Here is a 115,343-nt window from a genome sequence, read left to right on the forward strand (position 1 = left end):
GTCCACCCGTACCCCTGCCGCAATCCCGAAGCCAACATCGCTGATCTCAAGGCCCAGGTTGCAGCCAACGCCCGCGGCATTGCAGAGCTCCGTCGCATGGTCGAAGATTTCGGCATTGAAGTAGTGCAGGCTTACATGGGTCATGTTCAGGACAATGCTGCAGAAGAAGTTGCCCGGCTCATCACCAGGCTTTCCGATGCTGAATATGAATACCCCACGGACACCGGGCAGATCATCCGCGTGAAAATTTCAATTGATCGAGAGGCCCGCACAGCCACCGTTGACTTCACGGGGACATCCCCAATGGGGGACAACAATTTCAACGCACCCGAACCCGTCACTCGCGCGGCGGTCCTTTACTGTTTTCGGGTCATGGTGGAGCAGGATATCCCTATGAATGCGGGCTGTCTGCGCCCGATTAGTATTGTCGTACCGGAAGGCTCGATGCTGCGACCGCATTACCCCGCAGCTGTGGTCGCAGGCAATGTGGAAACATCGCAGCATGTTACCAACGCTGTTTTCGGCGCACTCGGCGCTCTGGCGAACGCACAGGGCACGATGAACAATCTCACGTTCGGCAATGAGACGTACCAATATTACGAAACGATATGCTCGGGCAGTCCGGCAGGCCGGATGAATGATGGCCGTGGATTTGCAGGAACTGCAGGGGTGCACACTCATATGACCAACTCGCGTTTGACTGACCCCGAGATCCTGGAGCTCCGTTTTCCGGTTCTCCTCGAGGAATTTGTCATTCGTTACGGGTCGGGAGGCAAGGGGGAATTTGACGGTGGGGACGGAACGTCCCGACGCCTGCGGTTCCTCGAGCGCATGGATCTTTCAATCCTTTCGTCACACCGGAACCGTCCGCCTGAGGGATTAGGGCGCGGAGGTGCCGGGGAAACCGGAAGGACCGAGGTCCGGCGCCTCGACGGAACGATCGAAGTCTTGCCTGCGTGCGCACAAACTGCTCTTGATCCAGGTGAAGCTGTGATTGTCACGACGCCTACAGCCGGCGGATACACGATGCAGTAAGCTAGGCAAGCAAACGAGGTAACTCTAAGGTTCACAAATGCTTATGGCCTGTTTCTGAGTTCACCTCCTTCTATTCCGCTTCCAATTCGGGCGCGGGACAAACTTTCAGGTGGAAATAGCCGCAGACGCCGTAGAATCTGGCAACTGAATCTGGATGGCATAGGATGACTTATCTTCCATATCCTGCTTCCACTAAGGACGGCTCGGAGAATAACCGCTACGTCTTTCTTGGGCCAATAGTGTTCCTGGATACGAAAACCTCCAGGGCGAGGTTCCAAGCGCTGCGCGCGTGCCAAAGGGGTGTCGTTTCCATCCGCGTTGCCCACTGGCCCTTCGAGCGCTGTAAGGCTGAGGAGCCTCCGGCCATCGAAGTAGGACCGCAGCACATGTCCGCGTGCTGGCTGGCGAAGTGAGTGTGAAAACAGGTTTGTCGACACCCATCCTGTGAAAAGCGGCCGAGAACTCATGGGATAATTGCCACGCCCGTTATGGTTACGTCCGACAGCAAAACAATAACTACGCGCCGGAGCGCGATGCTGCCAAAACTGAAGTAAAAGATGCTGGCAATTATGCGCCATGACTCGTTAAACGGTTTGCACTCTATCGCCTAGGAGGAACATTGATGCACAAACTATATTGTTCGCGGCCTGCTCGCGCCAATTCCTTTCTCTTGTTTTTTACGTGAGGGCCATGTGATGGGAGACAAGCGCCTGCAGCCACCGCTTCCCCGTGCCGAGCCACGGATCAGGGTGCTTCATGACGACATCACGATAGACCGGTATCGTTGGCTTCGCGACCGGGAGAATCCCGATGTCCGCGCTTATCTTGAAGCCGAGAACAGCTACGCAGAGCAGGCGACAGCTCACCTAACAGGGCTCAAGGCGGAACTCATCGCCGAGATCGATGGACGTCAGCCTTGCGAGGGCGCCCCACCAGCGTTCCAGGTTGGACCTTTCGAGTATTTCCAAAGACCCGAGCCGGGCCTTCTACATCCGAGGTGGTGGCGGCGGCCGGTAGCCGGAGATCCGGCCGAGATTGTTATCGATCCGAACGCGCTTGAAGGGGCCGAGGTCTTCTATCGGCTTGGTGTCTTCGAGCCGAGTGACGACGGGCGTTACGTGGCCTTCAGCTTCGATGTCATCGGTGACGAGAACTACGAGCTTAGGGTGCGGGACATGGAGACCGGCCGTGACTTCTGGCAGGGCTCGAGGCGGGCTACGATGGTAGCTTGGGCTGCGGATGGACGTACCCTGTTTTTCACGCGGGAGCGGCCTGACCTGCGGCGACAACCTCATGAGCTTATCCGCTTGGACGTCGCAGCTGGGAAGTCTGAGGTAGTATTCGAGGAGGCGGACGAGCGACTGAACCTGGGGATAAGGCGCTCTGATAGCGGTGCCTGGCTGTTCCTGGATGTAAAGGGCGTTCATCGAGGGGCGGTGGAGGTGTGGTGCCTTCCCGCCGACCAGCCGGGCTTTGGATGGCGCCGTTTAGTGACGCGTGAATTTGGTCACCAGGTCGTTGCCGAGCACTGGCAAGACAAGTTCCTGTTCCACGTCGATGACGCGGGACCGTATTGGCGGCTCGTGTGCACGCCGATTGACGACCCGTCACCCTCGGGTTGGAAAGAGGTCATACCGCATCGGGATGGTGTGACGCTCGAGGAGGTCCACGTACTCGAACACCACCTGGTACTCCTTGAGCGAGACGGCCTCCGTCCTCGCCTGGTCTCACGCGGCGAAAGCGGGCGGCTTGGAGTGGCTATCGTTCCTGACGAGCCGAGCTGTACTTTAACGGTCGGGCTGTCAGCGGGGGGGGCACTATTCGGTCGCAAGGCATGCGTTCCGAGGCTCGAGGCTGACGTACAGGGTCAGCTCATTCGTGAGGCCGGACACCGTCGTCGAGCATGATCTCGCCGACGACCGATCGGCAGTCCGCTACCAAGCCCGCATTCCGGGGTATGATCCGGCTCAATATGTAGCGACGGTTGTTATGGCGGAGGCGGAAGACGGGGTGCAGGTCCCTATCTCGTTGGTTGCGCGGCGCGATCGAACGAGCCCTGGGCCGGTATTATTGAATGTGTACGGCTGTTACGGATTACCGAGATGGCCCTCGTTCTTCGCTTACCCCTCAATCATGACCGTGCGTTTGAGCCTGCTCGATCGTGGAGTTGCTTTCGGCATCCCCCACGTACGAGGGGGCGGCGAACTCGGACGCCCCTGGCACGAGGCGGCTATCCGCGGTCGAAAGCGCATTACCTACACAGACCTGATCGCCACTGCCGAGGGGCTCGTTCAGCGGGGGATCGCCACCCGCGACGGCATCGTCATTGAGGGTAGGAGCGGTGGCGGGGGTACCGTGCTCGCCACGGCCGTATTGCGGCCCGACTTGTTCCGCGCCGTGCTCTCCGAGGTTCCAGTCGCTGACATCCTCGATACGGAGATGGACTTCACGATGCCATTCGCGCTGCAGGAAACGGCGGGGCACCGTAAACTTAACGCTGTGAAAACAAGATCTGGGAGTGAGGCTTTGGTTCATTCGGCGTGAAGGCGCGCGATTTGGCGCCATGCTTGCATGGCAGTTGCTCGCAGTTCTCGATGGTGGGTGGATGGAATATCGTGGCGGGGAACGTTAAAGAGGTTGGCGATCGGGTCGTGGACGGAAACGAAACGCTGAAGATGTCGCGCTGACTTGAAGCGCTTCATGATCCTCTCCCGCCGTCGGACGGGTTGATGAGAGTTCTCCGCCCGATTGTTCAGGCCCTTGTGCGAGCGATGCTCGACGCCTGGCATGATCTCCCGCTTCGCCGCACCGTAGGATCGAAGCTTGTCGGTGATCATCACACGCGGCGAACGGCCTTGCCCTTTCAGAAGCTTTCGCATCAAGCGCTTTGCCGCCTTGGCATTGCGACGGCTTTGCACCAACACGTCGAGAACAAACCCGTCCTGATCAACGGCGCGCCAAAGCCAGTGTTTCTTTCCACCGATGGTGATGACAAGTCGAGTGGCCCGGGGGAATTTCACCCCCAGGCTCTCACAGATCCGGACGTGAGCGTCTCCACTCATCCGGCTCCTACCGTCCAGCCGTTGCCCGATACAGCAATCGCCAATGTGCAAACAGCGCTGGCTCCCGACGCCTTACGTCCTGGACCCAGTACCGCGCACGCCGACGATGGCGTCTCAGGCGTCGATATTTCGACATGGCCCAGCGTGCCAGGCGCAGATCGAGGTGCATCAATGCTCGGGAAAGTGCCGATTTGTGGTAACGACCATAGTAGTTCATCCAACCACGAAGGATCGGATTGAACATCTTGGCCAGATCATTGATGCGCTTGTCGATACGGCGGTCAAGCTGCCAGTCCCGCATTGTCTGACGGATGGCTTTCGCGGCTCGGTTGCTGATACCCGGACTGAAATTGACGAAGGTCTTGCCCCATCGGTTCATTGCCAGTCTCGGTCGAAAGGTGTAGCCGAGAAAGTCGAACTTCTGATTGGGGCAATGCCCCCGCCGAACGTTATCCTTGCAATACACGATCTGTGTCTTGTTTGGATGTAACTTCAGTCCGCATTCAGCAAACCGTTGCTCAAGATCCGTTTGCAACTTTTGGGCCTGACGCTCGCTGCTGCAATGACAAACGGCATCATCGGCAAAGCGTTCAAACGGAATCTCAGGACGGTGTTTGGCCATCCACCGATCGAACGCATAGTGCAAAAAGAGGTTCGCCAGCAAGGGTGAGATAACTGACCCCTGCGGAGTTCCCCTCTCCCGAGGTTCCAAAGTGCCGTTCTCCAGTTGCACGGGAGCCGTCAGCCACCGTTCAATGTACAACAACACCCACGTGCAGTCGGTGTGCTTTCGCACCGCCCGTAGCAACAGGTCGTGTGGAATGGTGTCGAAGAAGGCCTGAATGTCGAGATCGAGAACCCAGTCATGGCGCCAGCATCTCTGCCTTGCCATACCCACTGCCTCGAGTGCCGACTTGCCGGGCCTATACCCATAGGAATCGGGATGGAAATGTCTTTCCAGTTCCGGTTCCAGGTATGCCTTCACCACCCCTTGCGCAATCCGGTCTGAGACCGTGGGAATGCCCAACGGCCTTGTACCACCTTGCCGCTTTTTGATCGCGACCCGTTTGACTGGCGGCGGAAAGTAGCTGCCAGATGACAATCGGTTCCAGAGCTTGAACAGGTTGTTCTTCACATCCCGCTCAAAATCCTCGATCGACTGATCATCGACCCCGGCTGCACCCCGGTTCGCCTTTACCCGTTGATAAGCCTCCCAAACAGCCCGTTTAGGAATATCGAACGGCTTTGCTTTACCCAAAGGCTCCTCCCGCATGACGGTTGACCTTTCGATAAAGCTGGACAGTGTTGCGCCTTCGCTCCAACGCCATTACAGCACCTTCTTCACTACTACACGCAACTCCGTCCCTGTGCCCCGCATCGGTACTCGGATCCTCATGGTGCTTCCACTTGGATGTCTCCCTTCGCATCGGGGCGACAGGTTCCCACGTTCCACACAAGAGCCTGAAGCAAGGTCACGCCGCCTTCATGCCGGACGCCATCTGGGCAGTAGACAGGTATCTCCCAGACTTCTCCCGGGTTAACGAAGCCCACCCGGTTTTGACGCCATCTATGCACTTTTCGACACGTCGTCAGCGGTTCGCTCACGCTCGTCTCCTTGCATCTTACCTGACCGGATCAAGTCCGGCCTTTTCCTCAACGCTCACCACCATCGCTCTTTACGACAGCAGCTTGAGGTGGTTTGAAACCCGCTCCTGCAAGCCGGCTTCGAGGGGCCAGCCCTCATCTCCTGTGCAGCATGGCTGCTTGGGAAGTGCCTAAATCATAGCTCCTCCTTCGCGCCTTCGTGGCGCACCCTCATCGAGATGCCATTTGTCGCCGAGCTTGCCGGCCGATCGCTTCCGGATATCATTGGCAAAGTGTCTGCCAAATTTCTCAGCCCAAAGTCGCACGGTCTGGTGAGAGACGATGACGCCACGAGCTGCCAGCATATCCTCGACCATCCGCAGGCTGAGCGGAAACCGGAAATAGAGCCAAACGGCATGGGCAATCACCTGCGCCGGAAATCGGTGGCGACGATAAAGAGGATCACGGGAAAATCTGGTCATGCCGCCAGATCCCACATTTTGATCGATGCCCGGTTAACGTTACGGTGCCTGCGCTATTGTTTGGATGCGTGCCGACATACATTTCCAGCACCATCAACGGCATTCCGCCTGTTAAGCCGTGTAGGCGGAGGCGACGATTTAGCCCTCAGACACGGATGAACCGGTTCGTGTTCCTCAACCTTCCAATACTTCAGCCTCGGGAACCATCTCGGCGTAACGACTTCGCCTCAATCCCCTTTACCTGCGGGCTACGTCACCCTGCCAGTTGACAGCAGGTCACCGCCGCTTGGGCTCATGCCCCCTCACAGCAGGGGACAAGGCACTTCTTCAAATCCTCCTTTCTCTCTTGCATTCCAGTCATACGCTTCCCCCTGTTCGGAGCGAGGCGCACTGTAGGTTTCGTCGACATGCCATTTGCCGGTGACGGCACGCTTGCGGCGGTTGAAGCGCTCCAGCAACCGCGGCGCGAAATGAATGACCCAGCGATGGATCGTCGAATGATCGATGCCGATGCCGCGTTCGGCCATCATTTCTTTCAAGTCGCGCAGGCTCAGATTGTAGGCCAGATACCAGCGCACGCATAACAAGATGACGGACTGGTCGAACTGACGGCCTTTGAACATCTCGAACCTCGCGAAAATTGACGCTAGGTTCCTCCCACGCGACCAGTTACCAAAACTTTGCAACACAACCACTTCGATTCCCTTGGCGAAATGTGGGTAACGGCGGCAGGGGAGGGCGCCGCGCATTTCCCACACCAAAATGGCCGCCGACATTGCCGCCGTTGTGGTGGGATCGCCGTCAGACGCGGAAATTCAGTGCCCGCGCATACGACATTTGCCGAACTCAGACGGTGTTCCTTTCGCGCGATCCTGCCCGCCACCCGGCGGACAGTTCCGGCCGCGCCGACCGCCGGCAGTCGCCACCCGCGCTTGCTCAGTAAGCGCTCACAGCGGCAACGGGCCGGCGCATCGCGCAATCCGGTTGGCGCTCAGGCAAGCCCCTTAGCTAGTTCCAGCGCCTGCCGTTCGAAGAGGCGGCGGTAAATACCGCCATCGAGACCGATCAGCGCGGCATGATCGCCGTCCTCGATGATGCGGCCACGATCGAAGACGAGCAGCCGATCGAGCGCGCGAACCGTCGACAGCCGGTGTGCGATCACAAGGGTGGTTCGACCTACCATCAACCGATCCATCGCTTTTTGAATGAGCACCTCGGATTCCGAATCGAGGCTCGATGTGGCCTCGTCCAGGATAAGGATTGGCGCGTTCGCGAGAAAGGCGCGCGCGATCGCCACCCGCTGGCGCTCGCCGCCGGAGAGCTTCACGCCTCGTTCGCCGACCAATGTCCCATAGCCTTTCGGCAGGGGCGCGATGAATTCGTGCGCACTGGCCAGCCGTGCCGCTTGCTCGATCTCTGCCTGGCTCGCGCCAGGCCGGCCATAGGCAATGTTCTCGGCAAGCGACCTGTGAAACAGGATCGGCTCCTGCTGCACAATCGCGATCTGCGAACGAAGCGACTCTTGGGTCACCTCGGAGACGTCCTGGCCGTCTATCAGGATCCGGCCGCCGCTCAGGTCGTAGAGTCTCTGGATGAGCTTCACGAATGTTGTCTTGCCGGAACCGGAAGGCCCAACCAACCCGACCCTTTCGCCAGCCTCAATCGACAGCGAACATTCGCTATAGAGCGGCAGGGGATGGTTGCCGTAGCGGAAATGGACGTTCTCGAAATCGATGCGGCCTTTCGTGATCCGGATCGGCTTGGCCTCTGGACGATCGGCAACATCCAGCTGCTGATTGTGGACGGCCACCAGTTCTTCCATATCATTGACCGAGCGTTGCACGTTGCGGACATGCATGCCGGCATCACGCAGATAGCCTTGGAGGACGATGAAGGACGTGAGAACATAGGCTATCTCGCCAGGCGTTGCCCGTTTATGCGACCACAGAAGCAGGGCATATCCGATCACTGCCACCCTGAGAGCAACCAAAGTGACGCCTTGGGTTGAGCCAATGATCGTTCCGCGCATCCAACTCCGGCGCGTGCGGTGCCGCCATTTATTCATGATATTTGCAAGGCGCTCGTCTTCGCGGACCTCGGCGCCGAAGCCTTTGACCACAGCGTTGCAACTGACCGCGTCCGCAAGCGCGCCGCCGAGCCTTGTGTCCCATCTGTTGGCAAGGCTCGCCGCCGGCGCGACATAGCCGAGCGACAGCGAAATCGAAAACGCAAGGTAGATGAGAGAGCCGCAAGCAAAGATCAGACCCATGACAAGCCAGTGCCAGCCGAGCAGCGCCGTCGAACCTACCAAGATGATAAAGGACGGGAACAGCGCGATCAATATGGTGCTGTTTAGGAGCTCAAGCGCCCACATGCCGCGCGTTATCTTGCGCACTGTCGAGCCGGCGAAGCTGTTCGCATGCCAGTCTGTCGAAAAGCGCTGGACGCGATGGAACGCTTCGTTCGCGACATCGGACATCATCTTCAGCTCCAGGTCGTTCAGGCCAATTAAGGCGACGTGGCGCATGGCAATGGCACCGAGTGCTAGTGCAATCAGTACAGAGAAGGCTGCAAGGGCTGAATCCCAAGCTGGTGCTGCCACGATAGCGTCACGGGAAACAGCGTCGAGGAGACGGCCCGAATAGAGCGGCATCAGCACGTCAGCCAGCGCGGAGGCGAGCATCGCGGCCTTGATGATCGCGAGCCGCCCTGGCTGCCTGCTCCAGTGGCGGAAAGCAAAATTGAAAACGTCGCGACAAGTGGTGCCGCGCCCATGGGTGGGGGAACGTTTCATAGTTTCCAAGCGGGCGCATCAACACGCTCGGTCCCAAGGAAGTTGAATGACAAAACTGGAATTTTCGACATCATCCACCACAACAAGATCGGTGGGCAGCCCCTGCTGCCCCTCAACGGTCAGCATCAAAAGTTGTGCCAACTACAAAAAAAGGCTCAGAATTGCTGCATGTTGCTCAACGCGTCGATCCCGCGGAGGGAGAGCTATGGCGGAAACTGGGTGATGACGGTTTGAGGAGAGCGGCGTATCGAGGCGGGTGATGAAGCCTGCCAGAACCTCTCAAGGAGAGCGATACGCCATGAATGAGGCGTTGGTGCATGGGTCCGGACTTGAGCGGATGTCGATCTTTGAAGCGGCAGACTATGCCGTGGCCGCCTTGCGGCGGGCGGATTTCGGGCGTGCGCAGGCAAGCATGCGGTTGAGGACGGCGCAGCCGATGGCGACTTCGGTCTTCTGAACGGGAAGCGACCGTGCCCGCAAACGCCGCCCGATGGTGGACTTGTATCGCCCTATGGCGGCCTCGACCAGCGAGCGTTTGCCATAACCGTTGGAGACCTGCCATTTCATCCGGCCGTCTCTGCCGATTGCGGCGATATGCTGGTCCCTTGGGCCGGCAGGTCTATCGTCGAATGGTTCGACCGCGTTGACGCGAGGCGGAATGACGATTGCGGCGGCAGCGCTATGATCGATGACTGCGTCGTAAGTCGGTTTTCCGTCATAGGCGCCGTCAGCAGTAAACTGTCCGATCGGACCGCCAATCTGGTCGAGTAGTGGCTCAACTTGAGAGACATCGCCAGTGTCCTGATCAGTCAGGGTATGGGCAATGATCTCGCCGCTGTCGGCATCCAGTGCCAGATGCAGCTTGCGCCAACTGCGACGGGGGTGCTGTCACATTGATTTTGGCTTAACGGTTTGACGATAAGTCAGGTTGGCATGGTCGAAGCATGCGCCACCTACAAGAACCATCGCTTCCCGATGGCGTTGGTGCGCGGATATGAAATCGAACGCATTTCGATCTTTAATGTAGTTGGTTATGCCTGCGTGACTTGACGCCGGATAGACTCCGGGCGTGCCCATGCCAGCATGCGGTTGAGAACGATGCAACCGATGGCAACCTCGGTCTGTTGAGCCGGAAGAGAGCGTGCTCGCAGGCGCCGTCCGATCAGCCCCTTGTATCGTCCGATGGCTGTTTCGCTCAGCGCCCGCTTGCCGTAGCCGGTGGCTGCCTGCCATTTCAGCCGACCGTCGCTTGCGATTGCGGCAATGTGCTTGTCCCTTTGACCAGGCGGTCCGGTATCACCGCTTTCCACCGCCGTGGAACGCGGTGGAATGACGATGTTCGCGGTTGCGCTGTGCTGCAGGATAGACCGATAGGTTGGCTTGCCGTCATAGGCTCCGTCGGCTGTGAACTGGTCGATCTCGCCGTCGATCTGATCGAGCAGCGGTGCCACCTGGGAAGGATCATCCGTGTCCTGATCTGTCAGCCTTTGGGCAATGATCGCGCCACTTTTGGCATCCACTGCCAGATGCAGCTTGCGCCAGTTGCGACGTGATCTGGCGCCATGTTTCTGCTCCAGCCATTGCCCGGCGCCGTAGACTTTCAATCCCGTGCTATCGACAAGCACATGCAGCGGGCCGTCCGGCTGCGGCGGGTTTCGTCGGGCTGATGGCTCCCACTTCTGTGCCCGACGGCTCAGCGTCGTATGATCTGGAACTGGGACTTTCAGCCCCATGAGATCCAGCAGCGAGTGGAGCAATCCCTCGGTCTGGCGCAGCCGCATTGCGAAGACGCAACCCAGCGTCAGCGCTGTCTCAATGGCGAGATCGGAATACCGGGCTTGGCCGCCGCGGGTCTTGCGTCGCGGAGCGCGCCATCCCGCCAGTGCCTCCGGCGTTACCCATAAGGTCAGGCTACCACGCCGGCGCAGACCTGCTTCGTAGTCACGCCAATTCGTCACCCTGAATTTCATCTTTCCGACGTGATGACGACGATCTGCGTTGTGTTTGTACGGCATGGCTCTCGCATCAAGCTGATTTCGATCCTGCCTGCCTATCGCCAAACCGTTGACAAAGGATCCATGCACCAACGCTCCGAGGACGTCACCGACACGCTGAACCTGGCGCTTGTCGCATCAGGCTGCGATCGGGCGACCGTGCGACAACGGCCGCGACTACTTTCCGACAATGGGCCGTGCTACATCGCCGGCGAGCTCGCCGGCTGGTTGCAGGATCGGGACATCGATCACACCCGCGGCGCGCCTTGCCATCCTCAGACCCAGGGCAAGATCGAGCGCTGGCACCAGACCCTGAAGAACCGCATCCTCTTGGAGAATTACTTCCTGCCGGGCGATCTCGAAGCCCAGATCGAAACCTTCGTCGAGCACTATAACCATCGGCGCTATCATGAGAGCCTCGACAATCTTACGCCGGCCGACGTCTACTTCGGCCGCGGCCAGACCATCCTGTTGCAACGAGAAAGGATCAAGCGAAGGACCATCGAACTGCGGCGCTTGCAGCATCGCAAAGCCGCAGCCTAAAAAGAGGTGGCTCGGTTTGTTTGGACAGGAATTCCCGATTTATAAGTGGAACACTGCCTCTGGTTAGGCCGCCTCGGGAAGCGGTAGCGGGGTGAAGTAGGCCTCATCTGGCGCTCTGCCGTCAAGGCTGGAATGCGGACGTCGCCGATTGTAGAAATCGAGATATTTTCCGATCGACGCCCGCCCTTCGCGAACGCTGTTATAGGCCTTGAGATAGACCTCCTCATATTTCACCGACCGCCAGAGACGCTCGACGAAGACGTTGTCGCGCCAGGCGCCCTTGCCATCCATGCTGATCCTGATCTCCCGGTCGAGCAGGACCTTGGTGAAGTCATGGCTGGTGAACTGGCTGCCCTGATCGGAGTTGAAGATCTCGGGCTTGCCGTATGTCGCCAGCGCCTCCTCGAGGGCTTCAATGCAAAACGCCGCATCCATGGTGATCGACAGCCGCCAGCTCAGTACCTTGCGCGTGAACCAGTCGACGACAGCAACCAGGTAGCAGAAGCCGCGGGCCATCGGGATATAGGTCAGGTCCGTCGCCCAGACCTGGTTGGGCCGCGTCACCGCCAGCTTGCCCAGCAAATACGGATAGATCTTGTGCCCGTCGCCCGGCTTCGAAGTGCGCGGCTTGCGGTAGAGCGCCTCGATACCCATGCGCTTCATCAAGGTGCGCACATGCAGGCGACCCGTCTCATAGCCTTCGCGCTTCAAAAGCTTCTGCAACATGCGGCTGCCCGCGAACGGGTAATCCAGGTGCAATTCGTCGATGCGCCGCATCAGCTTCAGGTCTGCCGCCGATGTCGGCTTGGGTAGGGAGTAGACGCTGCCGCGGCTGATCCCCAGTTCGGCCGCCTGCTTGGCAATCGGCAGTTCATGTTCCCGGTCGATCATCGTCTTGCGCTCCCCGACCAGCCGGCCTTGCCGAGCGCCGAGCCTAAAAAATCATTGGCCAGCGTCAGCTCTCCGATCTTGGCATGGAGGGCCTTTATGTCCACCGTCGGCTCCGATTTCTCCGCCGCGCCAAACACGTTCGAGGCCCCGTCCAGAAGCTGCTTTCTCCAATCCGTGATCTGGTTCGCATGCACATCATATTGCTGCGCCAGCTCGGCCAGCGTCTTTTCTCCCTTGATCGCCGCAAGCGCAACTTTCGCCTTGAAAGCCGGGCTGTGGTTCCGGCGTGGTCGTCTGCTCATTCGTGATTCTCCTGTTCCGGCACTCATGCCGATCTCAGGCAGAAATTCCACTTATCACCCTGTCCAATTTTGCCGAGCCACCTCTAAAATGCCAACCCAGATGAGCCAGAGCCTCCCCTAAATCAGGCCGCCGTCTGTCTCAAAAACCCTGACGACGGACACGTCGTATCGCGTATTCCTGGTGATCACGGAAGGTCCTTCCCATCCACTTTTGCCAAGGTCATCGCCGTCTATGCCCGGACTCCGTTAGCTGGCTACATGGGTTCGGAAGAACAAACGAAGCTCTCCCCGGCTCGCGGATATCTGACCAATGTTTCTAAAAAGCAGATACTGAATTGCCGCTAAGGCCTGCCCCTCCGGATCCTGATCGATGGCCATTTCCAGCCAGCCATCCTGCAGATAGCTCCGGTGATCCGCCGAAAATTCATGTGTGATCCAAATGATCTCGCCCGGTTTCGAAACCTCCTGCATTGCACGCAGCACGCCCTGTGAGCCTGCGCCGGTATTGTAAACGCCACACAGTGGCTCCGTCCGCCTCAAGGCCGAGGAAACCGCACGGAAGCATCGCTCCGGATCGTCATGGGAGTCGATGGAGCCGGTCTCGAGCACGAGATTGTCAAAGCGTGAGATCGTGGCAGCAAATCCTTCCTGCCTTTCCTGATGGCCGTGGTAGTCGCTGCGGGCTCCAATCACCAGCACGCGGCCTTGACCGCGCGACATTCGCCCCATGATGTGGGCCGCCGTGGCACCGGCCTCGAACTGATCGATGCCGCAATAGTGGACGCCCTGGATTCCGGGGAGATCGGTCGCAACGGTAGCCACCGGCTCGCCCCGAGCGATCGCCTCTTCGACGGCCCCGCGCAACCGCGGGTGATTCGGTACGGCGAGCACGAGGCCTTTGCGTTTGTAGCCCGGCGACTGAATGGCCGCGACGATCTTATCGATACGGCTCTCGAGAACGCGCCTGCGATGGAGCACGAAGCGCCTATCAAGCATGTCGCCAAGGCCCTTGAAGACGTTATTCAGCCGTTGAAAAAACGGGGTGCTGTTCGCCGGCAGCAGAATGTCGAAATGAACAAGCGCGTGTTCCGTATTCGGCAGGATCCGGGGCACGCGAAGGTTGGTAGCCGCCCTGATGACGGCGAGACGCTTTTTTTCCGAGACGCTCTCGCGCTCGTTTAGGACACGATCGACCGTGGCGACGCTAACACCAGCCGCTTTCGCGATTTCAAGGAAACGCGGCGATCGTTTCCGTCTTTGACGCGGGGCGCGCGACGTCATCCTCTGTTCCTTTGCGGAGCACTTTTCTGTTCGGCTAAGATAGCGGCCTGACGATAAATCGTCAACTTCTCCCTACTATGCCGCATCGACCTTGGTACATACAACCTGTGCGGAACAAGCAGGAGCCACAATGGAGATCCCCGCAATTGACACAACCAACGAAGGAACCCGCCATGCCGAAGAACGCGCCGATTGCGGACGCGAGCGATGGGTCGGCCGTGGATCGGCTGGTCTCCATCGACCTTGCTCGCGGCCTGGCTGTCTTCGGCATGTGTGTCGTCCATGTCGGTGGTCCCATCCCCGACGTAGGACTGGTCGGGAATCTGATGGAACTAACCCAGGGGCGGGCGTCCGCCCTGTTTGCCGTATTGGCCGGTTATTCGATCATCCTGATTACCGGCCGCGAGACGCCGAAGTCGGGGGTAGCCGGCAGACAGGCAGTTGCCAGCGTCGCAATTCGTGCCCTTGTTTTGCTCGCGCTTGGCTCAATCCTGACCTGCCTCGGTACGGGGATTCCGGTCATCCTGGAATACTACGGAATCTGCTTCTTGTTGGTCCTGCCGCTCCATCGGCTCAGCGCACAGCAACTCGGCTTGCTCGCTGCTGGGACCGCATTGGTTCTCCCGCAAATGCGCTCCCTCCTTCTGTTGTTTGAGGAGTCTTTGGACCCGGTGTTCGAGCTCATGGTCAACGGCGATTATCCCGCGATAAGCTGGGTTCCTTTCGTGATAGCAGGCATGGCCATTGCGCGCCTTAGCCTTGATACGCAAGCAATGCATTGGCGCCTTGGTCTAGCCGGGGTCGCGCTGGCCGTGTTGGGCTATGGGGGATCCTGGCTCGCGCTGCGTTTGCTGCCCGGTGTACCTGCGGCGTTTCAGGAATCGCTGTTTACCGAACCTTATAGCAAGACGACATTCTCGATCCTGGGCAGAACCGGTTGCGCAATGATTGTCATTGCGGCTTGCTGGCTCGCTATGAATGCGCTCCCGCATCTGCGAAAGCTGGTCGGGCCCATAATCGCGGTCGGCTCGATGCCTTTGACGGCCTATGTGCTGCACTTGGTGGCAATAGCCTATTTCAAGCACATTATGAAAATAGATTTGTATGAAGGAGAAGAGGGGAGCCTGTCCATACTCTTTGGCTTCGTCGTGGTTATAAGCACTTTCGCGGTGCTTTGGCTGCGCGTCTTCCAGCGAGGACCGATGGAAGTGCTGATGGGTAGGATCACAGATCTCGCGCGTCACATCCGCTAAGCAGCACGGCGCTCCGGCCTCCCGATCACATTACAGATAGCAAAGCTGGATTTTGTTCAAAGCTTGTTCGCGGCAGGGGAGGGGAGGGGACTTCCTACAACCCTGATCGCCCTTGTGTGCGCATTTCGCAAAAGCCGGACAGGGGTTCCGCTAATTCCCGGACAGTGGTGGATTGCACCCCCAGACTGAGACAAGGAAAATCGCGGACAGTTTCCCCGCAAGGAGAGGAAACTGGAGCATGGCCGGACGGCAAAGAGTTATTGATGATGACCAAAAGCTGGAGCTTCTCCGGCGCATGGAGGCGGGCGAAACCGTCAGCAAGTTGGCAGATGAGGTTGGTATCAGTCGCCAACGACTTTACGAGTGGCGTGATCATCTCAGGCTTCATGGTAATCTGAAGTCACGTCGGCGCGGCCGGCCGGCCAGGACGGCAGGAGTTGACGGGGCCGCACAGCTGCAGAGTGCAGTGGCGTTGGTGCACGGATCTTTTATTGGTGTGGGTTTAGGCAAGCGGTCACCGCAATAGCCTTTGTAGCGTAGCCATGCCTTTCAAACACAATACCAGCCGCCGCCATCGTATTGAGAAGATGAAGTTCAGGGTGACGAACTGGCCAGAATATGAGGCAGGACTTCGTCATCGCGGCAGTTTGACCCTGTGGGGGACGCCGGAAGCCCTGTCCGGGTGGCAAGCGCCAAGACGCAAGACACGTGGCGGCCAGCACCGCTATTCTGATCTGGCGATCGAGACCACCTTGACGCTGGGCCTTGTGTTTGGCCTGCGGCTGCGCCAGGCAGAAGGCTTGCTGGGATCGGTGCTGCAACTGATGGGGCTGGCGCTCGCTGTCCCCGATCATACTACCCTGAGCCGTCGGGCGCGGACATGGCAATCGCCCAACAAACGGCATGATCGCCAGGTTCCGCCGGAGGGACCAGTGCATGTCTTGTCGACAGCACCGGCCTGCAGGTCTACGGCGCGGGTCAGTGGCTGGAGGAGAAGCACGGCGCCAGATCCCGTCGCAGTTGGCGCAAGCTGCATCTGGCACTGGATGCCGACAGCGGCGAGATCATTGCCCATACCCTGACTGATCAGGACGCTGGCGATGTCTCTCAAGTTGAGCCACTACTCGACCAGATTGGCGGTCCGATCGGACAGTTTACTGCTGACGGCGCCTATGACGGAAAACCGACTTACGACGCAGTCATCGATCATAGCGCTGCCGCCGCAATCGTCATTCCGCCTCGTGCCAACGCGGTCGAACCATTCGACGATAGACCTGCCGGCCAAAGGGACCAGCATATCGCCGCAATCGGCAGAGACGGCCGGATGAAATGGCAGGTCTCCAACGGTTATGGCAAACGCTCGCTGGTCGAGACCGCCATAGGGCGATACAAGTCCACCATCGGGCGGCGTTTGCGGGCACGGTCGCTTCCCGTTCAGAAGACCGAAGTCGCCATCGGCTGCTCCGTCCTCAACCGCATGCTTGCCTGCGCACGCCCGAAATCCGCCCGCCGCAAGGCGGCCACGGCATAGTCTGCCGCTTCAAAGATCGACATCCGCTCAAGTCCGGACCCATGCAACAACGCCGCACCCGCCCGCCTCGATTTTCGACTTCGTGCAGGGCATTACGCGGGTGGCACGCGACAAGCCGCATCAGGATGTTCGCCTGGAGATGGAGGGCAAGGCCAAGAAGCTGCTCGATCTGGCAGCATGATACCGCATGCTGCGCGCCGAGGAGTATGAATGTCACTGGGCTGCTGAGGCTGCCAGTGTCCGAACATGTGCATCGCTGCGGCGCGCAGCACACGGCCTGCGCTGCCGGTCTGGCAAACACATCTCTCAGGTCCAGGTGTGCGCCGCACAAAATCGCAATGCTGCTATGCACAATTAATGCTTCTCGAGAGCGTGGAAGGGAGTAGCTTGTCGGTATCGAGTTTCGTCCAGGTCACCTCCTCCCGACCTTGGCGATCAGGGACGGCATTTATTCCTCCCGAATGCTGTCGTCCAAATCAAGCCCGCCGCACCTCCTCCCGCGGCGGGCTTTTTCGTTGTGCGAAGGGCGGCTTCTCGCAGCCCGATTGCAGGAAACGAACGCGGAGGTCCGTCAGGCGGGGAGGTTGAACCGATCGATATTGACGGTACGCGCGACATCCACCGTAATCTCCAGCACTTCGTTCCATGCCTCCTCGCCACCGAGCTCCGAAAGGGCGAGATGAAAGAGCCTGTGCTGGAGATCGAGGCTCATCAGGCCAGGGGCGGTGTTGAAGGCGACCAGCCCGACATGCAACTCCTCGCGGCGATAGAGGCCGCGAAAGTCGGTCGTGTTGTGCGTGACGAGCACATAGCCGTCATCGACCGCGCGCCGGGTCACCATATGGTCCTTGGCGCCGGCGAGGCCCAGCCAGCGCACATGGCTCGACTCGGGAAAACCCCGTTCGCGCGCCAGTTTCGCAAGCTCTGGGCTCAGGCATTCGTCGATCAGGAATTTCACGAAACGGCCGGCAGATCGTCGAGACGGATTGTGCGTGTCGACTTCGCCGCCGTGCTGCGCCACGCCGGCTTGACCGGCGGACGGCCACGCCGCGGATAGGCGAGCGCATAGTCGGCCGCGAGCCCGATCTGGTCGAGAGTCAGTTGCGGATAGGCGGCACGGATCGTCTCTGGCGTATCGCCATTGGCGAGCATGTCGGCAACGTCATGAACAAGCACGCGTGTTCCCACAAAGGCCGGCTGACCGCTAAGTACCGCTGGATCGCGCGCCACCATGGCCTTGGCTTTCCTCAGCCGGGTGAGGCCGGTCCTTACCCCGGCGGTGATCGGCTTCAGGTCGACCTTAAGCGGATCGTCCGCGACCACGGGCGCAGCATCATCGGCAATGGCGTGCTCGACGATCCGCCGCCGCGCGGCAGGCGTCAGCGTCTCCGCCGTCAGCCAGGCGAGGCGTAGGCCGACGAGACCCGCTCCGATGATGACGCGGCTGCCGCGGCGTGTCTCGACACGGCCGCGTAGCAATCCGGCATCGATAATGCGATGCACCTGCTTGAGCGGCACCTGCGTTACCGCCGCCGCCTCATTGGCGGTGAGCACTTCGCTGCTAAACCCCGGCATGACAATAATCCTTCCACGTTCATGGAAGATATATAGTCACTCTGCCGTCCGCAGTCCAGCGAAAGCTTTGCGGCAGGCGGCCGGCGCCGGTGTGAGGCCTGGAGGCAGAGGGGGGAGGGGAAGTTTCCTGACGGGTTTGGAGGTTCGGGGAGAGGCCCCGGGCCGCCCGTCATGGAGAATCTGACCATGGCAAAGGCCATTCAGAAGATCGCGATGAACGCCGCCGAGAACATTCCCTATGACAAGCTAAGGCTGTCGCAGAAGAATGTCCGGCGCATCAAGGACGGCGTGTCGATCGAACAGCTGGCCGAAGACATCGGACGGCGAAAGCTCATCCAGAGCCTGAACGTCCGTCCCGTGCTCGACGGCGAGGGCGAGGAGACCGGCACGTTCGAGGTGCCCGCCGGTGGCCGGCGTTATCTGGCGCTCGGCATCCTCATCTAGCAAAAGCGCCTGGCAAAGAACGAGCCAATCCCCTGCATCGTCAACCGGGGGCAGGAGACCTCGGCCGAGGAGGATTCGCTTGCCGAAAACCTGCGGCGCACCGACCTGCACCCGCTCGACCAGTTTCGGGCCTTCAGAGCGTTGGTGCATGGATCCTTTGTCAACGGTTTGGCGATAGGCAGGCAGGATCGAAATCAGCTTGATGCGAGAGCCATGCCGTACAAACACAACGCAGATCGTCGTCATCACGTCGGAAAGATGAAATTCAGGGTGACGAATTGGCGTGACTACGAAGCAGGTCTGCGCCGGCGTGGTAGCCTGACCTTATGGGTAACGCCGGAGGCACTGGCGGGATGGCGCGCTCCGCGACGCAAGACCCGCGGCGGCCAAGCCCGGTATTCCGATCTCGCCATTGAGACAGCGCTGACGCTGGGTTGCGTCTTCGCAATGCGGCTGCGCCAGACCGAGGGATTGCTCCACTCGCTGCTGGATCTCATGGGGCTGAAAGTCCCAGTTCCAGATCATACGACGCTGAGCCGTCGGGCACAGAAGTGGGAGCCATCAGCCCGACGAAACCCGCCGCAGCCGGACGGCCCGCTGCATGTGCTTGTCGATAGCACGGGATTGAAAGTCTACGGCGCCGGGCAATGGCTGGAGCAGAAACATGGCGCCAGATCACGTCGCAACTGGCGCAAGCTGCATCTGGCAGTGGATGCCAAAAGTGGCGCGATCATTGCCCAAAGGCTGACAGATCAGGACACGGATGATCCTTCCCAGGTGGCACCGCTGCTCGATCAGATCGACGGCGAGATCGACCAGTTCACAGCCGACGGAGCCTATGACGGCAAGCCAACCTATCGGTCTATCCTGCAGCACAGCGCAACCGCGAACATCGTCATTCCACCGCGTTCCACGGCGGTGGAAAGCGGTGATACCGGACCGCCTGGTCAAAGGGACAAGCACATTGCCGCAATCGCAAGCGACGGTCGGCTGAAATGGCAGGCAGCCACCGGCTACGGCAAGCGGGCGCTGAGCGAAACAGCCATCGGACGATACAAGGGGCTGATCGGACGGCGCCTGCGAGCACGCTCTCTTCCGGCTCAACAGACCGAGGTTGCCATCGGTTGCATCGTTCTCAACCGCATGCTGGCATGGGCACGCCCGGAGTCTATCCGGCGTCAAGTCACGCAGGCATAACCAACTACATTAAAGATCGAAATGCGTTCGATTTCATATCCGCGCACCAACGCCCTGAAGATGTGGATCTCTATACACCGATCGCTACGCCGGTGGAGGTCCCTGCGGCAGCTGAAGTTGAGATCGAGGTCTGATGACCGCCCTTGTCGGCGGGAAGATGACGTGAAAAATACGCGGCGTCCGACCGCCTTGCTGATTGCGGTTTCCGAGATTCTGGAAAGCAACGATTCATTGTAGATACTTGGCGCGACTAAGAGGGCCAAAACGATGGATCAGCTCAGGGCTGTGGAATTGAAATTGGTGGACGACCTGTTCGGAATGAGTTCCGGTTGGGTGCTCGATTTCACCAACGCGACGTTCGATGATTTTTTCCGCCGTGAGGTCGGTGTTGACATCTACGACGATGTCTATGCGTCGGGTAGTGGGAGTAAGGGGAAGCGCCTCCGGGCTTTTCTGACAGTTGGGCAGCCACGCGCGATCGCTCGGGCTCTGACATCCCTGTGGGAGTATCGCGAAACCGGGCGTGTCAGCCGGGGTGATGTAGAAACAGTGGTCAACGCCCGCGCGCGTCTCAGCGTCATTGTCGAAAGACTGGGAGGCGTTGCTCTACCGTGTTTCGATGTTGTCGAGCCACCCTTGCAGTCCGCTCGCCCTGCCGCGAAGACCGCTCCAGATCATGCTGCGCTCGACCGCCTTGAAAGAGATTTTCTGGCGCTCTACGCCATGACGGATGAGCCTCACGCGAGGGGATACCACTTCGAGCGGCTGCTTACCGCGTTGTTCAATGCCTGGAATATGGACGCAAGGGGAGGGTTTCGGCTGGCGGGTGAGCAAATCGATGGCTCGTTCCAGCATGGTGCAGTCACATATCTGCTCGAGGCGAAATGGCATCGCGCGAGGATTGACGCTGAAAAGCTGCATGCATTCCAGGGGAAGCTGAGCGAACGGCTGGAAGGGACGAGGGGGTTGTTCGTCAGCTTCGAAGGTTTCACTGACGGTGCCCTCGAGGCCTTCACCGCGAGGCGCATCATTCTTGCGGACGGCATGGATGTCTTTGAGGCGTTGACGCGGCGGATATCGTTTCCCGATATCATCGCTGCCAAAGCGCGCCACGCTTCAGAATATCGCAATCCGTTCGCGCGTGTCCGGACACTTTTCCCTGTGTGAGGATGTTGGTCGTGCCGCGACGTTGGGACGAGATCCAGAACCGGTCAGCTGACCGACTTCAGCGAAAATGAGCCCTCGATCTCTGATATTTCGCGGCGAACAGCTGAAACAAAACTCCGTTTGATGCCGTAGAAGGTATTCTTCGGTTCAGCATCTGCAGCTGCATGCGAAGCCAAGGCGCTTCCGCAGATATCTCGTGCAGCATCAACGACGGCGTCTGAACCGATCAACTCTATTTCAGATAGTCGAGCGGTGAGAGCATGGAAAGCGGAGGCCTGCGCCGCTTTGGCTTCAAGACCTTGGAGGACAAGGCGATCGGCTTCCGCGAGGAATTCAGTATAGAGGCGATGTCGGAGTGAAATCTTCTCTCTTACGATGTCGAGGCGCCATTCGTGGTTTTTCATCCCTCGCCCAACCCCATAGCTGATCGCGGCAGCCAGGATCGCGACGATGATGGTCCCCCCTGTTGAGATCAGCGACGCAAGAATTTCATTCGGCATGTCCAGCAAGCCCCCAACGCTGCATCATGACAGATTCGGTTGCCTTGCTGTAAGCGCCGAGCTATTTTCGACTCGGGTTAGCACCTGTGACCTGTCGCCGGGTCAAACGTCGCGATTGAGATCTCCGTATTTTTGCTTCGGACCGCATCCCAACCAGGGCTGCTGCGTAATCGGCGAACAGCATTGCCCTCCAGGAGATGCTCCGATGTTCGACCTGAAAATCCCATTCAACCAATCCGCCCTTGATTCTATCAAGGCTGACCTCACGCGAAGCTTGCCCCACGTCAAATCCTCTCATCGGTGCGAGGCAATCGGGCGGGCTCTTGGATTCAGTACTTATGCCGCGGCTTTGGCGGCCGCGGAGACGGAGACCTATGTTACCGTGACGGTTAACGGCGCCTCCTTCATCGGCTATCTTGGGCGGCATGATTTTGGAACCACGCCAAAGCCGCTTTATCGAGCTGCCGCGAAGACGGTTCTGTCCGACCTCGCAGTGAAACATCCAAAACTGACGATGTGGGGCATCGGTGTCGGCCGACCGCAGCAAAAACCAGACGGCAAGTTTGAGAACGAACGGGAACAGTTCAGGCGCTTCTTGGAGGCCAGGCAGGAACTGGTGAGCGCGGCGCGGCTGAAGCGTTCTTGTTGTCGCTCGCCTTCCTGACGAGGATCACTCCAACGAAGGCGGTACGCAAGGGAACCGGAAGCTATTGGGTGAAACACATCGCAGAGAACTTCGCGTGCAGCTATCCGGAAGGCGAGAAGCTGGGGCCGCGGTATGTTTCAAACGGAGCCCTAATCGCAGCCGCGATTCATGCCGGATTCCGGACAAGGGGCTACATTGATGACTATGGATATGATGACCTGAACGTCAGCTTCAACATGTCGAAACCGCTTCTTGAGGATCTGGACTGCGAGGTTCGCCCGAATGGACCTCACGCTCAAGATCGCCGGCGCCAACGTCGGGGGTAGGCACGGAGCCAATCACAGGCGCTTGCAAAGTTGTCGAAGTTGACAAAGTTGCTCTCCTGCACCATGTTTCGATGTAGGAGATCGATATGGCACACAACCCGCAACCCAAACCTTCCTTAGCGAAGAGGTCACGTAGCAAGACGCATGAACGGACCGTCGCAATGATGACCGTAGAAGGCGATCCTGTAGCATTCTTGCAGGGTTTCGAACTTCCCGCCGGAACGAAGATTGCGATCGTGTCGAAAAACAGTGAGTTGGTCCGAAAGATCCAACGCGCTAGCACAACGCGATTTGGCACTGTTCGCGAGGTCGCCGCCCGTCATGTCCACAAAGTCAGAACGCCAGTTGTCAACAGCGACGCATTCAAGCCGGATGCGCGATCTCAGGCCCTTCTCGACGGGGTTCGGATCGCTCAGGAAGATTTGCACCAGGCGGGTGGCGCCTATGATCTAGAGCAGGTCAGGACGCTAATGCAGGGCGTTTCCCGCCAGGCGATAGACAAACGGGTGCAGGAAGGCAGTCTGCTAGCTGTCCCCGGTCCCAGCAATCGCCGAAGCTACCCCACGCTCCAGTTCACCCGGAATGGCGCTGTTGTGGCGGGTCTGAAGACAGTGCGCGACGCTTTGCCGACGAGCAATCCCTGGACGGTGCTGAACTTCCTCGCCCAACCGGATCACAGGCTGGACGGGCGCAGACCCATCGACGTCCTTAAGGAAGGCAACATTGACCTGGTAGTCGACGCCGCGCGCAGAATGGGCACGCAGGGAGCGTGAGCGGGCCGCTACCGCCTTCCGATTTGGCCAAGCGAACTCCAGAGCTGGTAACGTTATCGGCAGGGGCGAACGTCTATCGCTTCTATACCGCCAGATACGAGCCGATATATTTTGACAGGTCTCGCGACGGGAGATTGAACGCGCCGGATGCGACATACGGAGTTTTGTATGTCGCTAAGAGGTCTGAGGGCGCATTTGCCGAAACCTTCCTTAGAAGCCCAGGACGCACGCTAATTGATGCCGACCTTCTTGCAAGGAAGGCCTACGTGCGACTGCAACTTAGGTCTGACCTGTTGTTGATCAGGCTTGCTGGTCCGGGACTCGCCGTGCTCGGCGCTACCGCGGAAATCGTCCATTCGGGTTTGCCATACGACACGTCTCAGATTTGGTCGCAGGCGTTGTCACGGCACCCCCTCAATGCTGATGGCATTGCCTACAATGCGCGTCATGATGACGAAGAACTTTGCTATGCATTATTCGATCGATGCAAAGACGCTCTGTTCGAGGCAGAAAAGGTCTCTGAGTTGGACCAGGAGTGGTTCTGGCGTTTGGCCGGCCGATACAAGGTCGGACTCGCCCCACACTAGCGGAACTGCGGCCGTTCAATTGCTAGCGTCCGTGTCGGCACCGAGGTGGAGCGTTGGGTCGCTTGGTGCCGACTAACCGTCGCCTTTCTGCGGACGTCCACGCCCGTGCCGCCATCTGGAATGCAAGTCGGTACACGCGACCATATAGTCGAACAACCGACGGGCAGGGGGATGCTACAAGGCGCGGGCACCGTGTAGCGCGGAATTGGTGCGAAATCGACCTGGGTTGTGAAGGCATTGTGATGGCTAGCGAGAAGAAAATGGAGCTCATCCCAATCAGCGATAATCCTAGCCGATTTATCGTGCGCATCGCTGATCTCGATACGTCTATTCGACGGATATTTCCGTTGCAGCGGCTGCTCGACGTGGTCAGGTCGAGAGAAATGGCGTTGGTCGCGCCGCAGCTGTGGGATGATCCACGAGAAGATCCGGCCGCGCTTTGCATGCTGGACGGAACTCAACACATCCCGGGCAAGTGCCAGCGATCTCTGGCGACCTATCTGGCTCCCGCCTGGGCACAATGCTGGTCGCTGAACCCCGGTTCCGATACCTTACTGAGGGCGTACTCCCGCGTGAAGTTGGACCCGCAAACCCGACGCAACACGGATCGGGCGAATGAGGGCGTGACCGTGACAACCACGATCCGGCGTCTGCTGGCTGCTGCTGAAGGATGGCACGCAGTCGGCGCGGACGGCCATGTCGTGGCGGGCAGGGTCGAGTATCTGAATGACCAGCAAATCTGGCAGCGTATCGTGAACGTGTGCAACGGCGAGCACGGCCCCAAGTTCTTCTGTACCGTGCAGGGGCGCGCGGAGGCACTCCTGTGGAAGCGGGACTACTTCGGTCATGAGCAGGAAATGCGTCTACTTCTGATCGGCCGGTCTTGGCGCCAAGATGAACCATCGCCGAAAGTTCGGCCCATGAAGATCGATCCCAATGCCTTATTCACTTCAATTAGTTTCGATCCGAGACTTCAACCTTTCGAAATGAATGAACGGGACGCAGAGTTGCGGGAGGCCGGTTATTCAGGCGAAATCATCCGCGATCACAGCTATCAGAAGATCCTCTCCTTGCTTGTCATGTTGCGCGATTGGTCCGCTCCATAGCGGGAGCAACAGCACAACGTGCCGCATGGCTATGCGGCGCGGGCTATCGCGGACATTGAAGTCGCCACTGCCATTGCCCATCACAAGGCGACGTCCTTCCCGGGAAGGACAGCGGCAGCGCGACACGCATGTCACGAGTCACAGCTCCCTCACCAAGCCCCAATCACAGATTTCGATCATTGTCCGAACAAAGGCTACTCCAAACCAACAGATGTCGCTGTCTCAATGATCGTTTTGCGCCCAATGCAGGTCGTTCGACCGTTTCTGCTAAAATCCTGCAAGCGAACGTTCGTCTGGGCATCTCTGGTCCAACCAGGTAGTCAGGGACGGGGCTTTGCCGACCTAGAATTCAAACCCGAGTGATCGGGTGGTGTCTCCGACCAATCTTTAGGCCGTTGCCGGAATGCCGTAGCCCTCCAGCGATCGACGCGGCGACCTCCGAAGTGCGGACGACGCGCGGGCTCGAATCTCGGTCGGCATGGCGTCGAGATCGATCAGGGCAGCGAGCCGGAAACCTAGATCGTAGTGCCGAGTGTATGAGCTTTCTTCGAGCACGCCTACCGCAAGGACCGGGCGAATAACGCCGAGATCGTCAAGAAATCCACCGCCGCGCAATTCCTGATTTCGCTCACGCCAGTTCGGAGCGGCATCGACACCGAGCGCGATATCGCCCCCCGTAAAGTCGGCACTGGTCCATTCCCACACATTGCCGAACAGGTCCCTTGCCCCATAACGGTTTGGCTGCCTCGACGGATCATCGACGGCCGATGGCGCTTTTGCCTTATGGTGGATATCTTCCCGGAGCCAAAGGCGCTTGTCGAACGACGGATAGGGATGGCCAAATGCGGCCATGTCCCAAATGTCGGGGGGCGCGACTGTTATGTGTAGGCGGGGTCCGTTCTTCCGGCTCAACCATGACGCATATTCCATCGCATCCTGCAGACTGACACAAACGACAGGTTTCTCGGGTGCGGAGAAATCCGGATGACGCCAGGGTTTGAAGCCTTCGATCCAATAATCGGGACCGTCATTGTTAAATGACCTCCCGCGAGGCTGATGATGGCGGGTGCCTTTGACGAACTCGCGATATTGGCCGTTGGTCACGGGAGTCGTTCCGATCAGCCAGATTTGATGGCCGCCTTCCTCTAGGAGGCGAACCGGGACGAATTTATGCCCATTCGCACCCGTAACTTCAACTCTCGGCCAGTCCGTCGGATCGCGCGTAATGTACAAACGACCACGCTCGCGGCCATAGATGAAGGGGACCGGTACAGCGTCCTCGACGTCGCGATTGCGCTCGCGCGCCTGAAAAGTCAGCCACTCCTGCAGGTCCCGGAGGTCGATCGCGCCGTCGCCGTCGACGTCACCGGCCATCGTATCGCTCTCAAGGGCGTCGCATATTGTGGCGCTCAAAAAGCTGCCACCGAGCTCGTCGAACTCGCGAGCCTTTTCTAGCCGGTCGCTCGCCAGTAAGGCCACGAAGGACGCTGCTTCGGCATCTTCTCGGCTTACCATCGCCTTCATGTCAACCTCGACCTGGTCCTTGAACCGGCTGTCGGCGAATACCATGCCGGCATGGCAGCAATCTAGGATCAGAAGCTTGTGGCGCGCCTTGCAGAACCGCATCGACCGGACGATCGAGTCAACATGCATGGCCGAGGTCAGGGGCTTTTCCGCTGATGTCTCGTCGAGCATGAGCAACAATGCTGCGCGATCGATGAACCCATGTCCGGAAAAATAGACGACAAAGGTGTCAGCGTCGGTGCAATTTTGTGCGACCTCGTCGATCGCATCCTCAATGCCGTTGCGCGTACAGCCCTTGCCGAGCCGCCTCACCGAAAAGTTGCAGCGCTCACTCTCCAGAGCTGCCGAAAACCTTTCGGCATCGCTTTCCGCGTAGCGCAAGGAGCCGGCGGTTGCAGGACCGTTTGACGCGAAAGTGACCGCGTAACGCGCCATTAGTTGGACTCGAAAGAAATCTCGATGCCGAAGCCCTTCACGACGACCTTGTCGGCGCCGACATTGCTCCGCTCGGTCTCGCGCCATTCCATGATCGGGTTACCGTTAGCGTCGAAGGCTGACTTGTCCTCAGCATCCTTTACTTGAACTAGCTGCCGCTCGCGAATGACGGGCGTCTTGCCCGAGATATTGCGGATGAGTTCGCGCAAAAGCGGTGTCGCAATGGCTATGGCGGCAGCTGATGCCAGGATAATGGTAGCCGGCTCCTTATGACCTAAGCCCACAGTTGCGGGATCCTCCCCGAGGGTGATCCGTGCATCAACTTTCGCCTTGGCGAGAAGTTCAGCGATGTCAATGTCGTTGTCGGTGAGAAAAGCCGCGACCTGCGGCGAAAGTGACAGATAGACGCGATCCTGCCCTTCCATGAGCGCTCCCCTCGAACGAAATACGGCCCACAGTCATACGCGAAATGATGCATGAGGCCGTCCAGCACAAACTGCTTCACGAACTCTATCACAATGATCGCGCTTTGTCGCATTCCGAGGAACCTGGAGAACCGGCAAATTCATCACGAGATCTGACCGATCGCGCGCCAGCCTTGTCGCACAGCAACGTGCCGTTCGGATTGTCAGCTTCCTCCCTTTGCGCAGATAAACCTGCCGGTCGCTAACGGACATAGGCGGCCGTGCAGCAACGCGCCCCATCTAAGCCATTCACGGCTGCGCTCGTTGATCCCAAAAGTCGCTCTTCGTTAATCCGCGCTGCCAAGTTCGTCAGACTGGTTCCGAACACTGGCGATAGTCCGCTTGCGAGAGATCGTGAGGCAAGATCCGACTTGCGGCCGAAACGAGACTGACGCACGATTAAAGACGTTGCAGAACCCTATCGCGTCCCGGTCTGCTGTGACGCTGGACGAATCGAGCGACGCGGTCAATCCAGGTGCCGAAGTTGTCAAATTCCATCGTTACGTTAACGAACCAGTATCAATGACCGTGCCGACAATATGACCGTGCTTATTGATTTTGGAGACGAGCCATGCCGACCGATCAGCAATATGGGGCCAGCATCCGGAACGAGACGACCTTGTTCGCGAACTGGCCGCCCAATGCCCCGCGCGAGATCGGCGACTTCGGGCGGGTCAACGGCGCGCTGTTCGAGTTCTTCGGACATCTCAATCCCGAAGAAATCGAGATGCTGGGATCGCGGGAGAGCCCGTCGCCGGTGGGCTATGACATCATGATCAAGTCGACGCGATCGCTTAACGCGCACCTGTCTGCGGAGGCGAAAGCGAAGGTCGCTGACGGCAAGGCTTTGCTCGAGATCAAGTTCACGTCCGAGAAAGGCGTCGTCTTCGCCGCGCCGTCGGTCACGATCACCGAGATTGCCAGCCTGCAGGCGCTTGGCCACATGCTCAACAAACGGCGTCTTGAGGGCAATTGGGACACAGACCACGCCGTCGTCGTCCAGGTGAGCAAAGCGGACAGCGCGACGATCCTGCTGTCGAATCAGGAAGGCGCCGGGATCGACTTCGAGGTAGCTGCGAACGCCCCGGTCAACGCTCAGCTCGTCGCGAAGCTCGATGCCGGCGCGTCGGTGGTCGACTCGCGCGGCGTCGGTATCAAGATCATCGGCGAGGGCCCGCTGACCCCGCTGTTCAAGCTGGCCTATCTCAAGCGGCGGATCTTTGGTGACCCCAAAATCGTCTATCGCGAGGCGTTGGCACCAAATTCGCCCAACGATCCCGAAATCCACGAGGTCGACGACGAGTATGTGCTGGCCGTGCTCTAGGTCGCGCGGCCGACGATAAGACGTGCGCGTAGCTGCCGCACTACGGCATCGTCGATCTCAAACAGCTTGAGCTTACCCGGTGCGGGCACTGGCTCGGCCAGCCGCTCCGGTGACGACAGGATCCAGGCGAGCATGCCTGGCTCGTAACGTCCGGAACCGAGATGCTTGCTCCGCCAAAGCTCCCAGCGTGCGGCATCGATCGGAGAGATGCTTTCCAGCATGACGCGACCGACAAAGAAGCCGCGCGGGGGATTCGACACGCCCATGCGGCGATCGAGGTCCGGGTCGGCGGACTTCCCGGTATGGAGCCAAAAGCGACCCCGGTAGTCCGTGTCCCATGTGCGCACCTCGATTGTCTTGCGACCCTGAAGGATGAGCTCGGCCCAGGGCTGCCGGATACTCAGCGCGAGATTGGGATCGCTCATTTCGTGCGAGCCTTTCGCTGCTTGTTGCCGTTATTACTGCCGTGCGAGATGCCGAAGGTGTTGCAAAACTCGCCGGCGAAGCGACGCAGCACGCCTGCCACGAGCGCTTCATCCGGACCGTCCACCTCGTCGATCAGTGCCCGCGCCTCGGGCGCGAGATCGTCGATGAGCGCGGTATCATTTGGTGCGCTCAGCGCGATATCGATCAACTCCAGATAACCGCGAAATGTGATACCGACGACCGGATGCTCGCCATATCGCGGGTCTGTCAGGTCGAACGCATAGCCCGGCCAATCGGGCCAGGCTCCGGCCGCTGCTTCCATTGGCCGAGCCGTGCGGCGGACGATGCACGGTGTGCAGACGCCGCACGGCTGACCATTCGCCTTAACAAGACCGCCGACTTTCGGCTGGAACAGGTACCAGCAGGTCTCCGTCCGGCGGAACAACTTCTCGGCCCGCGCCGCGCCGAGGGCGGCGACCAGAGTCTCGCCAACCTCGCGTTTGGTGAGCGGCAGGAACGGGTTGAGGATGGTGAAGCTGCCGCCGAACACGGCGTCAAAGAGCTTGACGATCCGCCGGTGGGTTTCGGGATGGGCATGGCGTGTTGTGATGAAATTTCCCGATTGCGGCACCGCGGTACCTAGCACGCCATTTTCATATTGGACGATCCGTCGCGCGCCGTAGCTCTCGGCGACCGCGGCGCCGAGAGACAGGAACATGAAGGAGCGAATGAGATTCATTCCTTCCCTGCCGCGCCGCCCAGTTAAACGCCATTGCGTAGGCAGGTGATATCCAAGTTCGGCAGCCAATTCGCTCTGGAGCCTGGCCTGACCGTGATAGAAGGACACGAGCTGGATGGGGTCGCGTGCGCCTGCGTGCGAGCCGGCGCCGCTCAAACTGTCCATACCACCCGAGAACAGCGTTATCTGATCGACCTTCCGTTCGTCGGGCTCGGGGTGGATGAATTCGACGGCATCAGATCGCGCATAGAACGTCGGAATCCAGCGCGCGCGGTTCAAGAAGCCGAGGCAGGAAGCGAGCAGAGGTCCACCGGTCGAGGTCCAGAAGTCGGGATCGCGGACCGGGATATCCAGTTCCCATCGCACCGCAGGGTCTGTCGGGCGTCTGCGGATTTGGGATTCAATCCTGTAGATGGCACCAGCGAGGTCGATGAGATCGCGGCCCCGCGCGGACAGTTCGCGCGGACCGAATGGTCCGTGTAATGTCCATACGGGATCGGCGCCGAAGTCGAAGATGGCCTTGCGCAGCGGCAGTCCCTTGCGGACGCCATGGACCGTGCAGGTGAACTGGCTCATGGCGCTACCTTTGCGCGGAGCCGGGTTGACGTCCAATCGGGTTCGCCGGCCATGACCTTGACCATGTGCGGATAGCTTGCCTGAGGAATGTCTTGCCACGGCTTGTGGCGAAACTTGTTGGCGTAAGCCGCTACGATCGCGTCGGCCTGCGCCATAGCGAAATCGTTGAGATGGACGCGCGCGGCCTTGTTCAGGTTTTTACCCTCCAGACGCAGATTCTCGTAGAGAAACGATCCCAAAAACAGGTTCGAGGTGCGGGCAAATACGTCCACGCGTGTGGCGGCGAGGACTTGCGCCGCGTCCCCGCGATTGCGGATCGCTGGATCATCGCCGACGACGCGAAGCAAGAAATCGAGGATCGCCGCCTTGAGCGGTGCCTGCAATGCCGGGCTTACGGCATTGTCGCCGCTGTCGTTCGCGAGGACGCTGGCCAGGCGCGCAAGGCAGCCCGGGCCTCCGTCGACGCCGAAATCGCGTTCCACGGCATTCCAGCTCTTGTCCTGTACGAGCATGACGCTCAGCCGGAACATGGCCTCATAGGCTTTGGCGACGCCAGGATCGCTGACGAGGAATGAAAGGTAGTCGCGCTGCAGCTTTCCGTAGACCTTTGTGATCGCCTCGAAGGCAGCAACTCGGCCGGGATCTATTGAACTGAGCGCGCCGCCGCGCAGAGTGACCGAACCCATTCCGCCGCCAGCACCGCCAACTCCGCCTCCGCCCCCGCCAACTCCGCCTCCGCCATAGCCGCCGCTGCCACCGCCGCTGCCGCCTCCCGCACCTGAACCCGAGCTACCCATCAGCGCTTCGCCTCCCATGCCTTGTCGGGCGCGAAGGCATTCCGATTGGTCATCCACGACGTGACCCATTCAAAGCGCGCTGGCAGTTCCTCCCATAGGGTCTGGTCCTTGCCGGTCACGGCCAGTCCCGCCGATACCGCCATGATCCGATCCCGATCCGATCCGGCATCGAATGCCGGGTTGGCATCGAGGAGCGCGTGAGCGGCAAGAAGTGCAGCGATCGCGGGCCGTTTCAAGCCGCCATCGAGCAGCCGGTGCGCCGAGCGCAGGTGCCCGTCGATCAAGACCCGCGCAGTCCAAGCATGGCGTTGAAAGCGTGCTAGCGCCGCTGCGCGTTCGGCCCATCGCCCGGAATCATATTCCGCAACGGGTTGTTGGTCGATGTCTCGCCAAAACAAACGGGCTTCGGCGATGGCGACGAGCATCAGATGGTTCGTTGCTAGTCCGACCGATTTCGCTTGGCGAAAGAAGCCGGTGGCGGCTTCCTCGTCATGGCGCCGTACTGCGAGGCGTCCGGCGACATATTCGAGCTCGGCGGCAACCGGGTGCGCGGTGTTGGGCGGTAGGCTGTCGCGAGCGACGGATAGATTGTCGGCCGCCGCATCGAACAATGCGGCAGTGTCGGCAGCGCCATGATCGGCGAGCATCATGCGCGCTTCAGCGAGATTGCGCAGCGTGATGGCCTGATCGAGCCGGCTATGGGGTAAGGTCTGCCAGCTCGCGTAGACCATCTCATATTGCGGAATTGCGGCAGCGGCGTTGCCGTCGAGGAAATGGGTGAGCCGAGCAAGGTCGTGCTGGACGCGGAGGCGCGTGGGCTTGACCATGTCTTCAGGTTCGTGCTGGAGCACGGCGAGCGCATCTTCGAGTTGCGCCCGCGCCCGCTCCTTCGATCCCATGGCTCCGGAAGATTTTTCGACTTCAGCGATCAGCTCGCGTTTGTTGGCCTGCGCGACGGCATCGAGTTGGTCATCATCCGCAATATCGAGCCAGTCCTTCGCTTCGGCCGGCGAACCGATCATGAGATGCGCCCAGCCGGCCGAAATTTTCCAGCCTTCGTCGATTTCGCGATAATCGGCTTGGTCGAATACATCGAGAAGCGCGCCAGCCCGACGCTCACGGCGATAGCGCTCCATGAGTTGCTGCGCGGCGGTCGACAATGCTGTGGGGTCTCCGCCCGATTTCGCGTGATGCAGCCGGGCCTTGAGGAGGGCTTCGTTGGCCCCGTCATCGATCTTTGCACGGGCAACCCCGCCATCCAGCATCGTGAAGGCGCAGCGATGCGCCGCAATCAATTGTTCTGGGTCGAGCCGGTCAACGAACGATGCGGCGCGGGACAGCGGCATCACGCAGCCAGCTCGAGTTTGGATGAGAAACCCAGCCTGCTTGAGGGCTTCGACTTGCGCAGCATCGATCGCGGCGAGATCAGGCTCGGCAGCTGGGAATGCGAGCACCGCCAGAGCCGGCGCAAGCGGATGTAGAAGCGGATCGAAGTCGGCTTGGCGGGTGGCGACGGTCAACTCCTCCACTCTCCATTCGTCGTCGGCGGCATCCGCCGGAAAGCTTCCCGCGAGAACGATCGCGGCGGCCGCGCCGTGACGCAGATCGTCCCAAAACCATGCGTCCTTTTCGGGTGGCTCGAGCAGCGCGAGGGTCACTGTCTCATGACTGCACAGGGCGTGCCAACCGGAATCCGGATCTTGGCCGATGATTGCTGCGAGTTCTCGCAAGTGACGATCAGGATCGTCGAAGCCGTCTGTTTGACGCAACAGGCGGTTTGCCCAATCGCGCAGGACGTTGCGCGCTGAGCCGCCGCGAAAGTCGAGTGCCAGCACCATTTGATGGCCGATCGCCTGCTGGCCGAAGACTCGGCCTAGCCATTCCGATCGGACTTGGAAGGCGCTGGCTGAGCGATTGACCACCCAGATACGGCGGTATTGTGCCCAGATGTCAGTCTGTGCCAAGCCCTTTTCGTCGAGATCGGACGGCAGAAGATCTTGAGGAAGGAGGCGCCGAGCAAGACTTTGCCGTTGTATCGGTGCTGCAGCGTCGGACCACGTAGTGTCCTCGGCTGGTGCATCGACGCACCACACGACGGGGCAGGCCCAATCATCTCGCTCGGCTGCCGGCAGCTGTTTCGTCATCAGCTCTGCGCGCGCGCGCGCGACCGCATGGTCGAGCGGCCGGCCTGCCGCGATCGTCCCGAAAACGGTTGCCGCGAAATCAGGCGCAATGTCGTCGGCAAGTGGACCGAGATTGGCGAGAACCGCCGACACGCCAGTGGTCGCAAGCGCCGCAACGAACGGCGGGGCAGCGCGAGGCGCTGCGAAGCGCTCATTCATGCCAGTTTTGCAGGCCCAGAGTACGACATACAAAGGAACGTTGCCACTAGTCTGGGCGGCTTCGCCGACCGCAGCCGCAAGGGCACAGGGGTTTAGCCAATTTCCGTCTGCGAGCAGGAAGCCGGCGGGGTCTTCTGTCGCATGGCCGCTTAGCCATAAGATGGTGGGTTTAACTTCCACCAAGGTCGCGACGAGGTCGGTCAAACCGATTGCTCGTGCGTCAATCGGGCATACGAGCCTTTGGGCTGCCGCATCGAGATTGGACCGGGCAAGCGTCAGTGCAGCGAGTTCGGCTGCGAGGTCGAGTCCCTGGAGGCCTGCCGCAACTTCTTGTCCCTGGATAACGAGCACGCGCAGCGGGGCTCCGATTTCCTGCGGCGCAACGGCCGCTGATTGGCCAGAGACGAGCCTGACCATCGCCACATCAGGCCAACGTGCCTGGTCCAGAGCCCAAACCATCGATTCCCAAGGTCGCTCCCAATGTTCGGCGGGAGTTTGGATTAAAAATCGGCGGACTCCTGGCGCATCGCCGCCACATGCATCAGCCCACCAGCCCAAATAGTCCGGCGATCTCGCCAATTGGCGGTAGAGGTCCGTGGCGCCGGGCCGGAGGATTGGAGGAGCAGCGGCAAATGCTTCTGCGTCGAAGGGGACATGGCGTGATTCTTCGCCTCGCGTTACGTCCCAGCCAGCGTCAGCACGCCATGTAAGCTTCGTTGGCATCCTCATGGGAGATGGTTGTAACGTGTCTGCCAGCTAAGTCATCTCGGTAATGCTTCCGCGTTGCAAACACCCTCGATGGTCCATCGCGGGAGCCGATAGCTCAAACCCCAAAGATAGTAGTTCTCAAATCGTCGCGCAGCAAAATGACTCTTCGATACTTCGGTCTTGAGCAGTCGAGGCCGCGATAGGTGGAAAACGACAGCTATCAAGGTTAGCCAGAACCTGCCAGTCCGCTCCTGATGCTGTGGACGGCTCTCCTCCGCCTCGCGCTACAAATCGCGAGGCTAGAGCTGGAGGAGTGCTGAGATGGAAAACGTTACGACGATTGGTCTGGATATTGCGAAGTCAGTGTTTCAAGTCCACGGCGTGGGTGCGGCGGGCGAGGTTCTCGTTCGCAGGAAGCTGACTCGTGGGCGCGTGCTGGCATTCTTCGAGAGCTTGCCGCGATGCCTTGTCGGGATCGAGGCCTGCAGTTCCTCGCATTATTGGGCGAGAGAACTTACTGTACGTGGCCATGATGTGCGGCTCCTGCCGGCACAGTATGTGAAGCCATATCTGAAGCGGCAGAAGAACGATGCGGCCGATGCTGAGGCCATCTGCGAGGCCGTGACCCGGCCGACCATGCGCTTCGTGCCGGTGAAGACGCCGGAGCAGCAGAGTGTGATGATGTTGCACCGGGTTCGGTTGATGCTCAACCGCCAGCGTACCCAGCTATCGAACGCGTTGCGGGCGCATCTCTCGGAGTTCGGTATCGTGGCGCCGATCGGGCGGGGCGGGATCGAGCAGCTGCTTGCTGTCATCAACGACGAGAACGACCCGAGGGTGCCAGCTGACGCACGGCTCTGCCTGCAGATGCTCGAGGCGCAGCTCATGGTCGTGAAGGCGCAGATACTCGAGAATGATCGAAGGGTCCGGGCGAGTGCGAGAGAGACCGAGCTTGGCCGCAGGTTGATGGAGATACCAGGCGTGGGCCCGTTGCTGGCGAGTGCGTTCGTGGCGACCATCGCCGATGCGCACGCTTTCAAGTCGGGGCGCTGCCTCTCGGCCTGGATCGGGCTCGTGCCGAAGCAAAATTCAAGCGGAGGCAAGGAGAAGCTCGGCAGCATCTCCAAAGCCGGCAATCGTTACTTGCGCCAGATGCTCGTGGTCGGCGCGATGGCGGTCATCCGTTATGCCGAGCGGAACGGGACTAGGCGGCCATGGCTCGTGCAGCTGATGACCCGGCGAACGGCCAAGGTTGCAGCGGTTGCGCTCGCAAACAAGACCGCCCGGATGGTCTGGGCGTTGATGACAAGCGGCGAGCGCTACAGGGAGCCGGTCATCGCATAGAACGAGACAGGCGAGCGAACGTCGACGAGGTTGGAAAGGGCGGACAGGAGCTAATGCACGAAGCCGGTTGATACCGCCGGATCAGGAGAACCCACTTGGGCCGTGCACTTCGAGTGCGAGCTTCCGATCGGGACCTGAGCCGCGCGAATGGCATTATGGCCAGCGGCACATAAAAGGCCGCACCTACAGATCCCATGATTTGCGGCGCAGGCAGATTAGACTGCGCCATTTCAAACTCTGGAGGCCTGATCATGTCGCAATCATTCAACGGCGCAGAAGTTGTCCAATACGATCGTACGCTCGTGCTGGCTATCGAACTAAGCAACAAAAACTGGGTTTTGGCCGCCCAGGTGCCCGGCCTGCCGCAGACCAAGGCGAAGCGTGCCATTGAGCCAGATAAGCTTGCTCTTCAGTCCGCAATCGATGGCTATCGTGCTCGTGCTGCTGCTGCCGGCCACCCGGTAGATCGGGTGGTTGCGACCTACGAAGCTGGATGGTCCGGGTTCTGGCTTGCCAGATGGCTGATTGCCAAAGGCGTGGAGGTCCATGTCATCCAGCCTTCCAGCGTGCCCGTCGATCGTCGCATGCGTCGCGCAAAGTCGGACGGGATCGACGCCGAGTTACTGCTGCGTACGCTGCTGGCGTGGCTTCGCGGCGAACCGCGCGTCTGCTCCATGGTACCGATCCCTGACGAAGCCGATGAGGATGCACGGCGCTCTGTCCGCGAACGAACAGAGCTCGTGTCCGAACGTGTCAGCCTTGCCAACCGGATCGGTGCTGTCCTCGCGACGCTCGGCGTCGAGGATTACAACCCGCTCCTGAAAAACCGCCGGCGGCGTCTGGCCGACCTTCGTACCGGTCTGGGTGACCCAATGCCACCTCACGCCCTCGCCAAGATCGAACGGTTACTGAGCCGGCTGGAGCTCGTTCTCGATCAGATCGCCACGCTGGAACACGACCGCGATGCGGTAGCGGAGGTGCCCGCTTCGGATGATGCCAGTCGGATGATCCAGCAGCTGTGCAGTCTCCGCGGTATAGGGGTGCAGAGTGCCACAATATTGGTCCGCGAGGCCTTCGTCCGTCGCTTCGCTAATGCCAAAGCGCTCGGATCTTATGCAGGTCTTACTGCGACGCCTTACAACAGTGGTGGGGTGGAACGCGAGCAAGGGATCGGAAAGGCCGGGAACCGGCGGCTTCGAACGGTGATGGTGGAGCTGGCCTGGCTCTGGCAACGCTACCAGCCTGGTGCTGCCCAGGTCGCCTGGTTCCGGGAACGCACCGGCTCTACTGGCCGCCGCGTCCGCAAGGTCATAGTGGTCGCCCTCGCTCGCAAGTTGCTGATCGCTCTGTGGCGCTTTGCCGTCGATGGTGTCGTACCCGAGGGAGCGACCATGAAGCCCGCCGTATAATAATTATCGAGATCGGGCAGCTCTGCGACGGCAAAGCAGCCCGGTGACCGAGGGAACGTCGCCGTTGTCCGGCGTGGTGCTTCAGTGCCGTCTTCACAGAGTGGTGCCGTTCCTTTGGAGCTCTCCCGTCCCGAATGCGGGACAGTGGTTGGGATATCATCCCGCCGGATGTGAGGTTAGCAGGCAGGCCCTGCAGGAAGAGAGCTCACCTCGGATTACACCCATGGAAAAACATTGACTGGAGAATCATCATGTGAGGTCGGATACATGGCCGCACCAACCAGCAACGGCAAAAGCTCAAAGAACCCCTTGCCAACGGAGAGCCGTCCATACACGGCCCTAGACGGTCGAGCAGCAATGCGCCTCCTTCTGGACGTTCGGACGGGCTTGATCGATGCCCGGCAATTCGCTCCGAGTTCTAAACCGACCAATCCATGAGCCAGCAAATAGGGAGAGCTTGTAAGCGGCCCGAGCGATCGGTTCAAATTCCACTCTCAGTGCTATTGAGCGCTCTCGGCACGGATCTTGACCGCTTGCGGGAAGAGGCGCAATCCCCGGCAAAAATTGTCTGGACTAATCTGCCAGAGCCTTGTTGAGGATCGAAGCCAGCCGTACACCGCCGCGGGCCAATTGCTCGTCCGCAATGATCAACTCTTCCTTCAGCTGCGACTTCGAGAGCGTCAGGTCACCTGGGATCAGGCGGTAGGCTTTGACGGCTGCTGCGTGGCATTCGTTCGCCCATCCTTCAACATCGCCCGCAGCGATCGCGGTCTCGTCCTTGCCCTTCAACCACTCCTCCTCGAGGTAGTTGGTGTATTCGCCCCAGTTCCAGTGGCCGTCGGTCAGTATCAGGCTGTCCCACACCTTGTGAAAGTTGGTCCGAATCTCGCCTGGTGGCTGGTGAGGTCCTGAATAGAAAACGTGCCAGCCGTTGCCACCGGCGTCGCCGTCACGGTGCGCGCAGTGCAGAGGCTGGCTGAGATCGCCGACTAGATGCACCACGAATTTGAGGGCCTGCAGCCTCTCTGCCGTGGTCGCTTCGTCGGTTGCCGGCTTCGAAAGCTTATCGATCTGCTGCTTCAAAGCTTCGACAAGGCAGGTGCCGAACGGGTCAGTGGCTTCGGGACAATCCCGCTTGGGGTCGTAGCGCACGTCCTCAGGCTTTATGCCCGGCACGTTGATGGGGATGTCGACAAAGTGCCAGTTGGTCGTATTTTTGTTCCCATCTCGATAGTCGTCGGCAAAGCTCGCTATGCTTGCCAAGGAAAAGGTTCCCTTGAGCGCTTTTTCGTATTCCGAGTGCAACAGATCCTGGACGCGTTTGGCCACACTTTCCGAAAGTCGGTGTTGTGCGATCTCGGCAACGATCGAATGACCATCCTCACCCCAAGCAAATGCCTGGGTACTGGAGAAGAGCAAAAAAAGGGCAGCAACGCTCGGGCGGGGTTTCATCGACGACCTCTGAAAAATTTGACGCGACTTCACTATTGGACCGAGACCACCTCAATCCGTGTATGGATGGCTCCTGCGGGTCAAGGGTATCGGGTCGGGTTTGGTGAACAGGTCGGTTGCGGCCATGTATACGGCGTCTGAATGTGCAACGGGATCGCTGCGCGCCCTGATGAATATCCGCTTGGAGAACAGGTCCCACTCAATCGAGCGCGCTCGAGGCGCTTCGGATTGATCGGGGTGTCCTGATTCTTCGTCTCCGTTTGTTCGCCATCACCTCACTTTGCCCTGACCATTCCGAGAGCCTGTCAGGCTGCCTGCGGCTCGTAACGCGATCCGTCCCTGAGGACGGCAAAGATTGTTCGTGCCATGCGATGTGCCAAAGCGATGGCGACGACCTTCGTCTTCTTTCGCATCAGCATGCTCGATAGCCAGTCCGAGCCCGGTTCGCGCTTGAGTCTGCATCTGAGCATGATCTGCGCCATGGCGCCCAGATACAGCAAGCGTCGGATATAACGATTGCCCATCTTCGAGATCCGGCCCACCCTTTGCTTGCCGCCGGTGGAGTGCGGCTTGGGAGTGAGGCCGAGCCAGGCGGCATAGTCCCTCGCGCTGCCGAAATTGTCGACATCCGGCGTCGTCGCCGCGATGATCGTCGCCGACAGCATCCCGACACCTGGGATTGTGGCCAGACGCTGGCTTGTCTCGCTTTGCGCGTAGGTCTCTTCGATCTCGTCGGTCAGCCGCTCGATCCGCTTGTCCGTCTCGGCCAACTGATCGAAGAGCAAACTCACAGGCATCCGAGCTACTTCCGGCAGTTGATCCAGTTGCTCCTTCAGTCGATTGACGTTCTGCGCGCCCTTCGCCGTGATGACGCCGAACTCCGTCATGTGGGCTCGGATCGCGTTGCCGATCTGCGTGCGCTGGCGAACCAGAAAGTCTCGCGTGCGGTGAAGAACCAGAACCGACGAGCAGGCTTCGCTCTTGATGGCGACAAACCGCATGGAGGGCCGCGTCACAGCCTCGCAGATGGCGGCCGCATCGGCCGCATCCGTCTTCCCACGCTTCACGTAAGGCTTCACATAGGAGGGCGGCATCAGCCGGACGTCGTGCCCCATCTCCTGAAGCCTGCGCCCCCAGTCGTGAGAACCTGCGCAAGCCTCCATGCCGATCAGGCATCGTGGACGCTTCTGGAAAAACGCCAGCAACTGGCTGCGGCGAAGCTGACGGCGTACGAGAACCCGACCGGTCCCGTCGACACCATGGATCTGGAAGACACTCTTTGCGAGGTCGATACCAACTGTGGCAAGTTCTGACATGGATGGCTCCTTTGCTCGGGACGACAACATCCCAACTATGGCGCAATGCGACGCCGGGAGCAGGAGCCATCCACACCATCAGTCGATGTCCATTGCATCGATCGAAGGGATGTAGTCGCGGTATTGGCCCATCTTGAATTTGGTTCGCGAAACCTTGCCGGGCATGGGCTTGTAGCCAATCTTCCCGGCCACTCTCACGATGAAACGCCCGTCTGCAAAAACCTCCAGCGTCGCAGGTTTATCCCGGCTCATCTGAACCTGATATTGCATCTCGACCCAGTTGCCTTTCGGCGACGGCAGGACGGGGTCGTTTCCGTACTCCAGTTGCAGGTCGGCGGAGCATTGCGCGCCTGCGTCGCTGAGGCGCGTGGATTTGCAATCTGTCGCGGGGCCGGGTTCCGACGGCCATTTCGAGCCGTCCGGCAGCAGGGCCGAAGCGATCCGGCAGCGACAGTTCTCGTCCTGGACGGTTATGTGCAAAACCCCATCGTCGAAGCGTTGCGCGACGACCGGACTTGGGTCCCATTTTTCCTCACCCGGCTGCGTTTTGTAGTCCGGGCTGATCGGTTCCTGCTTCCACTGCGCCGTCACCCACCGGATCGAATTCTTTTCATCAAAGATGGTCGCAGGCATGCGGAAGCGAAACTTGTAAATGTATGGCTTGTCGGAAGGTCGCGCGTAGGGCGATTGGAACTTAATTTCCTGGCGCTGGTAGCATTCGTTTTCTTCACCGGCGGCGAGCGCCTGCTGCCAGATATCATCGGTGCAATAAGGGCTGCCATGAGATTCCGTCAGCGCCATAAATGGCACGAGTTTTTGCTCACCGAGAAAGCTCGGACCCAAGAACTCCGGGGTGTCAGGCTCTTCCGTGAACGCCGACTGCCCTGGAATTAAACTGAACATCGTGATCGGCTTCCCGCACTCATAATCCGGGTCGTCCGTACGGCAAACATTCCCTCCCAGAGAATTCAGGTCCACCGCGATCCGCGCGATACGATCGCCAGATTGATCGGGATCATCAAGGAATTCAATCGGCGCCTCACTCAGGTTGATCTGGCAAGGGCACCACAAAGTGGTATCCAGCTCCGCACTCCCAAAATCGTCGGACCACTTTTCTCCTGCCAAGGCCGGCAACACTGAGAGAAACGCAAACCAGAAAAGTACTCCAAAAGAAATATTCATTGGTCTTCCCCCGTAACCCGCACAGTCGATCACCAAATAACGTAATTATAAGTGGCGTCAATCTTGGACATTACTGGCCCCGCCATACGACGTACAGACCGCGCAACGTGACGAATACCGCGAACACACTCAACAGCAACATGACAATCGGCTGGACGAGTGGAAAGAAGGTTGTCGCGTCTTTGCAAGCGTCTTGTCCAGCAACTTCGCCAGCCAGCCGATAATAGTCGCCGAAAGTCCGTCCGAAGTTGGCGTCTGGTGGAAGGCGGAAGAAATCACTCTCTCCGGCGGCCAAAGGAAGCCAACCACCTTCACCAATTTCAGTGCAAAGCTTACCCTCGCCAAGGAATACGCGCCAGAAATGCCCCAGTGCAAAAAGGGGCAGGATCGAGAAGAAAATGTAGGCGCAAACCTGACCTTTTCGTCCAAGTCCTATCGACGGCGAAGCATCCCAGAGTCGGAACGGATACCGCTCGTGCCAGGTCGGACCTGTGCGAAGTGCATGTTCACGCATGACCGCAGCGTTGAGGATAAGCAAGATCGACAGGATCAGGATGCCCCACATCGCGACGATCGAGTCCAGCAGACCTGGCACGAACGAAAAGCCGACGACTGCGCTCAGCTTGGGGTCGATGTCCGAACCTTGAGTCTGGCCATGAGCGACAATGGCGAACAGGTTTGTCACCAGCGCGAGCGAGAGCCAGAGTTTCCGCGTTGTCGCAAGCGTAATCCCGTTTATCGGAAGATCATCGCTCGGTTGCGTTCCCGGGGCGTCCTGTTTCGAATTCATCGGTGTCACTCGCTTCAAAGGTTGAGCAATAGCCCGGCTACCGCCGGCAGAGCGCCTTCGACAACGAGACTGGGCTTGCCGTCGATCGTGACGAAACGAGCGGTGGAAAGGCTTACACCGAACGCAAGCACCGCCGGCGGTAACGCGAGGCTTGCACCGGGCGCAGACAGCGCCTCATCCAGAAGCGCGCCCACTTTGTCCCTTACCAGATCGTCCAGGTTTAACGCCTCAGCGGCGTGCCGCGTTATGTCGTTCGAGATGTTGAATTCCGCGATACGACCGGTGAGCGCGACCCGACCGTCCACCACCCTGGGTTCGAAGTACGCCACAATACTTCCATTTGAGCTTGGCACGAGTCCTGGGCTCACGTGAAAATGCACCTTGGCCCGGAGCGCCGGGCTTTCAATCGAGAGCAGTGTGCCGTTGTGCGTCAGCTTGCCGCCAAGATCGATATTTCGCTTTGTCCAAACGGCTCCGATCAAGGTGTCGACCTTTGCCACAAGGTCAGACAGATCAATCCTCACCACGACGGTGACGGGCTGCGCGGGATCACTTCTGCTTGCTGTGATGGCAATCGGGAAATTGATCTCAACGCCTTCGATAGTCTTCGAAATGGTGGCAGCCGGGAGGTCGACGCTTTCGGCGTATCCCGGCAAGAGTCCAGCGATCATCCAGAGGCATGCTGCGACGAGTCTAATGCCCATTCTCGCTCTCCACGGTGCTATGCCCAACGGCTATCGCCGCTGTTGTGCCGGCCTCACGGTCAATCTCAACGCAGCCTAGTCGATCGCCATCCAGTCTGCCTCATAGACACTACCCTCGATCCGGCTCTTGTCGGGTCTGTCATAGACGATCAGGTGGCCGGGCTTCCCGTTTCGCTCGAGACGGCTCCGGCTTTCCGGCTTTTCGCTGCCAGTCGGCCAATCGTAGAGCTTTTCGGGATGCTGGATTAGCGGGGTCATTTCCGGCTCCCAGCGATAGAGGCGAAACGGCCCCAGAGCGTCGCCCACCGGGCCGGCGATGATGAAAATGGCCTTACCGTTCCGGCTGAGGTCACGGATCGCCAGGCTGCCGAGATCAAGAAACGACAACCTGTAGCTTTTCACCTCCAGGTTCTTGTTGAGCCTGAGGTGAACGACGACCGCACTGTTGTCGAGCCGAGGACCACGGAGCCCGAGAAGCACTTCGTCTTCGGTTACGGCCAGGCCTTCGATATCGAGGCCGTTCTCCTTGCTTGGCAGACCGAGGAACGGTTTGAGATAGGCATCGCCGGCCAGCGCGCCGCGAATGGAACGCGGCCCCTTTCTAGGGGCGGTTTTCACCTTGCCTAAGCGCGACGAATTCTCCTTAAGCGGGATGCGCGCCAGCAGGTGCCGGCTCGGCCGAGCGCGGATCTCAGACCGGAGCTCATCCTTGTCGTCGGCTTCGGAGGCCAAGCGGACATGACAGTGCGAGCCGCAAAGCCAGAGTGCTCCCTGCGCGACATCGACCCTTCCAAGTCGAGCTCCGCACCGCCGTTGCTCTCCCCCGCACCGGGCCAGCGGGGGATCAACTCGTCGATCCGATATTGGCGGGTCAACACATACCCGTCTTCTCGCGCCACCAGGCACTCGAAGGTCCGGCCCTCGTCCGAAACCGTCCAAAGCACGCCGCCTCTAGCCGCCACCCCAGACAGATTTAGCAGCAGGTCCTCCGACGCGGCACTCGCATAGTCGAGCCACACGCGTTCTGACGATTTCTTCGCCATCGCGCGCCCGTCAGTTCTGGAACGGAATGGTACGGCCAGGCTGCTGGGCTTGTCCCTTGGTATAGGAAACCCCATGCACCTTGATGCCCCGCTGGTCGAGCAGGGTAATGATGCCGCCCTTGTTCGATAGCGCCACGGGCGCTGCGATCTGGGCGACCCGCGTCCCGCCGGCCTCGATCGTGCCAGCCAGCGCCATGCGCTGCTTCAGCTTGTCGGCGATCATCCACCCCGTCAGATCGACGGCGACATCGGCCGTGTTGAGCAGGGTCACGGTCTCGCGCTCCGGCGACTTCGTGTCATTCACATAGGCGGCAATGATCCGCACCAGTCCATCCGGCACCTCGAATGTCGGGATGTTGTCGCGCTCGATCGGAGTATGCGGTGCCGTCGGGTGCTCCGCGTCGGGAGCAAGGACGACGTTTCCCGTGGCGTCGTCTGTATGCCAGGCCTGCGTCTGGAATTTCAGGAAGATCGCCATCCACTGCCCCTCGTCGGGGAAATTGAACAGCAGCGCGCCATCCTGGTAGACGCCATTGTCCTTCTCGTATTTGCCGGGCGGATTGCCCTGGTTCATGTGGATGTCGTGAATGCCCCGGCCAGGCTTGAAGCCGAAAAACTTGTCGGCGGTGGCCGGCTCTGGTCCCCATGGCGCGCCAAAGGCATAAACCATAGCGTTTTCGTCAGACATGGCGCGCTGCACATAAGCGTCGATCTTTTCGTTCAGGTCGTTGTCGGGTCCCGCAGCGTCATAGGGCAGCGGTTGAAATTCCCACGGTTGGCCAATATTGCCGCGGATGAAGTCGATCGCCATGCCGCCCGGTGTCGATGACAGCTTGTGCAGCCCCGGATCGAGGCCGGCAAGGCTGTCGGTTATCGGGTGTTCGAACGGTGCGCGCACGAGGAACTCGACCTCGCTGCCATCGCCTGACTCGACATTGACGGCGATCCGGTGCTGTTCACCATTGGCCGATATGAGCACCTGGTAGTGCTTGTTCTTCTTGGTCCCCAGACGGTTGTTCGTGGGGCGACCCTTGAGTACGGCATAAGGTATAGGCATGCGGCGCATCCTTCATGAATCGACAGCCGGAAATCTGACGGCATCAACAGCATTGTCGGCACGTAGCCCGACCGTGCGTGCCGGTGCCGCAGCGGCCTACTGATCAAGAATCGTGTATTCGAAATAGAGATCGGTCGCGGATACGTTGGCGACGAATTTCCGCCAGTCAGTCTTGACGGCCCCATCTGGTGGCGTTGGGTCGAAATCGGTGTCCGACTTGAACAGCCGCCCGCTGGTTTTGGCCTCCAACTCCTCGCGGATGGCCTGGAGCGGATGCTCCCAGTGTTGGTCGTTTTCGTCCCACGCCCATTGGGTGTTGGCGGGGATAACGGCGACGAATTCCTTGGCGTTCGCGCCAAGGGCCATCCAGTCGAGATTGGCGTAGTCGCTGTTGGCCTCGCCCTTCAAAGTGGCATTGTGACTGCCGTGATGGCCGACCTTGTAGAAGACCGTCCGCGCCAACAGGTCCTGCGTGGTCACAGTCCTGGCCGACATATTGCCCTCGGTCGGGATCTGAAATGCCGCCCCGGCCCATGACATCCATGAACCATATTGGGCATCGCCCGGGAACAGCAACACCTTGCGGCTGTTGGCCAGCTCTATGGCCAAGACCAGGCTCGAATTGTTGAGTTCGGTGTTGATCTTGTCGGCGAACCACCCTGCCGCCGCCAGCCACTCGACATTGATGCGCCGCCATTCCTCGCCCTTTGGCGGAGCGAAATAGCCAAAGAATGCGGCGATCTCGCCGCTCCACTCCGGGCCGTTCTCCACCAGTTTCAGACCGGGCGCGAACGGGTCGTGGCTATCGGCAGCTTCGCCCAGGAAGCCGGGATCCGCTCCCATGAACATCCCGTCCAGACCGCCGCTGAAGCCAAAGCTCAGGCCGTGGCCGCGATCCGTCTTTTCATACATCCGCGCCTGCCCTGCCGCATCGCTTTTTGCGGGCTCGTCTTCATTGAGACGGTCGTCGCGCGGGGGACCCAATGGATAGAACTTGACGCCGCTCACTCCATCCAGAGCGAAAGGGGTTTCGTGCGGCGAGAAATAGCGCGGCTTCGCGACCTTGCCGGTCACATAGTCCATGCACTTGGCAACGCTAAGGCCCCGGACGATGGCGGCACTGTCGGCGGCGCCGAACACACTGCCGTCCGCAGGACCCAGCGCCTTCAGAAAGTCCGCGTCGGCGCCCTCGAATGCGAGCATCGCGTCAACGAATTTCAAAGTCTGGTCTACGTCCTCGCCCGCGGCGGCAAGCCCCGCCAGTCGCCGTCGCGCCGCCAAAAGCCGCATCAGCGCGGCAAGTTTCATCTGGCGCAATTGCTGCGCCTCGGTATCGTCCGGATTTGCGGTCCACCCCAGAAGCACCTCGCCGAACGTGATGTCATCGAACATCAGTTTCCCGCCAAGCTTGGCAAGAAACATGTTGGTGTGATCCTGGTGCTCATGCGTGATCAGCACCGCATGGATGTGCCCACCCGTCGCGTCCCGGATGTCGGCGATGACCTCCTCGATGGTAGCCTTGATCTCCGAACCTGGCTTCAGTCCGCAATCGATCAGCAGGTAAAACGGCTGGCCGGCATCGTCGGGCATAGCCAGCAAATAACAATCGCCGTGGCCCTGGCGATACATCCTGATGGTAATCCCGCTCGGCGGCGCCTGCAGTTGCGGTGCTGGCATCTTCGTCCCTCTAATCCCGATGCACGGCGGCGAACGGATTACTCACCCGTCCGGGCGCGACCGGCCCATGGAAGGCATTCTGCACCGAGACCGGATTGCTCAGCAGGAATTGCCGCAGTGCATCGAGTTCGCCGTCATCGCAGATATTCTTGTGGGTGCGCGCCACCCACCGGATATTCCGGGTCTGCTGATTGACCACCAAAGTGCAGCCGCGGCGGAAGATGAAATCACCCTTGCCGGCTGCGTCGCCGGTCGGCTTGGCGTCATCAGCTGCTTTCTGGTCCTTCTTGTCGAAGTAGCCCGCCCGGCGCTGTGTGATTTCGATGACCAGGTCAGGCACGAGGTTGGTTTTGCTGCCGCGCCGCAGTGCAGCACGCACCGAGTGCACCTCGAAAACCGGTCGTCCCTTCTTGATGCTGACTGTGCCCGGCACTTTTTCCCTCGTACCGGTGACGATACCCATTGCCTCGAGCAACCCGGCACGTTCCGGCCGCGCCAGCCATTCGTGCACCTTCCTGGCGTTGTCTTCCATCCGCTCATAGGCAGCTTTGCGGTCAATCTCGTTGTCGAGATCGGCCTGCATCCCCGGCGGCACGGCCTCTCCCAAGGAGGCATCACCCGCTTGCAGCAGCAAGCCTTCGAGCGAGACGTTGCGTGCCGCCCGCGGCCGGATGCCGAACAGCGAGAACGACTGCATCACTGCAGTGCGGTAGTTGTGCTCATCCGCCGGATAGAGATCCGCGTCGGCCGTGATGATGGCCTGGAGGTAATCGCCGAAGGTAACATTGACTGGCGGACAATAGTCGAGTGCCCGGATGCACATTTGCAGCACGTGCTCTGAAGTCTTAGCCGCCTCGTCCGCCAGGCGATTGACCAGATCGATATTGAGTTCTCCGGCCGGTAACTGGCCCGTCCCCTGCGAGGCAATGCGCAACAGGTCGACAATCCGGGATTTGTACATTTTTAGGAAGGCGTCGAACACAGCGGCGACCAGGATCGCGCCTCGTTCATGGGCTTCCGTGGCATCGCGCAGGTAGGTGGGGTTTGGCTTGTAGCGCTGCCAATTGCCCTCTTTGTCGGTGTAGCCCAGCGCATCGCGCAACGCCTCGCCGCGGCGCGTGGCGCGGCCGAACTGTTGCGCCAACTGCCCCAGCATGTTCTGCTTCTCGAGGTGACCGCGTGTGCGCCCGATCTGGTCTTTCAGCACGTCGGGATTGGAGAAATGCTGGAAGATCGCCACGATATCGGCAAATCCCTCATGCAGGCCGAGCACATCGACATTGGTTGACTCGGCAAAGCGCCGGTGCAGGCCGTCGAGCAAAGCGTGCGTTACCTCATGGGCGATGACGTCATGCGACAAGCAGGTGAAGACCGTGGTGCCGGGCGCGACGGCGGTGGAATCGGGAGGGACCTGAAAATAGCCGAACAATACGGCCTTCTTGTCGGGGTTGTAGTATGCATTGGCCTCGCGCAGGGCATGAGGATAAAGCCGCAGCCGAGGCACATACTCGTAGCTCTTGTCCGGCAGACGGCGCGGCGCCCACAATGCCGAGCGCCCCAGCGCGCGCTCGAACTTATCGATGGTGGTCATTGCCACGGCATAGACCATCTGCTGGTGGAATTGTGGATTGAGCTCCGAGGGGCTGAGTCCATCCTGCGCGAGAACGAAAGTCTCGTTGAGATCGACCGGAGCGTAGTGGCAGCCGCTCGCCGGGTCGTAGTCCACCACCTCCAGGTAATTGCCGACCGGTCCCAACATCTGCGTGCCGCTGAGCACGCCATCGATGATCGGATTGCTTTCCCACGGCACCATCAGGGTCAGTTCATTGAGCCCAACGGTTTCGTGCCGGGCGGCGAGACCCGGGTCGATGGCGTAGACACGCAGGCGGCGGAATTCGGGTGTGCGTCTGACCATGGATGCCCCCCCGTCGATCCAGTCGATGGTAATACTTTCATAGAACCGAGTTTGCTGCAAGTTAGATAATATTACTGTCATAATTCCTCGGGTAAAAGTGTTGCCTAACCTTGTATCGTGGCTTCGCCCTCTTGAGGGAAAACATAGATGGTTGACGGTGAAAATCTCGGATACGTCGCGGCAGGCCTCGTAGCTGCCGCCCTGATCGTCTCAGAGTTTGCCGATCGAAAGATCGCGACCTTCGCCCACAAGAATGCGGCCATGCAAAACTCTGTGGCTTCTCCGGTTAGCACTCCCGAACAGGTTAAGGCTTAATCTGCTAGGTTAATCTGCACGCTGCGTCGCCCTCTCGTTCGAACGAAACGAAGTCGCCTCCTAATCGCGGCTGAGATGCGGGCTGGCAAAACCGAGCCTTGCGAGACCACGGCGAACTTCCGGGGCGCCCATGAACAGATCCCACAGCAATCCAGTTCGATGGTTCTCGATCATCGCGACGACCGGTCCCTGGTTGATGGCCAGATAAGTCCGGGAATACCAGTCTCGGTTTTCGCAAAACGCGTCCACAAGGCCGAAACGTCCCCAGATGCGGCGTCGTGGCTTGCTCAGAAAACCTCGCAACGCACGCATTGCTTCTACCGGAGCATAGGGAAAGCTGGACAGTGCCGCACTCGGAGTTATGACACCCAAATCCTTGTCCGGGGCATGCGCGGCGTAGCCGCGTGGTCCGTGGCTCGAGGTCAAACCCCAGCAGTCGGGACCATAGCCGAGGTGATCGTGCGGATTGACGACGCAGTGCCGATGATTGATCTGCGTTTGGCAAATGTTCTGGTCCCAATAGTCGGCATAGCGATCGATGAGACCGCGCGGATCGAGCCCGCAGAAGGAGTAATGGGTGAAAAAGAGCGGACCGCCGAAGTTCATGCCGAGGGGCAGCGAGATCCCGTGATACTCGCGGCCATTGCGAAAACTAGAGCACATCCGGGGATCGATGAATCGATTGTGATGTGACGAGGGCGTTGGCGGTGTGATTCAACATCCACTTTCATGAGGTGGATGATGGGAAGAGCATTGAGCGAAGATCTTCGGTCTCGGGTTCTGCAGGCCTCGGACGCCGGCATGTCGGCCCGGCGGGCTGCGGCGCGGTTCGGGGTTGGTATATCGAGTGCGATCCGTTGGATCGCTCGGGCAAAGATCGGCGAACTGGGGCCGAGGCGACAAGGCCGCCGACGCGGGTCCAGCCTCGATACGCATGAAGCCTTCCTCGTCGGGCTGATCGATGAACGCAAGGACATCACGCTTAATGAGATGGTGGAACGGCTGGCGGTCGAACGATCGGCTCGGATCAGTCGCAGTGCCTTAAGCGCCTGGCTTGGCCAGCACGGCTGGACGTTCAAAAAAAGTCCGCACATGCACTGGAGCAGGATCGTCCCGACATCCTGAAGCGTCGTCGCGCGTGGTTCGACGGCCAACTCGATCTCGATCCGGCAAAGCTGGTGTTCATCGATGAAACTGGATTATCGACCAAGATGGCCCGGCTGCGGGGCCGTGCGCCATGCGGTGAGCGCTGCCGGGCAGGCGTGCCGCACGGCCATTGGAAAACCACCACTTTCACCGGCGCACTGCGGCTGACGGGCATGACCGCCCCATTCGTCTACGACGGCGCCATGAACGGCAACGTGTTCCTGGCCTATGTCGAGCAGGTGCTGGTCCCGACCCTGTCGGAGGGCGACATCGTCGTGATGGACAACCTGCCCGCCCACAAGGCGGCCGGCGTTCGGGACGCGATCGAGACCGCCGGCGCAAGGCTCATGTTCCTGCCGCCCTATAGCCCCGACTTTAATCCCATCGAGAATGCCTTCTCAAAACTCAAGGCACTCCTACGCGCCAAGGCCGAGAGAACCATCACCGCTCTGTGGGATGCGGTCGGCTCACTCCTTGATCAGTTCACGCCAGCCGAATGCGCCAACTACTTCCAGGCCGCCGGATATGACCCAAATTAAACAGGACGTGCTCCAGGCCCTGCTGCAAAGCCTTCGTGATAGATGTCAGGATCGATGGCATGAGACGATGATCCAGTCGCCAGGACGAAACTGAGCAGGCATTCGTTCCAACCTTCGATCGGGCTGTTCATCCCCTAGCCATGGTTTGGACTCCAGTGCCAATAGAGTTGCTTACCTCCGCGCGTGAACCACTCCCACTCTGCCGTTAGCAGCAGCGTGTTGATGCGATCATGCAGGCGGCGTTCCTCGGATGTGCTGCCCGCAAAATATTCGCGTGCGCAAATGAGTCCCTGGAAGAGGAATGTCGTCTCGATCAGATCGGCGCCGTCGTCTTTCCGCCGGAAGCGGACGGTCTGGCCGGTGCGGCCCATTTACGAAATGCGGAAACATTCCATGATACCGCGGCACGCGCTCCAGGAAATCGAACATCCCATGCAGCCGCCCTAAAGCCGCGGTGCTGTCGATCCCACCCTCGATTGACCGCAACGATGATGGCCATGATCCCAAAACCCGATCCGCCAATTGCGACGAGATCGTTGTCGGGATTGCTCGTCGTCTTCTGGCGGTCACGGGCAAGCCAGCTGACCGGATGCGCGCCCTCCCAGAAATAGCGCGCTGTTTGGCGCTGCACGATGTCCAGCAGCGCTTCTTCGTCGAGTTCGGAAAGGTCGCGTGTGGTGAGTGAATCAAGCATTGCCCGCTGAGCGTTAGCCGACTGCCTCCACAAGTCCACGTGCAGTCGCCTTCGACCGTGGTGAGTGCCACCCTGTCCATAGACGTCTTGCGAACTACGACAATTTCATGCGGCGAACAGGTTGAACTGGCGATTGTCCGGCGTGCCGTGTGCCCACCAGGCGCGCAGACGCGTATATTCCTCCTCGAAACGCTCACGATCGAAGAACCAGATGCGCATCAGCGGATAGATACGCTCGTCGTATAGCCTCTGCTGATCATTGGTCAGGCGCTCGAAATCCCAATCATCGAGCAGAAACGCGACCTCATCCTCCGGACGGCCGTCGTTGAAGTAGCCTTCCTCGCACATCTCCTCGAGAATGCCGGAATTGGCGGTCTGGAAAAGCCATTCGCTGCGCTCTTCCTCCGAGGTGAATCTGAAACGCTGCGGTTCACGAACGAGCTCCAGTTCAGCGGAGTCTGGGATTTTGTCGGCGGCCCAACCGGCACAGCAGGCCTGCACTGCCGCCTGGTCGGCCTCGTCCCAGATGGTGCAGATGGCGAGTTCGTCCTCGGGCCCCTTGCCGGCGAAGCCGCGAATGTCCCAGCCCTCGACGACAAAACCGCCGTCGCTGCCTGGTCTGCTGTGACGCTGGCCTTGTCGAACACGTCCTGGGCGGCGAGCAGGCCGCGCACGATCTCTTCCGGCTGCGCCCCTTCGACGCGGATGGTGATGGTCATCACCTGCCTCCATTGCTGACCGGGAACATCGAAGCCCTCTCCTTCCGCAAGGGCACGACATCATCCCAATTGACTCTTGGTCGAGACGAGAACAAACATAGAACATATCACAGGCTTTCCGCGTTTCAAGGGACAGATGAGTGTATCGGCGCCCCCTGCTGCCATTTCCGAGCTTCGAGAACGCATTGCGCGTCTCGAAGGCGGAAACGCGCGCGCCCGCACCGTTTTGCCGTTCGGGGTGGCCTCGATCGACAAGGTTCTGCCGGGAGGAGGATTGGCTTTGGGCGGCTTGCATGAGGTCGCGGGCGGTGGAAATGGCGCCGTCGATGGGGCGGCCGCCGCACTCTTCGCCGCTGGAATTGCCGCCCGTACGACTGGTAAGGTGCTGTGGTGCGTTACCCGACCTGACCTCTTTGCGCCGGCGATCGAACAGGCAGGTCTTCCTCCGGGAAGGGTGATCTACGTCGAGGCCGGCGACGAAAAGTCCGTTCTTGCCTGTTTTGAAGAAGGCCTTCGCGGCGGTTTTGGTTCTGTCGTTGCCGAGATTGCCAGGCTTTCAATGACGGCGTCGCGGCGGCTTCAGCTCGCCGCCGAAAGCTCCGGCGCCATCGGCATCGCCATTCGCCGCTGGCGCCGCCAGACAGAGGCGACGGATTTTGGCCAACCCACAGCCGCCGAGACGCGCTGGCGAGTGTCGGTCCTGCCGTCCGCCGTTGCCCGTCCAGGGGGTGGGGCGCGCACGCTGGCAGCTTGAATTGATCCGATGTCGTGCAGGAGAAAGCGCGGATTTCACAGTGGAGGCATGCGATGCCAAGGGTCGTATCGCTCTTCCTTCCGTTGTGGTCGACAGACCGCTTCAGAAGGAAATTGGGCGACGCCGCGCCTCCGCCTGAGACGCCGCTCGTTCTTATCGGCCGTGATGGTCGTCGCCGTGTTGTGCGCGCTGCCGACGCGGCAGCGCGCACCGCCGGCTTGCGTATCGGCATACCGGCGAGCAAGGCGCAGGCTCTCGTTCCTGGCCTCGCGATTCAGGATGCCGAGCCTGACGCAGATGCGATGGCCCTCGAGCGATTGGCGCTGTGGGCGCTTCGCCGCTATGCGCCGGTGGTCGCTGCCGATCCGCCGGACGGCCTCGTCATCGATACCACCGGAGCCGATCATCTGCATGGGGGCGAGATGGCAATGCTGGCCGAAATGGTGGAGCGGCTCGGCGGCTCTGGTCTGATCGCACGCGCCGCAGTCGCCGACACCTGGGGAGCGGCCCATGCGCTCGCCCGCTTCGTTGCACATCGGATCCTTATTGTTCCACCGGGCGAGGTCGCTCAGGCGATCCTGCCTTTGCCGATCGCCGCCCTTCGCCTTCCAGCCACGACCATTGATAGCCTGCGAAGGCTCGGCTTCGAGACCGTCGCAGATATTGCCGGCGCGCCGCGGGCTTCTCTCGCTCTACGCTTCGGGCCGGAACCCGGCCGCCGCCTCGACCAGGCGTTCGGGCGAGCGAGCGAACCGATCGAGCCGATCCGGCCAGAGGAGATCGTCGAGGTCCGTCGCAATTTTGGGGAGCCAATTGGTGCTGCCGAGACCATCGCGCGCTATACGGGAAAGCTGGTGACCGCGCTCTGCGCCGAACTTGAGATGCGCGGGCTTGGCGCACGCCGGCTCGACCTCCTGTTCTTCCGCGTCGACAATCGCGTCGAGGCGATCCGTGTCGGCACGGCAATGCCAGTTCGCGACACGAAGCGCCTGACCCGGCTTCTCACCGACAAGATCGAGACGATCGATCCGGGATTTGGGATCGAGCAGATGCGCCTAGCCGCAACCGCGGCCGAGCCGCTGCGAGCGAAACAGACGATCTCTTCGCTTGCCGAGGCGCCGGAGCCTGATGTCTCGGACGTGATCGACATCCTCGCCAACCGTGTCGGCGAGGACCGCCTCTATCGCTTCGCCCCGGTGGAGAGCGACGTTCCGGAGCGGTCGGTTCGACGGATTGCGCCGATGGCGCCGGACACCGGCGAGGGTTGGCCAGGCCATTGGCCGCGCCCGTCGCGGCTGCTGCCACAACCCGAGCCGATCGAGACGGTGGCGCTTCTCCCCGATCATCCGCCCGTGACCTTCACCTGGCGCGGCGTGCGCCGGCGGGTGAAGCGGGCGGACGGGCCGGAGCGTGTGTTCGGGGAATGGTGGTAGTGCGATGCCGAGCTCGCGGCGGTGAGGGACTATTTCCAGGTCGAGGACGAGAACGGCGAGCGCTACTGGGTCTACCGCGCTGGCGACGGCGAGGATGCCGCGACCGGATCGCACAAATGGTTCATGCACGGGATCTTCGGATGACTGCCGGAGGCCGATATGCCGAGCTGCAGGTCACCTCGCATTTCTCGTTCCTGCGTGGAGCATCATCCTGCGAGGAGCTGTTTGCGCAGGCGGCACTGCTCGGCATCGATGCGCTCGCCGTCGTCGATCGCAATTCGCTTGCCGGCATTGTGCGCGCCCACGAAGCGGCAAAGGCGACAGGTGTGCGGCTGATCGTCGGCTGTCGCCTCGATCTCGCCGACGGCATGTCGATCCTGGCCTATCCGACGGACCGGCCCGCCTATTCGCGTCTCTGCCGCCTGCTGTCGCTCGGCAAGGGTAGGGCGGGCAAAGCAAAATGCCATCTCGAATGGGATGACGTCGTCGTCTATGGGGACGGACTGATCGCGGTCCTGGTGCCGGATCAGGCCGATGATGTCTGCGGCTTGCGTCTACGACGCCTGCGCGAGGCTTTCGGTGATCGCGCCTATCTTGCGCTCAGTTTGCGCAGACGTCCGAACGACCAGCTGCGGCTTTATGAGCTGGCAAACCTTGCGGCATCGATGCGCGTTCCAACCGTCGTCACCAACGACGTGCTATTCCACGAGCCGGCCCGCCGCATGATGCAGGATGTCGTCACCTGCATTCGCCACAACGTCACCATCGATGATGCCGGCTTCCGGCGCGAACGTCATGCCGATCGCTATCTCAAGTCGGGGGACGAGATGGCCCGGCTGTTCAGCCGTTATCCCGAGGCCTTGGCGCGCACGATCGAGATCGCCGATTGCTGCCGTTTTTCAATGGCCGAGCTCGCCTATCAATACCCTGAGGAAAAGACGATGCCGGGCCTTACGGCCCAGCAGGCGCTCGAAAAGCTGACCTGGGAGGGTGCCGCCCGCCGTTACCCTGAAGGCTTGCCCGACAAGGTGATCGGCATTTTGAAACACGAGCTGCGGCTGATCGAGACGCTCGAATACGCACCGTACTTCCTTACGGTCAACTCCATCGTTCGTTTCGCTCGTAGCCAGGACATCCTTTGCCAGGGCCGCGGCTCGGCCGCCAATTCGGCCGTCTGCTATGTGCTCGGCATCACCTCGATCGATCCCGAACGCAACAACCTTCTGTTTGAGAGGTTCGTCAGCCAGGAACGGCGCGAACCGCCTGACATCGATGTCGACTTCGAGCACGAGCGGCGCGAGATCGTGATGCAGTGGGTCTACGAGACCTACGGGCGCGACCACGCAGCACTCTGCTCGACTGTCATCCGCTACAGGACGAAAGGCGCCGTTCGTGATGTTGGCAAGGCACTCGGCCTGCCCGAAGACATGACGAAGCTTCTGTCGTCGCAGATCTGGTGCCATGGTGAGGCGGTCGATGAGCAGCGTGCCAGAGAGCTCAACCTCAATCTCGGCGATCGGCGCCTGCGCCTGACCCTCGAACTCGCAGCGCAACTTGCCGGCACGCCGCGCCATCTCTCGCAACATCCGGGCGGCTTTGTCCTGACGCACGATCGGCTCGACGATCTCGTGCCGATCGAACCGGCGGCGATGAAGGATCGCCAGGTCGTGGAATGGGACAAGGACGATATCGACGCTTTGAAGTTTATGAAGGTCGACGTGTTGGCGCTCGGAATGCTGACGGCGATGAAGCGGTCATTCGATCTCCTGTCCGAGCACAAGGGCGTCACACTCGACCTGGCGACGATCCCAGCCGAGGATCCGCATACCTACGCGATGATCAGAAAGGCTGACACGCTCGGCACCTTCCAGATCGAATCCCGCGCGCAGATGTCGATGCTGCCGCGCATGAAGCCCCGGACATTCTACGACCTGGTCATCGAGGTGGCGATCGTCCGTCCGGGGCCGATCCAGGGCGACATGGTCCATCCCTATCTTCGTCGGCGCGACGGCAAGGAAGCGGTGACGTTTCCGACACCGGAACTCGAGCGCGTGCTGGGCAAGACGCTCGGCGTGCCTTTGTTTCAGGAACAGGCAATGCAGGTCTCCATGGTCTGCGCCGGCTTTTCCGCCGGCGAGGCCGACCAGCTGCGACGCGCCATGGCCACCTTTAAACATACTGGCGGCGTCTCGAAATTCCGCGACAAGCTGGTCAACGGCATGATCGCCAATGGCTACACCCCGGAATTTGCCGAAAAGACGTTTTCGCAATTGGAGGGCTTCGGCAGCTACGGCTTCCCCGAAAGCCACGCCGCCTCTTTCGCCCTGATCGCTTACGCTTCGTCCTGGATGAAATGCTGGCATCCGGATGTGTTTTGCGCAGCACTGCTCAATTCGCAGCCGATGGGCTTCTATCTGCCGGCGCAGATCGTGCGAGACGCGCGCGATCATGATGTCGAGGTGCGCCCGGTCTGCGTCAATGTCAGCCGCTGGGATTGCACGCTCGAGCCGACCGATGTCGAGGACCGCTTTGCTGTCCGGCTCGGTCTGCGCATGGTGAAGGGTCTCGCCAATGACGATGCGGCCGCGATCATCACAGCGCGGGCCGATGAGCCCTTCCTCTCGGTCGATGATCTCTGGCGCCGCGCCGGCGTGCGGGCGGCGTCACTCGTCCAGCTCGCCGAAGCCGACGCTTTTTTGCCGGACCTGAAACTTGCCCGCCGCAATGCGCTCTGGGCGATCAAGGCGCTTCGCGATGAACCGTTGTCCCTGTTTGCAGCCGCCACGTCCCGCGAACAGCAGACCGTGCCGGAGATCCATGAGCCTGCCATAGTCCTGAGGCCGATGACGGCGGGCCGCGAGGTCGTCGAGGATTACGGCCATGTCGGTCTGACTTTGCGCAATCATCCGGTCTCGTTCCTGCGAGCTGACCTCCACCGGCGCCGCATCGTGACCTGTCAGGAAGCCATGCAGGCGCGGGACAAACGATGGCTCGAGGCCGCCGGCCTGGTACTGGTCCGGCAACGGCCAGGCTCGGCTAAAGGCGTCATGTTCCTCACCATGGAGGACGAGACCGGCGCCGCCAACGTCGTCGTCTGGGTCAAGGTGTTCGAGAAATTCCGGCGCGTGCTTCTATCCTCCGCCATGCTCGGCGTGCGCGGCCGCATTCAGCGGGAAGGGGAGGTGGTGCATCTCGTCGCCCACGAGCTGACCGATCTGTCGGCTGAGCTGGCGAGCGTGGGAAATCGCGACACACCGTTTCCCCTGCCTCATGGCCGCGGTGACGAAGCCTATCACGGCGCGCCGGGCATCGATCCGCGGAGCCTGCCGAAAGGTCGCAACATCGTCGACCCCTACGATCATATCGACCGCATCAAGGTGAAGACGCGGGATTTCAGGTAACGACGGTTACGAAAATTCGCTCGCCCGCGGCCGAATTCACGTCGATCACCCAAATGCGTATTCTGCGTGCCGGTGTTCGGATGACCGCTACGCGCCTTCATTCACGCCGTTCAACGACTATCTGAGGCTTCCTAAAAGCGGACGTAGGCGGATAACCACCTTAAACGACCAGCGTGGTGCGGGCACGTCCGGCGTGCAAGCGCCATGCTTGTCCTGTGACTGCGAAAGCTCTTCAAGAGCATTCTTAAGACGGCGAAGGCCCACACAGAAGGTCGTCCAATGTCGGCCCTGTTATGATGCTCCGGCAACGTGTGGAATGTGCGCCCGCGCCAAGCAGAGGGTCAACTGCTCGCCGCGCAGGCTCAACCGGTCAATCCACTCGGTGGTCATGGCGCTGAAATTCGTAGGATAGGTATGCACCTCTTCCCGGCGCACCAGGTCCGCGGGCGGGTTGGGCACTTCGCGATCCTGTTGGCCGAGATAGGGCAGAATAAAGGTCTTGATTTGCCGTGATCGCTTAGCTTCATGCAGGCGATGCATCGCTGCATTCTGCGCACGGTCGAATAGTGCGCCGAACACACTGAACATGCGCGCGAAAAAAAATTGGGAGGGAGGATCACGGCGCAGACCATACCCAGCCGAACAACAAACAATCGTGTCGACTGGAATCACGTTCAGGCTGACATCAGCTGAGCGGTCTGGCCAAAGGCACCCCAACCCGAGATTGTCATAGACGCCTCCATCCGTAAGAACCACGCGGTCCGACCGAAGTTGGCCGTCCTTGTCGAAAATAAGTGTCTCGTCAAAGGCCGGTAAAAAGAGCGGATAGGCAGCAGAAGCGGCGACTGCGTGCGCAATGGAAACATCGTTGCGATGGAGCCTACCCCATCTCCAAGAACCCGACTCCTTTGTGCCAAATCGAAAGGCGGAGCCCGTCCGCAATTCCGTCGCATTGATAACGAGATGCGGGCTTGTCGGCAGGCTGCCGAGCGAGGCGCTCTTGAACAAAACGTCGTCCAGCGCTGCCTCCAGCAAGGTCGTCCGGTTTGCAAAGCGATGTAATGGCGATCGTATTTCGAATCGTTCGAAGCAGTCAGACAGAGCCCCCGGAACGATCCACCTTGCGATCCTCATCACCATCCTAAGTATCGCGGTACAGATCGCGATAGAGCCTATGAGCAAAGTGGAACAAAGGACCTTCAGGCCGAGCGGGCTGAAAAGCTTTTTCACCATCGGCTTGACCAGACCTTGCGCGAGGAGTTCGCGGATCTTGGTTTCAAACGATGGGAAATCTCCCTTATGCGCGTGAAAATACGCGCCGATGACGCTGCCGCCTGACACCGTCGAAAGGATGACGACGCGTTCGATTAGTCCGAGCCGGTGGAGCGCTCGAAGACAGCCGAGGTGGAACGCGATTGCGCGGGACCCCCCGCCAGACAGAGCCAAACCAATCTTGTTTTCGTCGCCCTGCATGCCGGGCCGTTATGCAGCTTGGTCGGCGTTGATGGACGTGATGAGTGTCGTCGTCAGGTCTGTAGCGCCCGGTTGGGTGAGAAGCGAAACGCCACCTTCCATGTTGGTTGAAAAGACATGCTTGGCAACGCTGGCGTAAACGCGAAGCGCCTGAGGGTGCGGATGGCCATACTGGCTGTCGACACCGGCGCTGATGAGCACGGTGTGCGGTGCGATGCGCACCAACGCCTTCGGGTGGGTGGCGTTCCTCGAGCCGTGATGGGGCGCTGCAAGGACATGCGATTTTAAGCTGTCGCCAAAGTATTCTTCAATGGTATCCCAACGCGGATTCTCCGTATCGCCGGTAATCAGGTATGAAAAGCCGCGGTGGCCGATGCCCGTCAATTTAAGGACAATGCTGCAATTGTTCGAGCAGTCCATGTCCTCGATGTGCGGGGAGAACAGCTCAAACTCGAACTTGCTTGAGAGGCCGAGCAACTTGCGGTTAGCCAGCTTGTCCAGCCGAACTGACACGGTGCGCAATGGATTGTTGGAGCCGGCTCTTGCGCGCACCTCGTCGTTGATAAGAGCGAACACACGTTTGGCCTCGGCGCTGTCCTTGTAATAGGTCGGGTACATCACCCAGTCCGGGCGATATTTGCGCAAGACGATCGACGTACCGACGATCTCCGTATGGTCGTTGTCAAATCCGGTAAGGATGAGCCCTTTCACGGAATGGCCTTTGAGTGAAAGCGCCAGCAGCTGTTTGACGTACGCTACGGTATCGTCATCTGCCGGCGGAACGCGCGCGTCGACAATGATGGCTTCGGCCTGATGACGGACGATTGCGAGTGCACCCTGGCCGACATTGGCAGTAATGATGTTCATGTCGAGCCCCTCTTGCCGCTGTAGATTGCCCGGTTGAGATCGCGCTCCAAGTCGAAGACCGCGTGTCGCGCGGAACGGAACAGTTTGGTTTTGTATTGCGCGACGACATCTTCCACGCCGGGCTGCTTGCAAGAAGCTGCGATCGAGTATGACGTTTCGCCGTCATCGCTGCTTTCGATCGCCACGACATCGGCCGACGAGCCGTCGACCAAGGTCAGCGCGCCCTTCCAGTAGGGAGCGCCCGCGCGCTGCGAAAAGAGGGCCCGCATGCCTGGATGGAATTCCGCGAAGAATTCCTGATCCTTTACTCGCTCCGGATTGGCGGCGCTTTGGTCGCCCATGGACGAGCGGCGATCCCGGGCCGCTCTTGTCTCAATCTTGGGAGGTTGCAGCACCGGCGTATCGACGATGCGCACGTTGCTCGGCGGCACTTCGTAGACGGTTTTTTCGTTCCGCAGAAAAATGAAATGCTTGATGTCGTACCGCAGGTTCTCGCCATGGTTCTTTTTCACGACCAGCAACGCGTAGAAGAAATCGGTATTGTGGTTCTCGTGATTGACAGTCCGGAAATAGGTTTGGTGATCACCACCGCTCAAGGTCGGGTAACCGTTGACGTGATGTGTATGCCAATTGCCTAAATGCTCGATATCGGGATGCCCAGCTTCGATGGCACGGAACAGCTTTTCTTGATGTTCTCCGTCCTGCATAAAATATGTGGGCGACCGCTCGGCTTTTGGCCCCGCCTCTAGGACGCCTTTGACCTGAATCTCAAGCCGCCCGCCCTCTTGCTGGTAAGTGCCAAGCAGCCGGCCGCCTGTCTCATCGACATCAAACTTGTCGCAATCATCGAAAATCGACTCGAGCGCACCATTCGCGATAGCGATCAAAAAGGCAGGTTTCTTGCGTCTAAACATGGGTGCTGCTCCTGGACGAGCACACCGCGCACCCCGCCTGCGCGTCGAGCGTGATCCGTTGAAGTTGAAAATGCTTGTTGAACGGGTGTACTGGCCGATTGCCCCACACGACGTAGTTTTCATCGATCGGCGTCAGGTACTTGGGTCGCTCGTTCAACTGCCGGGCGATGGCATCGAGGATGAAGCGGGTGTGGAACGCGCTGATAAAGGCGATATCGACGGCAAGTCCGGGAGAGTCTTTGATCTCCTCGATTTCCATCCCGTACACTTTCTCGCGCTCTTCCTCGGAAACCAGGTCGATTTCCTTGATGCCCTCTCTGAATTGCGTCCGCTCCAGGCGGCTTTCGAGGCAGGCCAGACACCCCCCAGCGGGCGGCCGAAAGGCAAAAACTTCACCACCGATTCCCCGGGTGAAGACACGGCCGACGACGAAAGGGACGGCGTTGCGAACACAGATTTCATTGATGGTATAGCGTGAGGGCTCGTTGTCTGTTGCGAGCACCACGGCGTGAGATTTTCGGACCTCGGCGTCGAGGTCCGGATAGCTCATGATGTCAGCGTCGATCTTGACGATGTTCGCGTTGGGATTGCGGTCGAGAAGGACGCTGGCAACAGCGTCCACTTTCTTTTGGCCGACAAAGCTCCGGCCGCAGATATGCCGGATCACGTTTTCAGAGCCCAGGGTGTCATTGTCGACCAGCGTGAAATTTTGCACGCCCGACATGACACAGTTGAAGCGCGACGTTTGCCCCACCCGATCCGCAGCCTGCGACAAGGACTCGAACATCCTTGAACAGGCTGATGTCGAAAAGGTTCTCAATCCGCTCGAATGTGCGATCGCTCATAGGGCCTCGCTCGCTCCCGGCCAGTTGCCGGTTTTTCGCCACTTGGCGTAGTGTTTCAGCCAGCCACGCGCGAGATTGAGCGCATGGGCGGCGTCGTGTGTTTTTGAATTCCAGGCTGCGGTCGCGCCAAAAATTGACAGTGATCCGTCTGGCCAACGGTGCGGCGCATTGGGCGCGACTTGCTCGGCATAGAGCCGCGGTGCGGAATTCGGATATCCATGCGGCAGCACGACAGTGATGACGATATCTTCGTCGGCAGCCTTCTCGAGACAGCTGATCTCGAGTTCTTTGCTATCGTTGATGGTGAGTTTGTAGTTCGTATCGTTGCCGTCGAGCTTATTCAGATCCTTGGCAATTCGTTCGGGTGGGATGTCCGGGAGCAGAAAGGAAACCGGCACAAGACAGGCTTTGGGCTGCCCGTTTCGTTCAACGATGAAAACTTCGCCGTCTCTCGCCACGCGGTCCAAGACCTCGCCCGGCGAGCTGCGCAACTCCATCATTTTCAGTGTCTTAAAATCAACTTTCAAAATGAACCCCTAGTGTTTGATTTGCGCGCCGGGCCAGACACCCCCGTTGTTGAGCCAGACTTCGTATTTGTTCAGCCACTTCGCGGCGCGCGCGATCACGAAGGTCAGGTGATGCGCGCCGGGATTCCACATCGATGGGTGGAGATAGCAGATGTAACCGCCTTGATAGCGATGAGGGGCGGTGGTGATTGCCGGCGCGTCGACATATACGCGGGGCATTTCGTTCGGGTAGCTATCCGTAAATCGGATCGACAAAACGTACTGCTTACCATTGCTCGTCTGCAGAGCGGTGCGCGCGTAAACTGTGCCCTCGGCGGTTGGGCGAAGCTCGACCAATGCGAAGGTGCGCTGCGCTTCCGCGAACTCCCGGTGAATCCTGGCTATGTCCATCGGCATGCTTAGTACTCGCCTCCGAGGTTCTCGCGCATGGTGAGTGGCTTCTTCGTGCCAAGCTCTGCGGAGGTGGTTTGGCCTATCTGACGAATCTCGCCATTCGGCAGAATCTGAATCGGGACATCCTCTTCGCTATTCAGAAGGCGTTCGAGTTCATCAATCTTCGAATTGGTGGTCATGGAGGCGCCTCCAGCGCAGGTGTGCAATTGTTATAATTGCACGGTGTATTATATTCGGGGCGACGTCAATCAATTTTGACGTAAATTGGCGCCACCCCCGGGGGGAGGCCTGCTTTACCTGTGCGCAAGAACTGGTTTCAGGGCCGGTGTCTCGGCCTTCCGGCGTGTTCCGTTGCCGCCGCTGGTCTAAGATGCCGAATGGGAGCGACAGGGAGTCGCCAAGCATGCGAATCGTCTATCTCGACCAGAACAAGTGGATCGACCTGGCGCGGGCATTCAAAAAGCCCGACGACCATACCGAGTTTCACAAGTTGCTTCAGTCCGTGCGCACAGAGGTTGTTGCAGGGCGGTTGGTGCTGCCGCTCACGTCCACAAATCTCTATGAAACTTACAAAGTAGCGGATACGGAACGCCGCCGCGATCTGGCCTTTGTGCAGGCTGTCTTGAGCAAGGGGTTGGTGTTTCGAGGACGCCAAAAACGGCTCGAGGTGGAGGTGGGCCGTGTCGTCGCCGATCACCTCAAACTGCCAATGCCCGATACACAGGACGACTGGTTCCTGTCCAACGTATTTTTTGAGGCCACGGCAGAATGGGAAGATGAACGGCTTGGCCTCAGCATTCCGGAGAAGGTCGTCGCGTTCATCCGCTCCAACCCGGTCAAATGTCTCTATGATCATTTGGTGGAGGCGCCCGACGACCACCGATTGGTTGCGGTTCAGAACTTCTCACGCGGGACAGACCGCTTGCGCTCGACCATAGAAGAGCGCCGTGGTCGCAACGCGGGTGAAAGTCTTGCCATGCGCCGCCGAATCCAGGGCGCGCGGCTGCTCATCAACGATCTGGATCTTATCGTTGGTTTTGCCAACAAGATGGGAGCTGGCTGGCAATCCACCGCAGATATAGGCAAGGAACTGGCCCACCGGCTGGTTGACGATGTGCCGACCTATCACATCGAGCGGGAGATCGCCTTGCGCATAGAGGCGCAATCCCGGCCGCTTGAAGAAAACGACTTCCGCGACATGGCGTCGTTCTGCGCTGTCGTCGCCTATGCCGACATGGTAACCGGAGAGAACCAGTTCGTGAATTTGGCCCGGCAAGCCAAGCTAGGAAAGAAGTACGAAACGCGCCTCGAGACGAGCGTCCTGGCGCTGCGGGAGCTTCTGGAAACGGACGCGATTCCCCAGTGATCCGCATCGATACGGCAAGCGGCAGCGAAAACGAGAATCGGCTATTTTCGCTTTATGCTCCAACCTCGATTAGATCCGGGTTCCCTCGAAAGCGGACCGAACGCCGACGGCCCCCAGGCTACGGTCAGCAATGCGCCGGTGAGTTCAACTGGTCACCGCAACACCTTTTGTAGGCTATCGGCCGGTGTTTCGAAGTCCAGGGTTTTTCTAGGCCGTTGATTGAGGCGCAGGGCAACGGCGTTGAGTTGGGCCTGCGAGACACGGGAGAGGTTGGTTCCTCTCGGGAAGTATTGCCTGAGCAGACCGTTGGTATTTTCGTTGCTGCCGCGCTGCCAGGGACTGCGCGGATCGCAGAAGTAGACCCGTACATCGGTTGCAACGGTGAAGCTCTGGTGACGAGCCATCTCTTTTCCCTGGTCCCACGTTAGCGAGCGCCGCAACTCTTTGGGCAGTTTGCCGATCTGTTGGGCCAAGGCTGCCACGACGGTCGCGGAGTCTCTTTTCTTCAACTTCACGAGCATCGTGAAGCGGCTGTGTCGCTCGACGAGGGTAGCGATGTGCGTGTCGTTCGCGCCGGTGAGCAGATCACCCTCCCAGTGACCTGGGACGGCGCGATCCTCAGCCTCGGCGGGGCGCTCGCGGATGGAGACCATATCCAGGATTTGCCCTTGTCCAGTCTGGGTTTGTGCGCCCTTGGCAAGGCGCATCTGCCGCCTGGTGCGCAAATGGGCTGTCAGCTCCTTCTTGAGCACACCGCGCGACTGGATAAAGAGACTGCGATAGATCGCTTCATGAGATATCCGCATGTTTGGATCGTCCGCATACTGTCGCCTCAGCCAGCCTGCTATCTGCTCCGGCGACCATTGCAGCGCGAGCTTTTGCGCCACCCGCCATCGTAGCCGTCCATTGCAGGCCAAGCGACACTGCTTGGGGCGCAGCGCTCGCTCCCACGCATGCTTGTCGGCTCGGATCGAGCGGTAGGCTTGCGCACCACCATTGCGCAAGACCTCGCGACATACTGTCGATGGGGATCGCCCGAGACTTCGTGCAATAGCGCGTATCGCAAGACCCGCCGCGATCCCCCGAGATATCTCTTCGCGCTCCGCCAGCCTGAGAGCCGAGGCCGCTCTACGCCTTGCTGACGGAGCAATGCCGCCGTGAAAGGATACAATCCGCTGAACGCCGGACTTGTTCCTGCGATCCAGTGCCCGAGAGATCGACGAAATGCTCTGACCTTGCTTCCAGCGCTCCCATAGTTCGGCCTTCTGCGCTGAAGTAAACCAGATCCGTGACGTCATCATCCCACACCTCCTCATCATCCCAGATTAAAGGTGTTGCGACGAACGATTGAACCCACCGGCGCATTGCAGCCATTCAGGACACTTCTACAAGCTCTCCCAAGCGGACACCTGCTTGGCAACGGTTTTACATATTTCGGCGGGAAGCGCGAAAGTTGCTCGGCCGCTTTCGAATTCCTCTTGCGACGTTGGCTAGGCAAATTGCGACGGGCAGGAGATGGGTTGCATGTGGGCGTATTTCAGGCATTCTCACCTCCTTAGACCAGCCCGAAGAATCGCATGAAAGGCCATAGGTCACAAGGATATTGCGGTCTTTGGTTGATAAGGGCCGCGTACGATTCTGCACAGCTCTTGTTCTGACCCCGGAAAAGTCCGCGCCTGCGCAAGATCGGCACCACCTCCTCGGCGAATATATCGAACCCGCCCTGCAGGTAGGGCGGCATGATATTGAAACCGTCCGCGGCACCGTTGTCGAACCATTCCTGGATGTTGTCGGCAATCTGTTCAAGCGTCCCCGCCTGGACCCAATGCCCGCGCGCCCCGGCGAGGCGGTGGAGCAACTGGCGGATGGTTGGATTCTCGCGCTCGATGATGTCGAGTACAACGTGGAAGCCGCTGCTCGCACCGCGCTCACCCTCGACACGGATGAGCTCGCGCGGAAATGGTCCGTCCAGGTCGTAGCTGGAAAGGTCGGCGTCGACGATGCGGCGTAGCTGATCGAGAGAATATTCCGGCTGCGTCAGCTCGTTGACTCGTCATGCAGTGCGCGGGCTTCCACCTCGGTTGAACCGATGAAGGGGCTGATGCCGGGCAAGACCTTGACGTTGTCAGGATTGCGGCCAACCGACTTCACGCGCGCTTTGATGTCAGCATAAAATTCCTGCGCGTTGCCTAGTATCTGATGTGCTGTAAATATCGCCTCGGCATAGCGGCTTGCGAATTACCGTCCGTGATCACCTACGGCGAATTGGGGGCCGGCTTCTCGGTGCCGTCGGGATTTTTGAAACAAAAATACCATTGAGCCATGCTAGAATTTGTGTCCGTAATAGGTCAATAGGATTGAATTCGGGCGGCATTGAACTATGTCAATCCTCTTAACGGGGGAACGGATCGTGATCGCCCTGTCGCTCTGTATTCATTGTCATGCTGACCATAAGAAACAGATCTACGAGGAGATATCCCCATGGTTGAACAACGGACCGTCGCCGTCATTGGCGGGGGCGTAATCGGCGCGAGTTGCGCGCTCATGCTGGCGCATGAAGGACACCGTGTCACCGTGATCGAGGAGGGTCGTATCGGCCATGGCTGCTCTTGGGGTAATGGCGCCCAATACAATGCGGGATCGTCTTTCCCCATGGCTCATCCCGGTGTCATGTGGCGTGCGCTACGCTGGCTCGCCGACACCAACGGTCCGGTGCGCCTCGCGCCACGTGAGATGCCTCGCACCCTCCCATGGCTCGTCCGCTTCCTGCTAACCGGCCGCCGGGACGCCTGGGAGGCGGCCTATGTGGCGTTGCATGCTCTCCATGCCCCCTGTGCAGAGCTTTATCGTGACATGCTCGGCGAGATTGAGTGGAAACGGGTGTTCAGGCCGAACGGCGCCCTGCATGTCTCGCGCGATGTTTCACCTGGCGCACTCGACGGGCTTGTGGACAGGTTGCGGGCAGCGCATGGCGTCGCATTCGAGAGGCTCAATGCCGAGGAGCTCAGCGAATTAGAGCCGGGCTTGTCCCGTGACTACCGACGCGGGATTTTTTTTTCTGGCGGCGGGCATGTGACCTCACCGCTAGCGCTAGTGGAGGGTCTAATGGGGCGGGCCGCCGCATTGGGCGTTGCTATTCGCACGGCACGGGTGTTGGCTTTCGAGCCCGGCATCGACGGGGTGACGCTGCAGACAAACACGGGGCCTCACCGCTGCGACGTCGTGGTCATTGCAGCAGGCATCGCCAGCCGGGACCTGGGCCGCTCCCTCGGAATTTCCCTGTCTTTGGCCAGCGAGCGGGGCTATCACGTCACTATGCCCGGCATTACCAGCGTCATCAGCCGCCCTGTGACCGACGCAGAATCGGCCTTTGTCGCCACGCCTCTGGAGGAAGGGCTGCGCATCGTGGGCATCGCGGAGTTCGATGCACCCGGTGCGCCGCGCGATCCGAAGCAGAGCAACAAGCTGGTGGCGTGCGCCCGCGCAATGTTGCCAGACCTGCGAATAGGCGAGATGAGCCATTGGATGGGCGTAAGACCGTCGACGCCGGACAGCCTGCCGATCATCGGTCCCCATCCCGATCATGCCACCATCCTGTTTGCCACTGGCCATGGCCACATGGGAATCAGCGGCGCCCCCATGACAGCGGCGATCGTCTGCGATCTCGTCGCCGGTCGCACGCCCCGGCGCTCGTGCGCTCCTTACAGGGTGCGTTAGGGCAATAGGCGCAGGTGCAAATTTTATCTTGCGCCGCGCTTTGAGAATGATATAGTGCATTCAACAAAATGACATAATCCAATGGGAACGGAAGACACTTCAAATGGATCTTCGACAAGGTCTTGAGAGGCCGCAAGGTGGTGATTGTCTACTGGCCGACGGTGCCCCAGTAGCGACACAAGGATCAGTGAAGCAGACCGGCGCGAACGATGCCTTTGTAAAGTTTTCCGGCATTCAGAAAACCTACGACGGGGAAACGCTGGTCGTCAAAAATCTCAACTTGGATATCGCCCGGGGTGAGTTTTTGACCATGCTAGGCCCCTCCGGATCTGGCAAAACGACGACCCTCATGATGCTCGCCGGCTTCGAGGTACCCACCAGGGGACACATTTATCTGGAGGGGCGCTCGATCAGCGGCATGCCCCCGCATAAGCGCAACATTGGCATGGTGTTCCAAAACTACGCGCTTTTTCCGCATATGACCGTCGAGGAGAACCTGGCTTTCCCGCTCAAGGTCCGCAAGCTGGGTAAGTCTGAAATAGAAGCTCGGATTAAGGTTGCGCTCAACATGGTCCGGCTCAGTGTCCAAGGCAAGCGCCGCCCTGGTCAGCTTTCCGGCGGTCAACAGCAACGAGTGGCGCTCGCCCGCGCACTCGTCTTCGAGCCCAAGCTCGTGCTCATGGACGAGCCACTCGGCGCACTAGACAGACAGCTGCGCGAGGAGATGCAGCTCGAGATCAAGCACATCCACGAGGATCTCGGCATTACCGTAGTTTACGTGACTCATGATCAGAGCGAGGCGCTGACCATGTCGGACCGCATTGCCGTGTTCAACGACGGCATCATCCAACAGGTCGCCGCGCCGGCCGAACTGTACGAACGGCCACAAAATCGCTTCGTCGCCCAGTTCATCGGCGAAAACAACCAGCTTCATGGCAAAGTCGTCGCTTTACACGATACGACCTGCACCGTGGAAATTCCAGGGGCCGGCAACGTGCAGGCGCTGGCTGTCAGCGTCGACATGGTTGGTCGGCTGACAGTTTTGTCGTTGCGACCCGAACGGGTCAAACTAAACCCCACACCCGGCTCGCTACCGAATGTCTTCAGCGCGCGGGTCACCGAGGTGATCTACCTAGGCGACCACGTTCGTGCCCGGATGTCGGTCTGTGGCCGTGACGATTTTGTGCTGAAGCTACCGAATTCGGACGGCGGCGCTCACGTTCAGCCCGGTGCGGCAATCACGGTCGGGTGGAGAACGGAGGATTGTCGGGCGCTGGACGCGTCGTGACATCCTGACGCCCGCCGACAGGGCTGAACCGAATCTTTTTGAGCGCCGCTCCCATTTTGGGAGGGCATAACACGGAGGAGTAATACAATGCGGAAACGTTTAATGATGGCCTGCGCCATAGGCGTGACAGGCTTAGCACTGAGCGCAGCGCTGCCGGCAAAGCTCGCTCAAGCGGCAGACCAGCTGACTGTCGTCTCCTGGGGCGGTGCGTTTCAGGAAGCCCAGCGCAAAGCCTTTTTCGAACCCTTCTCGAAGGCCAGCGGAATCAAAATCACCGATGACGAGTGGAGCGGCGACACGGCCAAGATCCGCGCCATGGTCGAGACCAATACCATAAGCTGGGACGCAGTCAGCATCGGGTCCGGCATAGGCCAACTGTGCTCCGTGGGCATGGTTGAGACGATCGATTGGAACAAGTTGGGCGTCGACCCGGCAAAGTTCAAAGGGAAGCACGATTGCGGGGTCCCGATTTCGGCGGCCGGCAACGTCATTGCGTACGACAAAGACAGGCTTCCTAATGGCCCAAAGACCATCGCCGACCTGTTCGACCTTAAAAAATTCCCCGGGAAACGTGGACTGAACAACAGCCCCCAACGCAATCTGGAATGGGCGCTGGTCGCTGACGGGGTGGCCATCGGTGACGTATACAAGGTTTTAAGCACGCCCGAGGGTGTAGATCGCGCGTTCAAGAAGCTCGACACGATCAAGAATGACGTCGTTTGGTGGTCGACCGGCGCCCAGCAGGTACAGCTGCTCGCTGACGGTCAGGTCATCATGACATCGGCCTGGAACGGCCGTATCCATGACGCAGTTAAGAACTCAGGCAAGAATTTCGAGATCATGTGGGACGCCCCACAGATCGGCTGGGACTACTGGGCGATCCCGAAAGGGACTCCGCGCCTGGAGGAGGCCTATAAATTCGTCGCTTTCGCCAGTTCACCTGAGGCGCAAGCTGAATTGACAAAACACATCGCCTACGCTCCCGGCAACGCGGACGCGATCGCGCTTGTCGATCCGGAGATCTTGCCGCACCTCCCGATTGCGAGCAGCGCGCATATCACCAACGCTTTCGAATACGACACCGCCTTCTGGGCTGAAAATGGTGAGCAACTGGATCAGCGCTTCACCGCATGGATTTCGCAGTAGACCAACACAACAACGGTCGGCGGGGAGTTTTTAATCTCCTCGCCGCCTAGCACAGAAGATCTGCGAGAGTGAGACAATAGTCGATGGCGACAACCGCAGTCCCAATCCTCGATAGTCCCGACGGGGTTCCGTTGCGAATTAAGCTGCAGCGGGTCGAGCGCCAGCGCAAGCTGAGGGCTTTCGCCCTCGTCCTGCCGCTTCTGCTGTTCATCCTCGTTGCCTTTGTCTTCCCGATCAGCCGGATGATGCTCAACGCGATCCATGACGACACATTGCTGGAGCTAATGCCGCGAACGACGGCAGCGCTAAGCACTTGGGACGGCAAGGACCCGCCCGACGAGCGTGTTTATGCCGCTCTCGCCGGAGACCTCAAGCAGGCGTGGGCGCAGAAGACTGCGGGCAAGATCGGCGAGCGCATGAACTATGAGTTGCCAGGCGTCGCCAGCCAGGTCATGTCGAGCGCTCGAAAGGTGAGTGCGCTTTCGGCCGGCCCGTACCAAGCTGCAATCATCGAGATCAATCCACTCTGGGGCCGGCACGACGTCTGGAGCCTACTGAAACGCGGAAGGTCGGCCTTTACGGCCTTTTACCTGCTGCGATCAGTCGATCTTCAGTATGGGGCCGACAGCCAAATCGTCGCCTCGCCGCAGGAGAACGCAATCTTTCGCGGCATCTTCCTGCGCACGATTGCTATCAGCATCGGCGTGACCGCCGCGACTCTCCTGCTGGGCTTCCCGCTCGCCTATCTCTTGGCGACATTACCGCCCCGGACCAGCAACTTGCTGATGATCATTGTCTTGCTGCCGTTCTGGACCTCGGTCCTGGTGCTAACCGCTGCCTGGGTCGTGCTCCTGCAGGATCACGGCGTCATCAATGATATGTTGATGGCGCTGCATGTCTTATCACAGCCTGCGGAACTAATCTTCAACAGGCTCGGCACCGTGGTGGCCATGACCCATATCCAGCTGCCGTTCACGCTGCTGCCAATCTACAGCGTGATGAAGACGATCTCGCCCAGCCACGTCCGCGCCGCTCGCTCGCTTGGCGCCGGCCCATTCTACGCCTTTTGGAAGGTTTATTTCCCCCAGACTCTCCCGGGGATCGGCTCCGGCTGTCTGCTGACCTTCATTCTGTGCTTGGGCTACTACATCACGCCAGCGCTCGTCGGGGGTCCGACCGACCGGATGGTCAGCAACTTCGTTGCTACATACACGAACGAGCAGCTCAATTGGGGCATGGCCTCAGCCCTTGGCGCGATTCTGCTCATCGCGACGCTGCTGCTTTACTTCGTTTTCAGCAAGCTGGTCGGTATCGACCGGATCAAGATGGGATAAGACGATGGCCGTTTCCCCATATGCCTCTCCGATGGAGAAGGGCTGGTACTATCTGCACCGCCTGATCGGCGGCGCCGCGCTGCTGTTTCTGATCGCACCAATCCTGGTGATCATCCCGCTCTCGTTCAATTCCGTTCCCTTCTTCACGTTTCCCATGCCTGGGCTGTCGCTTCGCTGGTATGAGGAGATCTTCATGACCGAACGATGGCAGGAGGGGCTACGCAACTCGATCTTCGTCGCCCTGTCGGTCACCCTGCTGGCCACCGTTCTCGGGACGCTTGCGGCGCTCGGGCTCAGCCGACCGAACTTTCCGTGGCGCACGGCGGTAATGAGCGTGCTGATTTCGCCCATCATCGTCCCGATTGTGATCACTGCCGTGGCTGCTTATTTTTTCTATGCCGATATCGGGCTGCTCAACACCTATGCCGGATTGATCCTGGCGCACACCACGATAGGCACACCGTTCGTCCTCATCACTGTGACCGCGACCCTGGTGGGTTTCGACCACTCCCTGACTCGCGCAGCCGCCGGGCTCGGGGCGCCGCCGATCACAGCCTTCTTCAAGGTCACTATGCCGCTCATACTTCCAGGGATGATCTCCGGCGCGCTCTTCGCATTCTTCACCTCATTCGGCGAGGTGGTGGTCGCCCTATTCGTAGCCGGCCCCGAGCAAAGGACCTTGCCGAAGGTTATTTTTTCCGGACTCCGTGAGCAGATCAGTCCTAGCATTACTGCTGCCGCCAGCGTTCTGGTTCTAGTCGCCATCATTGCGCTGACCACTGTGGAGTTGCTGAGGAGGCGTTCGGAGCGCCTGCGCGGCATCCGCTGATGGTTTCTGTCGTCTGAAACCCTTACGTCACCTCACATATTCGAAGGAGGGCAAGTGTTCCCGATAGGGTGCAGCTTAATGCCTCGCCACAGGCGACGGTGAAGAGTTTGAAGGGAGCTTGAGCGGGCGGGTGACCATTCCACGGAATGGCGCAAGCGACCGCGTCATTCGGTGCGTGGCGGATCAAACAAGCATGGAACAATACTAAGGGCGGGTGCAAGCTGACAAGGATGTTGAACTGGTCACACTTGTCGGAAACGTGGAAGAGACGAGATTATGATGGGGACGCTTGAGTTCAACGGACAGCACTATCTAGACGGCCGCGCGTCCGATCCGCGCGAGTTCGGCTGGATGCGCGGTGCGCCGCCACCAGCCGACAAGCGCATCACTTTCGAGAGCGGCACTTTCCGCGACTTCCCACAGATCCGCTGGTCGTTTTCGCACATGCGCGAGCTCATGCCCACCGTGAACGTGTGGCGCGGGCGGGTCATGCCTTTGCAGTTCGAACGCGGCGACAAGTCCGCAGAGATTGACGCGCTCACTTTCGCCGACATGAACGGCCGCACCCGACGCTTCGACGACGCGCTGTTCGACACCTACACTGATGGCATCGTGGTGCTGCATCGCGGAAAAATTGTATACGAGCGCTACTTCGGCGCGCTCGAGCCGCACCTACCGCATGAGTGCCAGTCGTGCACGAAGTCGTACGCTGGCACGCTCGCGGCGGTACTCGTGTATGAAGGCCTGCTCAACGAGTCAAAAATGATCTCGCACTATCTGCCCGAATTAGAGGGCAGTGCGTGGGAGGATGCCACGCTGCGCCAGGTGATGGACATGCAGACTGGCTTGGCCTTCAACGAGGACTATGTCGACGAGCACTCCGACATCTGGGCGTATAGGCGGGCCTTCGGACGGCTACCGCGGCCGGCCGGCTACGATGGGCCGCGGACCTCGTGCGATTACCTGCGCACTGTGCGCAAGCAAGGCGCGCACGGCGAGTTCGCCTACCAGAGCTTGAACACTCAGGTGATGGCTTGGGTCATGATGCGCGTGACCGGCCGCTCGTTCGCACAATTGCTGCAGGAGAGCCTATGGGTGCCGCTCGGCTGCGAGGAGGACGGCTATCTTGAGATCGACTCGGGCGGCATGCCGCTGGCTGAGGGTGGCCTGAGCGCGACCCTGCGGGATTTTGCGCGCTTCGGCGAACTGATGCGGTGCGAAGGCGAGTGGCATGGAAAGCAGCTCATTCCGGCGTCTGTCGTGCGCGACGTGCAAGAAGGCAGCGATCCCGGCAAGCTCGAATTAGGTTACTCATATCGCGGCCAATGGTGGGTGTCGCACAACGAGTTGGGCTCGTTCGAAGCACGGGGCATCCACGGTCAGCGGCTGTATGTCGCGCCGAAGGCGGAGATGGTGGTTGCACGCTTCGCGTCGCACCCGGTCGCGGACAGCGCCGGCGACTCGATCACTACGCCGCAGTTGCTGGCATTAGGGAGGATGCTGCGCGCATAGCAGGTATGACGAGCAGGCTCGCTTCCGCACACCACCGCGCAGCGAGCACGAGGATCACATGGCCCGCGAGGCGCTTAAGGACCAGCAGATCGGCCTTGCTGCCTTACGAGGTAGGAGCATCGTGCAAAGCACCGGATCAGGCCAAAGTGGCTCTCATGCGGTCAGCAGAGTGGGAGACATGAATACGGTCGATCCGATCGCAACGAACGTTGTGCGCGGCTTCACAACAGTGGCAGTTGCCGATCTCATCGTAACGGCGTGGCGGATCGACGGGTCCGAGCTTCGCGCTGGACGTTCGGCCCTCAATGCCGGACTGCCTGCCAAGCGACGGTTTCCATCCAATCATACGCCTTCTCGTTCGCACTGGTCATTGGCCAAAAGCGATCAGCGGCGTCGTGTGACCCAAGGCCCAGTTTGAGATCTCGTCACTGGGCACGTCCCGGCGCAGTAATGCTCCCGGCGGCGTCAGATAAGGAGAAGGCCCCGGGGGCAAGACCTTATCTTGCTCTATATAAGAGAAATGATATGGTACATTACAGAACTTGCCACAATTCAATATGCAGCCGAAGCTAAATACGTGGAGGACCATGTCATGAGCGCTCACCGTGACGGCCCGGCTTCAGCCGTTTTCCGGCCTGCCATCCTTAATGGGACAGTGTCATTCGAGGAGCTTGCAAGACATTTAGACGCGTCAGTCGAGCTGGGAAAGGCAGCCCCGTTCGCGCATTCCGGCTCGTGCGTGGCTTGGGGCATCCCGTTTGAAATAGGGCACCCGGTTTTTCTCAGGGACCAGGCGGTTACAGTACAGATTTCACCGACCACCGCTCGTTGGTTCGTGTTCTTGCATACATCTGATATTCGGGCGCTTTCTCCCGACCAGAATGGGTTCATTTCTCCGATGCGAGGAATTGGCCAACTCGGAGAACACGCGGCAAATTACGTCCTGATTTACGAAGATGGATCTGAGGAAAGAGCGAAGATCCGGCGGCGCCATGAAGTCGGTTCGTTTGATTCCCGGTGGGGTGAGCAATGCACCCAAGCGGTAACGGCCATAAAGCCTCGTCCGCTCTCGTTGAATGGGGTTAACGAGCCGAAGCCCATGCGCGACGTCGCTGGTTACCGATACCCCGTCGAATGGGGGGCACGCCAGAAACAGCTGATTGTCGACGATTCGGTGCCTTGGATTAACTTTCTGTGGGCCTTCGAAAATCCGCATCCAGAGAAAGCTGTGGAGGCGCTCAGGTTCGAACCGGTCTGCGGCACTTTGCTGATCTCTGGACTTTCCGCAGGCAACCCCCGCTCCATGCCACTCCGCTGGGGAAAGCGTAGGAAAGCGTTGCTCAGGTTTCCAGCCGAACTGAGCTTCGATCCCGGTCTCGACGAATATAGTCTTCTGGATAAGATCCAAGTCGATCTTGGCCAACTTATCACCGCCAGCCCGCGCCTCGACTATCCCACAGAGGATTGGGAAAAGACGCGTCAAAACCTGGAGCCAGGTACGACGCTAAATGAAGTCCTCGTCGAGTACACCGCTCACGAGGACGCTGAATTCCACTTTGTGGACGGCACCCGTATTGCCGTCCGCGAACTTGATCGCGGCACGGCTCAGAACGGCTTCATCTTGCAGGCAGTGGCACCAGCGGATCGGCGCGTGATCCTTCGGGTGGTCGAGGCGGGAACGAATAAGCTCGTCCCCATCAAGCTTCACGTGCATGGTAGGATGGGGGAGTATCTTGCTCCTGTAGACCGCACGCGCGTCCCGAATTCCGGATGGTTCGAGAATTACAGTCCAGATTTTTGCCATGGCCATCACCTCTCTACCTATATTCCTGGACAGACTTCGATCAATTTACCGCTAGGCGAGGTCTATTTAGAAATCACAAAAGGATTCGAAGTTAAGCCTATCCGGAAAATTTTCATTGTCACTCCGGAAACAGAGCAAATCACCGTTGAGATCGAGAAGGTTCTTCACTGGCGCGAGGCGGGATGGGTCACCGCTGACACCCACGTTCATTTCCTTTCCCCGGGAACAGCCATGCTGGAAGGGGCCGCGGAGGGCGTAAACGTAGTCAATCTTCTTGCCAGCCAGTGGGGGGAGATGATGACCAATGTGGGCGACTTTGATGGTCACACAACTTTCGGAACGAAGGCGGCGGGAGGTGACGGCGAGTTTTTGGTTCGCGTCGGTACTGAAAACCGTCAGCATGTCCTCGGTCATATCTCGCTTCTAGGGTACTCAGGCAACATGATCTCCCCGCTGTGCTCCGGCGGCCCTGATGAGTCGGCCCTCGGTGACCCAGTCGATGTGCTCCTCACTGAATGGGCGCGGGAATGTCGAAAGCAGGGCGGCCTCGTCGTGCTGCCGCACTTTCCCGATCCCCGACTTGAGAACGCTGCAACGATAGTTCTAGAGGAGGCGGACGCGGTCGAGTTGTGCTCTCGAGGCAGCTCTTACCGTGGTGTTGATCCTTACGCGCTCTCCGACTGGTATCGCTACCTTAACAATGGATATCTTGTTCCGGCGGTAGCTGGAACCGACAAGATGTCCGCTCAATATCCTGTGGGTGCTGTCCGAACCTACACAAAAATCCGAGATGTTTTGGAATTCTCCTATGAGTCATGGATGAACGCGACACGCGCAGGTCATACGTTCGTAACCTATGGTCCTCTTATGGATTTCAACGTGGATGGAAGGCCCATGGGCAGCCGCATGAGCCTGCCTTCATCAGGTGGAACGGTTGATGTGAGCTGGAAGGTTGCAAGCGTAACCGTTCCGATGACGACGATTCAGCTTATCGTCAATGGTGAGGTCAGGGAGATTTGCACAGTCAGGCCGGACCAGGATACGGGGAGTTGGTCAGTGCGTATCACTAAGAGTTCCTGGTTCGCGTTGCTGGTCCGCGCAAAATACGATGACAAGCCGGAGATGATTGCTGCGCATTCGTCTCCAGTTATGATTGACGTAGCTGGATCTGAATTCTTCGTGGCGACCGACTCACTCACAATACTGGAACAGATCGAAGGCACGATGGCTTACATCGACACAATAGGAACCCGCGCCGAAGAGATCCGGTATAGAGAGATGCGCCTAATACTTGAGTCAGCGTATCGACGTCTTCATACCAGAATGCACGAGATGGGATTTTATCACTCACATGCTGTTGGCGCACATCATTCGGAGCATGGGTAATGGAAGCATGCACCGCGAGACCTCCTTGGAGGCAGCGACGACCTGGAGGACTTGGGTACAGTGCGTGGATCGGGAGGCTTGAAGCGCGGGTTGGCAGGCCGGCACGGCCAGTAGTCGGCTTCGCACAAACTCGCCCGGGTCGCCCCTCCAATGCGAGCGCGCAAGGACGAGCAGGCTCGGATCACGTACCCCACCTCGCGCAGCGTGCATGAGGTCCACATTGGGCCCTTGTGCGCCAGGGACCATCGGACCGGACTGACATACCTGAACATCGTGCGAAGCGCCGGCACACGAAAGTGGCTCTCATGCGGTCAGCAGGGTGGGAGACGTGATACTGTCGGTTCGATCGCAACGAACATTGCGCGCGGCTTCACAACAGTGGCAGTTGGCGACCTCATCGTAATGGCGGCTGATCGACGGCCAGAGGTTCCCAACTTCGGCGCCATCGGCGAAATCCTTCATGAATGCTTATGTCACATCTGGGCCGCACGAAACCAACGCCTTCGATACCGCCTTCCTGTTCGCACTGGCCATAGCCACACGAGGTCAGCGGCAGCATGTGACCGCGGTCCTCACTGGCACGTCCCGGGGCGCCTACGCTCCTTGTGGCGTAGCGGGGGAAGTTTTTGTCTTGCTCTGTCTAGGCGAAATGATATGGTGCATTTTACAATTGATATAACTCAATTGAGATAGAGGGCCTACTACGATGAATCGTCATGCCGCGTCTGGCACTGTCAATGGAGATCAGTTTGTCGACGCTGAAGGCGCCGAGAGTATCCAGGCTGTTATATGCGATCTAAACGGCATTCTCCGTGGGAAGCGAGTGCCAATTCAACAGATCGAAAAGGTGCTCGATGGCTCCATTCGGATGCCTTTGTCGATCCTTGGCGTCGATGTCTGGGGGGAAGATATCGTGGGAAATGTGCACGAACCTCAGAGTGGTGACGTTGACGGGATTTGCCGCCCGACAGGCCGCGGTGTTTTGCCGGTAACGTGGACCCTTAAACCCAGCGCCACTGTACCCCTTTGGTTGTTCAAAGAGACCGGCGAGCCCTTCCTCGCTGATCCTCGTCAAGCTCTTGCCGACATTGTACGGCAGTACCATGAGCTCGGACTACGCCCGGTCGTTGCGTCGGAGATGGAGTTTTATCTCATAGACTCCGAACCTGATCATGCGGAGCCCCCCATCTCCCCCTATACGGGAAAGCGTCTCGACTCAGATGCGCTCCTGTCGATCGACGAACTTGATGATTTCGGGCAGTTCTTCTCGGACGTGTACGCCGAATGCGAACGTCAAAATGTACCTGCGGACTCAGCTATTGCAGAAAATGGTATCGGTCAGTTCGAGATAAATCTGATCCATACGGATGCCCCTCTAAAAGCTGCAGACGACGCGCTGCTATTCAAGCGCATCGTTAAGGGTGTTGCCAGAAAGCATGGGTTCGCTGCGACCTTCATGGCCAAGCCCTACGGCCTACGCTCCGGAAGCGGAATGCATGTTCACTTTAGTCTCCTCGATGAAAGTGGTAGGAATATCTTTGACGACGGGACAACGGAAGGTTCGGAGGTAATGAAACATGCGGTGGCCGGGATGTTGCGCGGCCTCCCTGAAACGACACTGCTCTATGCGCCGCACTTCAATTCTTACCGCCGCCTTCGCCGCGATACTCACGCGCCGACATCGATCTCTTGGGGTTATGAAAATAGAACATCAGCAATTAGAATTCCCGGCGGGAAAAACTCCTCCCGTCGCATAGAGCACCGTGTTCCCGGTGCCGATGCTAATCCCTACTTGGTGATGGCCGGAATTCTGGGTACAGCGCTCGTTGGCATACGCAATCGATGGACGCCGCCTGAACCAGTATCCGGCCGCGCCTATCAGGAACAACTCCCAAAAATTCCGAGCGAGTGGGGCTCCGCCGTGACGGCATTTGAGCAGGGCGAAATCGTCCGGGAGATCTTCCATTCTGAACTACGCTCCATGCTCATTGCCTGCAAACGTCAGGAGATAGCAGGCTTCGCTGAGCAGGTGACGGACTTCGAGTTCAGTGCATATCTGGAAATCGTGTGATGCCTGTCGAACTTACCGGCCGTGCGAGCCTCAAGATGCTCGCCGCCACGATCAAGGCGAGGTGGATCTGTGAGCAGGCACATCAGCAATTGAAGGAGGAACTCGGCCTCGACCATTTCGAAGGCCGATCATGGACTGGATTACATCGACACGCCTTGATGACCATGATCGCCTACGCCTTTCTCCAAGCCCGCCGCCTCAAAGCAGCGGGACGGAAAAAAAGAGTCGGCGGACCACCACCGCAACCGAGCATGCCAGCTGTTAGACAAGCCATTCTCGACCTCTTCACGCGGCCGCCACCCCGCAGATGTCCTCACTGCGAGAAGCTGCTTGCAGACGCCGTCAAACCTAAACTGCCAAAGTAGTGCTAGCAGGGGACCAATCGTTTATGGCATTCTGTTGGCCGGTTACCCGTTGTGACGATCCGCAGTGATCGGCGGCGACGCGCGGACCAGCGGCTACCTACTATAGAGCACTATTTCGGGAAAGGTGCCTTGGCGCACCGCTTACAGAAGACCGGGCTCGATTTACGTTTACTGCTCGCCCTAGCCGGTGCGGTCGCACGGGTTGCGACCGCACCGGGCAAGCGGCCCGCGCCGAGGTTGCAGATAGCGGCCTCGGTCATGGAGGTGAGACTGGCTGATGGCGGCATGCAGGTGCTGTCCAGACTTTGATGGTCTTGTCCCATCCAGTTGCTCAGCTCGTTGTCGATCAGCAACGCCCCGGAACCCCTGCGATCGTGATCGCGTGCGATAAGGTAGGAGACAGTGCAAGTTAAATCTTGCGCCGTCTCAGAGAAATGATATGGTGCAATCGAGCAATGACATAATTCAATTGGAATGAAGGAGACCTCAATGAACCGTTGGATAGGTGCGATCATCGCTGCCGCCATCAGCGCGGCCGCCCTAGTCGGGCCGGCCTCCGTACCGGCTCATGCCGAAGACCCCTCTCTGGTGCTCGACCGCATCAAGGCGAGTGGCAAGTTGAAGTTTCCAGTCATGGTCGCAGAAGAGCCTGGCTACATCAAAGATCCGCGCACGGGCGAGTGGAGCGGCTTCTTCGTGGATTGGGGCAAAGATATCGCCAATATTATGGGCGTACAGATCGAGTACTATGAGACAACATGGGGCAACGTTGCTGCAGACTTTCAAGCCGGCAAGATCGATCTTGCAGTAGGGTTGAACCCCAACCCCCGTCGCGGTCTCGTTGTCGATTACGTGCCGGGGGCCATCGTTGAAGGTATTTGGGTACTCGCTGCTCGCCCGGGATTCGAGCCGAAGACCTGGCGCGAAATGGACACCAAGGAAACCCGCATCGCGGTGCAGAAGGGCGGCACGATGCAAGTCATTGCCGAAGCGGTCATTCCCAACGCCACCCTCGACGTTGTCCCCACGCGCGACCAGGCCGTGCTGGAGCTTCAGTCGGGCAAGGTCGATGCCATAATCCTGGCAGATCAGGACGCTGCCCTCCTTGACTCTAAGGGAATCGCTAAAGCCGTCGTGCCCATGCCGCTGTTGCGCAGTCCGTCCACCATCGGCATCCGCCGAGAACCAGGTAACGAAGGCTATGCAAACTTTTTGGCCAATTGGATGTCACAGCAGAACACGCTCGGTCTCGCCTGCTCGCGCATCACTCGCAGCTTGCTCGAGCGCGGCATCGACATGAAGGTGGTTCCTCAGTCTGGAAAGTACTGCTGACCATGCACGCGAGCCGTCTCTTCTCCGTGATCGACAGCCACACCGCCGGGCACCCGACTCGCACGGTCATCTCGGGCATCCCTCCGTTGCGCGGGCACAATGTACGCGCGCAACGGGACGATTTCCGCGCCGTCCATGATGGGTTGAGGGGACTGCTGCTTCACGAACCTCGCGGGCATGCCGCCATGGTGGCAGCGGTGCCCGTGCCCTCCCGCGAGGCGGATCAGGGGCTGTTTTTCATCTTCTCGTATATGTACGCCGACATGTGCGGTCATGCCACGATTGGCTACATCGCCAGCTTGGCCGCCACGGGCGCTCTGCCGCAGGGCTTTGAACAAACCGGCATGTCCATCGAGACCCCGGCGGGTATCGTCCATGTGACCGGTACCTTCGAGGCTGGCCAGCTGACCTCAGTGGTACTACGCAACGTGCCATCCTATCTCGCCTCCGCCGATGTAGCCGTCGAGGTCGAGGGCCTCGGCAAGGTGACCTGCGACATCGCCTATGGCGGCATCATGTATGCCCTGGTTGACGCGAGCCAGGTCGATCTTCCCTTCGACATCGACCACGCCAGCCGCTGGTGCCACGCAGGGGTGGCTATCAAGCAGGCGCTTAACTCCGCAAGCGGCCACCCTCAGGTCGGCAGCGTGCTGTTCCATCAGGCCATTGAAGGCGGCGCCCGCCATCTGGTGATTTTGGCGACCAACAAGTTCGACCGTTCGCCCTGCGGCACCGGTACCTCCGCACGGCTGGCCCAGCTTCACGCTCGTGGGGAGTTGGCGACTGGCGCCCCTTACCGGGCCGAAAACATCCTCGGCGTGCCCTTCGCGGCCAAGGTCGCGGAGTTGGCTCAGGGCAAGGACGGCCAGCCCGCCGTGATCCCAGAGGTGCGCGGCATGGCTCATATCAGCGCATTTTCCACCCTGGTGCTGGAAGCGGACGATCCGCTGTCAGCCGGCTTTCTTCCCAACTGACGGAGAGGGCTTATGAAATTCGACCCGTCCGTCGTCCTCGCGAATTGGGACATTCTTGCCTTCGGCCTGCTCATAACGCTGAAATACACGATTTATACCTGCGCCATCGGCCTCGCGATTGGTCTCTTCGTGGCGCTGCTCCAACTCACTCCGTGGCGGCTGACGCGCTGGATCGGCCAGAATCTGGGTGGAATTCTTCCGCAACATCCCGCTGCTGGTGTTGCTCATGTGGATCTACTATGCCCTACCAATCTTCTTTCAGATCCAGATCGGCAAGGAAACGGCGGGGATCCTCGGTCTCGGGTTCTATGCCAGCGGCTTCTATGCCGAGATCTTGCGCGCCGGTGTCCAGTCCATCGACCGTGGCCAGACCGACGCCGCAGTGGTGCTGGGCATGGGCTACTTCCAGCGCATGAAGCGTATCATCCTGCCGCAGGCTTTGCGCCGCATGGTGCCGCCGCTGGTGGGCCAGACCATCATGCAGCTCAAGAACACCACGCTCCTCTCGGTGCTGACCATCCCCGATCTGCTTTACCAGGCGGGCTACATTGCCAGTTTCACCTACCGGCCAATGGAGGTCTACACCGTCATCGGCGGCATCTTTATCCTCATCCTGTTCCCCCTCAGCGCTCTTTCGCGCCGGTTCGAGCGCAAGGAGGCCGCGTGATGACCGCAACATCCACAGAAGTCGTTCTGAGCGTACGCGGCATCGAGAAGTCCTTCGGGACGCACCATGTCCTACGCGGCGTCGATCTTGACGTCCGCCGCGGTGAGGTGGTCTGTCTGATCGGCGCCAGCGGCTCGGGCAAGACCTCGCTGCTGCGCTGCATGAACTTGTTGTTGGAGCCCGACCAGGGCGAGATCCTCATCGAGGGCGCGCCCCTTTTCCGCTGCACGGCGACCGCGCGGCTGAAGCTCTCTAACGCGCAGGTAAACGCCGCGCGCGTGAAGACCGGCATGGTGTTCCAGAACTTCAACTTGTTTCCTCACCGTACCGCGTTGCAGAACATCATCGAAGCCCCGCTGGTGGTGAAGAAAGTGCCGCGCGCCGAAGCCGAGGTACAGGCTCACGAACTCCTCACCCGCATGGGTCTTCCCGACGCCGGGCATAAATACCCGTCACAGTTGTCGGGCGGCCAGCAGCAGCGGATCGCCATCGCCCGCGCACTTGCCATGCAGCCCACCATCATGTTGTTCGACGAGCCGACATCGGCGCTGGACCCGGAACTGGTGGGCGACGTGCTCGCTGCAATCCGTCAGCTCGCCGCCGACGGCATGACCATGGTTATCGTCACCCATGAGATCGGCTTCGCCTATGAGTTGGCCGATCGGGTGGTCTTCATGGACCAGGGCGTTGTCGCCGCCAGCGGCGCTCCGCGTGAACTCCTGCTGTCAGGCGCAAACCCGAGGCTCGCGGCCTTCGTCGGCCGCTTCACTGAACAAGCCCGCCTTCTCGGCCCTCTCACGGCCGCGGCCGACGCACCTTCAACAAAACTCCCAACAAAGGATAATCGATCATGGCCGATGTAAACTGGGGCGGTATCTTCCCCGTACTCGTCACTCCCTTCGGAGCCGATGGCTCCATCAATGAGACCCGATACAAGGCGCTCGTCGACGACGCCATTGCCAATGGCGCGCGGGGCGTCGTCGCGGCTGGCAGCACCGGCGAATTCTATGCTCTCACCAAGGCCGAGCGCGCGCGCCTCTACAAGCTGACAGTTGATCATGTGGCCGGCCGCGTGCCCGTTCTGGCGGGCGTCGCCGACCTGCGTGTCGAGGATGTGCTGGAGGCGTGTCAGTCGGCAGTGGTGGCGGGCTGCGCAGGCGGCATGATCCTGCCACCCATCTACGCCATGCCGAGCCCGCGTGAGATCGTGGCCTTCTTCGAGTACATCTCCCGCAACACCCCGCTGGCGCTGATGCTCTACAACAGCCCGCGCCGCGCAGGCGTCGACATCACCCCGGCCCTCGTGGAGCAGCTCTCCGCGCTGCCAACCGTGGTCGCCATCAAGGACAGCTCCGGCGTCATTACCCAGGTGAGTGAGCTCGTGCAGCGCGTGGGTGACAAACTCCGCGTCTTCGTCGGCTACGAGACCATGATCGTTCCGGCCCGCGCCGTTGGCGCCCATGGCGTCGTCGCCATGGCGCACCAGATCGCCGGGCCGTTGATCCGCGACTACTGGGACAAGGCGCTTACAGGCGACAAGGCACTGCATGACCTCGGCCGCGACGTATTCGCCTTCTACCGTTGCTTCCAGTCCGGGGCCTACTACGCGGCCATCAAAGAGACCATGAGCCAGCTTGGCCGCGACGCCGGTGGCCCGCGCCTGCCGCTGCTGCCCCTGGCAGATGAACAGAAAGCCACCATCGCCAACATCATCGCCGACGCCGGCCTCGCCCGCTGGGCCAACGCCTAAGGCGATTCACAAAGAGATTCTACCGGGTCGTTCCAGCGTTATCTCGACCCGGAACCTATTCCGAGCGCGCTTACGCCTTGCTGGCGTCTGAGCGCACATTCCAGTCCAAGGAAAAAGATATGTACACGAAACTGGCACTGCTCATCGACGGCGAATGGATAGAGGAAACCAATGCTGGGAGCGAAACCGTTCTCAATCCTGCCACAGAACAGCCCCTCGGCACGCTGCCCCACGCCGGAAAGGCAGAGCTTGACCGCGCTCTCGCGGCGGCAAGCCGGGCCTTCGAGGGCTGGAAGCGTACCTCACCTTACGAGCGTGGCAAGATCCTGCGCCGCGCCGCTGACTTGATGCGTGAGCGTCTAGACCACATTGCGACGGTGCTAACGTTGGAGGAAGGTAAGACTCTGGCGGAGGCGAAAGGTGAGATTACCGCCGCGGCAGAGTTCTTTGACTGGTTCGCAGAAGAGGGGCGGCGTAGCTATGGCCGTGTTATCCCGGCGCGCTTGCCCGATATGCGCCAGACGGTCACACAGGAACCGATTGGCCCTGTGGCTTGTTTTACGCCATGGAACTTCCCGGCTGTGACGCCCGCGCGCAAGATTGCCCCTGCTCTAGCCGCTGGGTGCACCTGCATCATCAAGCCGGCTGAGGAAACGCCGGGCACCACGCTGGAAATGGCGCGGGCGCTCACCGATGCAGGGCTACCCAAAGGTGTGCTGAACGTGGTCTTCGGTGTGCCAGCAGACGTCTCCGAGTACCTCATTCGTTCACCGCTGATCCGCAAGATCTCCTTCACCGGATCGACTCCGGTGGGCCGTCACCTCGCTCGGCTGGCAGGAGAGACTCTGACTGTTGCCACCATGGAGCTGGGCGGCCACGCGCCCGTGATTGTCGCGAAAGATGCCGACATTCAGCGCGCGGCGGAGCTCTCGATGACCATCAAACTTCGCAACACTGGCCAAGTCTGTACCTCGCCGACGCGCTTCTTCGTCGAACGCCCTATCTACGAAGAGTACCTTGAACACGCGCGCGCCTTCGTGGAGAAGCAGGTGGTGGGCGACGGCCTGCAAGCAGGCACCACCGTGGGTCCCCTCGCCAACACCCGCCGCGTTGCTGCCATGGATGACCTAATCTCCGATGCCTTGTCCCATTCGGCCCGTCTGGTCGCCGGAGGCGAACGCCTGAAGGGGATAGGCCTGATGTACAAGCCCACCATCTTGGCGGACATGCCCGATCAGGCGAAGGCCATGACAGAGGAACCATTCGGCCCGCTTGCGCTAATACAACCTGTTGATGACATAGAGCAGGCCCTCGCACGAGCGAACGCGTTGCCTTATGGTCTGGCCGGGTATGCCTTCACTCGCTCCGCCGCGACTGCCAACCGCATAGCGGAGGAGCTAGAGGTGGGCGTTATCGGCATCAACCAGATGGTGGTGACGATCCCTGAAACCCCTTTCGGCGGAATCGGCGACAGCGGCTGGGGTCGCGAAGGCGGTATCGAGGGTCTGGAATCCTACACTGTAAGAAAATATGTCGGCCATCTTCATGTCTAGCACGGGATGAGACGAAAGGAAAAGGAGGGCGGGCATGAGCTTGGATGGGACATTTTCGGGCTGGCGGCCGCGGCAGCTTGCCGCCGAGGGACCGCGCTACCTTGCCCTGGTCAATGCTCTGGAGCAGGACATCGCCGATGGCCGGCTGTCGGATGGCGACCGCCTGCCGCCGCACCGTGACCTAGCGCGAGAGCTTAGTCTTTCCGTCGGCACTGTGAGCAAAGCCTACCAGGCGGCCGAACAGCGCGGTATCGTCAGCGGCCATGTCGGGCAGGGCACCTTCGTCCGTCGCCGTTCCGCCGCCCGCGCCGAGGCGGCTGCAGGACATGAACCAGTCAATTTAGCGCTCAACATGCCCGCCGAGGGGAACGAAGCGCAGATCCTGTCGGCGTTGTTTGGCGAGATAGTGCGCGAGCGTGATCTTGCACCGTTGCTGCGCTACCACCCCCACGGCGGCATCTGGAGGCACCGCGAAATCATCGCCGCCTCGCTGTCCGACAAAAGCTTTGCCGTCGAGCCGGCACGGCTGTTCCTGTGCAACGGCGCCCAGCACGCCATCGACATCGCGCTGCGCCTGGTGGCGAAGCCCGGCGACAGCATCTTGGTGGATGCTTTCACCTATTCCGGCTTCAAGGCAATCGCTGCAGCCAGCCATTTCAACTTGGTGCCTGTGGAGATGGATGAGGAGGGAATAGATCCAGAGGCGCTGAAACAGGCCTGCCGCGGGTCCGGCGCGCGGGTGCTCTATTGCATGCCAACGCTGCAGAGCCCTACGGCACGCACCATGAACCTTGGGCGTCGCCGGGGTATCGCTGACCTGGCCGAGGAACTTGATCTCACCGTCATCGAGGATGACGTCTACGGGTTTTTCTTCGCCGAGCGTCCTGTGCCGATCGCCTCGTTGGCGCCGGGCCGAACCTTCTACGTCACGTCCTATTCCAAATGCATTGCACCGGGCTTCCGACTCGGCACATTGACGGTCCCGACGGCCTACATTGCTCAAGCCGAGCTCCTTCTGCACGCCTCCGCCTGGTTTGTGGCTCCCATGCTGAGCGAGGCAGTGGTGCGGCTGATTGAAAACGGCAAGCTGGAAGAACTTCTGCGTGAGCGGCGCCGGCAGGCGCTGGAGCGTTACCGCGTGTTCCTAGAGGTCTTTCCCAACGCCGCAAAACTTCAGTTCCCGGCCTTCTTTGGATGGTTGCCATTGCCGGCGGAGTGGTCCGCAGATCAATTTGCCGCCGCTGCGCGGGGTCGCGGCATATTTGTGACGCCGCCCATCGCCTCCGGGGTGGGTGAGGCTGACCCCGGCGCAATCCGCATCTGCCTTGGCGCGCCAAAGGACCTTAGAGAACTCTCTGATGTGCTTCAGGCACTGCGCGATATCTTGAGTCGCCACCCAGCAAGCGTCGTTTCCGTCGCATAGCTGGATGCTTGTTTCCGGCCAAGTCTGTCAATCGGACTTGAATCGGCACGCCGGTAGGCGTGCAAAAGGCAGGTAAGGCTGGATCAGGCGCGGTTTTTGAAACGCCAGGATTCGTTGCCGGTTACAACCGTTTCGCGACGAGCCGCCCCTGCTTGCCGTTGCGGTTCTCGGTCTCGATCCGTTTGACGAGGTAACAACATTGTAGAAGCGGCCCCGAGCATCGTTGCGAATGAGCGATCGAGCGACTGCGATGGCGGGCTGCGACTTGCCGATTGCGGTGCTGCCGATGAAGGCCGCATTGCGCTGGTCAGCGATGAAAGCACCCGTGGCAAGCTCACCCTCAGCGAAATGCGCAAACCAGCGCTCCGCATCCGCCACTCGAGACGCTCCGTGCCACACGCCGATCGCAAACCTTGCAACAAATCCTTCAAGTAACATTTACAGAATCTTTGCGACCGCAAATCCTTAACGATGCTACGTTCCTCAGCAACTTCAACGGCGCGGCACCCAAGTCTGCGGTACGACTGAAATGCCGCTGCCTATGTACGCTAGACAACAGAGGGGTCGAAAGAATGGCGAGAAGAGCGCTCATCCTGATTGAAGGCGGAGCATGGGGTTGTTGTCTGCTATACGTCCAAGCGGCCCAGCGTCTTGGTCTTCATCCAATTAACCTTTCGGCTAACCCCGCTCAGCACGACTTTCTTATGGCCGGATGTGAAACAATCCGTGTGGATACAGGCAATCTCGATGCTCTAATCGGCGAATGTTCCCGGTTGCGTGCCTCCCATGAGATTGTTGGCATTGTATGCGCCGAGGAGCGGGTCCATGCGACAGTTGGCAAGCTCTGCCAGTATTTCGATCTACCGGGACCGAACCCGGCATCGATCGAACTATGCTGCGACAAATTTACCCAACGTCAGCTCCTGGCGGAGGCCGACATTCCAATACCTGCTTATCGCTTGGCAGCGAACGCGAGGGACGTAGAAAGCTCTGCTGCGGAGATAGGCCTTCCAGTGATTCTTAAGCCGGCCGTGGGCAGCGGCAGCGTCGGTGTCCGATTGTGCCGGAACTTCGATGAGGTAGCCGACCATACGACCTACCTGTTAGGCGGGAAGCATATATGGCAGTCTTCGCCGAGGATACTGGTCGAAGAGTTCGCGCAAGGCCCACATTATCTCGCTGCAACGATGGGAAATGAGGTCATTGGCTTCGGCGCCGCTGAGTACGGCCCTCCACCGCATTTTGTCTTTCGCCAGTTGACCTTTCCGGCCCAGCTGACCGATGATCAGCATGAGCGTGTCGCTGGTGTTTCGCTGAGCTGTTTGCGAGCTCTCGGCCTTGGCTGGGGGCCAACAAACATTGAAATCCGGTGGACGGAGCGTGGCCCAGTCGTCATTGAAGTCAATCCGCGTCTTGCTGCCGCGCCCGAGCCTCAACTGCTTCAGCTGGCTTACGGTATCGATCTCATCGCCGCGCATATCAAGCTTGTCATCGGCGACGACTGGAATTTGCGCAAAACGCATTCGTACACTGCGGCCGCACAGTCCCTAATTCCTGATCGGGATGGCACTCTCGATTGGATCGATGGCGAGCGTCGGGCAGCAGCTATACCAGGTGTCGCCGAGGTCAAACTCTATGTCGAACCCAAGACACGGATCGTCAGGAAGGGCGATTTCCAAGACCGCATGGGATATGTCATCGCGGCTTCACCCAGTCGTGCTGAGACCGACGTGATACTTCAGCGCGCCGTCGACTTAATCAACTGGTCGATCACACCATTTCCGCCCCTCGGCGAACAGGAACAATCTGAATGACGCTTCAAACTGGACGGTTTTTGGCCAGGGCGTAGGGATCGGTCATTTGCGGGGGATGGGCGACGTTTCCCTTATGGGTGTCAAAGATCTGTCCGCGCCAAACGCCTTCGGGGACGTCCGATTGGCGGTTGCCAGTCGATTGCTGAGACGCCCGGCGGCACGAACGGCCGGCTTCGAGCTCTCAAAACGGCGCGCAAGCAGCTGATCGTTCTGTCGCAGAGAAAAGAACCGAATTGTTCAGCGGATTAAGGAATTTCGTCGAGACGAGCGGCGTTGCACCAAGGAGTAGTAGCATGAGGATAATGGCGTTCAAACCGGACCATGATGGGACAATTGCGGCGTTGGATGTATCAGCAGCCGAGCTGATTTATTCATACGAGGCTGAGAAGGATAGCTTTCCCCGATATTCGCCCATTAACCCCACGACCATCCTCGAAGCCGCTGGGCGCCTGGACACGATTCCGGATGTGATTGCTGTCGGTGGTTGGGAGACAACGGGATTCGGCCACGACGCGGTAGGCTACTATGGAATAGCTCAGGGGTCGGCTGTTGTCGGCGAGAGGACCATTTTCGGCCGCAAGGTGCATTTCTATTCCTCGACGCACGAGCGCTCCCATCTCTGGGGCTGCTACGGCATGTCGCCATTCCCGGCCGGGATGCCCTGTTATGTGCTGATCTGGGAAGGATGGTGCGGCGATTTTTATGAAATCGATGAGTGCCTGCAGGTCGTGCATAGGGGAAAAGTGATGGCGTATCCCGGCCACAAATATGCTTTCCTTTATGCGCTTGCCGATCCGAGCGCAGGACCAACGCGTATGGAAGACGCCGGAAAGTTAATGGCGCTTTGCGCCTATGGGCAGACCGGATCGCCTGACTGGGACGAGCAGTCGCTAATCGATTTCCTACTTCCAAGCGATGTGTACCCGTTGTACAAGGAGGATGTGCGGAATTCGCCCTACTATAACATTGGCGTAACCCATCAGAAGTTCACCAACCTCGCCAGGCGCGTTTCGGACGCCATCTTCGATTCGTTCCACACTTTCGCGAAGAAGAACCTGACAAAGGGCTACCCGTTGCTGATTTCCGGCGGGTGTGGATTGAACTGCGAGTGGAACCGCCGTTGGCTCGAAACGAATCTTTTTCCCGACGTTTTTATTCCGCCGTGCACAAACGATACAGGCTCGGCGATCGGGACCGCAGTCGACGCTATGCGGCATTTCACCGGCAACGCGAAGATCAAATGGAACGTCTATTCAGGCCAGCCTTTCATATTTGATGACATCGATCAGGCTGGACTCGAGGTCTATCCACTCGATTACGGCCAGGTGGCCTCGGCGCTGCTCGAGGACAAGGTGATCGGCTGGGTACAGGGAAATTGCGAAATCGGGCCACGGGCGCTCGGCAACCGGTCAATTCTCGCGGCGCCTTTTTCAAAGGTAACCCATGAGCGCTTAAACCGCATCAAGAACCGGGAGGATTTCCGCCCGATTGCGCCGGTTTGCCTGGAAAAGGACGTGGGCGTCCACTTCGATCTAGCACGCCCGTCGCCCTATATGCTTCTTTTCCAGAAGGTCCTTGATAGCCGATTGAGAGCCGTCACCCACGTTGACGGCACAGCGCGGGCTCAGACCGTTTCGCAGGAGCAAAACCCACGCCTGTTTCAACTGCTTACCACGTTCAAAGCTCAAAGCGGCGTCGGCGTTCTATGCAACACATCGCTGAACTTCAACGGCACCGGCTTCATCAATCGCGCAAGCGATTTGCTGACGTATGCCCGGGCCACAGGTCTCGACGGATTCGTGATCAACGATGCCTTTTATCTCCTCAAGCAAGCCCCCCTCACCGCATAGACTGGACAGAAAAAGACCGCGTAGCGAGGGAGAAAGCATCCCTCCGCGCATCATGAGGTCCCGTCGGACACCGGCGCGGAGACCCTAGCACGTGCCATGACGATCATTGAGACGGCCAAGATGAATGGCTTCGATCCGCAGGCATATCTGGCCGACGTGCTCGATCGCAGTACGCATACGACGAAGGCCGCATGATTGGGACACGCGCGCGTGCGCGGCAGGCTCTATGATGGCGTTGCGTGAAGGTCAGGCGGTCTGCTGATCGACCGGTTTGTCGGCGTCGCGCAGCTTTTTCCATTGCCAGGGCAGTAGTTCGTGCAGACGCGAGGCGGGAAGATCGGCAATGCGGGCCAGGACGTCGGCGAGCCAGGCTTTCGGGTCGACGTCGTTGAGGCGTGCCGTGGTGATGAGGGTAAGCATAACGGCGGCGCGGTCGGCGCCGCGCAGGGAACCGGCGAAGGTCCAGTTTCGCCTTCCCAGAGTCATCGCAGGGTCATTCTGCCCATGTCGGGCAGATGGTAGAGTTTCATTATCGCTGGCATCCATATTACGGCGGTCGTTTTCGGCATGAAGGTCGCGAGGACCGGGCCAATGGCGCGATCATCCGGGTAGAGATCAGGCCGGGTGAGATCATCCAGGTGGCGGAGTGTGGAGTGGATGCTGGATCGGGCGTTTTGCGCCGACATGGAGATGGGCGAACCGCGCGTTGCGGTGGTTGGGCTTGCAGAGCTTCATAGACTGCTTACCGAGCGCGGTTTCAGGCAGACTTCGACGGATGGACTCACGGCCATCCAGGAGGCGCGCCATGAAGGCACTACCACGACCCTCGTCGCTACCGCTGCTGACCCAGCAGCTGAGCATGCCGCTCGATACGCCGCAGATGCGAGGCCTGAGCGACGCGGAACGAAGCGCCGTCGTTGCCAGGCTGGCGACCCTCCTGATGGCCGCGGCCGGCGTCGCGACGAAGGAGACGAGCGATGACGGGCAATGATCTCCTTCCAGCGACGGTGCTGAAGCGCAAAGCTGTGGTCTACGTTCGACAGTCGACCCCCGGTAAGGTCCAGAACAACCTGGAAAGCCAGCGGCGACAATATGAACTTGTGGATGTTGCGCGCCGCTGGGGATTCCATGATGTCGAGGTGATCGACGATGACCTTGGTCGGACCGCCAGCGGCGCTGTCGACCGCCCTGGTTTCGAGCGACTGGTGAGCGGCCTGTGCACAGGCAAAGTTGGCGCAGTGCTCTGCCTCGACGCATCGCGCCTTTCCCGTAACGGCCGGGATTGGCACCACCTCCTGGAACTGTGCGGCCTGGTTGAAGCGCGCGTCATAGATCTCGACGGGGTGTACAATCCTTGTCGGCCTAACGATCGATTGTTGTTGGGCATGAAGGGCAGCATCAGCGAGTTTGAGCTCGGCATATTGCGAACGCGCATGCTTGACGCGGCTCGCGCCAAAGCGCGGCGGGGGGAACTGCGCCTCAGTGTTCCGATCGGCTATATCTGGCATCGTGAATACGGTCTGGGGCTTGATCCTGATCTTCGGGTACAGCAGGCGATCCGCCTCATCTTTTCGCGCTTCCGTGAGCTTGGCAGCGCCCGCCAGGTGCTGATTTCGCTGACGGCTGATAATTTCCATTTTCCCCGCCCTTCTGACGGGCGCAAAACGGTGTCCTTCGACTGGGTGCCGGTTCGCTATCGAAGTGTTATTTCGATCCTGAAGAACCCATTCTACGCCGGGGTCTATGTCTATGGTAAAAGCGAGAAGCGAACGGAGATTGTCGATGGCAGGGCTCGCAAAAGCTACGGCCACAACAAGCCCTTTGGAACGTGGGAAGTGCTGCTCCAGGATCATCATGAAGGTTATATCGATTGGAGTGAGTTTGAGCGGAACCAGAGCCATATCGCCGTCAATGCCTTTGGACAGAAAGGCGGCATCAAGTCGGGTCGTGGCGGCCGTGCGCTGCTTGCGGGCCTGCTCACCTGCGGCCGATGTGGAAGGCGGTTGGGCGTTGTCTATTCGGGCCGGCCTCCGGGTCATCCCTATTACCGCTGCGAACGTATCAACCAGATGCTGGCCAAGCCGCGATGCATGACTTTTGGCGCATCTCGCATCGACCCTGCCATCGGCAAAGAGATATTGAGAGCCGTGACGCCAATGGCGATCGAGGCCGCAATGGAAGCTGATCGTGCGCATCGGAATAATCTGGAAGAACGACACCGTATGGTGGAGCTGGACTTGCAGCAAGCTCGATACGAGGCATCTCTGGCTGAGCGTCGCTATGCCGCTTGCGACCCCGACAACCGGCTGATCGCTGCCCAACTTGAGAAGAGCTGGGAGGCAGCGCTCAGGCGCGTGGAAGCCTGTGAAGCGGGTTTGGCCCAAGCGCGACAAATCGATCTTGTCACCCCAGTTCCCGATTTTGCTGGCATTGCCACCGACCTGGAGGCTGCCTGGCGCGCGCCTGACGTCGATATGCGTTGCCGTCAGCAGCTCCTCCGCACCCTCGTGTCGGATATCATCGCTGACGTCGATGAAGAGCAACGTGAAGTTATTTTGACGATCCACTGGAGGGGTGGCCAGCACTGCCAGCTGCGTATTCGCAAACCCAAAGCTGGCGAACATGGCCAGAGTACTCCGGAGGCCGCCCTTGCCGTCATGCGGTCTATGGCTACCCGCTGGTCCGACACAGACATTGCTGCGACTCTCAACCGGATGGGAATGCAGACCGGACAAGGCAAAACCTGGACGGCGCGCCGTGTCGGGGCACTGCGCACGGTCCATAAAATCCACGGCTACCGATCCGCCGAAAAGAATGGCGAATGGCTCACGCTGACCGAAGCCGCCAAAAAGCTTGGAGTTACCGCTCATCGTGTCCGTCGACTGATCAAGGAGGGCGTGCTCCCTACCGAGCAGGTTGTTCCGGATGCGCCGCACCAAATACGAGCCACGGACCTGGAAAAGGATCAAGTAACCCAGTTTCCGCGTCACAGGGGCCCGTGTCGTATCAAAATGGAAAACCAAAAGTCCCTGTTTCCGGACGTTTGAGGAGGAGGTGCAGTATGAATCGGTCGTTGCAATGCCACGCAGCGCTCTTTCGGCCGCGTTGTTGCTGAGGCAGATTCTGCCGTCGTCGATGAAGCGAGCGAAGTCGGCCCAGCGCCTGAGCATGTAGTTGATTGGCTTCAGGACCTCGGAAGAGCGCGAGAGGGTATCGCGCTCGCGGAGCAGCCAGGCGTGCATATCGTCGAGAAGTGGTTTGCTCTTCTCCTGGCCATCCCGGGCCTTTTTCGCGATGTCGGCCAATTCGAATAATCCTCGCCGCGCATGGGCGTAGCAAAAGGCCGGCGTGATCGGCTGCTCCTTCCGCTGCGGGTCGAACAGCGGCTCAAAGCCACTGTAACAGTCGCACTGAAGGATGCCGGCAAACCCGGCCAGATGCTTCTGAGGATGCTCGCCACGCCGGTCGCTCGAGGCGTAATAGATCGCCGCCGGCGGCGCAGGCCCGGCGAAGGGACGGTCATCGCTCGTATAGGTCCATATGCGCCCGGTCGCACACTTGCCCTTCGCCAGGATGCGGATGGTGGTGTCGTCGCCATGAAGGCGCTCGGCTGCGAGCACATGGCGCTCGATCAGCTGGAAGAGCGGCATGACGGCGAAGGTTCCGTGGCCGACCTGATCGGCCAGCGTCGACAGCGGCAGCTCGATCCCCTCGACCTTGAAGCGCGCGCTCTGGCGGTTGAGTGGAGCATGCATGCCGAACTTGTCGAACAGGATTGTCGCCAGCAGTTGGGGACCGATGAAGCCGCGCGGCGTGACATGGAACGGCGCCGGCGGCTGAGTGATCTTCTCGCAGTCGCGACAGGTGAACTTTTCGCGCACCGTCTCGATCAGCTTGAACCGGCGCGGGATCTCTTCCAGCGTCTCGGTCACATCCTCGCCCAGCTTGGACAGCCGAGATCCGCCGCAGCAGGTGCAGTTGGTGGGTGGCTCGACGACGATGCGCTCGCGCTCGATGTCGGTCGGCCACGGCTTGCGCACCGGCCGTTTGCGCGTGAAGGGGCGCACCGTCTGGGTCTTCGCCGCCCGCGGCCTGCGCGGCAAGCTCGTCCTCGGTCGCCGAGGTCACGAGGTCTTCGAGTTGCAATTCCAACTGTTCGATCAGCCGCGCCGTGCGCTCGGAGCGCTGCCCGTACAGTTCGCGTTTCAGCTTCTCGATGCGCAGCTCGAGATGCGCAATCCGCAGCGTTGGTGCATGGATCCTTTGTCAACGGTTTGGCGATAGGCAGGCAGGATCGAAATCAGCTTGATGCGAGTGCCATGCCGTACAAACACAACGCAGATCGTCGTCATCACGTCGGAAAGATGAAATTCAGGGTGACGAATTGGCGTGACTACGAAGCAGGTCTGCGCCGGCGTGGTAGCCTGACCTTATGGGTAACGCCGGAGGCACTGGCGGGATGGCGCGCTCCGCGACGCAAGACCCGCGGCGGCCAAGCCCGGTATTCCGATCTCGCCATTGAGACAGCGCTGACGCTGGGTTGCGTCTTCGCAATGCGGCTGCGCCAGACCGAGGGATTGCTCCACTCGCTGCTGGATCTCATGGGGCTGAAAGTCCCAGTTCCAGATCATACGACGCTGAGCCGTCGGGCACAGAAGTGGGAGCCATCAGCCCGACGAAACCCGCCGCTGCCGGACGGCCCGCTGCATGTGCTTGTCGATAGCACGGGATTGAAAGTCTGGCGCCGGGCAATGGGTGGAGCAGAAACATGGCGCCAGATCACGTCGCAACTGGCGCAAGCTGCATCTGGCAGTGGATGCCAAAAGTGGCGCGATCATTGCCCAAAGGCTGACAGATCAGGACACGGATGATCCTTCCCAGGTGGCACCGCTGCTCGATCAGATCGACGGCGAGATCGACCAGTTCACAGCCGACGGAGCCTATGACGGCAAGCCAACCTATCGGTCTATCCTGCAGCACAGCGCAACCGCGAACATCGTCATTCCACCGCGTTCCACGGCGGTGGAAAGCGGTGATACCGGACCGCCTGGTCAAAGGGACAAGCACATTGCCGCAATCGCAAGCGACGGTCGGCTGAAATGGCAGGCAGCCACCGGCTACGGCAAGCGGGCGCTGAGCGAAACAGCCATCGGACGATACAAGGGGCTGATCGGACGGCGCCTGCGAGCACGCTCTCTTCCGGCTCAACAGACCGAGGTTGCCATCGGTTGCATCGTTCTCAACCGCATGCTGGCATGGGCACGCCCGGAGTCTATCCGGCGTCAAGTCACGCAGGCATAACCAACTACATTAAAGATCGAAATGCGTTCGATTTCATATCCGCGCACCAACGCCGTTCGAGAAGCTCCAGAAGTATGCAGCCACATGACAGCGATACATCAGCGGGCAAACGATCAACATCAATGGCGGCTAGCCGTGAGCTCCTGATGGTTTCGACTGTCCGTACTCGTGGACGAGGAGTATATTCAGTTCCTGCCCCGCAAACGGCCTCGGTCGACAGTTTCTTCAGTTGTTTGCGGTTCCGCCCTCGCGTCTCTCATCCGCGCGACGGAATTGGTGCCTTCTTACCGCGGCCGCCAAAGGATGAACGCTGAAAGAGCTAGCAGGATGATGTTGAGCGGCACGACCGAGGCCTCACCATCGAGACAAATGAAAGATTATCGCAGCGGCGCTGATCGTAATCGGTATTTCTAACTGGCTTTTCGAGCCGCCCGCCTGGGGCATATGATTTTGATTCCTAGCCGTCAAATTTCAAACTGAGACACCACCCTCCGGCGGTGACCGGACGGCCCGCCTATCATGCCGCGACGCTTTTGAAGATCTATCTCTACGGGTATCTGAACCGCATCCAGTAGAGCTGCCGGCTGGAGCGCGAGGCTCCGCGCAATATCGTAATGATGTGGCTGACGGGCGGGTCATGCCGGACTTCAAGACGACCGCCGATTTCGGCCGGCAAAATGGCGCCGCGATCCTATCCGGCTGCCCCAAATTCGTTGTCTTGTGCCACGAACTGAACCTGTTCATACGGGCCGTCGTGGTCCTCGACGCCAGCAAGTCGTCTCGCGAGGCGAGGGCGCCCGGATCGAAGTGATTGCCATTGCCTACGAACCGGGCAGTGCCAATCAAGGCAAAGTGATCGTTGGTCTATCAATGTGAATAGAAAGCGCAGGAGGCCTTAAATATTCTCGTCTTGTGACCCTAGCCCCGCCCACAACCCCCAGGGATCACGAGAGGGCATGATCTCAACTCCTCATGTCGTTCCACGCCCCTCTAGCTCCCGGCTTGAGGGGCGTGGGTTGGCGCGTCGCACCGACTGGAATGGCTTTCGCACTTACCAAGTGGGGAGAATGCCGAACCTCTACCAGCGGGGCGGTAAACTCCAATTGAAGAACTTTTAGATACTGTTCAGGTGACCGACCGCTATCTTGTCGAGAGGGTCTGTGCGTTGGAGAATACAGTAAATGCTCATCAGACACATTCTACCTATCGCCATGGGTGCCGTAGCGGGTCGTGTTGGAATTCGGCGGAGCAGCCTCCGGTAGGTTAAGATTATCGGCTCATGCGGCGAGGTCAATCTGCTGATCGCGTGGCTTCGTAGGAAGCGTCTGCCAGCCGTCGATCTTTCGCATCGAGATTTGACCGGACGCCATCAACGCCCAGAACAACATTGCCGCGGTTTCGGCCGAAGGCAGAACGGTCTGGGTCTTGATGCGCCGCTTGAACTCCTCATGCAGACGCTCAATCGCGTTTGTTGTTCTGGCGCTTTTCCATTGGCTCGGCGGCAGCCGGGTGAAGGCGAAGAGACGCTCGCCGGCCTCCTCCAGGCTATCGGCCACCGCCCGGCACTTGAGCCGCCATTTGCGCAGGAACGCCTTGCGGCGGCTCTCGATCTCCTCCGGCGTGGCCGCGTAGATCATGTCGGTGTAATCGGCGCTGATCTCCTCATGCAGCCGCTCGGGAGCATGGGCAAGCAGATTCCTGTGCTTGTGAACCGTGCATCTCTGCACCGGCACCCCGTCCCACAGCGCGGCGATCGCCCTGTCCAAGCCAGGTGCGCCATCGACCATGAGAAACTCAGGTCGGCGCAGGCCGCGCCCGACGAGATCGTCGAGAATGGCCCGCCAGGCCTCCGTCGTCTCGCCACCCATATTCTTGACCGCGAGCAGGATCTTCTGGCCGTCCGCGCGCACACCGATGACCACGAGCAGCGAGATCGAGGTCGCTTTGCGGTCGAGCCTGACACGAACCACCGTCCCGTCGAGGATCAGGCGCACGATCGGCTCGTCGGCCAGAGAGCGGGCATTCCAGGCGTCCCAGTCCGTCTTCACCTTGCGCCAGGTGCGGCTGACGACGTCCTTGCCGATCGCGCCGCCGAACAGCGCGGCGAGCGCACGCCGCACGCGCCTGGTGTTCGTGCCCGCCAGGTAGCTCGACGCGATCAGCGCGTCGGCGGCCATCGTGCGCCGCTGATAGGCGCGCAAGGCCTTGCTCTTCCATTCCACCGTCTTGTCCTCGCCGGCATCGAGGCGCGCCCGCGGAACCGTGAGCTCGGTGGTGCCGAAGGTCCCCGTCAGCGTGCGCGTCCGGCTGCCGTGGCGGTGGCCGGCGACACCGGTGGTCTCATCACTGCGCGCCGCCGGCTGCCGGCCATAACGGGGACGGGCAAGCACCGCGTCCAGCTCGGTCTCGAGCATCGTCTCGATGAAGCCGCGCACCCGCTCGCGCAGGCCAGCTTCAATCGGATCAAACCAGTTGTCGAAAAGATAGCTCGTCGCCTCATCCCCAGGATGAACGGCTTCCGCATTCATGGTAGTCCTTGTCATGGCGTAGTCTCCTGTCCGGCGCTCTAACGCCGGATGATTCGAGGTTTGACACCCCGGAGACTACGCCAACTCACAATTCCAACCACTCCTGCGACGGCACCTCGCCATGGCGGCGGCCACACTGATGCTTTCGGGCGTCGCGTCAAAAATGGCGGGTGCCAATGACGAACTGGGCGAACGAACACAGGATGGTTGGGAACGCAATTCCCCCATCTGTTCATGTGCCAGCCAGGGCCGCATCTCCAACCAACGTTCTCGATGGGGGCCGGTGCGACAGCAGGATTTGCAATTGGCAAAGCATTTGCGGCTGTTCCCGGAACGACGGGCAACCGCCTGTCTGGTTTGTCAAACCCGCGACGCGCTGGGGGCAGAGCTTCCTGAGAGACTCTCATTTAAACATTTGAATAACATGGAGAAATTTTTTCTGATGCCCTTTCTGCGCGGTTGGCACGATTTGTGAGTCCCTCATCGCGAAGCGGCAGGATTTGCCGACCGGTATTTACACGCGATTGGAGTGACGAAGGTGGCAACATATCATGGTCGCGTCAGACACGCATTCCGAGAGAACGGCGCTTTTCGCGACGTTCTCGCTTTCACTGCCCACCAATGGAGTAGCCAGCCGGCCCGGCTCGCGATCATCATGACCGCGGTGCTTGCGGCCACGCTCGCTGATTTATTGACGCCGCTCTATATGGGTCTACTCGTCGATGCTGTTGCCGGTGGGGCGTCGGCGGAACAGACTGCTTGGGACGTAGCGCTCGGTGCTTTCTTCACGCTGATGGCGCTCGCTCTCGCCGCCCTCGTCATGCGTCAGGTCGCGTACATCGGCATCATCGATCTCACGCTCAAGATGATGCCCAACATTGCGAGCGACACATTCCACCGCGTCCAACGCTTTTCGGCCGACTGGCACGCCAACAGCTTCTCTGGCTCGACGGTGCGCAAAATCACGCGCGGCACGTCGGCGCTCGGTCTTTTGAACGACACGATCCTGGACGCTTTGTTCCCGTCACTCATCATGCTGATCGGTTCGACTGTGCTGCTTGGCTGGTACTGGCCGGTAATGGGATTGATGATCGCCTGCGGCTCGCTTGTCTATATCGGACTGCCCATCGCGCTGTCGCTCGGCTATGTCGCCCCGGCGGCGAGCCTTGCCAACAGCTGGGATACCAAGCTCGGCGGCGCGCTCGCGGACGCGATCAGCTGCAACGCAGTCGTTAAGGGCTTCAGCGCCGAACAACGGGAAGAAGAGCGCCTCGCGAAGGTCATCGCGAAGTGGCGGCATCGGACGCGCCGCACGTGGGTGCGCGGAACGATCAACGGCACGGTCCAAGGCATCACGCTGCTCGCGCTCAGGGCGGCCGCAATCGGCTACAGCCTGCTTCTCTGGTCGGATGGCCAAGCGACCCCGGGCGACATTGCGTTTGTGCTCACGTCCTTCTTTGTGCTGCAGGGCTATTTGCGCGATGTCGGCATGCATGTGCGAAACGTGCAGCGCTCGGTTAACGACATGGAGGAGTTGGTCGAAATCCAGAACCAGCCGCTCGACGTCGCCGATCGTCCGGAAGCCAAGCCGATCCGGATCACGAAAGGCCGCATCCAGTTCGAGAACGTCCACTTCCACTACAGCAACCATCCGCTGCCGCTCTATAGCGACTTCTCGGTTTCAATTATGGCCGGCGAACGGGTCGGGCTGGTAGGCCCTTCCGGCTCTGGCAAGACCACATTTGTAAAGCTCATCCAGCGGCTTTATGATGTAAATGGCGGCCGGATCCTAATCGATGGGCAGGATATTTCGAAGGGGACACAGGCTTCGCTCCGCTCGCAGATCGCGACCGTGCAGCAGGAGCCGATCCTGTTCCATAGATCTCTTGCCGAGAATATCGCCTATGGGCGTCCCGGCGCCAGCCATGCTGAGATCGAGGAAGCCGCAAAGTTAGCCAGTGCGCACGAGTTCATTGCACGCCTGCCGAAGGGCTATGGGACGCTGGTCGGCGAACGGGGGATGAAGCTTTCCGGCGGGGAGCGTCAGCGGGTAGCGATTGCGCGAGCCTTCCTGGTCAATGCACCGATCCTGATCCTCGACGAGGCGACGTCGAGCCTCGATTCGGAGTCCGAGGCGCTGATCCAGAAGGCAATGGAAAGGCTGATGGTCGGCAGGACGACGCTTGTGATCGCGCACCGGCTCGCGACCGTGCGCGCGCTCGACAGGCTGCTCGTGTTTGACCGCAGCCGCATCATCGAGGAGGGCGATCATGCCGCGCTGATCCGTCTCGACGGCGGCATCTACCGGCGCCTGTTCGAGCGGCAGGCGCTGCAACTGACGGAGGGGCCGGTCGCCAATGCTTAAATACGATAGAAAGACGCTTCTCTGCGGAGGAATCCTGTTCCCGTTCTTGGAGGAGAAATGGCGCAGTCCTCCGTCAACTATCCGCACGTCTCTGACTCTCTGTAATTTCAGCTTTCCTGCGGTGCAATTCGGTTTTGGCGGTTTGCGCCTTCGGGGAGGCGTGACTCAGCATCTTACCAGCTAAACTTGGAGGTACTGTGAGATCGCGCGGAGACGGTTGGCGACCGGACGCCGTGCGCTACCTTCCTTGAAGCCAGACGCGGTGCGGCGGTGGCGCGGCGGGGAACGCCGGGGGCTTGACGGCGCTTGTTGGCAAGTCTCGTTCGGGATGGCCAATTTGGCACAGGTGCCGGGGATCCGCGGCAATGGTGTTGAGCGTCTCGGCGGCGGCCTCGGACAGGATCGTGTAGACTTGCTCAAAGCGGCGGGATGGGGACGCTAATGCGGCTTCGGCTTCAATGGGCCCACCTGAACGTGGCCGTGGGATCGGGGATAGAATCGAGGAACGCTGTCTCCTCCTTTGGCGTGCAAATTGTGCGATTGGCCATCTGAGCGATCGATCTTGTGTGGCCGTTAACCTGGTCCCGGCGTATCTGTTGGGAACACGACCATCCGGGTCGCACTTGTTCGGTCGCGAGCCCCCATCTTCCTTTCACCCGCTGCTTCAACTGCAATGGAAATTTCGACACATAGAACATCAGTGTGGGCGCTGGCAGCCACTCGGATTTGCCCGGAAACAAGCATCCAGCTATGCGACGGAAACGACGCTTGCTGGGTGGCGACTCAAGATATCGCGCAGTGCCTGAAGCACATCAGAGAGTTCTCTAAGGTCCTTTGGCGCGCCAAGGCAGATGCGGATTGCGCCGGGGTCAGCCTCACCCACCCCGGAGGCGATGGGCGGCGTCACAAATATGCCGCGACCCCGCGCAGCGGCGGCAAATTGATCTGCGGACCACTCCGCCGGCAATGGCAACCATCCAAAGAAGGCCGGGAACTGAAGTTTTGCGGCGTTGGGAAAGACCTCTAGGAACACGCGGTAACGCTCCAGCGCCTGCCGGCGCCGCTCACGCAGAAGTTCTTCCAGCTTGCCGTTTTCAATCAGCCGCACCACTGCCTCGCTCAGCATGGGAGCCACAAACCAGGCGGAGGCGTGCAGAAGGAGCTCGGCTTGAGCAATGTAGGCCGTCGGGACCGTCAATGTGCCGAGGCGGAAGCCCGGTGCAATGCATTTGGAATAGGACGTGACGTAGAAGGTTCGGCCCGGCGCCAACGAGGCGATCGGCACAGGACGCTCGGCGAAGAAAAACCCGTGGACGTCATCCTCGATGACGGTGAGATCAAGTTCCTCGGCCAGGTCAGCGATACCCCGGCGACGCCCAAGGTTCATGGTGCGTGCCGTAGGGCTCTGCAGCGTTGGCATGCAATAGAGCACCCGCGCGCCGGACCCGCGGCAGGCCTGTTTCAGCGCCTCTGGATCTATTCCCTCCTCATCCATCTCCACAGGCACCAAGTTGAAATGGCTGGCTGCAGCGATTGCCTTGAAGCCGGAATAGGTGAAAGCATCCACCAAGATGCTGTCGCCGGGCTTCGCCACCAGGCGCAGCGCGATGTCGATGGCGTGCTGGGCGCCGTTGCACAGGAACAGCCGTGCCGGCTCGACGGCAAAGCTTTTGTCGGACAGCGAGGCGGCGATGATTTCGCGGTGCCTCCAGATGCCGCCGTGGGGGTGGTAGCGCAGCAACGGTGCAAGATCACGCTCGCGCACTATCTCGCCAAACAACGCCGACAGGATCTGCGCTTCGTTCCCCTCGGCGGGCATGTTGAGCGCTAAATTGACTGGTTCATGTCCTGCAGCCGCCTCGGCGCGGGCGGCGGAACGGCGACGGACGAAGGTGCCCTGCCCGACATGGCCGCTGACGATACCGCGCTGTTCGGCCGCCTGGTAGGCTTTGCTCACAGTGCCGACGGAAAGACTAAGCTCTCGCGCTAGGTCACGGTGCGGCGGCAGGCGGTCGCCATCCGACAGCCGGCCATCGGCGATGTCCTGCTCCAGAGCATTGACCAGGGCAAGGTAGCGCGGTCCCTCGGCGGCAAGCTGCCGCGGCCGCCAGCCCGAAAACGTCCCATCCAAGCTCATGTCCCACGCGCCCAGCGGGCGAGGCCGGCGTCGGCGATGATGTTGGCGATGGTGGCTTTCTGTTCATCTGCCAGGGGCAGCAGCGGCAGGCGCGGGCCACCGGCGTCGCGGCCAAGCTGGCTCATGGTCTCTTTGATGGCCGCGTAGTAGGCCCCGGACTGGAAGCAACGGTAGAAGGCGAATACGTCGCGGCCGAGGTCATGCAGTGCCTTGTCGCCTGTAAGCGCCTTGTCCCAGTAGTCGCGGATCAACGGCCCGGCGATCTGGTGCGCCATGGCGACGACGCCATGGGCGCCAACGGCGCGGGCCGGAACGATCATGGTCTCGTAGCCGACGAAGACGCGGAGTTTGTCACCCACGCGCTGCACGAGCTCACTCACCTGGGTAATGACGCCGGAGCTGTCCTTGATGGCGACCACGGTTGGCAGCGCGGAGAGCTGCTCCACGAGGGCCGGGGTGATGTCGACGCCTGCGCGGCGCGGGCTGTTGTAGAGCATCAGCGCCAGCGGGGTGTTGCGGGAGATGTACTCGAAGAAGGCCACGATCTCACGCGGGCTCGGCATGGCGTAGATGGGTGGCAGGATCATGCCGCCTGCGCAGCCCGCCACCACTGCCGACTGACACGCCTCCAGCACATCCTCGACACGCAGGTCGGCGACGCCCGCCAGAACGGGCACGCGGCCGGCCACATGATCAACTGTCAGCTTGTAGAGGCGCGCGCGCTCGGCCTTGGTGAGAGCATAGAATTCGCCGGTGCTGCCAGCCGCGACGACGCCCCGCGCGCCATTGGCAATGGCGTCGTCGACGAGCGCCTTGTATCGGGTCTCATTGATGGAGCCATCGGCTCCGAAGGGGAGTGACGAGTACGGGGAAGATACCGCCCCAGTTTACATCGGCCATGATCGATTATCCTTTGTTGGGAGTTTTGTTGAAGGTGCGTCGGCCGCGGCCGTGAGGAGGGCCGAGAAGGCGGGCTTGTTCAGTGAAGCGGCCGACGAAGGCCGCGAGCCTCGGGTTTGCGCCTGACAGCAGGAGTTCACGCGGAGCGCCGCTGGCGGCGACAACGCCCTGGTCCATGAAGACCACCCGATCGGCCAACTCATAGGCGAAGCCGATCTCATGGGTGACGATAACCATGGTCATGCCGTCGGCGGCGAGCTGACGGATTGCAGCGAGCACGTCGCCCACCAGTTCCGGGTCCAGCGCCGATGTCGGCTCGTCGAACAACATGATGGTGGGCTGCATGGCAAGTGCGCGGGCGATGGCGATCCGCTGCTGCTGGCCGCCCGACAACTGTGACGGGTATTTATGCCCGGCGTCGGGAAGACCCATGCGGGTGAGGAGTTCGTGAGCCTGTACCTCGGCTTCGGCGCGCGGCACTTTCTTCACCACCAGCGGGGCTTCGATGATGTTCTGCAACGCGGTACGGTGAGGAAACAAGTTGAAGTTCTGGAACACCATGCCGGTCTTCACGCGCGCGGCGTTTACCTGCGCGTTAGAGAGCTTCAGCCGCGCGGTCGCCGTGCAGCGGAAAAGGGGCGCGCCCTCGATGAGGATCTCGCCCTGGTCGGGCTCCAACAACAAGTTCATGCAGCGCAGCAGCGAGGTCTTGCCCGAGCCGCTGGCGCCGATCAGACAGACCACCTCACCGCGGCGGACGTCAAGATCGACGCCGCGTAGGACATGGTGCGTCCCGAAGGACTTCTCGATGCCGCGTACGCTCAGAACGACTTCTGTGGATGTTGCGGTCATCACGCGGCCTCCTTGCGCTCGAACCGGCGCGAAAGAGCGCTGAGGGGGAACAGGATGAGGATAAAGATGCCGCCGATGACGGTGTAGACCTCCATTGGCCGGTAGGTGAAACTGGCAATGTAGCCCGCCTGGTAAAGCAGATCGGGGATGGTCAGCACCGAGAGGAGCGTGGTGTTCTTGAGCTGCATGATGGTCTGGCCCACCAGCGGCGGCACCATGCGGCGCAAAGCCTGCGGCAGGATGATACGCTTCATGCGCTGGAAGTAGCCCATGCCCAGCACCACTGCGGCGTCGGTCTGGCCACGGTCGATGGACTGGACACCGGCGCGCAAGATCTCGGCATAGAAGCCGCTGGCATAGAACCCGAGACCGAGGATCCCCGCCGTTTCCTTGCCGATCTGGATCTGAAAGAAGATTGGTAGGGCATAGTAGATCCACATGAGCAACACCAGCAGCGGGATGTTGCGGAAGAATTCCACCCAGATTCGGCCGATCCAGCGCGTCAGCCGCCACGGAGTGAGTTGGAGCAGCGCCACGAAGAGACCAATCGCGAGGCCGATGGCGCAGGTATAAATCGTGTATTTCAGCGTTATGAGCAGGCCGAAGGCAAGAATGTCCCAATTCGCGAGGACGACGGACGGGTCGAATTTCATAAGCCCTCTCCGTCAGTTGGGAAGAAAGCCGGCTGACAGCGGATCGTCCGCTTCCAGCACCAGGGTGGAAAATGCGCTGATATGAGCCATGCCGCGCACCTCTGGGATCACGGCGGGCTGGCCGTCCTTGCCCTGAGCCAACTCCGCGACCTTGGCCGCGAAGGGCACGCCGAGGATGTTTTCGGCCCGGTAAGGGCGCCAGTCGCCAACTCCCCACGAGCGTGAAGCTGGGCCAGCCGTGCGGAGGTACCGGTGCCGCAGGGCGAACGGTCGAACTTGTTGGTCGCCAAAATCACCAGATGGCGGGCGCCGCCTTCAATGGCCTGATGGAACAGCACGCTGCCGACCTGAGGGTGGCCGCTTGCGGAGTTAAGCGCCTGCTTGATAGCCACCCCTGCGTGGCACCAGCGGCTGGCGTGGTCGATGTCGAAGGGAAGATCGACCTGGCTCGCGTCAACCAGGGCATACATGATGCCGCCATAGGCGATGTCGCAGGTCACCTTGCCGAGGCCCTCGACCTCGACGGCTACATCGGCGGAGGCGAGATAGGATGGCACGTTGCGTAGTACCACTGAGGTCAGCTGGCCAGCCTCGAAGGTACCGGTCACATGGACGATACCCGCCGGGGTCTCGATGGACATGCCGGTTTGTTCAAAGCCCTGCGGCAGAGCGCCCGTGGCGGCCAAGCTGGCGATGTAGCCAATCGTGGCATGACCGCACATGTCGGCGTACATATACGAGAAGATGAAAAACAGCCCCTGATCCGCCTCGCGGGAGGGCACGGGCACCGCTGCCACCATGGCGGCATGCCCGCGAGGTTCGTGAAGCAGCAGTCCCCTCAACCCATCATGGACGGCGCGGAAATCGTCCCGTTGCGCGCGTACATTGTGCCCGCGCAACGGAGGGATGCCCGAGATGACCGTGCGAGTCGGGTGCCCGGCGGTGTGGCTGTCGATCACGGAGAAGAGACGGCTCGCGTGCATGGTCAGCAGTACTTTCCAGACTGAGGAACCACCTTCATGTCGATGCCGCGCTCGAGCAAGCTGCGGGTGATGCGCGAGCAAGCAAGACCCAGGGGAGTTCTGCTGCAGGTATTGGAAGCCGTCGCAGCCGCTGCTCTGGGCCATGATGCGCAAGCCTTCGCCGGCTCGGCGGCTCGGGGAAGCCCAGTGCTCACAGTGGCGACGAATTTCCGGTGAGCGAGCGTAATCATGGGACGGTTCCTTCTCAGTCCGTGACGCGTTCGCGGATGGTCATGCATTTACCGTGCCGAAGGAGAGCTCCTGTAAAAGCAATAGGATGGCTCCCCTACTGCTATGTTGGATATCCGACGTCGTCCGACAGCGGACAATGCGGGCGTGATTGGATGCCGGCTTTCCCGCGGAGGATCGGGGTCCGCCAGTCCTTGAAAACGCGAGGAAACAACAACTGTCGGGTTTGTCGCGTCCACAACTCGGCGGTGCTCGGCCGAGCGCCCTACCGCACCTCATCTAAGCCTTTGAGTGACCTACAGAAAATTTTTTCTGAAGCTCTTTCTGCGCAGTCGGCATGATTCTTGAAACTCCCTCGTTGCAGGGCGAAAGAGCTGCCAGTGATATGGCATCACTCCATGGAACAAAGGAAATAGACATGCCAGGTCGGCGTCAGGTCGCATTCTATGGGAGGTATCGGCAAATCCACCACCTCCCAAAAAACGCTCGCCGCCCTGTCCACCTGAGGCAAAAGATTCTGATGGTCGGCTGCGACCCCAAAGCCGACTGCACCCACCTGATCCTGAACTCGAAGGCTCAGGTTAGGGTCCCGCATCTCGGGCAAAGCGAGGTTCGGTGCAGGCCCTCGAACTCAAGGGGGTTTCTCGTCAACTGCCGCTTGAGTTCAATCAATTTGAGGAGGGAACCATGAGCAAGCTCCTCGGCCTTTATAGCGATCATCAGATGACCGCGCCTCTCACAGTGGCGCAGCATTCGGCACAGATTAAACCACTTGCGGCCGACCTTGCGAGAAGTGGAATTCTGGTCGTCACAACCTGCGCACGAGTCGAGGTCTATGGTGAAGAGCCAGCACTCAGAGATGTCGACACGACGATATTTTCTGGTTTTTCATACGCACGCATTGAAGGTGCCGCCGCAATTGCTCAACGTCTCGCCAAAATTGCATCCAGCGCCCACTCCCAGATCCTCGGTGAGAGTTACATAGGCGATCAGCTCACGAAGGCTATCGAACTTGTTAATCCAAACCTTCCGATTTTCCAGATCGCACGGTTGGCAATTGATACGGGTCGTGCCGCGCGCGAGCGACAGCGTTTCATCGCATCGTTCAACTACGACCAGATCGTTCGAGACATCATAGCTGATCGATTTGCGGATGGAGACGTACCCGACCGCCTTTATATCATTGGGGCGGGTATGCTCGGTCGCGGGCTGATCAGGAGTGGTGTCGGAGAGCGATTCCGTTCCACGGTAGTCGTAACACGGAACCCTAAGAACCTCCGCAAACGGCTCCGCCCCTGGACCGACATACAAGTCGTGCTAATGCGCCCGGCAGAGATTGGGTACCCGCGCGAACCAAGGTCCATCGTTGTTATCGCAACCGCCGATGTCAATGATGAATATGAAGCCACTCTTCAGGACACCCTTCTGCGGTTGGAGCCGCGCACCATAGTGGATCTGTCGTCAGTCCCGGTGCTATCCGGCGCATCAGTCAGAAAGCTCAATTATGTGAGCATGTATCACGACGAATTTCTCCGGTTCATCGAACAAAACAATAAGCGTCTGGCTCCGAAATTGCCGCTCTTGTTCTCCGAGATAAAGGCAAAACTCCAAATGGCGCGGATCGACCTCCTCTCTCGTGAAGACACGTAGTCCAGCAGCACGCCAATTCGCGAGAGACCATTTGAAAAACGCGTAGCCCCGTTCGGAGCTGCCGAGTTCCGAATCCGAAGGGCCGGACTCTGTTGCGGCGCCGGTTTCAGCACCAGGAGACGAGGTATATGACGACGCCTATTGTAAGATGGCTAAGTCGAAATGACGTCGCACAGACGAATCTGCCATTGACCTCAGCATTAGATATTATCGAAGCGACGCTACGTGATCACGGCAGTGGCGCATTTGAGAACCCGCCCAAGATCGGGATCCACCCGGGGCACGACGCATTCATCCACGCTATGGCTGGCTGGCTTCCTAAGCAACGCCGAGCTGGTCTCAAGTGGGTTGCCGGTTTCCCCAACAATCATAAAGTTGGCTTGCCGAACATCACAGGGCTTTTGGTGTTAAACGATCCGGACACCGGCCTACCAGTCTGCGTGATGGATGCTGCTTACCTGACTGCATTTCGCACAGCGGCAGCGTCGGCTATCACCAGCAAGTATTTGTCGCCGCCTCGCGTGGACAGGATTGCGGTGATTGGTGCTGGTCTTCAGGGCCTCAACCACGTAAAAATGCTGTCGTTGATTCACCCCGCTGCCGAATTCCATGTCGTGGACATCAATGAGAATGCAGTGAGCCGGTTGGCTGAACAGACTTGTTCCATAGCAACAATAATTCACGTGAAAGAGGCTGAGGCCGCGATCCGCACCGCTGACGTCGTAGTGACCGCAACAAGCCGATTGGAAGACGTGGCATTCCGCTTCGGATGGGTCAAGAAGGGCAGCTTGGTTCTGCCCGTCCATGTCCGCGGATGGTCACAGGATATAACAACGGCTTCGGATGTATTGTTGACTGACGATGTTGAGCAATTCAAACACTACATCATTGCTACAGGCTCGCCTTATCGGGATCTTTCCCGAATTCTTGGATCGGTCAGCGATGTCATGGCAGGACGCCTCGCCGGCAGAGTTCGCAACGCTGATCGCATTGCAGTGTTCAATCTCGGTCTGGCAATGCATGATGTCGCTATAGGTTCCGCTATACTCGACATTGCAGAGCAGCAGGGCTTAGGGACGATCGTATCCTACTAGAGGATGCCTGGAAAATCCGGTTGAGCCCATCTAAAGGCCATTACAGCCCGTCCCATCTAACACAGACCTCAGTGAGATTTGGAGTGGGCGATCCTCGCGCCGGCTGGGCGTAGCCGATCATCTCTCGAGACGGTCGAGATTGTTACCGCGGAGATTTTGCTTTGATGCGCGCGATGAGCTCTTGGTCGTCGACAAAGCTGTCGAGGAAGTAGGAAGTCGTTCCATTCGTCGGGGCGTTGGTGCGCGGATATGAAATCGAACGCATTTCGATCTTTAATGTAGTTGGTTATGCCTGCGTGACTTGACGCCGGATAGACTCCGGGCGTGCCCATGCCAGCATGCGGTTGAGAACGATGCAACCGATGGCAACCTCGGTCTGTTGAGCCGGAAGAGAGCGTGCTCGCAGGCGCCGTCCGATCAGCCCCTTGTATCGTCCGATGGCTGTTTCGCTCAGCGCCCGCTTGCCGTAGCCGGTGGCTGCCTGCCATTTCAGCCGACCGTCGCTTGCGATTGCGGCAATGTGCTTGTCCCTTTGACCAGGCGGTCCGGTATCACCGCTTTCCACCGCCGTGGAACGCGGTGGAATGACGATGTTCGCGGTTGCGCTGTGCTGCAGGATAGACCGATAGGTTGGCTTGCCGTCATAGGCTCCGTCGGCTGTGAACTGGTCGATCTCGCCGTCGATCTGATCGAGCAGCGGTGCCACCTGGGAAGGATCATCCGTGTCCTGATCTGTCAGCCTTTGGGCAATGATCGCGCCACTTTTGGCATCCACTGCCAGATGCAGCTTGCGCCAGTTGCGACGTGATCTGGCGCCATGTTTCTGCTCCACCCATTGCCCGGCGCCGTAGACTTTCAATCCCGTGCTATCGACAAGCACATGCAGCGGGCCGTCCGGCAGCGGCGGGTTTCGTCGGGCTGATGGCTCCCACTTCTGTGCCCGACGGCTCAGCGTCGTATGATCTGGAACTGGGACTTTCAGCCCCATGAGATCCAGCAGCGAGTGGAGCAATCCCTCGGTCTGGCGCAGCCGCATTGCGAAGACGCAACCCAGCGTCAGCGCTGTCTCAATGGCGAGATCGGAATACCGGGCTTGGCCGCCGCGGGTCTTGCGTCGCGGAGCGCGCCATCCCGCCAGTGCCTCCGGCGTTACCCATAAGGTCAGGCTACCACGCCGGCGCAGACCTGCTTCGTAGTCACGCCAATTCGTCACCCTGAATTTCATCTTTCCGACGTGATGACGACGATCTGCGTTGTGTTTGTACGGCATGGCACTCGCATCAAGCTGATTTCGATCCTGCCTGCCTATCGCCAAACCGTTGACAAAGGATCCATGCACCAACGCTCCTCTGCCCCCTACTAAATTGGTCCGCTTCTTGCTGCAAGCATTTCTGGCAGAGCCCGGCGTCTATCCGGGTGATGGGATGGGGGATGAAATTGCTGGAGGAGCAACATGGCAGCTGCCCAAACCTTATGTGACGTCATTCGTCGCCAGGGGATCACCCGGCGCAGTTTCACCAAGTTCTGCAGCCTGACGGCCGCGAGCCTCGGTTTCGGCCCGGGTGCCGCGACAGCGATGGCTGAAGCACTTGAGACCAAGGAACGCGTTCCCGTCATCTGGATGCATGGGCTCGAATGCACCTGCTGTTCGGAGAGCTTCATCCGCTCGGCCCATCCGCTCGTCAAAGACGTCGTGCTGTCGATGATCTCGCTCGACTACGACGATACGATCATGGCGGCCGCCGGCCATCAAGCGGAGGCGATTCTCAAAGAGACGAAGGAGAAGTACAAAGGCAAGTACATCCTCGCCGTCGAGGGCAATCCGCCGCTCAACGAGGACGGCATGTTCTGCATCGACGGCGGCAAACCCTTCGTTGAGAAGCTGAAGTGGATGGCCGAGGATGCCATGGCGATTATCGCCTGGGGCGCCTGCGCCTCTTGGGGCTGCGTCCAGGCGGCCAAGCCGAACCCGACCCGGGCGACAGCGATCGACAAGGTCATCCTCGACAAGCCGATCATTAAGGTACCAGGCTGTCCCCCGATCGCGGAGGTGATGACCGGGGTCGTCACCTTCATCACGACCTTCGGCAAGCTGCCGGACCTCGACCGGCAGGGCCGGCCCAAGATGTTCTATTCGCAGCGCATCCACGACAAATGCTACCGCCGACCACATTTCGATGCCGGCCAGTTTGTCGAGGAGTGGGACGATGAGGGCGCACGCAAGGGCTACTGTCTCTACAAGATGGGCTGCAAGGGCCCAACCACCTACAATGCCTGCTCTACCGTGCGCTGGAACGGTGGCGTTTCCTTCCCGATCCAGTCAGGCCACGGCTGCATCGGCTGCTCGGAAGACGGCTTCTGGGACAACGGCAGCTTCTATGACCGGCTGACGAACCTCCACCAGTTCGGCGTCGAGGCCAACGCCGATAAGGTCGGCATGACCGCCGCCAGCATCGTGGGTGGTGCAATCGCCGCTCATGCTGCGGTGACCGCCTTCAAGCGCGTGACAACCAAGCGCGAAAAAGCCGACGCATCATAATCACTCTCGGCGAGGAACAGCATTGTGACAATTCAAACACCCAACGGCTTTACACTGGACAATTCGGGCAAGCGCATCGTCGTCGATCCCGTCACCCGCATCGAGGGACATATGCGGGTGGAGGTCAATGTCGACGAGAACAACATCATCCGGAATGCGGTCTCGACCGGCACCATGTGGCGCGGTATCGAAGTCATCCTGAAGAACCGCGACCCCCGCGACGCATGGGCCTTCACGGAGCGCATCTGCGGCGTCTGCACCGGCACGCATGCGCTAACCTCTGTACGCGCGGTCGAGAATGCGCTCGGCATCACCATCCCCGACAATGCCAATTCGATCCGCAACCTGATGCAGCTGGCGCTGCAGGTCCATGACCATGTCGTGCACTTCTACCATCTTCATGCGCTCGACTGGGTGGACGTGATCTCTGCGATCTCGGCCGATCCGAAGGCGACCTCCGCGCTCGCGCAGTCCGTGTCCGACTGGCCGCTTTCCTCTCCAGGCTATTTCAAAGACATCCAGACCCGGCTCAAGAAATTCGTCGAGTCAGGCCAGCTCGGACCCTTCAAGAACGGCTATTGGGGCAATGCATCCTACAAGCTGCCGCCGGAGGCCAATCTCATGGCGGTGGCGCATTATCTGGAGGCGCTCGACTTCCAGAAGGAGATCGTCAAGATCCACACGATCTTCGGCGGCAAGAACCCGCATCCAAACTGGCTGGTTGGCGGGATACCCTGTCCGATCAATATCGACGGTACTGGTGCGGTCGGCGCGATCAACATGGAACGGCTTAACATGGTCACCTCGATCATCGACCAGATTATCGAGTTCAATGACAAGGTATACGTTCCCGACATCATGGCCATCGGCTCCTTCTACAAGGATTGGCTCTATGGAGGCGGTCTGTCGGGCAAGAACGTGCTAGCCTATGGAGACGTACCCGAGCACGTCAACGACTACTCCGAGGCAAGCCTGAAGCTGCCGCGCGGCGCGATCATCAATGGCAATCTCGCCGAAGTGCTCCCGGTCGACCATGAGGATCCCGAGCAGATCCAGGAATTCGTTACCCATTCCTGGTACAAATATCCCGACGAGACAAAGGGCCTGCATCCCTGGGACGGGGTTACCGAGCCACACTACGAACTCGGCCCCAACGCCAAGGGGACGAAGACCAATATCGAGCAGCTCGACGAGGCCGCTAAATATTCCTGGATCAAGGCGCCGCGCTGGCGCGGCCATGCCATGGAGGTCGGGCCGCTCGCCCGCTGGGTCGTCGGCTACGCCCAGAACAAGGCGGAGTTCAAGGACCCGATCGAAAAGGTGCTCAAGGATCTCGGCCTTCCGGTTTCAGCCCTCTTCTCGACACTCGGCCGCACGGCAGCCCGTGCGCTCGAATCGAGCTGGGCCGGCCACCAGATGCGCTATTTCCGGAACAAGCTGATCGCCAATATGAAGGCCGGCGACTTCTCTACGGCCCATGTCGACAGGTGGAAGCCGGAAACCTGGCCCAAGGAGGTCAAGGGCGTCGGCTTTACCGAGGCCCCGCGGGGCGCGCTCGCGCACTGGATCAAAATCAAGGACGGCAAGATCGACAACTACCAGTGCGTCGTGCCCACCACATGGAACGGCAGCCCCCGCGATCCGGCAGGAAATATTGGCGCCTTCGAGGCTTCGTTGATGGATACGCCGATGTCAGACCCCACCCAACCGCTCGAAATCCTCAGGACCATCCATTCCTTCGATCCGTGCCTAGCATGCTCGACGCATGTCATGAGCCCGGACGGTCAGGAAATGGCGAAGGTCCAGGTCCGGTGAGGAGGATAAGTCATGACTATCCATGAAACTCTCGCAGCCGCCGACGCCCACGGTGAAAAGGCCGTCGAGCGCCACAGCATCTATGTTTACGAAGCCCCGGTGCGCATTTGGCATTGGGTCAACGCCGTCTCGATCCTGACGCTCGCGCTGACCGGCTATTTCATCGGCTCGCCGCTGCCTTCCGTGCCGGGCGAGGCCATCGCCAATTTCGTTATGGGGTATATCCGCTTCATCCACTTCGCGGCGGGGCAGGTCCTTGCTGTGTTCCTTATCCTCAGGGTCTACTGGGCCTTTGTCGGCAATATCCATGCCCGCCAGATCTTCTATGTGCCCTTCTGGAGCGGCCGCTTCTGGAAGGAATGGCTGCATGAGTTGCGGTGGTACATGTTCTTGGCCCGGCAGCCGAAGTATGTCGGCCACAATCCTCTTTCCCAGTTCACCATGTTCCTGATGTTCACCCTGCCGCTCGTCTTCATGGTGATCACCGGCTTTGCGCTCTATAGCGAGGGTGCCGGCCGCGACGGCTGGGAATATGCGCTCTTCGGCTGGGTGTTCTCGATCTGGCCCAACAGCCAGGACATCCACACATTCCACCATCTCGGCATGTGGGTAATCCTCGTCTTCCTCATGGTGCACATTTATGTGGCGATCCGCGAGTACATTATGAGCCGACAGAGCATCATCTCGTCGATGATTTCCGGCGAACGCCTCTTCAAGGACAGGGAGGACTAGATGGTCGGCCCAAATCCCTTGGCCTCTTCGCCTTCCCCGCGGATTCTCGTGCTTGGCATAGGCAATATCCTCTGGGCCGATGAAGGCTTCGGCGTGCGCGCGGTGGAAACCTTCCACAAGGCGTATCGGGTGCCTGACAACGTCACCGTCCTCGATGGCGGCACGCAGGGGCTCTATCTCGTGCAGTTCGTCAATGAACACGATCGTTTGATGGTGTTCGACGCCATCGACTACGGCCTCGAGCCGGGCACGATGAAGATCGTGGAAGACGACGAGGTGCCGAAATTTACTGGCGCTAAGAAGATGAGCCTGCATCAGACCGGCTTCCAGGAGGTGCTGAGCGCCGCTGACCTTATGGGGCACTATCCCGATCGGCTGGTTCTCATCGGGTGCCAGCCGCTGGATCTCGAAGACTGGGGCGGCCCGCTGACGACGCTGGTCAAGGCAGTCATACCGCGCGCAATCGAAACGGCAGTAGAAATATTGCGGGACTGGGGCGTCGTCGTCTCTGCGCGACCGGAAGGAGCAGCGGTTCCGCCACTACTTGAAAACGACATCGATTTCGAACGTTACGAGCGCCGAGCCGAATCGGCCGCATTGCGCTATTGAGGAGGATATCATGAATTTCCGTAGGGTTGCGGCGACGCTCGTCGCGATGGCGCAACCGGGCATCGCCCACGCGCATGTCGGCCTTCACACCGACGGCGCGCTTGCCGGCTTCAGCCATCCGTTCAGCGGTCTCGATCATATCCTGGCGATGGTCGCGGTCGGCTTCTGGGCCTTGACGCTGGGCGGTAAAGCCCGATGGATCGTTCCCTTGGCCTTCGTGACGGTCATGGCGGTGGGGGGCGCCCTGGGCATTTACGGCCTCGCTTTTCCAATGGTGGAAACCGGGATCGCGCTGACCGTCGCGCTGCTCGGTCTGCTGGTTGCTTTCGAAGTGAAGGTTTCAACGTCGGTCGCGGCGACGGTGGTTGGAACATGCGCGCTCTTCCATGGCCACGCCCATGGCACCTAGCTTCCGGCGATGGCGCATGCGGGCGGCAATGTGGCGGGCTTCATGGCTGC

At 59.9% G+C, this 115,343-nt stretch carries 81 protein-coding genes and 27 pseudogenes (2 of these 108 cut by a window edge); 56 read left to right on the forward strand and 52 right to left on the reverse strand.

Translation table 11 applies throughout. The features are described from left to right. From LHFGNBLO_RS00270 to LHFGNBLO_RS00285, 4 genes and pseudogenes are all read left to right on the forward strand, one after another. Positions 1–1,035 carry the 3' portion of a hydantoinase B/oxoprolinase family protein gene (locus tag LHFGNBLO_RS00270; protein WP_258600181.1) on the forward strand. Its footprint begins 2,580 nt before the window's first position, so the window shows 1,035 of its 3,615 coding nt (coding positions 2,581–3,615); its start codon lies beyond the left edge, outside the window; it ends in the stop codon at positions 1,033–1,035. Positions 1,036–1,294: 259 nt separating this feature from the next. Next, positions 1,295–1,448, forward strand: a pseudogene (locus LHFGNBLO_RS00275) (oligopeptide/dipeptide ABC transporter ATP-binding protein); the annotation flags it as partial. Between the two features lie 282 nt (positions 1,449–1,730). Continuing rightward, positions 1,731–2,942: a hypothetical protein gene (locus tag LHFGNBLO_RS00280; protein ID WP_258600182.1), complete on the forward strand. Its 1,212-nt coding sequence runs from the start codon at positions 1,731–1,733 to the stop codon at positions 2,940–2,942. 238 nt (positions 2,943–3,180) lie between these two features. Then, positions 3,181–3,579, forward strand: coding sequence for a prolyl oligopeptidase family serine peptidase (locus LHFGNBLO_RS00285; RefSeq protein ID WP_258600183.1), 399 nt, complete (start codon positions 3,181–3,183; stop codon positions 3,577–3,579). Here the strand turns inward: LHFGNBLO_RS00285 and LHFGNBLO_RS00290 are convergent. The 7 genes and pseudogenes from LHFGNBLO_RS00290 to LHFGNBLO_RS00320 form a co-directional block, all read right to left on the reverse strand. Then, positions 3,567–4,031 (reverse strand): annotated as a pseudogene (locus LHFGNBLO_RS00290) (IS6 family transposase); the annotation flags it as partial. The gene LHFGNBLO_RS00285 and the pseudogene LHFGNBLO_RS00290 sit on opposite strands and share 13 nt — an antisense overlap. 73 nt (positions 4,032–4,104) lie before the next feature. Then, entirely contained in the window at positions 4,105–5,355 is a 1,251-nt protein-coding gene (gene ltrA / locus LHFGNBLO_RS00295; RefSeq protein ID WP_258599793.1) for a group II intron reverse transcriptase/maturase, read from the reverse strand. 556 nt (positions 5,356–5,911) lie between these two features. Beyond that, positions 5,912–6,163: pseudogene (locus tag LHFGNBLO_RS00300) on the reverse strand (IS6 family transposase); the annotation flags it as partial. 374 nt (positions 6,164–6,537) lie between these two features. Then, a pseudogene (locus tag LHFGNBLO_RS00305) lies at positions 6,538–6,786 on the reverse strand (IS6 family transposase); the annotation flags it as partial. A 368-nt stretch (positions 6,787–7,154) separates the two neighbouring features. Further along, positions 7,155–8,957 (reverse strand): ABC transporter ATP-binding protein, encoded by a 1,803-nt coding sequence (locus tag LHFGNBLO_RS00310; RefSeq protein ID WP_258600184.1) that lies wholly within the window; start codon positions 8,955–8,957, stop codon positions 7,155–7,157. 360 nt (positions 8,958–9,317) lie between these two features. Continuing rightward, positions 9,318–9,836 (reverse strand): annotated as a pseudogene (locus LHFGNBLO_RS00315) (IS5 family transposase); the annotation flags it as partial. A gap of 152 nt (positions 9,837–9,988) precedes the next feature. Then, positions 9,989–10,972, reverse strand: a complete 984-nt coding sequence (locus LHFGNBLO_RS00320; protein WP_258600185.1) for an IS5 family transposase — start codon at positions 10,970–10,972, stop codon at positions 9,989–9,991. A gap of 72 nt (positions 10,973–11,044) precedes the next feature. On the opposite strand from LHFGNBLO_RS00320, the pseudogene LHFGNBLO_RS00325 reads away from it, so the two are divergent. Further along, positions 11,045–11,494: pseudogene (locus LHFGNBLO_RS00325) on the forward strand (integrase core domain-containing protein); the annotation flags it as partial. Positions 11,495–11,557: 63 nt separating this feature from the next. Here LHFGNBLO_RS00325 and LHFGNBLO_RS00330 read toward each other — a convergent pair. Together LHFGNBLO_RS00330 and LHFGNBLO_RS00335 are read right to left on the reverse strand one after the other, a co-directional pair. Continuing rightward, positions 11,558–12,687 (reverse strand): IS3 family transposase gene (locus LHFGNBLO_RS00330; protein WP_258599977.1). Its coding sequence is split into 2 segments (ribosomal slippage): positions 11,558–12,429 and positions 12,429–12,687, totalling 1,131 coding nucleotides; the frame shifts between segments, so codons are not numbered across the junction. Between the two features lie 246 nt (positions 12,688–12,933). Next, a complete protein-coding gene (locus LHFGNBLO_RS00335; RefSeq protein ID WP_258600186.1) occupies positions 12,934–13,968 on the reverse strand; it encodes a LacI family DNA-binding transcriptional regulator in 1,035 nt (344 codons plus the stop codon). Positions 13,969–14,141: 173 nt separating this feature from the next. Here LHFGNBLO_RS00335 and LHFGNBLO_RS00340 point away from each other — a divergent pair, with 173 nt between their 5' ends. The 3 genes and pseudogenes from LHFGNBLO_RS00340 to LHFGNBLO_RS00350 all read left to right on the forward strand — a co-directional run bounded on the left by LHFGNBLO_RS00340 (position 14,142) and on the right by LHFGNBLO_RS00350 (position 16,752). Continuing rightward, complete coding sequence (locus LHFGNBLO_RS00340) at positions 14,142–15,221, forward strand: acyltransferase family protein (RefSeq protein ID WP_258600187.1); 1,080 nt, start codon at positions 14,142–14,144, stop codon at positions 15,219–15,221. A 238-nt stretch (positions 15,222–15,459) separates the two neighbouring features. After that, entirely contained in the window at positions 15,460–15,747 is a 288-nt protein-coding gene (locus tag LHFGNBLO_RS00345) for a helix-turn-helix domain-containing protein (protein WP_258600188.1), read from the forward strand. A gap of 16 nt (positions 15,748–15,763) precedes the next feature. Continuing rightward, a pseudogene (locus LHFGNBLO_RS00350) lies at positions 15,764–16,752 on the forward strand (IS5 family transposase). 571 nt (positions 16,753–17,323) lie between these two features. Here LHFGNBLO_RS00350 and LHFGNBLO_RS00355 read toward each other — a convergent pair. Beyond that, positions 17,324–17,710 (reverse strand): DUF5615 family PIN-like protein, encoded by a 387-nt coding sequence (locus tag LHFGNBLO_RS00355; RefSeq protein ID WP_258600190.1) that lies wholly within the window; start codon positions 17,708–17,710, stop codon positions 17,324–17,326. After that, entirely contained in the window at positions 17,707–18,327 is a 621-nt protein-coding gene (locus tag LHFGNBLO_RS00360; RefSeq protein WP_258600193.1) for a DUF433 domain-containing protein, read from the reverse strand. The genes LHFGNBLO_RS00355 and LHFGNBLO_RS00360 overlap by 4 nt, the downstream gene beginning before the upstream one ends. A 186-nt stretch (positions 18,328–18,513) precedes the next feature. Between LHFGNBLO_RS00360 and LHFGNBLO_RS00365 the strand changes: the two are divergent. The 3 genes and pseudogenes from LHFGNBLO_RS00365 to LHFGNBLO_RS00375 all read left to right on the forward strand — a co-directional run. Next, a pseudogene (locus LHFGNBLO_RS00365) lies at positions 18,514–18,915 on the forward strand (ParB/RepB/Spo0J family partition protein); the annotation flags it as partial. 69 nt (positions 18,916–18,984) lie between these two features. Beyond that, the gene (locus LHFGNBLO_RS00370) at positions 18,985–19,968 is read left to right on the forward strand and encodes an IS5 family transposase (RefSeq protein ID WP_258600185.1); all 984 of its coding nucleotides are present in this window, start codon (positions 18,985–18,987) and stop codon (positions 19,966–19,968) included. A gap of 267 nt (positions 19,969–20,235) precedes the next feature. Continuing rightward, positions 20,236–21,135: a restriction endonuclease gene (locus tag LHFGNBLO_RS00375; protein WP_258600195.1), complete on the forward strand. Its 900-nt coding sequence runs from the start codon at positions 20,236–20,238 to the stop codon at positions 21,133–21,135. A gap of 44 nt (positions 21,136–21,179) precedes the next feature. Here LHFGNBLO_RS00375 and LHFGNBLO_RS00380 read toward each other — a convergent pair whose 3' ends face one another. Then, positions 21,180–21,635 carry a hypothetical protein gene (locus tag LHFGNBLO_RS00380; protein WP_258600196.1) on the reverse strand — a complete coding sequence of 152 codons (456 nt, stop codon included), beginning with the start codon at positions 21,633–21,635 and terminating at the stop codon, positions 21,180–21,182. Between the two features lie 205 nt (positions 21,636–21,840). Between LHFGNBLO_RS00380 and LHFGNBLO_RS00385 the strand changes: the two genes are divergently transcribed. The 4 genes from LHFGNBLO_RS00385 to LHFGNBLO_RS00400 all read left to right on the forward strand — a co-directional run bounded on the left by LHFGNBLO_RS00385 (position 21,841) and on the right by LHFGNBLO_RS00400 (position 25,073). Then, the gene (locus LHFGNBLO_RS00385) at positions 21,841–22,299 is read left to right on the forward strand and encodes a hypothetical protein (RefSeq protein ID WP_258600197.1); all 459 of its coding nucleotides are present in this window, start codon (positions 21,841–21,843) and stop codon (positions 22,297–22,299) included. Positions 22,300–22,768: 469 nt separating this feature from the next. Next, positions 22,769–23,380: a hypothetical protein gene (locus LHFGNBLO_RS00390; protein WP_258600198.1), complete on the forward strand. Its 612-nt coding sequence runs from the start codon at positions 22,769–22,771 to the stop codon at positions 23,378–23,380. Then, positions 23,377–23,967, forward strand: coding sequence for an RES family NAD+ phosphorylase (locus tag LHFGNBLO_RS00395; RefSeq protein ID WP_258600199.1), 591 nt, complete (start codon positions 23,377–23,379; stop codon positions 23,965–23,967). The genes LHFGNBLO_RS00390 and LHFGNBLO_RS00395 overlap by 4 nt, the downstream gene beginning before the upstream one ends. A 242-nt stretch (positions 23,968–24,209) precedes the next feature. Next, positions 24,210–25,073, forward strand: a complete 864-nt coding sequence (locus LHFGNBLO_RS00400; RefSeq protein WP_258600200.1) for a copper resistance protein CopC — start codon at positions 24,210–24,212, stop codon at positions 25,071–25,073. A 387-nt stretch (positions 25,074–25,460) separates the two neighbouring features. On the opposite strand, the gene LHFGNBLO_RS00405 is transcribed toward LHFGNBLO_RS00400, so the two are convergent. Further along, the gene (locus LHFGNBLO_RS00405; protein WP_258600204.1) at positions 25,461–27,032 is read right to left on the reverse strand and encodes an SUMF1/EgtB/PvdO family nonheme iron enzyme; all 1,572 of its coding nucleotides are present in this window, start codon (positions 27,030–27,032) and stop codon (positions 25,461–25,463) included. Continuing rightward, positions 27,032–27,457 carry a hypothetical protein gene (locus LHFGNBLO_RS00410; RefSeq protein ID WP_258600205.1) on the reverse strand — a complete coding sequence of 142 codons (426 nt, stop codon included), beginning with the start codon at positions 27,455–27,457 and terminating at the stop codon, positions 27,032–27,034. The genes LHFGNBLO_RS00405 and LHFGNBLO_RS00410 overlap by 1 nt, the downstream gene beginning before the upstream one ends. Before the next feature lie 610 nt (positions 27,458–28,067). Here LHFGNBLO_RS00410 and LHFGNBLO_RS00415 point away from each other — a divergent pair. Then, the gene (locus LHFGNBLO_RS00415; RefSeq protein WP_258600206.1) at positions 28,068–28,820 is read left to right on the forward strand and encodes a hypothetical protein; all 753 of its coding nucleotides are present in this window, start codon (positions 28,068–28,070) and stop codon (positions 28,818–28,820) included. Here LHFGNBLO_RS00415 and LHFGNBLO_RS00420 read toward each other — a convergent pair. From LHFGNBLO_RS00420 to LHFGNBLO_RS00435, 4 genes are all read right to left on the reverse strand, one after another. Next, complete coding sequence (locus LHFGNBLO_RS00420; protein WP_258600207.1) at positions 28,817–29,245, reverse strand: ASCH domain-containing protein; 429 nt, start codon at positions 29,243–29,245, stop codon at positions 28,817–28,819. The genes LHFGNBLO_RS00415 and LHFGNBLO_RS00420 overlap by 4 nt on opposite strands. Then, positions 29,242–30,561 (reverse strand): hypothetical protein, encoded by a 1,320-nt coding sequence (locus tag LHFGNBLO_RS00425; RefSeq protein ID WP_258600208.1) that lies wholly within the window; start codon positions 30,559–30,561, stop codon positions 29,242–29,244. The genes LHFGNBLO_RS00420 and LHFGNBLO_RS00425 overlap by 4 nt, the downstream gene beginning before the upstream one ends. Beyond that, positions 30,558–31,247, reverse strand: coding sequence for a hypothetical protein (locus LHFGNBLO_RS00430; RefSeq protein ID WP_258600210.1), 690 nt, complete (start codon positions 31,245–31,247; stop codon positions 30,558–30,560). The genes LHFGNBLO_RS00425 and LHFGNBLO_RS00430 overlap by 4 nt, the downstream gene beginning before the upstream one ends. 110 nt (positions 31,248–31,357) lie before the next feature. After that, complete coding sequence (locus LHFGNBLO_RS00435) at positions 31,358–34,429, reverse strand: CHAT domain-containing protein (protein WP_319944160.1); 3,072 nt, start codon at positions 34,427–34,429, stop codon at positions 31,358–31,360. A 300-nt stretch (positions 34,430–34,729) separates the two neighbouring features. On the opposite strand from LHFGNBLO_RS00435, the gene LHFGNBLO_RS00440 reads away from it, so the two are divergent. Together LHFGNBLO_RS00440 and LHFGNBLO_RS00445 are read left to right on the forward strand one after the other, a co-directional pair. Continuing rightward, positions 34,730–35,752 (forward strand): IS110 family transposase, encoded by a 1,023-nt coding sequence (locus tag LHFGNBLO_RS00440; protein ID WP_258600212.1) that lies wholly within the window; start codon positions 34,730–34,732, stop codon positions 35,750–35,752. A 251-nt stretch (positions 35,753–36,003) separates the two neighbouring features. Then, a complete protein-coding gene (locus tag LHFGNBLO_RS00445) occupies positions 36,004–37,161 on the forward strand; it encodes an IS110 family transposase (protein ID WP_258599840.1) in 1,158 nt (385 codons plus the stop codon). A gap of 573 nt (positions 37,162–37,734) precedes the next feature. Here LHFGNBLO_RS00445 and LHFGNBLO_RS00450 read toward each other — a convergent pair. The 9 genes from LHFGNBLO_RS00450 to LHFGNBLO_RS00490 all read right to left on the reverse strand — a co-directional run bounded on the left by LHFGNBLO_RS00450 (position 37,735) and on the right by LHFGNBLO_RS00490 (position 48,297). After that, entirely contained in the window at positions 37,735–38,613 is an 879-nt protein-coding gene (locus LHFGNBLO_RS00450; RefSeq protein WP_258600214.1) for a S1/P1 nuclease, read from the reverse strand. Positions 38,614–38,918: 305 nt separating this feature from the next. Beyond that, positions 38,919–39,929, reverse strand: a complete 1,011-nt coding sequence (locus tag LHFGNBLO_RS00455) for an IS110 family transposase (protein WP_258600216.1) — start codon at positions 39,927–39,929, stop codon at positions 38,919–38,921. Positions 39,930–40,007: 78 nt separating this feature from the next. After that, positions 40,008–41,111 carry a polysaccharide lyase gene (locus tag LHFGNBLO_RS00460; RefSeq protein WP_258600218.1) on the reverse strand — a complete coding sequence of 368 codons (1,104 nt, stop codon included), beginning with the start codon at positions 41,109–41,111 and terminating at the stop codon, positions 40,008–40,010. A gap of 70 nt (positions 41,112–41,181) precedes the next feature. Continuing rightward, positions 41,182–41,901 carry a hypothetical protein gene (locus tag LHFGNBLO_RS00465; RefSeq protein WP_258600219.1) on the reverse strand — a complete coding sequence of 240 codons (720 nt, stop codon included), beginning with the start codon at positions 41,899–41,901 and terminating at the stop codon, positions 41,182–41,184. Positions 41,902–41,915: 14 nt separating this feature from the next. After that, positions 41,916–42,605: a hypothetical protein gene (locus LHFGNBLO_RS00470; RefSeq protein WP_258600220.1), complete on the reverse strand. Its 690-nt coding sequence runs from the start codon at positions 42,603–42,605 to the stop codon at positions 41,916–41,918. A 75-nt stretch (positions 42,606–42,680) separates the two neighbouring features. Next, on the reverse strand, positions 42,681–43,511 hold the full coding sequence (locus tag LHFGNBLO_RS00475) for a DUF3616 domain-containing protein (protein WP_258600222.1): 831 nt from the start codon (positions 43,509–43,511) through the stop codon (positions 42,681–42,683). Between the two features lie 147 nt (positions 43,512–43,658). Then, positions 43,659–44,705 (reverse strand): DUF2278 family protein, encoded by a 1,047-nt coding sequence (locus LHFGNBLO_RS00480; RefSeq protein WP_258600224.1) that lies wholly within the window; start codon positions 44,703–44,705, stop codon positions 43,659–43,661. 96 nt (positions 44,706–44,801) lie between these two features. Continuing rightward, entirely contained in the window at positions 44,802–46,382 is a 1,581-nt protein-coding gene (locus LHFGNBLO_RS00485; protein WP_258600225.1) for a hypothetical protein, read from the reverse strand. 10 nt (positions 46,383–46,392) lie between these two features. Beyond that, entirely contained in the window at positions 46,393–48,297 is a 1,905-nt protein-coding gene (locus tag LHFGNBLO_RS00490; RefSeq protein WP_258600226.1) for a hypothetical protein, read from the reverse strand. Between the two features lie 147 nt (positions 48,298–48,444). Between LHFGNBLO_RS00490 and LHFGNBLO_RS00495 the strand changes: the two genes are divergently transcribed. Beyond that, positions 48,445–48,612, forward strand: a complete 168-nt coding sequence (locus tag LHFGNBLO_RS00495; RefSeq protein ID WP_258600227.1) for a hypothetical protein — start codon at positions 48,445–48,447, stop codon at positions 48,610–48,612. A gap of 60 nt (positions 48,613–48,672) precedes the next feature. On the opposite strand, the pseudogene LHFGNBLO_RS00500 reads toward LHFGNBLO_RS00495, so the two are convergent. After that, a pseudogene (locus tag LHFGNBLO_RS00500) lies at positions 48,673–49,308 on the reverse strand (glucoamylase family protein); the annotation flags it as partial. A 45-nt stretch (positions 49,309–49,353) separates the two neighbouring features. Between LHFGNBLO_RS00500 and LHFGNBLO_RS00505 the strand changes: the two are divergent. Next, positions 49,354–50,297 (forward strand): IS630 family transposase gene (locus LHFGNBLO_RS00505; RefSeq protein WP_258600130.1). Its coding sequence is split into 2 segments (ribosomal slippage): positions 49,354–49,690 and positions 49,690–50,297, totalling 945 coding nucleotides; the frame shifts between segments, so codons are not numbered across the junction. Between the two features lie 134 nt (positions 50,298–50,431). On the opposite strand, the gene LHFGNBLO_RS00510 is transcribed toward LHFGNBLO_RS00505, so the two are convergent. After that, entirely contained in the window at positions 50,432–50,668 is a 237-nt protein-coding gene (locus tag LHFGNBLO_RS00510) for a hypothetical protein (protein ID WP_258600228.1), read from the reverse strand. A gap of 83 nt (positions 50,669–50,751) precedes the next feature. Between LHFGNBLO_RS00510 and LHFGNBLO_RS00515 the strand changes: the two genes are divergently transcribed. Beyond that, positions 50,752–50,982 (forward strand): hypothetical protein, encoded by a 231-nt coding sequence (locus LHFGNBLO_RS00515; protein WP_258600230.1) that lies wholly within the window; start codon positions 50,752–50,754, stop codon positions 50,980–50,982. Positions 50,983–51,096: 114 nt separating this feature from the next. Here LHFGNBLO_RS00515 and LHFGNBLO_RS00520 read toward each other — a convergent pair whose 3' ends face one another. Continuing rightward, positions 51,097–51,816: a hypothetical protein gene (locus LHFGNBLO_RS00520; RefSeq protein ID WP_258600232.1), complete on the reverse strand. Its 720-nt coding sequence runs from the start codon at positions 51,814–51,816 to the stop codon at positions 51,097–51,099. A gap of 30 nt (positions 51,817–51,846) precedes the next feature. Here LHFGNBLO_RS00520 and LHFGNBLO_RS00525 point away from each other — a divergent pair. The 3 genes and pseudogenes from LHFGNBLO_RS00525 to LHFGNBLO_RS00535 all read left to right on the forward strand — a co-directional run bounded on the left by LHFGNBLO_RS00525 (position 51,847) and on the right by LHFGNBLO_RS00535 (position 57,298). Further along, positions 51,847–52,603, forward strand: a pseudogene (locus LHFGNBLO_RS00525) (ImuA family protein). Continuing rightward, a pseudogene (locus LHFGNBLO_RS00530) lies at positions 52,518–54,041 on the forward strand (Y-family DNA polymerase). Before LHFGNBLO_RS00525 ends, LHFGNBLO_RS00530 begins: the two co-directional pseudogenes overlap by 86 nt. Next, positions 54,038–57,298: an error-prone DNA polymerase gene (locus LHFGNBLO_RS00535; protein ID WP_258600234.1), complete on the forward strand. Its 3,261-nt coding sequence runs from the start codon at positions 54,038–54,040 to the stop codon at positions 57,296–57,298. Before LHFGNBLO_RS00530 ends, LHFGNBLO_RS00535 begins: the two are co-directional and overlap by 4 nt. A gap of 291 nt (positions 57,299–57,589) precedes the next feature. Here the strand turns inward: LHFGNBLO_RS00535 and LHFGNBLO_RS00540 are convergent, their stop codons facing one another. From LHFGNBLO_RS00540 to LHFGNBLO_RS00570, 7 genes are all read right to left on the reverse strand, one after another. After that, on the reverse strand, positions 57,590–58,771 hold the full coding sequence (locus LHFGNBLO_RS00540) for a patatin-like phospholipase family protein (RefSeq protein WP_258600235.1): 1,182 nt from the start codon (positions 58,769–58,771) through the stop codon (positions 57,590–57,592). Between the two features lie 9 nt (positions 58,772–58,780). After that, positions 58,781–59,638, reverse strand: coding sequence for a ComEC/Rec2 family competence protein (locus tag LHFGNBLO_RS00545; RefSeq protein WP_258600237.1), 858 nt, complete (start codon positions 59,636–59,638; stop codon positions 58,781–58,783). After that, positions 59,635–60,552: a hypothetical protein gene (locus tag LHFGNBLO_RS00550; protein ID WP_258600239.1), complete on the reverse strand. Its 918-nt coding sequence runs from the start codon at positions 60,550–60,552 to the stop codon at positions 59,635–59,637. Before LHFGNBLO_RS00550 ends, LHFGNBLO_RS00545 begins: the two co-directional genes overlap by 4 nt. After that, on the reverse strand, positions 60,545–61,327 hold the full coding sequence (locus LHFGNBLO_RS00555; protein WP_258600240.1) for a ThiF family adenylyltransferase: 783 nt from the start codon (positions 61,325–61,327) through the stop codon (positions 60,545–60,547). Before LHFGNBLO_RS00555 ends, LHFGNBLO_RS00550 begins: the two co-directional genes overlap by 8 nt. 66 nt (positions 61,328–61,393) lie before the next feature. Continuing rightward, the gene (locus LHFGNBLO_RS00560) at positions 61,394–61,924 is read right to left on the reverse strand and encodes a type II toxin-antitoxin system Phd/YefM family antitoxin (protein ID WP_258600242.1); all 531 of its coding nucleotides are present in this window, start codon (positions 61,922–61,924) and stop codon (positions 61,394–61,396) included. Between the two features lie 9 nt (positions 61,925–61,933). Further along, positions 61,934–62,320, reverse strand: a complete 387-nt coding sequence (locus tag LHFGNBLO_RS00565) for a ubiquitin-conjugating enzyme E2 (RefSeq protein WP_258600243.1) — start codon at positions 62,318–62,320, stop codon at positions 61,934–61,936. 2 nt (positions 62,321–62,322) lie between these two features. Next, complete coding sequence (locus LHFGNBLO_RS00570; RefSeq protein WP_258600245.1) at positions 62,323–62,496, reverse strand: hypothetical protein; 174 nt, start codon at positions 62,494–62,496, stop codon at positions 62,323–62,325. Between the two features lie 224 nt (positions 62,497–62,720). Here LHFGNBLO_RS00570 and LHFGNBLO_RS00575 point away from each other — a divergent pair, with 224 nt between their 5' ends. After that, complete coding sequence (locus tag LHFGNBLO_RS00575) at positions 62,721–63,683, forward strand: hypothetical protein (RefSeq protein ID WP_258600247.1); 963 nt, start codon at positions 62,721–62,723, stop codon at positions 63,681–63,683. Positions 63,684–63,835: 152 nt separating this feature from the next. On the opposite strand, the gene LHFGNBLO_RS00580 is transcribed toward LHFGNBLO_RS00575, so the two are convergent. Both LHFGNBLO_RS00580 and LHFGNBLO_RS00585 read right to left on the reverse strand, forming a co-directional pair. Continuing rightward, positions 63,836–65,002 carry an IS30 family transposase gene (locus LHFGNBLO_RS00580; RefSeq protein WP_258600248.1) on the reverse strand — a complete coding sequence of 389 codons (1,167 nt, stop codon included), beginning with the start codon at positions 65,000–65,002 and terminating at the stop codon, positions 63,836–63,838. 341 nt (positions 65,003–65,343) lie between these two features. Beyond that, positions 65,344–65,921 (reverse strand): annotated as a pseudogene (locus tag LHFGNBLO_RS00585) (LLM class flavin-dependent oxidoreductase); the annotation flags it as partial. Positions 65,922–66,164: 243 nt separating this feature from the next. On the opposite strand from LHFGNBLO_RS00585, the gene LHFGNBLO_RS00590 reads away from it, so the two are divergent. The 16 genes and pseudogenes from LHFGNBLO_RS00590 (at position 66,165) to LHFGNBLO_RS00670 (ending at position 86,834) form a co-directional block, all read left to right on the forward strand. Beyond that, positions 66,165–67,400, forward strand: coding sequence for an NAD(P)/FAD-dependent oxidoreductase (locus LHFGNBLO_RS00590; RefSeq protein ID WP_258600250.1), 1,236 nt, complete (start codon positions 66,165–66,167; stop codon positions 67,398–67,400). A 187-nt stretch (positions 67,401–67,587) separates the two neighbouring features. After that, entirely contained in the window at positions 67,588–68,688 is a 1,101-nt protein-coding gene (locus LHFGNBLO_RS00595) for an ABC transporter ATP-binding protein (RefSeq protein ID WP_258600251.1), read from the forward strand. Between the two features lie 87 nt (positions 68,689–68,775). Then, entirely contained in the window at positions 68,776–69,834 is a 1,059-nt protein-coding gene (locus LHFGNBLO_RS00600; protein WP_258600253.1) for an ABC transporter substrate-binding protein, read from the forward strand. Positions 69,835–69,917: 83 nt separating this feature from the next. Then, entirely contained in the window at positions 69,918–71,168 is a 1,251-nt protein-coding gene (locus tag LHFGNBLO_RS00605; protein ID WP_258600254.1) for an ABC transporter permease, read from the forward strand. A gap of 4 nt (positions 71,169–71,172) precedes the next feature. Beyond that, on the forward strand, positions 71,173–71,997 hold the full coding sequence (locus LHFGNBLO_RS00610) for an ABC transporter permease (protein ID WP_258600255.1): 825 nt from the start codon (positions 71,173–71,175) through the stop codon (positions 71,995–71,997). Between the two features lie 276 nt (positions 71,998–72,273). Then, on the forward strand, positions 72,274–73,509 hold the full coding sequence (locus LHFGNBLO_RS00615) for a serine hydrolase (RefSeq protein WP_319944161.1): 1,236 nt from the start codon (positions 72,274–72,276) through the stop codon (positions 73,507–73,509). 502 nt (positions 73,510–74,011) lie between these two features. Continuing rightward, positions 74,012–76,699, forward strand: coding sequence for a CehA/McbA family metallohydrolase (locus LHFGNBLO_RS00620; RefSeq protein ID WP_258600260.1), 2,688 nt, complete (start codon positions 74,012–74,014; stop codon positions 76,697–76,699). Between the two features lie 706 nt (positions 76,700–77,405). Continuing rightward, a complete protein-coding gene (locus tag LHFGNBLO_RS00625; protein ID WP_258600262.1) occupies positions 77,406–78,770 on the forward strand; it encodes a glutamine synthetase family protein in 1,365 nt (454 codons plus the stop codon). A 29-nt stretch (positions 78,771–78,799) separates the two neighbouring features. Continuing rightward, positions 78,800–79,035, forward strand: a pseudogene (locus LHFGNBLO_RS00630) (IS701 family transposase); the annotation flags it as partial. Between the two features lie 589 nt (positions 79,036–79,624). Beyond that, complete coding sequence (locus tag LHFGNBLO_RS00635) at positions 79,625–80,467, forward strand: transporter substrate-binding domain-containing protein (protein ID WP_258600264.1); 843 nt, start codon at positions 79,625–79,627, stop codon at positions 80,465–80,467. 2 nt (positions 80,468–80,469) lie between these two features. After that, positions 80,470–81,441, forward strand: coding sequence for a proline racemase family protein (locus LHFGNBLO_RS00640; protein ID WP_258600266.1), 972 nt, complete (start codon positions 80,470–80,472; stop codon positions 81,439–81,441). A gap of 12 nt (positions 81,442–81,453) precedes the next feature. Beyond that, positions 81,454–82,108: pseudogene (locus LHFGNBLO_RS00650) on the forward strand (amino acid ABC transporter permease). Beyond that, complete coding sequence (locus LHFGNBLO_RS00655; RefSeq protein WP_258600271.1) at positions 82,108–82,971, forward strand: amino acid ABC transporter ATP-binding protein; 864 nt, start codon at positions 82,108–82,110, stop codon at positions 82,969–82,971. The pseudogene LHFGNBLO_RS00650 and the gene LHFGNBLO_RS00655 overlap by 1 nt, the downstream one beginning before the upstream one ends. Then, a complete protein-coding gene (locus LHFGNBLO_RS00660; protein WP_258600273.1) occupies positions 82,959–83,858 on the forward strand; it encodes a dihydrodipicolinate synthase family protein in 900 nt (299 codons plus the stop codon). Before LHFGNBLO_RS00655 ends, LHFGNBLO_RS00660 begins: the two co-directional genes overlap by 13 nt. A gap of 119 nt (positions 83,859–83,977) precedes the next feature. Beyond that, positions 83,978–85,411, forward strand: a complete 1,434-nt coding sequence (locus LHFGNBLO_RS00665; RefSeq protein ID WP_258600275.1) for an NAD-dependent succinate-semialdehyde dehydrogenase — start codon at positions 83,978–83,980, stop codon at positions 85,409–85,411. A gap of 34 nt (positions 85,412–85,445) precedes the next feature. Continuing rightward, positions 85,446–86,834: a PLP-dependent aminotransferase family protein gene (locus LHFGNBLO_RS00670; RefSeq protein ID WP_258600276.1), complete on the forward strand. Its 1,389-nt coding sequence runs from the start codon at positions 85,446–85,448 to the stop codon at positions 86,832–86,834. A gap of 139 nt (positions 86,835–86,973) precedes the next feature. Here the strand turns inward: LHFGNBLO_RS00670 and LHFGNBLO_RS00675 are convergent. Continuing rightward, positions 86,974–87,170, reverse strand: a pseudogene (locus LHFGNBLO_RS00675) (ATP-binding protein); the annotation flags it as partial. 236 nt (positions 87,171–87,406) lie between these two features. Here LHFGNBLO_RS00675 and LHFGNBLO_RS00680 point away from each other — a divergent pair. From LHFGNBLO_RS00680 to LHFGNBLO_RS00690, 3 genes and pseudogenes are all read left to right on the forward strand, one after another. Then, positions 87,407–88,648, forward strand: a complete 1,242-nt coding sequence (locus LHFGNBLO_RS00680; RefSeq protein ID WP_258600278.1) for an ATP-grasp domain-containing protein — start codon at positions 87,407–87,409, stop codon at positions 88,646–88,648. Positions 88,649–88,941: 293 nt separating this feature from the next. Beyond that, positions 88,942–90,498: a carbamoyltransferase C-terminal domain-containing protein gene (locus LHFGNBLO_RS00685; RefSeq protein ID WP_258600279.1), complete on the forward strand. Its 1,557-nt coding sequence runs from the start codon at positions 88,942–88,944 to the stop codon at positions 90,496–90,498. A 63-nt stretch (positions 90,499–90,561) separates the two neighbouring features. Beyond that, a pseudogene (locus LHFGNBLO_RS00690) lies at positions 90,562–90,666 on the forward strand (transposase domain-containing protein); the annotation flags it as partial. 78 nt (positions 90,667–90,744) lie between these two features. Here LHFGNBLO_RS00690 and LHFGNBLO_RS00695 read toward each other — a convergent pair. Continuing rightward, positions 90,745–90,984 (reverse strand): annotated as a pseudogene (locus LHFGNBLO_RS00695) (transposase domain-containing protein); the annotation flags it as partial. A gap of 491 nt (positions 90,985–91,475) precedes the next feature. Here LHFGNBLO_RS00695 and LHFGNBLO_RS00705 point away from each other — a divergent pair. Beyond that, positions 91,476–93,545, forward strand: a complete 2,070-nt coding sequence (locus tag LHFGNBLO_RS00705) for a recombinase family protein (RefSeq protein WP_258600282.1) — start codon at positions 91,476–91,478, stop codon at positions 93,543–93,545. 84 nt (positions 93,546–93,629) lie between these two features. Here the strand turns inward: LHFGNBLO_RS00705 and tnpC are convergent. Next, positions 93,630–94,565, reverse strand: a pseudogene (gene tnpC, locus LHFGNBLO_RS00710) (IS66 family transposase); the annotation flags it as partial. Further along, a pseudogene (locus LHFGNBLO_RS33540) lies at positions 94,543–94,758 on the reverse strand (transposase domain-containing protein); the annotation flags it as partial. The pseudogenes tnpC and LHFGNBLO_RS33540, both read right to left, overlap by 23 nt. A gap of 59 nt (positions 94,759–94,817) precedes the next feature. Here LHFGNBLO_RS33540 and LHFGNBLO_RS00715 point away from each other — a divergent pair. Next, positions 94,818–95,799 (forward strand): annotated as a pseudogene (locus LHFGNBLO_RS00715) (IS5 family transposase). Positions 95,800–96,055: 256 nt separating this feature from the next. Here LHFGNBLO_RS00715 and LHFGNBLO_RS33545 read toward each other — a convergent pair. Continuing rightward, positions 96,056–96,183: pseudogene (locus LHFGNBLO_RS33545) on the reverse strand (DoxX family protein); the annotation flags it as partial. Positions 96,184–96,290: 107 nt separating this feature from the next. On the opposite strand from LHFGNBLO_RS33545, the pseudogene LHFGNBLO_RS00720 reads away from it, so the two are divergent. Beyond that, a pseudogene (locus LHFGNBLO_RS00720) lies at positions 96,291–96,574 on the forward strand (transposase); the annotation flags it as partial. A gap of 502 nt (positions 96,575–97,076) precedes the next feature. Here LHFGNBLO_RS00720 and LHFGNBLO_RS00725 read toward each other — a convergent pair. Continuing rightward, positions 97,077–98,327: an IS256 family transposase gene (locus LHFGNBLO_RS00725; RefSeq protein WP_258600489.1), complete on the reverse strand. Its 1,251-nt coding sequence runs from the start codon at positions 98,325–98,327 to the stop codon at positions 97,077–97,079. A gap of 161 nt (positions 98,328–98,488) precedes the next feature. Further along, a pseudogene (locus tag LHFGNBLO_RS33550) lies at positions 98,489–98,671 on the reverse strand (GCG_CRPN prefix-to-repeats domain-containing protein); the annotation flags it as partial. A 194-nt stretch (positions 98,672–98,865) separates the two neighbouring features. Between LHFGNBLO_RS33550 and LHFGNBLO_RS00735 the strand changes: the two are divergent. Continuing rightward, complete coding sequence (locus LHFGNBLO_RS00735; RefSeq protein ID WP_258600286.1) at positions 98,866–100,692, forward strand: ABC transporter ATP-binding protein; 1,827 nt, start codon at positions 98,866–98,868, stop codon at positions 100,690–100,692. A 748-nt stretch (positions 100,693–101,440) separates the two neighbouring features. On the opposite strand, the gene LHFGNBLO_RS00740 is transcribed toward LHFGNBLO_RS00735, so the two are convergent. The 5 genes and pseudogenes from LHFGNBLO_RS00740 to LHFGNBLO_RS00760 form a co-directional block, all read right to left on the reverse strand. Next, on the reverse strand, positions 101,441–102,829 hold the full coding sequence (locus LHFGNBLO_RS00740) for a PLP-dependent aminotransferase family protein (protein WP_258600288.1): 1,389 nt from the start codon (positions 102,827–102,829) through the stop codon (positions 101,441–101,443). Beyond that, positions 102,826–103,729: pseudogene (locus LHFGNBLO_RS00745) on the reverse strand (dihydrodipicolinate synthase family protein). Before LHFGNBLO_RS00745 ends, LHFGNBLO_RS00740 begins: the two are co-directional and overlap by 4 nt. Positions 103,730–103,735: 6 nt before the next feature. Next, positions 103,736–104,581, reverse strand: coding sequence for an amino acid ABC transporter ATP-binding protein (locus LHFGNBLO_RS00750; RefSeq protein ID WP_258600289.1), 846 nt, complete (start codon positions 104,579–104,581; stop codon positions 103,736–103,738). Next, positions 104,581–105,234, reverse strand: coding sequence for an amino acid ABC transporter permease (locus LHFGNBLO_RS00755; protein WP_258600291.1), 654 nt, complete (start codon positions 105,232–105,234; stop codon positions 104,581–104,583). Before LHFGNBLO_RS00755 ends, LHFGNBLO_RS00750 begins: the two co-directional genes overlap by 1 nt. Positions 105,235–105,246: 12 nt before the next feature. Then, a pseudogene (locus LHFGNBLO_RS00760) lies at positions 105,247–106,361 on the reverse strand (proline racemase family protein). 502 nt (positions 106,362–106,863) lie between these two features. Here LHFGNBLO_RS00760 and nifH point away from each other — a divergent pair. From nifH to LHFGNBLO_RS00775, 3 genes and pseudogenes are all read left to right on the forward strand, one after another. Next, a pseudogene (gene nifH, locus LHFGNBLO_RS00765) lies at positions 106,864–107,087 on the forward strand (nitrogenase reductase); the annotation flags it as partial. Positions 107,088–107,132: 45 nt separating this feature from the next. Further along, positions 107,133–108,095, forward strand: coding sequence for a hypothetical protein (locus LHFGNBLO_RS00770; protein WP_258600293.1), 963 nt, complete (start codon positions 107,133–107,135; stop codon positions 108,093–108,095). A 128-nt stretch (positions 108,096–108,223) separates the two neighbouring features. Continuing rightward, complete coding sequence (locus LHFGNBLO_RS00775) at positions 108,224–109,189, forward strand: ornithine cyclodeaminase family protein (RefSeq protein WP_258600294.1); 966 nt, start codon at positions 108,224–108,226, stop codon at positions 109,187–109,189. 286 nt (positions 109,190–109,475) lie between these two features. Here the strand turns inward: LHFGNBLO_RS00775 and LHFGNBLO_RS00780 are convergent, their stop codons facing one another. Further along, on the reverse strand, positions 109,476–110,459 hold the full coding sequence (locus tag LHFGNBLO_RS00780) for an IS5 family transposase (RefSeq protein WP_258600508.1): 984 nt from the start codon (positions 110,457–110,459) through the stop codon (positions 109,476–109,478). A 183-nt stretch (positions 110,460–110,642) separates the two neighbouring features. Here LHFGNBLO_RS00780 and LHFGNBLO_RS00785 point away from each other — a divergent pair, with 183 nt between their 5' ends. The 5 genes and pseudogenes from LHFGNBLO_RS00785 to hupE form a co-directional block, all read left to right on the forward strand. Continuing rightward, positions 110,643–111,728 (forward strand): hydrogenase small subunit, encoded by a 1,086-nt coding sequence (locus LHFGNBLO_RS00785; RefSeq protein WP_258600295.1) that lies wholly within the window; start codon positions 110,643–110,645, stop codon positions 111,726–111,728. 24 nt (positions 111,729–111,752) lie between these two features. Continuing rightward, the gene (locus LHFGNBLO_RS00790; protein ID WP_258600297.1) at positions 111,753–113,543 is read left to right on the forward strand and encodes a nickel-dependent hydrogenase large subunit; all 1,791 of its coding nucleotides are present in this window, start codon (positions 111,753–111,755) and stop codon (positions 113,541–113,543) included. A 12-nt stretch (positions 113,544–113,555) separates the two neighbouring features. After that, on the forward strand, positions 113,556–114,275 hold the full coding sequence (cybH, locus tag LHFGNBLO_RS00795) for a Ni/Fe-hydrogenase, b-type cytochrome subunit (RefSeq protein ID WP_258600298.1): 720 nt from the start codon (positions 113,556–113,558) through the stop codon (positions 114,273–114,275). Continuing rightward, positions 114,276–114,884: a HyaD/HybD family hydrogenase maturation endopeptidase gene (locus LHFGNBLO_RS00800; RefSeq protein ID WP_258600299.1), complete on the forward strand. Its 609-nt coding sequence runs from the start codon at positions 114,276–114,278 to the stop codon at positions 114,882–114,884. A 46-nt stretch (positions 114,885–114,930) separates the two neighbouring features. Further along, positions 114,931–115,343 (forward strand): annotated as a pseudogene (gene hupE / locus LHFGNBLO_RS00805) (nickel permease HupE); it runs 127 nt beyond the window's last position.

It is taken from the genome of Mesorhizobium sp. AR10 (assembly GCF_024746795.1).
Lineage (GTDB): Bacteria > Pseudomonadota > Alphaproteobacteria > Rhizobiales > Rhizobiaceae > Mesorhizobium.

Coding starts and splice junctions, on each gene's coding strand:
- LHFGNBLO_RS00780 (WP_258600508.1), bottom strand. CDS start 110,459: ATGCCGTACAAACACAACGCAGATCGTCGTCATCACGTCGGAAAGATG.
- LHFGNBLO_RS00575 (WP_258600247.1), top strand. CDS start 62,721: ATGCGAATCGTCTATCTCGACCAGAACAAGTGGATCGACCTGGCGCGG.
- LHFGNBLO_RS00635 (WP_258600264.1), top strand. CDS start 79,625: ATGAACCGTTGGATAGGTGCGATCATCGCTGCCGCCATCAGCGCGGCC.
- LHFGNBLO_RS00550 (WP_258600239.1), bottom strand. CDS start 60,552: ATGTTTAGACGCAAGAAACCTGCCTTTTTGATCGCTATCGCGAATGGT.
- LHFGNBLO_RS00670 (WP_258600276.1), top strand. CDS start 85,446: ATGAGCTTGGATGGGACATTTTCGGGCTGGCGGCCGCGGCAGCTTGCC.
- LHFGNBLO_RS00480 (WP_258600224.1), bottom strand. CDS start 44,705: ATGCCTATACCTTATGCCGTACTCAAGGGTCGCCCCACGAACAACCGT.
- LHFGNBLO_RS00785 (WP_258600295.1), top strand. CDS start 110,643: ATGGCAGCTGCCCAAACCTTATGTGACGTCATTCGTCGCCAGGGGATC.
- LHFGNBLO_RS00660 (WP_258600273.1), top strand. CDS start 82,959: ATGGCCGATGTAAACTGGGGCGGTATCTTCCCCGTACTCGTCACTCCC.
- LHFGNBLO_RS00490 (WP_258600226.1), bottom strand. CDS start 48,297: ATGGTCAGACGCACACCCGAATTCCGCCGCCTGCGTGTCTACGCCATC.
- LHFGNBLO_RS00565 (WP_258600243.1), bottom strand. CDS start 62,320: ATGCCGATGGACATAGCCAGGATTCACCGGGAGTTCGCGGAAGCGCAG.
- cybH (WP_258600298.1), top strand. CDS start 113,556: ATGACTATCCATGAAACTCTCGCAGCCGCCGACGCCCACGGTGAAAAG.
- LHFGNBLO_RS00400 (WP_258600200.1), top strand. CDS start 24,210: ATGGCTAGCGAGAAGAAAATGGAGCTCATCCCAATCAGCGATAATCCT.
- LHFGNBLO_RS00320 (WP_258600185.1), bottom strand. CDS start 10,972: ATGCCGTACAAACACAACGCAGATCGTCGTCATCACGTCGGAAAGATG.
- LHFGNBLO_RS00750 (WP_258600289.1), bottom strand. CDS start 104,581: ATGACCGCAACATCCACAGAAGTCGTTCTGAGCGTACGCGGCATCGAG.
- LHFGNBLO_RS00415 (WP_258600206.1), top strand. CDS start 28,068: ATGCCGACCGATCAGCAATATGGGGCCAGCATCCGGAACGAGACGACC.
- LHFGNBLO_RS00335 (WP_258600186.1), bottom strand. CDS start 13,968: ATGACGTCGCGCGCCCCGCGTCAAAGACGGAAACGATCGCCGCGTTTC.
- LHFGNBLO_RS00520 (WP_258600232.1), bottom strand. CDS start 51,816: ATGTTCTATGTTTGTTCTCGTCTCGACCAAGAGTCAATTGGGATGATG.
- LHFGNBLO_RS00755 (WP_258600291.1), bottom strand. CDS start 105,234: ATGAAATTCGACCCGTCCGTCGTCCTCGCGAATTGGGACATTCTTGCC.
- LHFGNBLO_RS00345 (WP_258600188.1), top strand. CDS start 15,460: ATGGCCGGACGGCAAAGAGTTATTGATGATGACCAAAAGCTGGAGCTT.
- LHFGNBLO_RS00580 (WP_258600248.1), bottom strand. CDS start 65,002: ATGATGAGGAGGTGTGGGATGATGACGTCACGGATCTGGTTTACTTCA.
- LHFGNBLO_RS00535 (WP_258600234.1), top strand. CDS start 54,038: ATGACTGCCGGAGGCCGATATGCCGAGCTGCAGGTCACCTCGCATTTC.
- LHFGNBLO_RS00685 (WP_258600279.1), top strand. CDS start 88,942: ATGAGGATAATGGCGTTCAAACCGGACCATGATGGGACAATTGCGGCG.
- LHFGNBLO_RS00570 (WP_258600245.1), bottom strand. CDS start 62,496: ATGACCACCAATTCGAAGATTGATGAACTCGAACGCCTTCTGAATAGC.
- LHFGNBLO_RS00600 (WP_258600253.1), top strand. CDS start 68,776: ATGCGGAAACGTTTAATGATGGCCTGCGCCATAGGCGTGACAGGCTTA.
- LHFGNBLO_RS00340 (WP_258600187.1), top strand. CDS start 14,142: ATGCCGAAGAACGCGCCGATTGCGGACGCGAGCGATGGGTCGGCCGTG.
- LHFGNBLO_RS00445 (WP_258599840.1), top strand. CDS start 36,004: ATGTCGCAATCATTCAACGGCGCAGAAGTTGTCCAATACGATCGTACG.
- LHFGNBLO_RS00430 (WP_258600210.1), bottom strand. CDS start 31,247: ATGGGTTCGGTCACTCTGCGCGGCGGCGCGCTCAGTTCAATAGATCCC.
- LHFGNBLO_RS00615 (WP_319944161.1), top strand. CDS start 72,274: ATGATGGGGACGCTTGAGTTCAACGGACAGCACTATCTAGACGGCCGC.
- LHFGNBLO_RS00610 (WP_258600255.1), top strand. CDS start 71,173: ATGGCCGTTTCCCCATATGCCTCTCCGATGGAGAAGGGCTGGTACTAT.
- LHFGNBLO_RS00375 (WP_258600195.1), top strand. CDS start 20,236: ATGGATCAGCTCAGGGCTGTGGAATTGAAATTGGTGGACGACCTGTTC.
- LHFGNBLO_RS00455 (WP_258600216.1), bottom strand. CDS start 39,929: ATGTCAGAACTTGCCACAGTTGGTATCGACCTCGCAAAGAGTGTCTTC.
- LHFGNBLO_RS00470 (WP_258600220.1), bottom strand. CDS start 42,605: ATGGGCATTAGACTCGTCGCAGCATGCCTCTGGATGATCGCTGGACTC.
- LHFGNBLO_RS00655 (WP_258600271.1), top strand. CDS start 82,108: ATGACCGCAACATCCACAGAAGTCGTTCTGAGCGTACGCGGCATCGAG.
- LHFGNBLO_RS00495 (WP_258600227.1), top strand. CDS start 48,445: ATGGTTGACGGTGAAAATCTCGGATACGTCGCGGCAGGCCTCGTAGCT.
- LHFGNBLO_RS00450 (WP_258600214.1), bottom strand. CDS start 38,613: ATGAAACCCCGCCCGAGCGTTGCTGCCCTTTTTTTGCTCTTCTCCAGT.
- LHFGNBLO_RS00405 (WP_258600204.1), bottom strand. CDS start 27,032: ATGGCGCGTTACGCGGTCACTTTCGCGTCAAACGGTCCTGCAACCGCC.
- LHFGNBLO_RS00310 (WP_258600184.1), bottom strand. CDS start 8,957: ATGAAACGTTCCCCCACCCATGGGCGCGGCACCACTTGTCGCGACGTT.
- LHFGNBLO_RS00485 (WP_258600225.1), bottom strand. CDS start 46,382: ATGCCAGCACCGCAACTGCAGGCGCCGCCGAGCGGGATTACCATCAGG.
- LHFGNBLO_RS00425 (WP_258600208.1), bottom strand. CDS start 30,561: ATGAGCCAGTTCACCTGCACGGTCCATGGCGTCCGCAAGGGACTGCCG.
- LHFGNBLO_RS00590 (WP_258600250.1), top strand. CDS start 66,165: ATGGTTGAACAACGGACCGTCGCCGTCATTGGCGGGGGCGTAATCGGC.
- LHFGNBLO_RS00435 (WP_319944160.1), bottom strand. CDS start 34,429: ATGAGGATGCCAACGAAGCTTACATGGCGTGCTGACGCTGGCTGGGAC.
- LHFGNBLO_RS00775 (WP_258600294.1), top strand. CDS start 108,224: ATGACGACGCCTATTGTAAGATGGCTAAGTCGAAATGACGTCGCACAG.
- LHFGNBLO_RS00380 (WP_258600196.1), bottom strand. CDS start 21,635: ATGCCGAATGAAATTCTTGCGTCGCTGATCTCAACAGGGGGGACCATC.
- LHFGNBLO_RS00385 (WP_258600197.1), top strand. CDS start 21,841: ATGTTCGACCTGAAAATCCCATTCAACCAATCCGCCCTTGATTCTATC.
- LHFGNBLO_RS00770 (WP_258600293.1), top strand. CDS start 107,133: ATGAGCAAGCTCCTCGGCCTTTATAGCGATCATCAGATGACCGCGCCT.
- LHFGNBLO_RS00390 (WP_258600198.1), top strand. CDS start 22,769: ATGATGACCGTAGAAGGCGATCCTGTAGCATTCTTGCAGGGTTTCGAA.
- LHFGNBLO_RS00280 (WP_258600182.1), top strand. CDS start 1,731: ATGGGAGACAAGCGCCTGCAGCCACCGCTTCCCCGTGCCGAGCCACGG.
- LHFGNBLO_RS00410 (WP_258600205.1), bottom strand. CDS start 27,457: ATGGAAGGGCAGGATCGCGTCTATCTGTCACTTTCGCCGCAGGTCGCG.
- LHFGNBLO_RS00740 (WP_258600288.1), bottom strand. CDS start 102,829: ATGAGCTTGGATGGGACGTTTTCGGGCTGGCGGCCGCGGCAGCTTGCC.
- LHFGNBLO_RS00360 (WP_258600193.1), bottom strand. CDS start 18,327: ATGCCGGGGTTTAGCAGCGAAGTGCTCACCGCCAATGAGGCGGCGGCG.
- LHFGNBLO_RS00510 (WP_258600228.1), bottom strand. CDS start 50,668: ATGGGCCGCACCGGCCAGACCGTCCGCTTCCGGCGGAAAGACGACGGC.
- LHFGNBLO_RS00705 (WP_258600282.1), top strand. CDS start 91,476: ATGACGGGCAATGATCTCCTTCCAGCGACGGTGCTGAAGCGCAAAGCT.
- LHFGNBLO_RS00640 (WP_258600266.1), top strand. CDS start 80,470: ATGCACGCGAGCCGTCTCTTCTCCGTGATCGACAGCCACACCGCCGGG.
- LHFGNBLO_RS00465 (WP_258600219.1), bottom strand. CDS start 41,901: ATGAATTCGAAACAGGACGCCCCGGGAACGCAACCGAGCGATGATCTT.
- LHFGNBLO_RS00605 (WP_258600254.1), top strand. CDS start 69,918: ATGGCGACAACCGCAGTCCCAATCCTCGATAGTCCCGACGGGGTTCCG.
- LHFGNBLO_RS00680 (WP_258600278.1), top strand. CDS start 87,407: ATGGCGAGAAGAGCGCTCATCCTGATTGAAGGCGGAGCATGGGGTTGT.
- LHFGNBLO_RS00460 (WP_258600218.1), bottom strand. CDS start 41,111: ATGAATATTTCTTTTGGAGTACTTTTCTGGTTTGCGTTTCTCTCAGTG.
- LHFGNBLO_RS00800 (WP_258600299.1), top strand. CDS start 114,276: ATGGTCGGCCCAAATCCCTTGGCCTCTTCGCCTTCCCCGCGGATTCTC.
- LHFGNBLO_RS00420 (WP_258600207.1), bottom strand. CDS start 29,245: ATGAGCGATCCCAATCTCGCGCTGAGTATCCGGCAGCCCTGGGCCGAG.
- LHFGNBLO_RS00665 (WP_258600275.1), top strand. CDS start 83,978: ATGTACACGAAACTGGCACTGCTCATCGACGGCGAATGGATAGAGGAA.
- LHFGNBLO_RS00370 (WP_258600185.1), top strand. CDS start 18,985: ATGCCGTACAAACACAACGCAGATCGTCGTCATCACGTCGGAAAGATG.
- LHFGNBLO_RS00540 (WP_258600235.1), bottom strand. CDS start 58,771: ATGCAGGGCGACGAAAACAAGATTGGTTTGGCTCTGTCTGGCGGGGGG.
- LHFGNBLO_RS00440 (WP_258600212.1), top strand. CDS start 34,730: ATGGAAAACGTTACGACGATTGGTCTGGATATTGCGAAGTCAGTGTTT.
- LHFGNBLO_RS00725 (WP_258600489.1), bottom strand. CDS start 98,327: ATGAATGCGGAAGCCGTTCATCCTGGGGATGAGGCGACGAGCTATCTT.
- LHFGNBLO_RS00625 (WP_258600262.1), top strand. CDS start 77,406: ATGAATCGTCATGCCGCGTCTGGCACTGTCAATGGAGATCAGTTTGTC.
- LHFGNBLO_RS00545 (WP_258600237.1), bottom strand. CDS start 59,638: ATGAACATCATTACTGCCAATGTCGGCCAGGGTGCACTCGCAATCGTC.